We start from the raw sequence: 115,343 nt of genomic DNA on the forward strand, positions 1-115,343 counted from the left end.
CTACACCGTGCCTAATTACCTCCTGCAACGTGCGAAGATCAGCTACCTGCGTATCTATTTCATCATGGAGAATGCGTTTACACTGAAGGCGAAAGACTTCCCTTCCAGCTACGATCCGGAGATCGACAACTGGCAGTCCGGTGTCAACTTCCCGCAGCTGAAAACCTATTCTCTTGGCCTGAACCTGAAATTCTAAAACTATGAACATGAAGCCTCGCTATATATTATTATCCGCTTTGCTGAGCACAGGTTTATTTTCCTGCAGTAAATTCCTGGACCGGCCACCGTTAGATGAATACTCTGATGCTACTTACTGGACCACGGAACAGGACGCCGTGCGGTTTGCCTCACGCATATACGAATTTATGCCCAGCGCCGACTTTTTCATTTGCTATGAAGGCATGAGTGACAATGCATTGTCCAAAACGGCTTCCTGGGGTAATACCCTGCGTAATGCGCAGTTGATTGGCAACAGCACTTTTGTGGCCACCACCGGCAACCTGGGCGATGAATGGCGTTATGATCAGATCCGCCACTGCCTGGAGTTTCTGGCTAATGTGGACAAGGTGCCGGATATAAATCAGGACTTAAAGAAAAGGCTGATAGCAGAAGTAAAAGTTTGCCTGGCCTACCGTTACTATATGATGACCACGCTGTTTGGTGATGTACCGTTGGTGACAAAGGTATTCAGCACACCAGCTGCCTCCGATGTACCGCAGGATAAAAAAGCGGTGGTGCTGGCCCAGGTGCTCCAGTGGCTGGATGAAGCGGCGCCGGACCTACCTGCTACCTATTCCGGTGATGACAAGGGCCGGTTTACAACCGGTGCAGCTACTGCGCTGAAAGCGCGGGTACTGCTCTACAACGGTGACAATGCCGGTGCAGCTAAGGCCGCGCAGGTGGTGATGAGTAGCGGCACTTATTCCCTTTATCCTGATTACTACTATTTGTTTCAGCAGGAGGGCGATTATTCTTCCGAAAGCATCATGAGTTATATTCATGTTAAGGAGATAAAAGCCAACGGCCTGCGTGATATCACGGGGGTGAACAGTGTATCAGGGGGCACATTGTATCTGAATCCGTTGCCATCTCTGGTAGATGATTATGAAAGCGCGGCAGGATATTACCCGTACACCAATGATCCCGCTTATGATGTACATGCACCATGGAAAGGACGCGATCCGCGCCTGGCGGCTACCGTCTACTATCCTGGCAGCACGCTGGCTAATGGAAAAATGTATGATCCGCTGAACAACAACCTCGATAAAATCGGTGGTGATAAAGCAACTTACTCCGGTTACGCCTTTAAGAAAATGTTTGATAAAACAGAGCTGGAGGTGCGTGACAACGGTGGTAACGACTGGCATATCCTGCGTTATGCCGAAGTGCTGCTCACCTTTGCAGAAGCCGAAAACGAGGTAGCTGGTCCTACTGCCGCCGTAGTGGACGCCATTGATCAGATCCGCCGCAGGGCGGGTATGCCAACGGTAGCGGCTACGTTTGCCCTGAACGGATGGGCGCTGGATCAGGCGACCATGCGCACTTTCATTCGCCATGAGCGCAGGATTGAGCTTGCCGGCGAAGGGCATCGTTACTTCGATATACTCCGTTGGAAAGAAGGAAAAACATTGCTTAACGGTCCCGTATACACGCTGGATGCCAGCGCGGGGCTGAGCGACATTCCAGGCAATAATAAGTTTACCAAAACCAAGTTGGAAGACAGGTATTTCAACAACGACAAATTTTATGTATGGCCTGTACCGCAGAGCATACTGGACGGCAGTCGTCAACTGCAACAGCAATCCGCATGGAAATAATCAACAAAACCAATAAACCGACAATCGTGAAACTGACCCGTATTATCAGCGCACTGTGTCTGCTGCCATTGCTGGCGGCAGGCCCGGTGCTGGCACAACAGCAACCGACCCTGCACGAGCGGCAGCAACAATTTACTGACCTGCGCTTTGGCATGTTTATTCACTTTAACATCCCTACGTTCATGGAGGACGACTGGGCAGACCCGGATGCATCACCGGCGATTTTCAATCCGCGCAAGCTGGATTGCCGCCAGTGGGCGGATGCTGCCGCGGCTGCCAACATGAGCTATGGCTGCCTTACTACCAAACATCACAGTGGCTTTGCCATTTGGGACACTAAAACCACGGATTACAATGTGATGAATAGTCCGCTGAAACGTGATGTGGTGCGTGAGTATGTGAATGCTTTCCGCGCCAAAGGCCTGAAGGTAATGTTATACTTCTCTATCCTGGATACCCATCACAAAATACGTCCCGGTCATATTACGCCGCAGCATATTGCGATGATAAAGGCGCAGCTGACGGAGTTGCTTACTAACTATGGCGCTATTGATGCCCTGATCATTGATGGCTGGGATGCACCATGGAGCCGTATTTCCTATGAGGATGTTCCTTTTGGGGAGATTTATGGGCTTATCAAGCAACTGCAGCCGGGCTGCCTGGTGATGGACCTGAACGCGGCCAAATATCCTGCGGAGGCGCTATTTTATACCGATATCAAATCGTATGAGCAAGGTGCTGGCCAGCATATTTCCACGAGCACCAACCGTTTGCCGGCGCTGGCTTGTTTACCGTTGCAGCAGAACTGGTTTTACAAAACCGGCTTTGCGAGTACTCCGGTAAAAGACCCGGCAAAACTGGTAAACGATATTATCGTGCCTTACAACAAGGCCTGGTGTAATTTCATTTTGAATGTGGCGCCTAACCGCGACGGACTGTTTGATGCCAATGCCCTGGCGGCACTAAAAGCCATTGGTCAGCAATGGAAAAATGAAGGTCCGGTGGCTCCTCTGCCTGCCAATGAAGCACCCATCATTGCGGAAAACATTGCCAAGCATCAGCCGGCCAATGGCAGCTGGAGCAATGATATGAACATCATGGATTTTGGTAATGATGACCGGTTTGGCAGCACCTGGCAGTCGAACCCTGCGGTGAAGCAGCCATGGTATGAGGTTGCATTTACTAAGGAGCGTGCTTTTAACATGATTACAATTACAGAGGATAAGCAACGCATCACCTCTTACCACCTGGAATACAACGAAAACGGCGTTTGGAAGCCGATTCCGGGTAAAGGCACGGATGCCGGCCGGGTGAAGATTCACCGTTTTGCGAGGGTGTGGGGTAATAAAGTAAGGATAGTGATGGATAGTTTTAGTGAGGCGCCGGCGATTGCAGAGTTTGGGGTGTATGATGAGAAGCGGTAAGTTTTTCCTGCTAGTTTTTTACTAAACAAAAGAGGATGTATCAAAAGAAAACGAACGTCCTGAGAATTACCTAAACAACTGCCTGACTCCAGCAGGTACCCGAATAAAAAGTGGGTGTATCAGACTTTTGATACACCCACTTTTGTTTAGTAAGTTCAACCGCCACCGGCGGTTGAACTTACTAAACAAGTGATTAGTTTTTGGACAGCTCCACATCCTTGGAAGCACCGTCCTGGCCGATCACTGCAAACGTCATCAGCACGGTACCGGCAGGTGCGGTGAGTGGGTTACCTTGCCTTACACTCTTAATCTTTACCAGTTTGGCATTTTTGAATACATCCGGAGCCTTGTCGGCATCCAGGCCATTAGGTACAAACCCGAAACCAAAGCCCTCCGGCTGGATGAAGCCCTGGTTAAAAGATTTGTAGAAGTAGTGCAGGACTGAGTTGTAGCCTGCCGGAATCGCTATTACATTGCCGCCCGTTTTCATGGTCACCTTCGCTTTGCTGGGGTTGATAGTCATGAGAATGGTAGATGCGTAGGCAAAGAAAGTCGGATCGTCGTGTGTGCGTAATAGTTGGCTCACTTTGTTGGCACTATTCGAATAGTAACCGGTTAACTCGACCGTATCTTTACTGTAACGCATTAAACGGAAATCGAAATCAAGCCAGCCATATTCCTTTAGTAGCGACATCAACGGGCTGTTGTGGAAGGTGAGACTGAGCTGAATAGGCCCGTTTGTATTAAATGCCCCTCCGACTTCTTCTTCGTAAATGGTTTGTGAGCCAAAGTTCTGGTAGTTAGGCAACAATGACAGGACCGCATTTTTAAAAGAGAGGTTAGCCGGATCATCAAGAATCTGACGGATCTGGTAGTCTGAATACGGGCGAAGGATGTTGATGAGCTGTAATGCCAGCGATGATTCACTGGTAGTCAGTGTAGCGGATGCACGCAGTCGTGTCAGGTCGCTAATGATACCATTATTATCGATGGAATAGATGCTGGTAGTCGAGTCTTTCCCAAACTGCAATAACAGTCCCGGAAACTTATTATTGGTAAAGCTCGTTTCCATGGCCCATGCCCACATGGAGGTTTCGTCGTCCGTGAGGTTTTTGAAAGCATCGGACTTATCTTTCTCAAATGAATTGGTATTACCCGGGGGGCGACTAAAATCATCCCCTTTTTCGCAGGATACGGTAGCCAATCCCAGGATGACTACAGCGGCGAATACCAGCTTGTTTGTATGAATTATTTTATGGAGCGTATTCATAAAAATCAGAATTGAAGGTGAATGCTTATTGCTCATACTTCCTTTTCAGGGCGATCAGTTCATCTATTACCGACTGCTGTTGCAGGTAGTCTCTCAATTTGGTGATAGGAATGCCCAGTTTTGTGAAGTAGGCGGTCACCAGTTGATATTTAGCCTTGGTAGCATCATTGGTGAGATAATAGTCATTTATCTCCGCGTCGGAAAGCCAGATGATTGTCTGTACATAGGTGGCAAAATCCTCATGTTCATTTTGCATACCGTAAGGGATGAAAAAGCCTTTAGAAATAGCTTCTGCATAACTTACACGCAGATACTGGTTGGAACCTCTGAGGTAGTTTGTTTTAGCGGGCTTTTCGAAACCAACAGGAATTTGGTGCTTGCTATCCAGGAAGTGTGTGTATTCATGGTATACAAACCCGATCAGGCCTGCATCATCCGGAAAGCTGGTGGGTGCGGCATTATAAATGGCATCCAGGAAGTCATCGTCGGAAGTGGCGCTTTTGGTACGGAGTAGTTCCCCGAAAGGTGTTAGTCCACCCAGGGTAAGCCTGTTAGGCTGAATATTCCCCGCTTGTCCGGCGGTGGACTCACCAAAGCTTTCGGCGCCACCATAGTTCAGTCCATTACCGATCAGCAACAGGCGTACCGGCGTTTCTTTATCTGTTGTATGCGCAGCGCCACTCACAGCATCCATGGCTTTAAAGTAGATGATATCCAGCAGCTCCAGGTAGGGCAGCACGTCTTCTACCTTTGCGGGATTGGCTACCACATTGGCTGCGTAGGCATAGCGATTCCACTGGTATTCCACAATAATACCGTACTTATCAAAAATTTCTTTTTGTTTCTGCCCCAATGGCGTACGGGTATCGAAGGTAGGCGCAGGGTCTACTTCCGCCGTGAGCGCAGCCTCTTTTTTACAGGCTGCCAGCAACAGGATCATAGTTACCAGCAAGCAAAGACTACTAATTTTATATCTCATAAGAAATAATTTTTTAAGTCAATAATAGTTACAGGCCAGGATTACGGGTAACCTCTTCCAATGGCAGCTGAATTACATAATCTTCAGGTTTGGTACCATCAATTGCGTAAGTACCGGTGCGGCCCTTATGCGAAACCGGGATATTATGCCGGCGCATATCAAACCAACGGTTTCCCTCACTGGAAAAGCGTATGCGCTTGATCAGCAGCAGCATATTGATGGCTGCGTTACGGGTGGTGAGAGTTGGCAACTGACTTATTTTTGTATTGGCAGCTGCTGTACTAAACGTTTGGTTATTGATCAGCAGTGTCAGGTCCGCAGTAGCCTGGGGTGTAATTCCCTGGGCTTTTTCGATTTCCGCCTCTGCCCTGTTAAAGAGTACTTCATCGATGGTGAGTATTGGCATGTTACCATTTCTGGTGGCTGTAGGTTGAAACAGCATCAGCTTTTGAGGCACATAGTCGCTCATTAACGCACTCGTTTGAATAATGTAATTATTACTAGGATCTGCGCCCTGATCTCTTAACATCTGCACCGCAGGATAAGGGAACATGCCCATCCAGAAGTAAGCCAGCAATTGATAGGTATTATTCCCCATCAGGATGTAGGATGGGTTGGACGGGTTGAAATATGCGGTGGAATATTGCTGATAATCAGTAATAGTGGTTCTGAGCGTCTTAATATTTAATGGAGCGGTACGGCGACTCAGTACATTATTGGCATACTTGATACAATTATCCCAGTCTTTCTTATTGAGATAAACCCTGGAGAGCAAAGCTTCCACGGCATCTAACCCGAAATTAAACTGTGGATTCTTGGCTGGTACGTTTTCAACCAGTGTCACTGCTTCCAACAGATCCTTCAATATCTCATCATAGATTTTTTGTACACTTTCCTGCTTGTATCCCACAACAGGTTCACCACTATAAGCGGGTACAAAAGGAATACCTACGTCACTGGCGGCGGTTGCAGGATTATATTGTTTTGCAAAGAGATTCACTACCATAAAATTGCAATAGGCTTTTATAGCGAGTGCTTTCCCACGGATTACCCTGGCTCTCGTTTCCTCCTCCTTGTTAGCCGGCGTATAGGCTTTCACTTTATCGATGATCAGCAGGGAGTTTGTGATGGAGTTATAATAGCGCCTGCAAGCTGTCACTGGGTTGAATCCTGAAGACAGGAAGCGTGTGGCTGGCAATGATTGCTTGCAAATAGCAAACTCAAATAGTGGCATCATTTGATTCACGGCGTCTTCCACATTATGGCCGGCCAGGTCTCTGAAAATATAATCATCACTCATTATATCCGTAAAATGATAATCAGAGTAAGGATGTATTTGGTTGAGTGTTTCATCCATATCATCCAGCGACACGATCAGCGTGCGGTTATCTACCGGTTCCTCGAGGAATTTGGTACAGGACAATTGGGTGAGTGTGAGTACCAAAGTTACTGCCAGTATGGATCTGGAAACTCCTTTGTTTTTATATCTTTTAAACATATAGTTCAATTTAATTCAGGAAATCAGACCAGCCTAGAAGCCGGCAGACAGGCTGAGGGTGAATGATTTTACCGGCGGCATATTCATACCCGTTAGTACTGTTTCAGGATCCACGCCATTAAATTTGCCAGATGCAAATACAGCCAGGTTAGATGCTTCCAGGCCTGCGGTCAGGTTTTGCATTTTCAACGAGCGGGCAAACTTAGCAAAGTTGTATTGCAGCATGATATTGCGTAGGCGCAGGAAAGAAGCATTGATGGTGCGAATATCAGAACGATTGTATATGCCGAAAACTGACTCATCGAAGAAACCCAGATTGATATAGTCGTCCATATCTTCTCTCACCAAAAGCCTTGGAATTTTGGTAAATTGCTCATCACCTTTAGAACGCCATCTATAGGCGAAGTCACCCACCTGATTTTTGTCATCACGATACAGGGAATTGAGTGTTCCTCCTTTATAGTATTCCGCTTTACGCACCACATTTCCTGTATTAAACACAAACGATACCCCCAGCGTCCAGTTTTTATAATTGAAGTTAGACGTAAACCCGCCGGAGTACATAGGATCTCTGCTACCCAGGTATACAATGTTAGATAAATCTCTGCTGGCATTAGGGAATCCATACACTTTACCACCTTTGGCATCGTAATAGGTAGCTAGGCCCTGGTCATTTAAGCCGGCAAATTTGAAACCATACAACCCCGTAAGCGGCATTCCCTGGCGCGGGAAACCATCAGAGGCGGTGGCGTCAAATATAGAGGGGTTGTTACCCTGATAGTCGGACAGCACTTCATTCTTATTATACCCAACATTTACCATACCTGACCATTTAAACTCTCCTACAACCTTTATTGGCCGGATATTCAGAGAGGCTTCATAGCCGCGGTTTCTCATATCGGCCCAGTTAAACAATTTAGTCAGATAACCGGATGAAGATTGTACCTGTCTGTATCCTACGAGGTCAAAATTTTTGCGGTTGTAATAGTTTACCGTAAAATCCAGCCTGTCAAACAGCGTAAAATCAATACCCGTACTGAACATGTATTCTTTCTCGAATTCCAGAGAAGCATTTTCAGATTCCACAATATTTACACCTGATACGTTGTATTCGGGGAAGGAAGGACGAATAATTGGTTGATTGTAGGCTACCATTTCAGGACCTCTGTATCCCGCATTTCCTCTTAAGCCATAGGATATACGCAGTTTACCGCCGGAGATTACATTTTCTGCCGCCTTCATAAACTGCTCTTCCGTAAAGTTCCAGGCACCACCTACAGCCCATGTAGGCAAAAAGCGGTTACGGGAAGCTCTTCCTGATATGTTTGTGGCATCGTTTCTAAGAGATGCGTCCAGTACATATTTGCCCATGTAGTTATAGGACAGACTGGAATAATAGGAAACGGCATTTCTGGTAAAATCGTTGATGTAACTGGATGCGCCCTGCAGCAGGTTTCTACCATTATACATCACCTTTTCATCATCAAACAGACTGGTGCTTAGCAACAGGCGATCGTATGCCAGTGGTGCAGCTGCAAATTGGTCACTGCCTTCCATGTAGCCATAGTTGCGGCGGAAGTTGGCCGATTGTTTATTCTGCGTTACTTCCATCCCACCCATCAGGGCCAGCTTATGTTTTTTAGTTTCAAAGGCGATCCAATCCAGCTGACCACGGAGGGTGAAATACCGGGAGGATACATCTTCCCTGTCTAGGATACCACCTTCCGGTAACACTGACTGCGGCAGCTCATACGAAGGTGAGCCCGGGCGCTTGTATAAGCGCTCGTTGGCTTCGAGTATACGGAAAGCATCTGCCTTATACTGGCCTGCATAGTTGGAATTTGCCGTCTGAATTTCGTTGATGGTAGAGTTAGAGAAGCGAATATTACCCAGCGCGGTAGCTTTCAGTTTAGGCGTAATATTATAGGTGAGATTCAGCTGCGTCGCGAAATCGTTGTTCTCCAGTTTTATATAGTTGGTATTGATTTCATTGATAATATTGAAATTAGCATACCCTTTCTTGTACCATTCGAATTCCCCATTGTCGTCGTATGGCCGTGCTGCGCGGCTGGCGTCACGGGCATAGATGAAGGGGTTCACTTCTGTTCCAGGCTGGCGCTGATCTCTGTAGGCATACTTCAGCATTAGTTCCGCCTGAAACTTTTTCGTCACCTGCCATCCGTTTACGAGGTTGGCGGTGTAACGCTTTGCGTATTCACCAATTGTTTTTCCGGGATCATTATAATAGCTAAGAGAAAGGCGGGTGGATGTTTTTTTGGTTCCACCGCTTACACTTACTGCATGTTGCTGGGTCAAACTATTTTTATAAAGTACATCGAACCAGTCTGTATTTACCAGTTTGATATCCCGTATTTTCTGACGTAATTGCTCCTCCGTGATTTCATTGCGGTTATATTGATCCTGCAGCTTTGCGTACGGGCCGGTAGTGGCAGCAGCAAAGTTCTGGATATAGGAATCATAAACGGTGAACATTTCCTGGTTGAGCTCTACCTGGTCTTTGGAGTTGAGTACATCAAAATCCTGGATAGAGGGTTTCAGGGACAGTGTTCCGTTGAAAGTATAGTTTACGCGCAGCGGTGCACTTTTCTGGGCGCGTTTGGTATTAATAACGATTACGCCGTTTACCGCCCGGGTACCGTACATAGCGGTAGCGGTAGCGTCTTTCAGTACAGTTATATCCTCAATATCATCCGGGTTTACGTTAGCCAGGGCGCTGGCCAGGAGGTTACGGGCGTTACCTGCGTAAAGTTCCGAAGGAACGATGTTCAAAGGCGCATCCAGCGGCACCCCATCGAGTACCCATAGTGGCTCGTTGATACCGGAAATAGAGGCACTACCCCTTACACGGATTTTAGGTGCCGTACCAAATACAGAGGAGGTGTTAACGATGGCCACCCCTGCTACCTGACCCTGCAACATTTTATCCAGGGTACCAATGCTGGGCACCTGAATGTCTTTCACCTTAACGGTGGCAGCGGCACCGGCGTAGTCAATTTTACGGAGTACCTGGTAACCGGTAACCACCACCTCACCCATGTTGGTGCTAGGGCTCAGGGCAATCTGAATGCGGTTGGCGTTGGTAACAGTAAACTCTTTCGCTTTAAAACCAACCATGGAAATGATGAGGGTAGTTCCCGGGGCTACATTTTTCAGTACGAAGGCGCCGTTTCCGTCCGCGATGGCTCCCTGATTAGTACCCTTGATTTGAATACTTGCGCCGGGCAATGGGTTTCCTTTTTCATCCCTAACGACGCCCTGCAGGTCCAGCAGCGTCACATGGTACCCTGCTGTACCTGCCGCCGGCAAAGGGGCCGGCGTACTGGCCATCACGGTACTACTGCATAGTAGTTGGGTAATCACTACACAGCATAGGCTGGGAAAATGTGTAACTGATTGTTTCATAATTACCGGATATTTAAATAGAACTTGAATGCCGAGATGTAATGGTATAGGCATGGACACAGCTTCGTTACTCCCAGCAACAGGCGGGGTAATTTCCTCCGGTATCATCAAGCCAATAATTTCGATTCTGGTAGCAGCGCTATCGTTGTTATCTGCCAACCGGCGGCTGGCAACTTTCATCCATTGGGATCATACTTTGTTTCAAATAGCCAGTCATATAGGCAAATCCATTCTACAGTGCTTCATACAGTTTAAATACGTATATGCGTCTACGTTTAACATGCTCACGGGGTACAACAGCACAGCCGCACCGGAATTGCTTCCAGGCAGACAGGTCAGACAAATTTGTGCGGGTACATCTCTTAAAATGATGAACGAGCGACGTTAGATTTGGTTGTTAAGCTTTCATTATTGGGTATGTAACCATTGCTACATAAGCCATAGGTTGCTTCGTATTTAAATATACGAAAAAGGAACGCGATAAAGTCACTTTTTATTATATTGATTGTAAAGGGAATATGTTAAACGGAGCATAAGGAGGATTTCTGGTGTAGGCGTTTACGTTTGAAGCAAGGCATGGGCGGAATGCTTTTAAAGGACCAGGCGCAGCAAGCGGGTGGCTGCTGCGGGGACTTTGCAGTGGTGTAACCGGGGAATTAAGTCTCTTCCTGAATAATAAAAAGAAACATGATAAAAAAGAATCCTATTTATCATGATAGGGAGGTTTCCTAGTCATTTTTTTTTGACCTGTATTTTATTTGAATGACACCTTCGGTGTCATTGGGGGTGGTTCCGCGCTTCGCGCGGAGCACTCTGGACAACACTAGAATAAAAAACGGCCACCCGAAGGCAGCCGCTCTTTACACAACTAGTATTTAAAACCATATTACTTACGGCCGCCGTCTTTCTGACGCGGACCACCCTGAGGAGGATTGGCTTTTCTGTAAGCCTGCAGTTCTTCCTTGGTCAGGAAACCATCTTTATCTGCGTCGATGGCTGCAAAATTCTCACTCAGTCTGGAAGTTCTTTTATCTTCTTTCGCTGCAGCTTCCACTTCTGCTTTGCTCAGCTTACCGTCGTTATCGGTGTCAATTTTTTTGAAGAAACCTTCACGGTCGCCGCGAGGTTTTTCCTGCTGTGGCTGTTGAGGTTGCTGTGCGTAAGTTTCTACAGTAAAAAAGGTGGCGCCCATTAACAAACCTGCTACAAATAATTGCTTCATCATAATTTTTGATTTTGAGTGTTTGAGATGATGTTGTTTTTCCTGATAGTGACTAGTCAGCATATCTGGTTTGTTATTTAGATATAGCCAAATTAAGGAAGTTTAAAGTGCAAAGTACCGGGGGTAACAGCAGTCGGCCGCATGCCAAATGTTAAGAAAAACCTGCAATATAGATCTGTGGTATATTTCGGGAGATGTAAGCGCTGCTGGCGAACGCCTGCTCTTAACGCTATTTAACAGTAGTTGACAGTGTTTAACAGTCTGCCCGAAATTCTACTGCTGAAGGCAGTAGAATTTCGGGCAAGGTGGCGCATCTGCGCCCCTGCCCCCACCTGGAAAAGAAAGTGAAATATACCAACCGGATGCCCATAAATTTCAAATTCGTACTTGCGCATCTACATAATTACTAGTAATTTAATCCTCCATAAGGAATCCACGTTTTTATGCAACCAAACAGCAGCCAACTGGCCGAAAAAGAGACCGAGAACAAAAAAGGCTCGCACAAGAATATCTGGTATGGCATTGGTCGCCACCGGATAGAAATACCCAAAACCGTACTGAAAGCTAAAGTACAAAGCAACGACCTGATGAAGGCCTTGCACATCCGCTCCATAGGCTATTATCCTAAAGCGCAGGACCATTACACCTACCGGAAAAAAGGATTACCGGAAAACTTCCTTTTCTTTTGTGTAGATGGTCATGGCTGGTACCAGGTAAATGGAAAGCGTTATGAAGTAGGCCCTAATGAGTCATTCATCCTGCCGCAAAACATAGAGCACGCCTACGGGAGCAGCGAGGATAATCCCTGGAGTATTTACTGGATTCACTTTGGCGGGGATGCCCTGCTGGAATTCAACCGTATGCAGGCGGTACAAAAATATCTGGAGCCACATTACATCAAAAACAATGGCGACATCATTCCGCTGTTTAACAAAATATACAAATCGCTGGAACTGGGGTATAGTCTCGATAACCTCGTGTATGCCAACATGGGCCTGGTGCAATACCTCAACCTCTTCATCTACAACACCCGCCATTACGAGGCTACGCTTACTGATAAATCTGATTGTGTGGATAATGCCATCCTGTATATGCAACAACGCATCAATGATAAAATTTCATTGAACGAGCTGGGCAAGCAGTATAATTATTCGGTGTCCAGGTTTTCAAATTTATTTAAGCAGAAAACAGGGTATGCGCCGATCGATTATTTCGTACAGTTAAAGATGCAGAAGGCTTGTCAGCAGCTGGATTTCACGACCCGCTCTGTAAAGGACATTGCTTTCAGCATGGGATTTGACGACCCTTACTATTTTTCCAGGCGCTTCCGTGCAGTGATTGGGATGTCGCCCAAAAAGTACCGGCTGCTCAACAACGACCAGCGCAAATCTCCTTCCTGAACACATTCATTTGCCAATAATACAATACGAAAACATGCATTTTATTTCGCGATTCAAACCACTGATGTTACTGTTGGCGCTGCCACTGCTGTTACAGGTACAGCGTGCAGCCGCTACCGTTAAACTGCCGTATTTTTTTGGAAACAATATGGTATTGCAGCAACAAACCAATGCCGCTATCTGGGGCTGGGCCAAACCCAATAGTACCGTGACTGTTACTACTTCCTGGAACAAGAAAAAGTATTCACAACAGGCGGATGCCGCTGGTAAATGGAAACTACAGGTGGCTACCCCTGCGGCTGGCGGCCCTTACGACATCACCATTTCCGATGGTAGTCCACTCACCCTTAAAAATGTATTGATCGGGGAAGTATGGCTTTGCAGCGGGCAGTCCAACATGGAAATGCCGATGAAAGGCTTTAAGGATCAGCCCATCATCGGCTCCAACGATGCCATTTTCAGCTCTCCTAACGAGCAGCTGCGCCTGTTCACCCTGCCGAGAGCAGTTACCGGCGCACCGCTGGACACCTGCAAACAAAGTGAGTGGAAAGCTGCCGAACCGGAATCAGTGACTAACTTCAGCGCCACGGCTTATTATTTTGGCAGGTTATTACAACAGCGCCTGAAAGTTCCCATTGGCCTGGTATGCATCAGCTATGGCGGTTCTCCGGCAGAAGCCTTTATGAGCACCAGCGCATTGCAGCAATTCACCGATCTTAAAATGCCTGATGCTACTACCAAGCTGACCAACAAAGTGCCTACCACCCTGTATAATGGCATGTTACATCCTTTTATTGGTTACACCATCAAGGGATGCATCTGGTACCAGGGTGAAACCAATGCTGACCGTCCGGCACAGTACGAAACCCTGTTCCCTGCCATGGTAAAATCCTGGAGAAGCGAATTTGGCCAGGGCGATTTCCCTTTCTTCTACGCACAGATTGCCCCGTACACTTATGTACAGCATCCTGATCCAAAGCGTGATGAATTCAGAAACTCCGCTTACCTGCGAGATGCACAGCGCAAGGCAGCATCCGCCATTCCTAACAGCGGCATGGCCGTACTCCTGGACATAGGGGAATCCAATTGCATTCACCCGGCAGATAAAGAAACCGGCGGTAAGCGCCTGGCTTACCTGGCACTGGCAGACACGTACCACCAGAAAGGGTTTGCCAGCGCCAGCCCCGACTTCGACTCCCTGCTGATCAATGGCAACACCGCCACCATTAAGTTTAAGGATGCACCTAATGGACTTACTGCTTTCGGTAAGCCATTGACGCAGTTTGAAATTGCCGGCAGTGATAAGAAGTTTTATCCGGCTACCGCGGTAATTAAACAGGGAACCGTACAGGTGAGCGCAGCGGAAGTGAGCGCCCCGGTGGCAGTGCGTTATGCGTTTAAGGACTTTGTGGTGGGAGATTTGTTTAGTACGGAAGGTTTTCCGGTGTCCAGCTTCAGAACGGATAACTGGTAGTTTTTTTTTACTTTACCGGGGAACCTTCGGTCCCCCGGTAAAGGATTAGGGCCCCGCAAGAAGCGGGGCCCTAATCCTTTAAAGCCGGTTTAGCAGCAATTCAACATCACGTTCCCGCTCCTTAGGTACCACTATTAAACTCACTACCTTCCCATTTTTTAGTGTAGCCTCTACCGTAGTGTGGTAAGGTGCATGTAATTTAAAATGAACATCTTTATCCGCAGGCCAGCCGGGGAATAGGAGGATGCGCTTATCTATGGTTTGCATCAGCATTTCCTGTATGCCAATCATGGCGCTGCCGCCCCAGTTGTGATCAGGTAACCAGTCGAAGCCGGGCCCCCAGAAGGTGGGAAAGCGTTGCGGTCCCGAAGCCAGTTTTTTTACGGTAAGCTCCCAGGCTTCTTTTCTCAGGCCCAGCCTGGCCGCCCAGATATTATCCTGCTTCCAGCCTATGTGGCTGCGGAAGCGGATGACGTTGGTATCTTTATGCCAGGTGTTAAGTGCCGTGTCCAGTCCGGGTTTGCCTACGCCGAAGATACCCCACGGAAATACAGGATATAACTGTGGCGACTCTACGTTATAAATCCTTTCCCAGCTACGCGCCGGTGCGATGGTAACGGCGCCGTATTGGGTGGTATAGCTTAGCTCCGGGATACGACTGCGGAATGCTGTCCAGTGTTGCTTTTGTGCTGCACTGAGGTAGCCGGCCGGCAACTCCAGCAGGCGCTTGCTGATAGTTTGCAATGCCGCGATGGTGGACGTAGAGTTGTACGCCATTTTGTAGGTTTCCGCAGCAGACCCGGGGTACAGGACTAATTTCCCGGCTCCATCCAGCGGCATACGGCCCCTTTGTTTGGCAAGGTACTGGTAATGCTCATCGAAAAATTGCAGGCAGCTTTCTATAAATGGTATGGTTTCCCGGATGTCTTTTCCCGTGTAGCGCTCCTGCTCCAGCATCATCAAACAAAACTCCAGCACAGTGTCCCATTCATATTCCAGCCAGGCGTTGTACTCCACTCCTTTGTCGAAATATTCGGGGCGCTTTTGCCCATACTCCGCAAAATCTGGCAGGCCATAGTTTTCCATTTGTTCTGTAAAGCAGGCGCCGCCATGATTCCAATATACTTTCGACCGGAGCTCGGCTGTGTGTAATAAGCGCAGATAAAAATTCAGTTGCGGTTGCAGGAGGTCCCAATCGCCGGATCGTATCATTGGGAAATACACCAGGCGCTGGTTCTGGGCGGTATGCAGTCCTCCTCCCCAGTTGCGGTAATCCGGTGTCAGCTTCATAGCGGTATCAGTATATACCGGATCTACGGTAAACAGCCCTCCATTGAATTTCGTAGGCCAGTAACCGTTAGCGTTACACGCTAAGAGGTATCGAAACAATTGATAGTTACGTCCTAATTCCCAGGAGTTTTTTTGCGTGGTTTCTATATAGCTGCGGTTCCAGAACTCCTGCCACCATTGCCGATTTTGGTTAATAAGATTTTTATCACCCGCTTTGGCGATCAGGTGTTGTAGTTGCTGCTGCCATTTGCCAATATCCTGCGTTTGCAAACTCGTAAGTGCCAGCGTAAGTTCGTGTTGCCTGGCAGGCCGTGCGGCATGCAGTTGCCATCCTTTGAAATCCGTGTTTGCGTATATTCCGTTGTAAGTGCCAGCGGCCTCAAACCCTTTACCATAGAAACTTCCACCAAAAGCGAGGTAGCCCAGCGGATTATACAAACTATCCTTCACTGCGGACAGGCCTTGTTGTATCACCGTACTGTCGAATATAGTTTTAGCTAGATTGTGATGATAGAACAGCACGCCGTTTTGGGTAAATGCGATACTGTCTTTCCGGATGATATTATTTTTAGGGGCGGCCCATTTCCAGGAGTTACCAAAATTTTCCCTGGGTGCAACTACCCGATCCTGGTAGCGCCAGCTTTCATAGGCAGCATCCACTGTCACTGGTTTATTGGCGGTAAGGGCTATATGCGCTACAGGCTGCATCACATCGGCCCAAATTTTAATGGTAGCAGCAACGCCGTTGTCTGTACCTGATACCGTCACATATCCTTCGCGCAGATGCAACTGTTGCCGGAACTGCCCACCAGTGAAGGGATTGGGTGATAGCTTGATCCGGAGACGCCCTGCTTTCAACAGCCCGTTGTTTTCGTCCAGGTGGCCGCTGCGCGCCACGTATATGAGCAGGTCGCCTTTTTCCACCCAGATGTTCATGCCGATGTCGCCACCGCCACAGGGCATAGATGCCCCCGCATTTTCACCCGGACTATCCCAGATTACATCATAGTCCTGGCTGAACTGCGCCCTTGCAACAGTCGTTTGCAATATAATAATCAGTAGTAGTAATAGATTTCTCATTCCATCAACAATTGTACATTCCCTATAATCCCAGCTGGCAGCAGCGTTTCGTCTTTAAAGCGATATGGAGCGGTGGTGTAGGTGACCCGTTGGTTTGCGGGCAGGTAATGATCCCATATCAAACGGTTATGCCAGGTATTACTTACGGTTATTTCCAAGGTATTCGTCCCTGCTTTTATCGCCTTTGAAACATCCAGGCGGTAAGGCGGCGTCCATAGTGTGCCGCATTCCATTCCATTAATTGTCACAGTGGCAATATTAAAGATACTGTCTGCCAGGAGATGATATTGTTTTTTCTGATCAGTGGCAGGTATATTAAATGTCGTCCTGTACACGGCGGTTCCGGAGTAATATTTTACCGCTGAATCGGGCTGTTGGGTCCAGCTGCGCAGGGCGTCTACTTGCAGTGCTGCGGCAGGGCCACCATTGGCCACGTCGAAGGTCAGCTGCCATGGCAATCGAAGCGCGACCGGCGTCTGCAAGCTCGCCCGTACTGGCCACTTTTCCTGGCGGCGTTTAGCATCTCTATAAAATATAACAAAAACAGCCTGGGCGGGTGCGAGTAATAATTGTACTGCACTGTCTTTAGTAATCCCAGGTTTGGAAACTTCTTTGGTTACCGGGTCCCAGATCTCCGGTGTGCCATGCCGCCCTCGAAAACGGATCTGCGGCTGCTGCGTGTAGCCCTGCTGGTTAGCCACAAAGTAAATATCTGCTTCCGGCGTATTACGGTGCGACCATGCTACACTTCCTTGCCCGGTGAGCACTTCCACATCCCGCGGAATGCCCAGCACAGCCAGGGAAGTATCCTTGAACGGCACTGGAATCACTTTGGAACGGATAGCAGCAAACAGCTGTTGTAATTCCGCCTCCTCATCATTGAGCCCAATACCCTGTACACGGGTAGCAGGGTTTAGCATGACCTTAGCGCCAGCGTTCACCAGCTGCAACAGTTTTTTAGCCACTGGCACCGACCACAGGCCGGCATCCGGCATGAGCGGGTGTGTGTCGGGAAATACCAGCACCGCATAACTGGCGCCGCCAGGCAGTACTACTCTCCCATCTTTCACTGACATTTTCAGCAATGCATCGGGGTTGAAGCTGTCGTAGGAATAGCCTCGCAGCGCATCTATCCATTTATCAGGATCGGCCATGTTTGCAGCATGCGACACGCCTTCCGGCATGGTGCGCATTGGCTGCCCTTTATTTTCCAGTCGCAACTTTTCACTTTGCACGCGCGCGCTGCCAAATAAGCCGGGCAGTGCCTCCACGAACCTGTCTGGCGTAAGGGAGCGGCGTGGCAGCTGCGAACCGCTGAAAACAGCGATATCCGCTACGGGACGGCCCTGCTGCAACATCGCCTGACAACGGGTGATATAGTCAATCCAGGCGCGACTCTGGTTAAACCAGGTTTGATCGCGCTGGTAATAAAGCCCTACTCCGTCCAGTGTCATACCGGGGCGACGGTTCATCCAGGGGTTATGGGAAAACACATGCATCACCATGCGATTCACGCCTAGAGCCAGGTTGCGGTCGCCCGTGATTTTTAAGCTACCGGGGTGCTCACTCCAATCCATGCGCAAGGTGGTAAAGGCCTCTGCCTGTACAATGTTTTTTCCGTAGATATGCGCGCCACTGATCGCATCCAGCATATCATTGGGCTTATCGTGGGTGGGACTGTTAAACCAAAACTCACCCATGGGGATGTCCGCATACTGATAATGCAGCATCCCATCACCCATCATAACAGGCGCCACGCTTTCCGTACTGAATTTACAGCCAACGGCATGGGCGCGCCCAGCCAGCGTTTTGAAAAACACCTCGCTGATCAGGTCTGCAATGGTTTGCCGCACATCATGTAATACTTTTTCGGACACAGCAGCACTTTCCACGGGGATGCCTGCCATAACGGGCAGATAAGGCAGCAGGTTGTAACCTCTGCGTTTACGGAACTCCTGTGGAAATTGCAGTGACCAGTTCTGACTACCACATTCCCAGCTATCTATGTACAATGTTTTCAGTACTTCTTTAGCCAGCGCCGGATCAGTTTTATTAAAGGCCTGGGCAAACCAGTTATCGAACTGTTTATTAATAGCAGCGGTGCTGAACTTATCACATTCCAAGCCTTTGCCAGCGCCACCCGTATAGTTGACTTCCCCGGTGGAGGTATGGCCCATTCTAACAATGACCCAGTTACCCGCCGGCGGTTGCCAGTGGAGTGTTCCGTCAGGTTGCAGTTTATCCGTGAGCGTTATAATATTTTTGAGCGGCACGGCGTCCTGTACCTCTTCGGCGGTAGTGCCGGGAGTGGCACGCCAGATGCTGCCATTCTTGCCTTCGAAGCCATTGATGGTTGATTCATCGTTGAGGAGGATGCCGGTTACCTTCAGGGTAGGTTTCCATTTGGCAGCGTCCAGGTCTTCCGCCCCAGCCACTGCGCCTGCTTTTTCATACACCAGCCGGAAATATTTTGCGGTGGTAGCAGGCACGCTATACGTATAACCTTGTACGTTATCCTTCCAGCCATGGCGGGCAGGCACAAATTTTTTTATGGTCCGGAACTGCTTGCCGTCGTTGCTGCATTGTAGAGTGAGTCGCTGGGCGGGGTAGTTATTACCGCCGGTTTCAATATGGACCGACCTCACCGTGTAAGGCTGCGCGTACGTATACTGAATCCAGCAATCGCCCTCGGATCTGAAGGTTTTTTTATTCCCCGGCAGAATGAGGAAATCAGCCGGGGCTCCGGTACTGCTGGTAATCTGTGGTGTGGGCTGCGAATGTGGTGCTGCTAACGGATAAGCATATACGGCAATATCTTTATAGTAACCTTCACGGGTTAATGGTTGCGCTAATTTAACCGGGCCGCCGTTAGTATAGGTTTTAGTCCACACCACCTGCTGCATGGATTCCGCTGGTGTGATCCAGGGGCCGCCAGCAGCTGAAAAGCCATCGCTCACGTGCATGCCCAGCTCCAGGCCAAGCCTTTTGGCTTCCTGCATGGCGTATCGTACCATCTCCCACCATTCGGGGCTTAGTTGTCGCGCTACGGGTGAAAAATCCACCGCCGCCGTAGTATCCTTAATCGCCACCAGGTATGCCCCACCGATGCCTGCCTGCTGCATGGCTTCCAGATCCGCTTTAATACCCGCTTTAGACACCGCGGCATGCATCCAGTACCAAAGCACCCAGGGCTTTGCGCCGGGTGCGGGCGATTGAAAAGCCTGTTGTATGGTTTGTTGCTGGCTGAAAGCAGGAATAGCAGCCATCAGCGTCAATATAATACCTATGCATTTTAAATACCTCATTCCTTAAACGCGACTTTACTTTTCCCTAAATCTTTTGACACGGCTACGGCTATTCCTCTGTTATCCTTATTGTCCACGGCACAGTAGAAATGATAGACCACGCCATTATGTTTTACCACAAAACTTTTATGTGCATATTTCTGGTCAAATGATTCGGAAGGCTTAACCAGGTCGGGGCCGGTCCAATCCGTCCAGTGGCGGAGGTCGTAGCTACAGGCGAAGCGGTTAAACGCATCCTTGCGGCCTTCCCAGAAGGCCCCGAAGTAGAACATCACCCATACCTTACCGATTTTCTGGATCACGGGATCAGCGGTGAGTCCGATGGGGTGATGCATCACCGGGTCCATCTCATAGCGTTGCCAATGCAGCATATCATCGGATACGGCCATGCCTATACGCTCAAACCAACGGTATTTTGGTTTGTTGCCGCTGGTGTCGCCATTGGCGTTGTAGTACATTACAAACGGATGACCTGTTGATTTTTGTTGGTCCCGGATAATGGTTGACTTATACAACTTTTTATTTTCCCACCAGCGTACATCCGCGTCGGTGGCGGATAGTACGGGTTTGTCTGTTCTTTGCCAGTTATGCGGCATGGTAACATCCTTGTCCGTATAGGCGATACCGATAGCCAGTGCCCCGGTTTCATAGCCGGATTCATTGCCACCGATATAACTCATCCAGTGTTTGCCTGCGTATGGCTGCAATTCGTAGGAGCCGCCCCAATGGGGGTCCTGCAGGGCAATATAGCCAGCCTGCTGGTGCTTGTCCCAGTCGCTGCCGGTGGAATCTGCAAAGGACAGCACGCGGCCCAGGGTGGACCACTCCAGCAGATTGCTGCTTTTGGCCAGCCAGGTTTCGTATCCTCTACCGTTGAAGAGGATATAAGTCATAAACCAGGCGTTGCCTTTCCGGAATACGGAAGGACAATCAGCCTTGCGGCCACCGTCAGGCGCTATCACCAGCCCGTATTTGTATGGCGTTTTCACTTGATCGTAAATCTCCTGCATTATTTTTGGCGGCACGTCCTTTTGCTGTGCGAAAGTCCGGCAGGCCAGCAGGGATATTAATATAAGTAAGCTTCGACTCTTCATGCTATCTGATTAAAGGCATCCAAACGGTCATATCTGATTTACCCCGGTTAGCCCAGGTGTAGTATGGAATCAGGGTAATATTTACGGGTTGATAACTGGTATCCAGCTCCCGGTACAGGGTTTGGCTCCAGGGCTGCGACTGCCGCCGCTTTGCCTGCCCCGTCAGTGCCTGTACGCGGAACTGCGCAATTGCCTGCTCCTTCACTTCCCAGCGGATATTGGCCGGCAGCATGATGTCAAAGATATTCGTCTGCTGATCTGATGATTCCATACAATATACCAGGGGGCCTCGTTTCACCGCTACCTGGTTACGGGTTTCCTCCACCAGGGGATTTGATTCCAGCAGGGTTACCGGCATATCCATCTTCAGGGCAATGCGATCACCGGGGTGCCAGTACCGCTTAACCCCAACAAATCCTTGTTCCGGCTGCATGGCTGGGAGCGGCTCCCCATTCACTTCTGCCTGGTATTTTTTGCACCAGGCGGGAATCCTGAGAAAGATAGTAAATGGTTGGGAAGGAATTTTATCTATTCTCAAAGCCACCTGTCCATCCCAGGGGTAGTTGCTTTCCTGTGCCAGCCGCACCGTGGTGTTGTTCCATTTTTGTTCGAGGTGGTTGCTGCCGTACAAATTCACATACAACCCTTCCCTGCTCATACTGTAAGCATAATCGCTTACTTCGGCAATGGTGCGCACGGTGTTGGGCGGACAACAGTTTGACAGGCTGATGTAAGGCTGGCGGCCTCCTTCCCAGCGTAGGTGGTAAGGATAATCTGCCGAGGCGGCCAGCGGATTGGTGTAGAAAAAGCGGGTACCGTCCAGGCTAACACCGCTCAGCACACTGTTGTATAGCGCCAGTTCCAGCACATCCATGTATTTGGCATCGCCTGTGATCAGGAACATCCGCCAGTTCCAGAGCATATTCCCTATGTTGGCGCAGGTTTCATTATGGGCACTGAAATTGGGAAGCTGGTAGTCGCGGCCGTAGGACTGATGCACCTTCTGTACCGTGTCGGGGTTATAGGAAGTTCCATCCACAGACACGCCATCGTACAGTGCGCCGCAGCCTCCGGTGACGTACATTTTACTGTGCACTACATTCTCCCATACTTTATCTAAGGTCCGTAACAGGCTGCTGTCGCCCGTTTCGGCAAAAACATCCGCGGCTCCTGCAAACAAGTAATTTGCGCGTACCGCATGGCCGGCCACTTTGTACATATCCCGAAACGGGGCGCGGTCGCTATTATCATCCGTGCCGGGCACGGTACCACGGATATCAATTAATTTGACCACCAGGGTGAGGTATTTTTTATCCTGCGTGGTGCGGTATAGCTCTGTGAGGCCCATGTAGTGCGAGGGACAGATGGCGTTGCGCGCCTGCTCCGGTGAAGCGGTATTGTAAAAACCGATCAGGAAATCAGCTGCCCTGGTGGCCACTTGCAACAGGGAGTTTTTTCCCGTGGCACTGTAATGCACACAGGCGGCGGTCATGAGGTGACCAAAATTATACGCCTCGAAACTCAGCTTGTCATCGAACATACTGGTTTTACCGGTATTGCGCTGGTCAATGATATTTTTCGTGTAGATGTAACCGTTATTTTTCTGTGCCGCTGCGATGATGGCGATAGCGCTGTCCATCCAGGCATCCAGCTGTTTGCTTTTAGTAACGGCATATACGGCGGCAACGGATTCCAACGTTTTGTAAAAATCGCCGTCGTGGAACGAAGGGCCCCGAAAATGGCCGGTATCCAGCCCTGCGGCTATTCTGAAGTTCTGGAAGGCATAACACATCGTTTCGCTGGTATAGGTGTGCCATAGCTGCGGCATCATGGTGTTTTTGCAGATCGCGAAACGCTCTGCCCAAAAACCTTTGGTCCATTGCACCGATTGCATCCCAGCTGGATGCAACCTGGCATAAGGGCTGGCATTGGTATTCACCAGACTATGCTGACTATACCCTACGCCTATACGTAGCAATAATACTGCCGTCAACACTATCATCTTCATATAGCCAAATAATTTATAACATACTCCCTGCCGGGCTGTATGGTAATATCGTATGCATTTTCACCTTTGTTAGTTACAGAGATGTTATTGCCTTTTGGCGGGGTTTTACTTTTCACCCGCAGTGTACCCATGCCGGCAGGTGCCTGCACCTTGATCTGCCTGGTGGATACATACAGGTTGATATTGCCGGCAGGCGTAGGCACCTCGCCTTTCATCCATTGCAGGCCACCAAGGGCAGGCTGTACCAGGTAAGTATCATAGCCGGCAGTAAGCGGTTGTACTCCCAAATAATATTTACCCAATAAATAAATAGGACTGGCGCCCCAGGCATGGCAAAGACTTTTGCCAAACGGGCGGCCATACATGGCATAATGGCCGGCACCGCTGGCATCAGGATTATATTCTTCCCAGAAACTGGTAGCGCCCAGTTTCAGCATACCACCCCAATAATCCTTCATTTCTTTCAGTACGTATCCCTGCTCCCCCATGGCGCACAATGCCTCCAGCTCATAAAAGCGCATGTAGGGTGTGGTTATTTTCTGAATACCAGGATTGAGCAAAACTGACTGCTTTACCGCCTGTTTTTGTGTTTCATTAAAATAATTAAAGAAGATGGCGAACATGTTGGCATAACGTGTAACCGTTTCCGTTGGTTGCCCGTTTATGCGGCTATGGACCAGCGCATTTTTCTGATTGCTCCAATAGTATTGGAACAGCTTTTCACGGAGTTGCTTTGCCATTTCATGATAGGTGGCGCCTTCCGGGTCATGCACCAGTTCCGCACAAAGGGCCATCGTTTCCAGGCTTCGGGCAAAGAGCAATTGCTCAAAGCTTATTGCTCCTTTTTTACTCAGCCCAGCCGCCCAGTCAATGAATACCCAATCGCCCGGAAGTCCTTCCAGCAGCCCGTCTTTATTACGGCGTGCCAGCACCCAGTTCATCAGGGTTTTCATTCGGTCGTAGTTCTGACTGATGAAATGTTTATCGCCTGTATATTGGTAATAGTCGTAAATCCCCAGGAACCAGTAAAACGTATAGTCCATGATGGTATTGATATGACCGGTTACCGGATCTTTACCGCGCAGGGCATAGAGGGTGCGTGTAACCGTGGTATTATCATTCATCAGGTAATAGTTCATGAGGTGGCTCTGGTAGGCATCCCCACTCCAGATCCATCTGTCGCGCTTGATACCATCAATGAAAAACTCCCTGCTGCAAAGGTGAAGGGTATATTTGGCCACGTCATAAATCCGGTTCATTTCTTCGTCGGAGCAGCTAAAGCGGCCTTTATCCGGCATATCCGCATATTCATATAACATGGAAACGGAGTCAAGGCTTACATTCCCATCTCCCACTATATTTACAAACCTAAATGCTTTGGATAGTGGCATAACGGAATCGCGTTTTTCCGGTAATTGAACCTGTAGTTGGTCCTGTGTTTCGGCATTGGTGGCACTAAGGGCTTCCTCTTTGCTTTCGCCGTAATAGACAGAGAGCTGCCCCTTTCCTTTGAGCCCGTGCAGCCTGATGAATCCGAAAGTTTCCTTTCCAAAATCAATCAGTCTGGACTTTGAGCTTACTTCCGTTTTAACGGCAAACCGCGGAACCACCGGCAGCTTGAAGGCCGACGGTGGCTGGCTGGGATCGGTGAAATTACTATAGGCGGCATGAAGATATTTTGTAGCAGAGATATCGGAAGTTTTCCCTGTTTCATCGATCCACTCTTTATCTTCATAGGTCACCATCCAGCTGCTATCGCTGACAATTGTTTTTCCGGAAATATAGATAGACGGTACCGCTTCCTGGCAAAATACTTTTACGTTGATTTTATGTTTACCCGCCGGCACCAGCACTTTTTCCGGAGCGCCCATCACCAGCTTTGCATCTATCTTTACGTTATAGGTTCCTTCTGCATGGATAGTAATTTCTTCCGGTGCATGCAGGTCCACCACCTTATGAAAATCCATCAGCACATAATGGTTATCCATTTTCCAGAATACCGGAAAAAAGCTTCCCCGCTCCGTTCTCCTGTTTTGCATTTTATTACTCAGCCAGATGTCAAAGTCGCCGGGATACCAAATCCATTGCGCCTGCTGTGCCATAGCCGTTTCCGTTAGTAACAGCCATGAACAAACGAAAAACAGTGACGAAAGCGATTTTATTTTCATTATATAACGTGGTTTAAAATCCATTAAAGAAGATATAGAGGCCAATCATCACGATCACGAGGGCCACCCAGGAGATCCATACCAGCGAAGTAGGTCTGGCCAGCGCCTGTCCCTGCACGACTGCCGCCTTTGGTGAAGTGCGGTCCACCAGCGAGATTGACATCGCCATAAATAAAAGCAACAAAAAAATATAAAATGACAACAGCAGGTAATGTGGCCATACCGGATATTGATCTTTAGGAAAGATCCAGAGGTAGCAGATGCCAACCCCCAGGCTGATGGCCGATCCCCAGGAGAGCGTAAAATTCACTGCCCGGCGACTGGCAGGTTTCCAGAATACTGCCAGCAGAAAAACCACTGCCAGCGATGGGGCAATAAATCCCAGTACCGCCTGGAATACATCAAATAAATTAAGTCCTTTTATGCTGTCAATTGCGATAGCCATGCCTATGGCAAACAGGCAGCCCGCCAGTATGGTAATGCGACCCGTACGGATTATCTGTTGATTGGTTGCACCGGGATTTATTTTCTTGGCATAAATATCTGTTGTAAATACGGTGCTGAGTGCATTTAAGGATGAGCCGATCGCGCCTACCAGCACAGCTATCAGCACCACTATCACGAGTCCGTTGAGGCCTGCGGGAAAGAGGTTGGTGACCAGGGTCATGTAGGCTTCACTAGGGTCATGCAAACCGGGAAACAGTTCGAAGCAGATGATGCCAGGTATGATAAACAGCGGCAGGGATAATATTTTCAGCCAGGCGATGAAGCTGATGCCCAGTTGCCCCTGCTCCAGGTTACGGGCTCCCAGCACGGATTGCACCATGGCCTGGTCCGTACAAAAAAATGCGATGGCCGATACCGGATAACCCAGTAATATCGCCGGCCAGGGGTAAGCCGCGTCTGTAGCCGGATGTATGAGGTTCCAATATCCGGCGGGTGCTTTATGAAACAGTGCCGAAATGCCTCCTACTTTGTTGATTCCAATTATAGTTAGTAACAGCGATACCAGGATAAGCAATATCATCTGGAATACATTCACCCGTGCAATGGCTTTGAGGCCACCTGCAAAGGCAAACAGGCCTGCAAATAGCACCAGCGCTATCACCGACTGCCACATGGGAATGCCTAAAATTTGCCGTACGAGGAAGCCGCCGGCGAAAAGGCCGAGCGACAACCAGGAAATTAAAATTTTTATCAACGCATACCAGGCCAGTATATTACGGGTTCCATCGCCAAAGCGCTGGCCCATAAACTCGGGCATGGTGGTCACTTTGCTGGCCAGATAACGGGGTGCAAACACCATTGCCAGCAGAAAGAGAAATACAAAGGCATACCATTCAAAATTTCCTGCTACAATGCCCGTAGAATAACCAATGCTGGCAAAAGCCAGTAACATAGACGGACCTACGTTGGTGCCCCACATGTTGAATCCTACGCTGTACCAGTTGAGCGACTTCCCCGCCAGAAATAAATTCTCTCCCTCTTTTTGCCCTTTAAAGCTCGCTCTGTAGCCTAACACCAGCAATACCAGCAGGTAGGCAATCACGATCACATAATCGATGGTATGCAGTTGAATGAGCATATGGTTCATACCTGCGATGGTTCAGCGTGAGTAATGTGTGCGCTTAAAAGGTTTTCTGGCAGGCCGTAGCGACTCAGCAGGTCTTTAATACGCACTGGCCGGCCTGTTTGCAAGGTACGGTCCATGGCCTGCAGCAGGGCTACGGTACCAATGCCTTCCTGGAGATTGGGATAGGCCGTATAGTTTTGTTCAATAGCGTCTGCAAAATACTCCAGGTAATTCTGGTATTCCCCGGCGTGATGTTTCTGGCCTTCGAAGCGGAAATAGTAATTCAGCTGATCATCGCCCCAGGTAATCACTCTATGCTCTCCGTTGGTATCGGTAACGGCATAACGTAGTTCGTGGTAATCAGCCTGACTTGCGCCCAGCGTACCGCGCAGGATGCAGCTCATGCCGCTGTCGCGGCTGGTGGGCTGTGTAGGGCCGGTATACGAACCACTCACCCTGGCCACGCGGCCATCGGTAGCTTTGAAAATAAAGTGCATCGTGTCTTCATTCTGTAATCCGGCTTTTTTTCCGTTGGCGCTGATCATGCCGTAACCCATCACTTCTTCAATATCAGGCAGGTACCAGCGGATGAAGTCCACCGGGTGACTCAGGCCACCATACAGCCATTTGAAGGATTTCTCCAGGGCCCATTTCTTTTCCAGGAACCAACGGTGATCTGCGTTATAGTAGCTTTCAATGGTCATCAGCTCACCAATCACACCTGCCTCATAATCTGCCCGCTGCTTTTTATAGGGTTCAAAAAAGCGGCTGCTCTGGCCAATGAAAACCTTCTTACCACTGAGCTGCTGCAGGGCAATGAGCTCTGCGCCATGGGCCAGATCATCGATGAATGGCTTGGTGCAAATCACATGTTTATTATGCAGCAGTGCCTGTTTCACGTGTTCATAGTGCAGGTGATCCGGCGTATAGATGGCAATGATATCAATGTCTTTATCATTGAGCATGTCCTGGTAGTCGGTGGTATATTCGTAGGCCTTAAACTCGTCGGCCCGCTTTCTGCACAGGTTCAGGTCCTGGTCACAGATCATACGCAATTGAACTTTCTTGCTTTGGATGGCCGCAGATATGGTGCTGCTGCCTTCTCCCAATCCTAATATACCGATGGTAAGCATAAGCGTAAACGTTAGTGGTTGATAGGTCGGTAATCGCGTACCGGTTTAATTTCTTTAAGCAGGTTTGGATAAGCTGATTGTATGCCAGCGTTGATTTTGATGGAATCGGCCACTGTTGGGCCGTTGTTCTCCCACACATTTCCCGGCCCGTTGGCGTTACGCATTACCTTGTCGGCCGGGCTCCAGTTGTTTTTAACGGTAATGCAGGACGAGCCTTCGTCGAGGTAATAGTAAAACCAATGTTTGGGATCATGGGGGTATGGTGCTTTATAGATATTGTCTATATAGTTTTCGGTGATAGTGGTTCCGGGCATGGCTGACAACGTATAGATCCCTCCAACATCATATACGTGCATAGCGTAATGATGGACTTTATTGGCGTACACCAGGTTATTACGCATGGTGTTCACTGCTTTTGTCCACCCCCATCCTACGCAGATTCCGGAGTAAGGCACTTCACTTACTTCGTTGTGGGTGATTTGAAAATCGCGCACATAACCGGCGCTTATGCCTACACAGCCCCAGTCTTCATTCGCTACCTGGTTGACCAGGTTATTGGTGATAAGTATGTCGCGACACAGCTCCCGCTCATCTGCGGGGTCGTAGGCCAGGTGGGTTTCAAATGCTTCGTCGGAGAACACGCCTGCCTGAATACCTGTGCCGGCTATATCGCGGAAGAGGCAACCGGCGATGGTATCATAGCGGGTACCTTTTTTAAGATCGAGCCCGGTGGCGCCCAGGTGCTGGAAGCTGCAGCCGCTGATGCGGATGCGGTGGGCGTAGGCCAGCTCTACTGCGCCTGGTTGTCGCCCTATCCAGGCCTGGTTTTCCAGTCCGGCTTTAGCTGTGGTGCCGGGTTGCCTTAGCTTATAGGCATCCAGCAGGTACATGCCTGCCTGCAAAGGCACATGTCCTTTCTCGCTGGGGCGCAGCCAGCTGCTGTGCGCAAAGGCAATATTTCGTATATGCACATCCGTTACAGGAAGGTCTGCGGTGCCTTCTATTCGCAGTAAGGTTTCCAGTTCGGGAATAACGGCAACGGCCGTACGGAGATCTTCGTTGGTGCGTGGCCAGTAGTAAAGATGGCGGGTATTGATATCATAATACCATTCCCCCGGTTCATCCAGCAGCTGTATGGCATTGGTGAGGTAATAGGGCGAATTACCCGTTTCGTTGGACAGCCAGGGAGCCGGCCAGGGATGCTCGCTCTGGATTTTACTTTCTGGCTGAAAGAAATGAAGTATGGCGGAATCACCCTGCGGCTGGATAGATTGTATGCGCAGGTTGGCAATGGCCCACCATTGCTGGATACACATTTCCAATCCTTCTGTTTTACCATGGAGCAAGGCTTTGGGTGTTGGGATGATACAGGTTTCGTGCTGCTTATTCCAGTTGAGTATGCGGGTCATGCTGTCACCACTAACATCACGGGCGCGCACGGCCTTCTCCTCGTTGACCCATAATTGCCGGAAGCCTTGATTGTAGGGCAATACGGCCACCCATACTTTTCCTTTGGCAGTGGGTGGCAATCCCGGAACGGCTGCTTTGAGGGGTTGCCATCCGGTAACCGCTTGTCCACCGCTGAGTATGGGCAGTTCACCTTCGGCTGCTTCAATAATAGTAGGACTCTCCGGCGTGCCGCTATCTTCCGGCCGTATAAATACGGGCTCGTATAAACGATAAGTTCCACCATGGATAATTATGTGAATTCCTCCTTTGATGGCCGGGTCATGTAACCGGCGTAGCTCTCTGGCATGGCGCAGGGCCGCAGCAGGAGTTGCCATAGGAAGTTGCCGGGTGCCTGGATTGGTATCAGCGCCGGCCGGACTAACGTGGATGTCGGCAGCAAGAGCCTGTAACTGTATCAGTACAGAAACTGCCAACAAAAATACACTCACTCGTTTCATCTTTGTTGTCTGGGAGCAGTTATAGAATACAGATAAATTTACCTTTACATCGGCTGCTGAAAAATGTTAGTCCTGATTAAAATGATGGAGGATTTTACTATTTATCCTGGAATACCCGTTTGAGATAGGCGGTATTTACACCGTAATTGTATTTAGTATCAGTGGGTTTGCGTGCATCCCTGCTACGTTCTATCACCAGCCATCCGCTCCATCCCATATCGTCCAGTGTTTTTTTCACTTTATACAAATCGAGTTGCGGATCATTTTGCAACCATACGCTATCTTTATTGGTAGCATGAATCATACATATGCGGTCCTTCCCCAGGATTTTAAGTTCGCTGATCAGGTCGCGACCTTCTTTGAGTGGGTTAGAAAAGTTGAAATAGATTTTTATTCCGGGAGATGCTATTTCTTTCAGCAACTTTACCTCCTCTTTTGCATCCAGGGCGGTTTCTATGCCAATGACCACTCCAGCCGCCGCTGCCATTTTACCGGCCACTTTCAATCGTTCCACTACCGCCTTGCGTACTTCAGGATTTTTACGCAGGTCACATTGTACACCCAGCGGCAGGAAGGCCGTTTTCACGTGCATGAGCTGCATGGTTTTGATGCAGTCTTCGATGGAGCGGATATATTCTTCCCTGCCACAAAAAGATTGCGCATAGTAGCCCGTCATGGCCAGAGAGAATATCTCCACGCCATTATCATTGGCTGTTTTGAGGAAGCTATTCCGGATAGAGTCCGTCAGTAGTTTATTATCGAAAGTAGGTCGGTTGCCGAGGCCGCCCATATCGACCTCAACGCCGTCAGCGCCCAACTGTGCGGTAAGCGTAATGGCGCCTGCTTTCTGCCGTTTGAGCAACATGAGGTCGATCAGACCGACCTTATAACGTTGCTGTTGGTTTGCGCTCACCATAGCTGTTTTAAAAACCGTTTCCAGTTGTTCAAAACTTTTCACGGCACGTGCCGGCAATTTTTCCCCGTGGTCACCAAATACATACATGGCTTGTTCGGGCTCAATGGTGATGCCGGTTTCATGGGCTGCACCATTGGCATCCAGTATGGGGGTAGCATTTAAGCGAAGCTCTTTTGCCATGAATTTATAAACAGCGGTGCGTTTGTTAATGCCATAGTCATGTTTTTCTTCCGGCAGGTGTACGTTTTGGACGTTATCTGCGCGACCATACCAGCTATATATTTTTTGCAGGTAGCCGAAATCATGCTCAGGCATTTTGTCCGTCCAGTCGCCACCGTCACTCACCACCAGCTGCGGCCGCGGTGCAGCCATGGCGGCTATTTCCACGTTGTTCGTTCTGCCGTCACAGTTATGAACGGGCATACCGCTTTCGCAGGGGCAGCCGCCATAAAAGTAACTGGACAGTGATACTACCGGTGCGGCCACCCTAATTCGTTTATCCACTGCCGTTAGCAGGGTGGTATGCGTGCCGCCGCCGGAACCACCGGTGATGCCTACACGCGAAGTATCTGCGGATTTAAGGGAGAGCAGGTAATCGAGGATGCGAATTCCACCCAGCACCTGGATGGTCATGGCCAGACTACGGCGGTGGTCTTCTGGCTTGAATTGCAGCAGGCTTTCGCCCCAGGCAAAGAGATCGTAACTGAATGCCATAGCGCCCATTTTAGCAAAGGCAGCACAACGCAACTGGCAATCGGCGCGGTAGCGTTGCTTTTCCCAATGGCCCTCCGGGTTTAGGATCACCGGTATTTTACCATTATATTTTAAAGGTTTATAGAGAGATCCGTTTACCCATACACCTGGTAGTATCTCCAATGCCACATTCTCCACGGTATAGCCATCATACTTTCTTAGGGGTGTCACGATCGGCGCCACTGCAGGCGCTGCCGGCAAAGGCGACAACCGCAGGGCCTCCAGCATGCAGGGTTTTAAGTCCTGTTTACGTTGCTCCCATTCCTGGAGGGTGTTATATTGTGCAGCAATACGATCCAGCTCCGCCCAGCCTTCCTCCACGGGCCAGCGATAGTACTCGTAGCTCCCCAGTTTGAATTGAGTGGCGCTTTCCTTTTTCGCTTTCATTTCCAGCGGCTGCAAAATATTGCTCAATGTAGTTGCTACGTCCGGGCGGTATTTCCAGTCGGCATAGGTCACCCACTTACCGGCAACGGCGGTATCGGCGTATTTAATTTTCACCTGGTATTTTTTTTCTATGGCTGCCAGCACCTCTTTCAGCGGCTTCCGGAATTGGTCATCGGAATTCTGTGCAGTGGCGGGTTTCAGACAAGCAAAAAGTACGAAAACGGTGAAAATAGCTCTCAACATAACGGATATTTTAAATTATTCTTCGGAGGCATTGTTGGCATCATCCGGGTGGAAGCCGGGCCATTGTTCATTTACAATTGGTTTCAGTTCCAGCTTTGCCGGGTCTACCACGATGTGCTTAATGCGTTCGCGGCGCCAGGTGTAAACGATATGTACCAGCCCATCAGTAGTTTGTATAACTGACGGGTAGGAATACTGGCTCACGGGGGAATCTTCCAGCACAAGGGCTGCGCTCCAGTTTTTACCATCTTTTGAAATGGCCACATTGAGCGGTGTACGGGCACCTTTGCCGTTTTTCAGGTCAGCAGCGGGTTTCACGTGATTGTACACCAGTAATTGGCGGCCGTCTTTTAAGGTAACAGCGTCCGTGCCGGAGTTGTTATTGGGTAAGGAGGAAGCAGTCATAGTGCTCCATGTTTTACCATGGTCGGTACTCCAGCTTTCGTTAATGGTCCTGTTTTTACTGCGACACATGATCTGCCACCGGCCATCAGCGTAGGTTAGCAGGGATGGCTGAATGGCGCTCACAGTTTTACCATCATTGAGGGGGAGGGTTTTAGTCCAGGTTTTACCGTAGTCGGTAGTAATTTCCAGGTGAGCTCTCCAACCGTCTTTCTCAGTGCTGGATGGGCAGATGAGCTTACCATCCAGTAGTACCGGTTTGTTTTTGATGGGTCCGAGGAATCCTTCCGGCAGGGCTTCCCGTTTACTCCAGGTTTTACCGTTATCGCGGGAGCGCATCATCCAGCCGGTCCAGCCGGCAACGTTAGGACCTATTTTATAGAACAGGAGTAGTTCTTTTGATGGTGTATAATACAACACGGGATTATAGCAGGCATGGCGGGTGGAGTCGTTTAAAACGCCGTCAGCCACCATTACCGGGGCTGTCCAGGTGCCATCTTTGAAGTGACTGGTCCAGATGCATACATCCTTGAAGCCTTCCTTGGTACCGCCAAACCAGGCAGCCACTAAACCATCAGTGGTTTGCGCGATGGTAGCGGCGTGACTTTCCGGGAAACTAGCCCTGCGGAAAATAAATTCATCTCTCACTATACCTTTTCTGAAATTAAAATCAGCGACCAGGTTATAGGTACCTGAACGCAACTCCAGCACCGCATAGCGGCCTTCCATACGAAGGAAACGCACACCAGTGGCTATGGCCAGCGGTTTACCACTTTCTGTGATACCTTCAGGATCGTTGGCAGGAATGTATACCGTAGCGGAAGTATTTGCCGGAATACTGATTTGCCAGGAGAACTGTTGTATCCTTTTTTTCCAGCTGCTGGCAATGGTGCCATAAGCACTTTGATAGGTAGCCTTCACGAAGTCAAGCCCGTCAATGTTTTCAGGTTTCATCACGAGGTGCTTAAAGGCGATGGCGTTATTATCTGATTTAATACCTGCCAGATTTTCGTATAGCCATATCAGGTAGTCGCCCAGCAGCATCACATGATTTTGCGAGTTCATTTCCGGGTTGGCGGTATTACCGTTCCAGAGCTCCCAGATAGTAGTAGCGCCGTTTTTAACCATATAGCCCCAGCTGGGATAAGTATCATTGCCGGCAAGTGTAAATGCAATATCACTGCGCTGAAAATGGCTGAGGCCACGCAACAGCCACTGGGTACCGATCACACCGGTACTGATATGCATTTTATCGGTGATCTTAATTTTGGTATAGAGACTGTTAAACACGGCTTCCTCCTGCCCTTCCGGCACCATGCCAAAGTACAATGGCAGCAGGTTAGCGGTAACGGTGTTATTGTCGTAGTACTTTTTGTCGGCGCGGTAAAACTTGTTATTGAACGCGCTGCGTACTGAGTCGCGTTGTTGCTGATAGCCTGCAATATCCCCTTCCTGGTGGGCGATGGTGGCAAAGCTTTCCATCATACCGAGGAGATAGTAATAGGTGGCGGTGGAAAGCAGCTGACCGTTGGTGGTGCGGGTACTGTCCTTCGAATGAATACTGGTCAGGTTTTCCGGAGGCACGCACCAGTCGCCATATTTATCCTTGGTCATGATACCATTTTTCAGGTATTTATTTTTCATATAGTCCATCCACTTTTTCATGGACGGGTAATGCCGTACAATCGCCTGTTGATCGCCGTACTGGCGGTAGAGCATATCGGCTACCATGAGGTAGGTGCCGGGCCAGGTGATGTTATCTGAGTAGTATCTCCAGTAGGCCGGGGCTACATCCGGGATGGACCCTTCCGGTGTTTGGGCGTCCTCAATATCCTGGAGCCATTTGGCGTAAAGTGCGGCGTTATTGAACAGGAAAGCCTCGCCTCCTGCCCCGGTGGCACGGTCGCCCAGCCAGGGCTGGCGTTCATTACGCTGCGGGCAATCCATGGGCATACCTTTGTAGTTGGAGGCGATGCCCCACCAGGCGTTTTTGTGAACTGCGTTGATAATGGGATCGGAACATTCGAAGGTACCGGTGGTGGTCATGTCGTCATAAAGCACCTGTCCTTCAAAATCCTTGATGGTGGGCGTTCCGGGAAACCCGGTTATTTCTACGTAGCGAAAGCCGTGATATACGAAGGTGGGCTGCCAGCTTTCGGGTCCACCGCCTTTTAGTGTATACTTGTCCGTTACCCTGGCGTCCCGTAGGTTGGCGACGTACAGTTGTCCGTCCGGTTGGAGGCTCTCTGCGAATTTAAGGGTCACTACCTCTCCCCGCTTACCGTTGACTTTTATACGCAGCCAGCCCGCGAAGTTCTGCCCCATATCCAGTATATATCTCCCTGTACTCAATTGCTTAATTGATACAGGTTTGATCGTTTGCATTACCTTCACCGGCGGGATCATTTGCGCAGTGAGCTTACCTTCCGGTGCTGCTACCAGTTCCGGCTGCAGCCAGGCATGATCATTAAAGCCAGGGAGTTGCCATTTGGTCCATTCTTTTGTAGCATCATATTCTTCTCCGTCATAATCGTTATTGGTCCTGATAGGCCCGTCTACATTCAGTTTCCAGGATTGATCAGTGGCTACTATCTGCTTTTCTCCGTTGGCATATTCAATTTCCAGCTGAAGGATCAGCTTAGGAAATCCGTAAGTAGCGTGCTTGGCGGGTTTGTAATTCTGGCGCATCGTGAAATAGCGACCATTGCCCACCGCGGTGGATATCACATTGGCGGCTTTAATATCTCCCGTAACATCAAAAGTATTATACAACACTGTTTTACTGAAGTCAGTAGGTGCAGGTGTTAAACCGTAGCTGTTAATGCGTTTGCCGTTGATGTTAAGCTCGTAAACGCCAAGCCCGGAAACATAGACAGTGGCTCGTTTTACCGGTCCTTTGGTGGTAAATGCCTTTCTGAAATAGCGGGCGGATAACCTGGACCATTGGGAGATACTGTCAAACGGGGATGCATGATCATAGCCGATCCAAACTGCTTTCCAGTCTGCATCACGCAGCAGGCCCATACTCCAGGTAGCCGGGGCACTCCAGGCGGTTTGTCCCTTGTTGGTCCACGACTTCACTTTCCAAAAGCATTGCTGTGTGCTTACCGGCTGTTTGCCTGCATAGGGAATATGCAGGGTGGCATCGGATTGCACCACGCCGCTGTTCCAGAGGTCGCCCTGATTTTTATCGAGCAGCGCTTTGGAGGAAGCAACCAATACCTGGTAGGCTGTTTGTTCCACATCCCGCTGGGCAGATTGCAGCTGCCAGCTAAGCCGGGGCGTGGTAACAGCTATGCCTGCAGGATTTTGGAGCGATTCGCAGCGTAGCTGCTGAATTCTCACCTGTGCAAATACCTGTGCCGCGCAGCAGAGACCTATCAGCAGCATTGTCAGTTGGAAAGTTATTCTTTTCATTTACCGGAAAAATCAAAATATAAAGTCATAGATAAAGCCCGGGAAGGCTCTTTTTCATAATCGTAAAAAATATTTTTAGCGCCCATTGGCCCGGTGGTTTCATTGCGTTGTGTTTTAGTACCGATACTGCTGATTCCTTGCATAAACGAAATATCTCCGGGAGGAAACAGCGGCTCGTAGTTGTGCCACTGATCTGTTTTCCAGGCTGGTGTAAACAACCGGAGGAACACATTTTCTGTAGCGCTCACCACGCGGAAACTATTACCCTTCATATGGAACTGCGCCCAGTAAAGGTTTGCGTGATAGCCTTTGAATTCAGGATACACCCATGGATATTCGCCTGTTTCCGTATTGTTATACGCCTTATTCCAAATGCCCAGCTGTACGCCTTTGCGACGGTTTTTCCAAACGCGGTAAGGTCCGTCGCCCATATAGGTCACGCCGGTGATGGCGGATTCCGGAAAGCTAAAACTGGCACCTGCATAGTTTGTAAAGTAAGCCGCAGGAAAATAGTGCAGGTCGAGCCTGATCCATCCGGAAGGGTAAATCGTCCAGCGGATGGTATTAAAGGCATCCTTTTTAAGGAAGGCTGATTCCAGTATCAGCTGCCCGTTTTCTTCGCGCCGCGATAAATTAGCAAAATTATTTGTCCCTTCAACAATTAAAGGACCAGTGGTAAAAGGTATATCACCTTTTGCATTGCTCACTTTGGTAAGTAACCCATTATTCGTATTAAATGTCAGCTTAACATCTGATACTGTTATAGTGAGCAATGAATCATTTTGCGAGGTATTGATGTTGTTATTTCCTGAAAGGGATACAATATCCGCAGCTACCTGTGCAGGGCGGCGTACCGGATAGGAATGAGCCATGATCTCACGGTCATGGCTATCCGAAACATGTAGTTGCAAAACATCATAATTGACCCAGTCGTCCGGCAACTTTATTTGCAGTATCCCTTGCTGGAGCGGTGCAATATCCGGTGCGGTGGCGGTGCCTTTTAATTCCTGTCCGGAGGCAAGGCGTCTCAGCGTCCAGCTAAAGCTGCATTGCTGCAGATTGGTGTAGTGATAGCGATTCTCCAGTGTAAACCGGCCATCAAAACCTGGGGCAATTTCTCTTCTTCCTATAAATACCGGGCTCCAGATTTCCTTGATGCTATAATAGCTGGCTTCTTTTTCATGATGTGGGCCTACGATGCCATCGGCGCCTCGGTGCTTGTCGGTATCCAGGGAATCGTGCAGGTCTGTACGTACCACTCCCTGGTCGGCAAAATCCCAGAGGAAACCTCCGGCGCTGAGTGGCTCATGCCACATTTGCTCCCAGTAATCGGCCAGTCCTGCACCGTGGCCACCATCAAACTGGCCGTGCAGGAATTCGGTGGGCATCACGATTTCCCGGCCATCGTTATAGTTACCGATGCCATAGTTATACTCCCTGTAGTGCTGCGTTTCGATACCGTTAAACAACTCCCATGGATGTACCAGCGGCCGCTGCTGCGGGTCCCAGGCGTAAAACAGGGAGTCCAGGTCGCGGTTATGGCCACCTTCGTTGCCGTTGGCCCACATCACTACCGAGGGGTGATTACGGTCATGGTCCATCATTTCCTGCAACAGTTTTGTACCGGTAGGCGTATCATATTGGCCATGCCAGCCTGCCAGTTCGTCCATTACAAACAGGCCGAGTGAGTCACAGGCATCCAGGAAGTGATCGTCTGGCGGGTAGTGACTCATGCGCACGGCGTTCATGTTCATGTCTTTGATCAGCTGCACATCTTCCAGGCTGTTAAGGCGACTCAACGTACGCCCGGTTTCCGGCCGGAAGGAGTGCCTGTTGACACCCTTCATTTTCACTTTCACACCATTTACGTATATGCCATCCCGTTGTTTCAGTTCCACCGTTCTGAATCCAACATGCTCACTTATGGTATGTTGCAGCTGGCTATTTTTATATAGGGAGAAGTTGACCTTATATCGGTACGGCGCCTCGGGATTCCACAGCACCGGCGAGGCAAAGCGGGCATTTACCACAAAGCCATCGGGGGTTTTACGGCCGGTGGTACTGCCAAATACTTTGTTGTCCTGATCAAAAATAGTGACCACAAGGCTATCGCCCTGCTGCGCTGTGGTTACTGATGCAGCAAAAGCACCATCCGCTGCAGCATTGATGCTTACCTTACGTATATGCGTGGCCGGTAGTACCTCCAGCCACACTGGCCGGAATATACCGCCAAAGATCCAGTAGTCGCCCCGGCGCTCCGCTGCGTTTACCGATTCATTAGCGGAATGCTTATCTACCTTTACTTCCAGCGTATTCTTTTTGCCGTATTGCAGTAATGAAGTAATGTCGTACTTAAATGCATAGAAGGCTCCCTGGTGTATAACACCGGCAGACTTGCCATTGATTTTAACGGTGGCATCGGTCATTACCCCTTCGAATACCAGGTTGATGACCTTATTTTTCCATTGAGCCGGCACCTCAAAACTGTATTTGTACAAGCCTGATTCTTTACCACGCACAGTGTCTTTCGCGAAGCCGTAGTTATATTTTCCAAAGCCCTGTAACTCCCAACAGGAGGGCACGGGGATGGTGGTCCATGTACCGGCGTTCATCCCTGCGGTGCAGTAAAATTGCCAGTTGACCGCATCGTTACTACCGGTACCACTGAGATATACCTTTTCCGTTTGCTGCGCCATGGCAGGCAGCAGCAACAATTGTAACCATAAAATCAAATACCAGTGTTTCCTCATAGCTTGCCTGTGATGGGCTGCAGCGCAGGCGCCGCAGCTACTTTTTTACCATTGACCCAACAGCTGAACCCTTTTCCCTTCTTATATTTAGTACCGTCCTTATCCCAGATGATGGTGATATATTTGCCGTGATACAGCACATTATCCAGGCAGAACCAGTCCCAGGTACCGGCAGGCAGAAGGGGATGTATAGTTACCTCGTTGCCTGGGGAAGGACGCAGGCCAACCAGCCCGGTAATGATCAGGTCATTGAAGGTGGAGTGGTTATAGTAGCGACTCCGCTCCTCATCTCCTTTGAGCCAGTAGCCTGTTTTTTCGTCCAGGTATTCACCGATGTAGGGACGGCCACGGTAGTACTGCGACTCCACATAGGTTTGTAATAACTTAAAGTAATTGCTGTCTGCGATATCGGTTTGCCGGCCGCTGTTCAGCACAATGGCCAGGGCTGTTAAAGTTTGTGCAGTGGCAAAAGGCCATACAGCACCATCCCACTCACATTTACAACAGCCGTGGCTCCGGAATGCCGGGTGACTCCGGTCCGCCGTAGTGATACCAAAGGGGGCGCAAAAGGTTTTTGCATCCGTTAAACTGCGCCAGGCCACGTTGTACGAGGCATCCGGCAGGTGGAAGTACCAGGGAATAAACCCGATTTCTTCTTTTACCCCTGATAAGGTGTCCGCTTCTTTCAACACTTCAAAAAACTGATGGTCAGTATGCCATAGTTTGGATTGTACCAGTTGCTTTATCGTATCTGCCTTGCTGTTATACAAGGCGGCTTTATCCGTGGCTCCACCGAGACCGGCAATGGCGGCCAGTGCGCGGGCATTGCCGTACATATAACTATTAATGGAAGGCCTGGCATTCTTTTCTTTCCGGCCACCACTGATAGTTTCCTCCATAGCGTCGCGCACATCATATTGCCAGAACAGCCCGGAAGGCAGGCGGCGCTCCTGTTCCCAGGCACTGTAATCTTTTTCCAGGTCAGGCAACAGGTTCTGCACAAATGCCGCATCATTATTCACCAGGTAGCGATTATAAATGGCATCGATATTCCAGCTACTGTAGAAACGCAGCTTTTTCAAAGGCCCGCCGTTATTGGCCCTGTACCATACGTGCAGGTTATCATTCATGTACTGCGGGTTATGCAGCCATCTGGATTCGTAGATATGATGTCCTAACGCACTGGAAATGAGGTTATACTTATCCGCGTACGAGCGCTGGATCAGGAACTCTGTAAACACGAAACCTTTTTCGGTTTTCCTGATATGCTTGCGCAAGGTCCACCAGCGGTAATAATATAACTCTTCAAAGTTCTGCTGCGGGCAGTCGAACAGGGGAATATTTTGCTGCATCCAGGCCCAGGCGCTGTCATTTGGTATTGCCTGTTTTATATTTTCATCCTCCATGGTATTGAAGTAGGAAACATAATGTTTATAGTCTGCAAAGCGCAGCACCATTGGCTTCCCGGCGTATTTCGACTGCGCATCCGCCACGCCGGACATCAGTAATAAAGCAACCAGTATTCTCCGCATCATGGCTGGGTGGTGGTTTTCAGGTAATGAATCTGATAGCGTGCTTCCGGCGCCTTACTGTCTGCCCCTGGCAGATCGTAATCCTGGTCTGTTGGCGTATCCGCATCCGGGAACCTAACAGTATGCCCTGTACGAAATACGATGCGGTTAACTGTGGCTACCGGCGCGAAATAAACGTTCAGCACCGGTTTTGCATCATTAATTTTCACCGTATAAAACCGGGTGCTGGTGTTAAGCTCCAGGGTGATATGCAGTTGCTCTCCCGCCTTATACTTTCCGATACTGCGATTACGGTATCCTTGTTTCGTACATACGGTACCGGTAGAATCCAGCAGCAAACGCAGGCAGGGCGTACCTTTAGGATCGGTAACTTCTATTTCAAGGGTGCCGGTATTTGTTTGCAATGGTGTCAGGCCAAATGCCAATGTAACTTTCGTTGCTTCGGGGAATACCCGTTCTGCTTTTGCATAGTCAAATGGGTCGCTGTCGGCCAGCACCAATGCCTGGCCTTGCATAGCCACCCTGCACCACAGCGGACTGTATAGGTTCCAATAGCGTAAGGCTTGATGTGGCTGCATGTCCGCAAATACCTCCTGCACATCTGCTGTTTGTTTCCCGGTCACCGGCACTGGTATCTTACTAATCCAGATATCCTCCTTATTCATACTATAAGTCACCCACATATTGCTATCGGGCGGATGCCCGTCCATTTCCTGGATACCCCTCACATACTGCGGGCCGTAACTTTTATAGGCGCCGCCGTAGCGCAGGGCTGATATCTCCCCGTTAACCAATAACAAATTATTATAGGTTAATCCATCCGTGCTGGTACTAACGGCCAGGGGCCAACGAAATTCTGAAGGGTTGTAAACGGTGGCATACTTACCATCTGAGGTACGCTGCCCCCAGATCTTGGCATTGGCATTCACAAAGCCGGGAGCGCGGGTGGGATTATATTGCCAGGTCTGGCCTTCGTTCGTGGAAATGCTGGTGAGTGCATATTTCCAGAGGCCTACAGCGCGACCATCCGGCAGGTGGTAATAACTGAGTGCTTTAAAATCTTTCTTTAATGGGATCAGCTCATCGTTTCTGTCCGACTCCTCCACCATCTGCTGCATGAGCAGGCCGTTATGCAAAATTTCTTCACAGGCTGCCACCAGGCCTTTATCTTTCGATGATTTATAAAACGGGTAGCTGGTATTTTTTTCGTTGAAATTATGGTTGTAACGGAGGAAGTAGATCGGCCCGAAGCTGCCATCCTGCTTTATTTCCCGGATCACGCGACCGACCCCGTTACCATCATTGGGATCATCTTTCTGCCCCAGGGCAATGCCGTAATAAGCGAGGGCAAACAATCTATTGGATGTAGCAGTATAAAAGCCAATACGCTGGTGCATTACCGCCAGGTTATTTTTGGCAGTGTCCGTACGACCAGGTTTTACAAAGCCATCCGGAATTTTATACTCCGGGAACAGGACTACCGGCGTGTTCCATTGGTAGCCATCCCGGGACCATTGCAGCAAAGTTCTGCCAGGTGGCACATGTTCTCCAACGGGATTGCTGAGGTATTCCAGGTAGAAGTGATTATTCCAGTATGCGAGCATGGGCGCGTGATTATACGTCCACCTGGTAACGCCGGTATCGGCCCGGTTAGCCCGCATAGTCTGGATATTATGTACACCTATGGCGGGTTGCAGCTGACCATGGTGATAGTCTACATTTGATAACGTGGTTCCGGTATAACGTACCGTATCCTGTGCTGCTGCCAGCAAAGGCAACATACACATGGATAGCAGCAGGTTTCTGTTGCTGATCAGCTTCATGGTTTTCCGAGTTGTTTCAACAGGTCTTTTACTAGTTTCTTTTTCACCGGCACAATGGTGCCGTGCTTGTGCCCTTCCGGCAATTCTATTTGATGCGCTGGTGGCTGAAATGTAAGGAAGTCGCGGGTTTCTACGGCTTCATATGTTTTTTTGCCGTAGGCATCGTAGTAGATGAGCCACCTATTTTTGAGCTTCACTACTGACGGGCCTTCGGTGAGCTTGTCCGTGAAAGGAGCTGAAATATTACTCCATGGTCCCAGCGGACTGCTGCCATGCGCCACTTTCAGATCCCGCTCCGGGCGGGTATTGTCCTTAAACACTAATACATATTTGTTTTTGGACTGTTGCACAATAACGGCATCGATTACACTATACCCCGGATCAAAAAACAATTCACATCTCCCAAAAGCCCTCAAATCCTTTGTGTGCGTGTAGTACAGCCGGTGATTATTACTATCTTCCTCCTGCCCTTTCGGGAATTTGCCGGGAATGCAGGCGGCCCACACTACTTTCATATCGTCGCTCTCTTTATCGTAAAAGAGTTCAGGCGCCCATACGTTCACTGCCTCTGTTTCATTCATGATGGGCAGCAGCCCCTGCTCCGACCAGTGCAGCAGGTCTTTGGAGGTGGCATGGCCAAAGCCCTTATCACCACGCCAGCTGCTGGTCCATACGAGGTAAAAAGTTCCGTCGGGTCCTTGTACCATGGAGGGATCACGCATTACCTTTTGCGTACCTACCCCAGGTTTCAGGAATACGGTATCCATATCCTTCCAGGTATACCCATTGTAGGAATACAGGAGCCTAAGTCCGTCTGTGGCCGGTTCCTGGAAAGACGTAAAAAGGTAGGCCTTTTGCGAACAGGATGCCAGGATTATCAGTAATCCCACCAGTAGGTATGTCAATTGTTTAGGCATAGGCAGACGTTATTTTTCCAGCACTAACACCCAGTCGTTACCATGCTGCCTGCGCGCTGGCGGCGTGTAAGGAGTGATAGTGGCTCTTTTATTCAATGTGGCATTTGTATATTTTCCGCTGGAAGGATCATACCAGGCAGCTTTTTCCACCACAAAACCCAGTTTTGACTGATCCACCTTAAATGGCTTACCTGTAAACGTGTATACGTAAGCGTAGTCCTTTCCCTTGGTAGCTACCAGATGCTCGTATTGGGAACCGCTATTCTCCGGCAGCAGCTCCGGTGCTGGTTTACGGTCGAGGTAGGAACGGGACAACACCAATTTTTTCAGGTACTGCATTTGTGCGGCACCCGCACTAAGCATCGCTGGTTCCCAATCCATATTCACGCCGTAATTGGCGTCTGCATCTCCTTTGCGGTGAAACTGCATCACGGCATTTTCACCATAGGTAAATCCGGCTCCACCGGCAAACACGCTCCAGTAGCCGTACCGGCGAAGGTCGGCAGCATTCCAGCGGATCTCCAGGCTATCGTGCAGGCCATGCGGAATATTTTCATAGGAGGGTTCCCCATCCAGCACGGGCTTGAGGGGTTGCAGCTTATAATCGTTGTCCACATACCTCCAGTTATCCTCGCCAAAGTGGTGCTTATCGCTGATACTGGTGTCCTGCGCATAGGTGCGGTGGCCACTTTGGAACATATTGAAATCCAGCCACGGTGCGCTATGAAACCATTCAGAAGAAGAATAGCGTCCTCTCGGATGGTAGGTCACCAGGTGCTGCGGATCATTTTGTTTTATCGTTTTGCCGAGTGTTTCCCATACTTCCATGCCTTCTGTGGCGCGAATATCGCCACCATTCATCCAGATGATGTTGGGCTTGGCGCCGTATTTCTCCGTGAGGAAGCGGGCGTAGGTGGCTGCCTGTGCCGGCGTTACGTAGCCCGACTTCACATTGCTGCCCCAAACAGGCACCAGTGCGATGTACATCCCGCGTTTGGCTGCTTCATCGATGACGAAGCTGATATGGTTCCAGTAATTATTTTTATCTGTGGAGATATTTGGTTTGGACACGTCGCCGTTGATGAGGGCGGAATCGCCGTAGGCATTCTTCGCCTTCCTCACATCATGCAGCACCATCACCTGTATCACGTTAAACCCTTGTTGTTGGCGGGTATCCAGGTACTTCACGGCTTCTTCGCGTTTGCATTTTACAAACAACAGCCAGCCTGTATCACCGAGCCAGAAGAACGGTTTACCATCTGCTGTTACCAGAAAATGTTTATTATCTGAAACCTTTAAGGGTAATGGAGCTTGTGCCTTTAACGTGTACGTACAAACGAAAATTCCTATTGCCAGTAACCATTTTTTCATAGCAGATTATTATTTTTTTTCCAACCACAATGCCCAGTTGCCGTTGGCGGGTTTATTCAGCTGTATAATTTTGCCCGCCTGCACTGTTTCTTTGGGAGACTGTAATTCACCGGTATTGGTATTGATCCAGTAAATATTATATCGCCCGCTTTGGGTGCTAAGGTCTGCGCTGACACTGCTGTTAGCAGTATAAATGATACTTCCGGCCTCGCCTGCAAGCACCCATTGCCCGTCGGTAGTGGCAACGGGCTGCATAACAGCTGCTGCCTGCAAAAATCGTTTATCCGTTGCGGGTAGCGCTGGCAGTGAGCCTCCGGCCATTAACACCGCCCATCCGAATTTATCCGCAGCGTCGGCAGAATAGATCACTGCTTTGTCCGGGAATTTCAGTTTGTATTCCAGCACGGCGCGGTATACCTGTTCTGCAGAAGTACTTTTGGGCTTAAGGAGTCGCGCATGCTGCCGTGGTGCCAGGTTCTGGCCTCCCTGCGGCGTGTAGGCGGTACCGTTTGCCTGGTAGTACCAGTAGCGGATGTCTATCACGTCTATCAGCCTATTATACGCCGGATCATTCAGAATCGCATCCTGCACATCCCCGGTAGTACTGAGACCTATCAGCGGTCGTTTATTCTTTTCTGCTTCCCAGCTGCGGATGGTATTGAGCCAGAACTGCACAAAATGCAGCGGCCCGGTAAACTCCTCGCCTATCAGTTGTATCACGCCAGTGTTGGCGGCAAAATTATTAAGGCATTGCCGGATGTACTGCTGATGCAGGTTCCGGCGTACCGGATGGGTAGTATCATAAAATTGCTCCGCCATAAATATGCGTTTATCGCCAGCATAGGGTACTGGTTCCGGGAAGCCTGCATCGTTGATATTATTGGCGGTGCGCCACGGAAAATCCGCATAGTGGGCGCCTGCTTCGATGATGTTATGTTGAAAATACATTTGGTGTACCAGCAGCAGCCCACGCTGATCGGCCAGATCTGCATATTGTTTCAGGCGGCTCCAATACCAGTGGTTGTAGGTGCTCAGGTCATATTTACTAAGTCCGTCCCAGGCGGTATCCCGGCCTGTTCTGGCGAAGGGCAGCTCATAAAAGGGCGCCCATACATCGCCATCCATGCGGCGGATGCGTTCATGGTCATCGCGGCGGCGATCGTACCAGAGGCCGTAGTTTTGTTCCACTGCTATGGTGTTGCGCAGTTGCATTGTATCCACGAGTGAGGTCAGGTCGTCTGTCCAGCCGCGCCCGGTACGCCCTGGCACAAAGCGGGTGATGGCTGGCCCTGCAGCTTGCCGGGCATATACCCTGGCGTTACCATTCCACCAGGGCACGCTGATGCGGCGGCCGCCGGCAACAGCATTATTACTTACCAGCCAACCATATTGCAGGTGAATAGCGTTAGTAGCAGCAGGAGTTACTTTGGCCGGAATAGTTACCAGCTGGTCTATTGCTTTGATACCAGTAGCTTTTACGCTAATTGGATTACGCCGTGCCGCTTCGTATATAAATGATTTCAGTGTTTTGGCGGGTGTGGTGGCGGCCGCCGTGAGCTGGGCCGCAGTGGCAGCAGAAGGACTGCTGCTGGCATCGGTTTCGATGAGCATTAACTGCCGGGAAATATCGTCTACGCCTATACGTTCTTTTAATTGCTGGTAGTAAAGACTCCTGGGCTCAATGCTGTTGTTGGACTCCCCCCAGTAACCATTGCCTGCAAACTGGCTCCAGGAGCCCAGCGCCCAGTTTTGTGCGGATGGTGGTGCATAGCAGTCGATCCGTGCGGCGCTGCAATTCCAGAGTACGGAATTAGCCATATTCCAGCCGGCGCCTTGTCCATCCTGACCTCGGTTCAGCATACTGATGGCATTACCATCTACATACACCACATCAAATAACACACCGGAAGCCCAGCTATCAAGGCCTCCGCTGAAGCTGAAAGGGCGGCTCGACTCACATTGTACAAACGCATTAGGCCCTGGAGCACAAAAACCGGTCACAAAATCATGGATACCATTTTCCGCATAGCAGCGCTGGAAAAGGGTTTGCTGCCCTGCTGTAAAAAAGGTATTTCTTCTCTCCCCTCCTATTTCTGAAATGGGATTTAGGGAGATGCAATCTTCCACTGTGATGCGCGCAGCGTTTTCATACAAGGCTACTGCGCTGCCTGCGAAGTGGGAAAAGGTCACCTGGCGCACCCAGGCATCCCGGACATTATCCATGGTAATGCCCATCCAGCGGTGGTCTTCATCCTTTGGATTAGCTGCAGCAAAGGTGGACACCAATTGCAGGTTTTCAATACCACAGTTATGAATACGCCCCGGCCAGCTAAAAGTAGCCAGGGTGGCGTATCCATATTTTTTCTCTATAGCAGTCGTAATAGGTGCATCAATAGAAATGGTGCTATTACTGGTGTTTGTAATCGTTCTGATCCAGCTGATGTTACGCTGGCCCGGCTTCCATCCCAGCGAGGTAATGCCTCCGCCAAAATGATCCGTGCCCAGGTCCGTGATCCAGGCCTGGGTGCCCGAGCGGGTGATTACGACAAGATCCCCGGTATGCAAGCCTTTATCAGCGGCTACCTTCAGGGTACGTGCATTAACGGGTGCGTAGTCGTCCGTAATGGTGGTGCTATCCAATAGTACCTTATCATCTTTCCCCTCGATGCGGATCAGCGTTTCCCGCCCTTTGCCGGTACCGGTGATGATAGTCCCGCCAGCGGCAAAACCGCTGCCACGGAGTACTACACCAGGTGTATGCAACAGCAGACTACCATCCACCTCATAATTCCCGGGCTGCAATAGCACGGCGCCACGCCTGCCTTCTTTAGACAGTGGTAGCTTGCTGACATAATCAATAGCTGCCTGTATTCGACGGGTGGCATCTCCGCTTTGCAATGGCACCACCACCTTCACCGCAACGTCTGGAATAGCCGCCTCCCCGGCTTTATAACCGCTGTAGGAAAAATCCGGGATACGGTTGCCCAACGAATCCGGGACATATTGCAGCCGGCCTTGCGCAAAAGCAATTGGCGGCACCGGCTTCGGTTTCTTCTGGGCATAAGACGAAGCAGCTGATAGCAGGCATATACCCGCTATCAGCGCCAGTTTCTCTCTAATTAACATGCGCACCTTTATCATTACACGTTTAAAAATATTCCTTATTTGCCCGGCGTCACATTGGCCAGTGGCACTACGCTGTCGAGATACAATTCAATATTCGTATAGCCGTTACCGGATTTTGCATATTGCGTGGCATCAGCAGCGTTATCAGGATTCAGGCCCTTCTTTTTTTCGTAATCGTCCGGCATGCCATCGTTATCGCTGTCCTTATACGGTGTGCCTTTGTACTCCGGATAACCGCCTACCTGACTGGGGTCAGTAATGATACCAATTTTATAGGAATCCAGCGGCAAGCGGCGATGTTTAAACTGCGTTGCAGGCGGTGTTACTTTAGGGTCCCAGGTAATTTTGCCGGTAGCTACATCGTTGACGATGCGGCTATCCACTGCATCGCGCCGGGGCAACGTGGCGCCGGCATTTGCCAGCACGTACTTCTTCGCTTCTTCTGCTGAGAGAATGGTGATTTTAGCCATCGGCAATGAAGTGGGCCATTGTATTTTCGACATATATTCACCGGCGTTATTTTCTTCCTCTACCTGCACCCCGCCGTTCCAGTTATTTTTGGTGATCTCGGGGTAGCCTTCCATGATATTGCCGTTTACATAGGCGCGGCCATAAACCTTATACTTCAGCTTACTGCGGCCGCTTTCAGGCTTCAGTATACGATGGCCTACGGTATTTTTAGGAGTGGCTGGTCCTGGTTTGAAGTAGTTGTTGATAATGTTAAACTGTGCGCGGTAATCGCCGCCATCAATGCTGCGGTGTACCCAGTTAAACACGACGTTGTTGACAAAGTTGAACACGCCGTTCCAGCCTACAGAAGGGTTACGGCCAGCATTATTGGCCCAGAGGTTACGCATGAAGGTACAGTTTTCGCCGCCCAGCGTACTCCCAAAAGCGTGGTTCCAGGTGTCCAGTGCTTCGCCGAAGATGGAGTTTTGAATGGTGATATTTACCGTTGGGAATTTATCTTCAATTTTTCCGGTGCTGTCGTTATACATGTGACGGTACATGCTCATGTTCTCGTCCAGTCCCCAGGTGGCGGAAACATGGTCGATCATGATGTTGCCGATGGGATTACCGCCTATGGCGTCATCCCTTCTGCCTACCCAGGTTTCACCGCGGCGGAAGCGCATGTAGCGGATGATCACGTCGTGGGTGTTGATCCACACGCTTTCTCCGGCAATGCACACGCCATCACCCGGTGCTGTTTGTCCGGCAATGGTGATGTAAGGTGCCCGGATCATCAGTGGTGTTTTGAGCCGTATAATACCGGCTACATTAAACACGATGGTACGGGCACCCCCTTGTTCGCAGGCCCAGCGCAGACTGCCAGGTCCGTCGTCGTTCAGGTTGGTGACTACATACACTTTACCACCACGGCCACCGAAGGAGAATTTACCGCCGCCTTCGGCGCCCGGGAACGCGGCCACTGTAGCTTGCGGGAGTTCATCTACCCGACTAGCCCAGGGGATAAATGGCTTACCATGTTTTGCCTCCTCTTCTATGATGGGCCAGGCAATGGCCCATGCCGAATCGGAATGCGCTACCGCTGCCCGCATCAGTGAATCAGCGGAGTGCTGCACATCAGCAGGGATTTGCGGATACTGTGCTTTTGCATGCGATGCCACACATAGTCCAACAGTTGTTATCAATGCCAGACGGAGAACTTCTTTTTTCATTACGACTGTTTTCATTTCACCGGAAAATTGTGTATTCGGAAGATATTAATTATCGTTCTATTTTTACATCTACGTTCACATAACTTGTCATCGCAGGAGATGTCCCGTTGGCGTAGTTAATCAGCAGGCATCCGTTTTTGCCGGAGGCCGTTCTAAAAAACACCAGGTTGCCGGAGGCCAGCTGGGTGATCCTGGTACTGGTACCGGATGCGAGATTTGTTTTTCCCGCGGCCTTGAGATCACCGGCAGACAACAGCCTATTAAAAGCAGGGCTGGTGGCCTTTTTCATGATGGTATTATTTTTAGTCCAGCTCGTCAGATCATAAAAAGGAATCTGGCCTTGGGGTGCATTCAGTGAATACAGGCAGAATCTCAGATCGTCGGTAGTGGATGGAGTGGACGAAGCGGTAGTATCATACATGATACCAAAATCAATTTTTGCTGAATTGGCGGCACCGGTGGTATAGCTAAACACTTCTCCTGTAGTAGCAGCCATATAGCAGGTATTGGTTTTGGCAGTGGTATCAGGGACCCTCAGCATACGCACGGTATAGTAGTAAAAGTCGGGATTTACAGTGATGGTGATATCCCTGGAACCAATATACGTACCTACAGAATCGTGTGCAACTATGCGATAGAGGAAGGTGCCATTCGTGGTATCTGCTTTTATTTTTATTATAGCACTGTACCTGTTTTCCTGTGTTTTGAGTGTATCCCTTACTACAAAAGCTGTCTGGTTCACGGGATTTTTCTGAATCCCAACGTACTTCATCACCCGCTGTGTCTGGATGCTAAAATCGAAAGTAATGCTGTCGCCGGGATTCACTGATATATCGCCGGTAACAGCTTTTTCACCACCTTTCAAAGTTACGGTAGCATAATTGCCATCAACGGGATCTACTTCTTTTTCACAGGCGGATAGTATTCCCAGAATGCAGGCGGCACCGATTAAATATTTTTTCATAATCATGCTGTTTTACAGTGATCGATTATTGGAATGGGTCAAAAGTACCACCAGACCAACCGTTGGTTTGCTGAATGATAGGAGTTCTGGTAAAGGTTGTCGGTAACGGATATACGTAGTATTTATCCGGCATGCTGATCGCATCCGCACCTTCCAGCGATGCCGGTGCCAGTTGCAGCACCCTGCGGTAGGTATCCGGATTTTGCAGGTTGAGGGTATCGCGAGGTTTAACACCGGAAGGATATACCCTATCCAGGTAGATTTTTGTCGCATCAGTACCGGTACCACCCACATACGGGCTGATGGGTGTTGGAATAAGTGACTCGCGGTTTGTCATGATTCCCAGGTTGCGGGTTCTCCTGAGGTCGTGGTAGCGCATACCTTCAAAAGCGAATTCAATTTGTCTTTCATTCAGCAGCAGCTTCCGCATAGAAATCACGTCAGTGGCGATGCTCAGGCCATAGTCATAATCCGCTTCATTGACGATACCGGCGCGTTTACGGATCAGTCGCACCATATCTTTAGCTTCCGCCAGTTTACCGGTTTCGTTGGCACATTCTGCCAGGTTAAGAATCACTTCGGCGAAGCGCATTTCTATCCAGTCCATTCCGCTGCCACCGCCACTGTTAGAGTTATAGGCAGCCTGTGCTGCGCTGATGCTTGGATTACAGAGTCGTTTACAATAAAAACCGGTTACGATCGTAGAAGGTGATTCTTCCGCTACGCCTTTGTAGGAATATTGAATTCTGCCAGCCTTTCCGCTGAGGGGCCAAACGTCTCCATTATAGGAAATTGTCGCTTTAAACCTTGGATCACGATTTTGCCAGAATATTACGGTGTCATATTTAGACCTGCTGTCGGTGATCGGCAAACCGTTACTCATAGTGTAGGCTTTCACCAGATTCCAGGTAGGTTGATTAGAACCGCCGCCACTCACCGTTTCAGAAAAAGGACGGGTAATCTGTTCGGTATTGACACCCAGGTCCTTGGTATTGGTATATTTCCTCACCAGCAAAATTTCCGAGTTGTCTTCCTGAATAAAAAGATTGCCATAACTCGGGATCAGGCTATATCCGTCATTCACACAGGCTGTATAGGCGGCCTTGCTGGCGGTGTAGGCAGCTTCCCAGCGGGAGCTTACATTACCGATATTAAATTGCGGGCTGGCCCAGTACAATAATATTTTTGCTTTTACGGCGAGTGCTGCGGCACGGGTGGCACGGCCAACGTCGTTGCCGGTCCATTTAGCCGGCAGATAAGCAGCTGCCGAATCACAGTCTGCCGCTATCTGTGCTACACATTCACTGGTTTTACTACGCGCTACCTGCAGGTCATCGTCTGCCTGTCCTTGTGCTTTCAACACTAATGGCACACCTCCGTATAAACGCACGAGGTTAAAATAAGCGTAGGCACGCAGGAAATAGAACTGCGACTTCAGGAGATTGCGGGAGGCCTGTGGTAGTGTTTTACTGGAATTTATACCTTCTATCCCCGTGTTACAGCGACGAATATCTGCATAACGGTTAGCCGTAAGGCCGGAAGAAGTACCGATATCCGTTACAGAATTCTCCGTCAATCTGCCGTACATGAAGTCGGCATTAATGTTATTGGTTTCATCAGAGGAGTTGTGGATACCTCCTACTGTTGGCCATTTCGGGATAATCATCGCGTAGGCCCGGTTCAGATACAGGCCTACAGCGCCCTCACTTTCCCACATCACCTCATCTTCAATCCCGTTAGGATCTTCAATTTCAAAGAAATTTTTATTGCAGGAAGTCAGCAGCATTGCAGAGAAAACGCCCGCAGTGGCTAAAGGCTTTATGATATGTTTGAGTAACTTCATATTCGTGGTTGTTAACGTGCGTAAATGTCGGTTTACAGACTGGCACCAATACCTACAGAAATAGTCCGGAGTGTAGGATATGAGGCAAAGTTGCTGGTGTATGGATCCTTATACTTTAATGGATTAACGATACTCCAGAGATTGGTACCGGTTACCATTACACGCAGATCCGGAATTTTCCACCTGGTAACGAGGTCCTTAGGCAGTGCGTACGACAATACAGCGTTGTTGATACGGCACTGGGTACCATTTACTGCCCAGAAAGTGGAGCTCTCCTTAATCAGCGGTGCGTCTGCACGCGGATACTTCGCATTCGGGTTTTCCGGTGTCCAGTGGTCATTCCAGAAAGATGGTGCGTTTTGCGTGGTGGTAGGTGCTTTCTTAGCTTCTGAATCATAGAAGGCCTTACCGCCGATGGAAAGATTCAGGTTAGTCTGTAATTTAAACTGACGATAGGTTACGCCCAGTGTGATACCAAATCCAACAATTGGTGCCGTACGATCGTACATCAGCGTGATATCATTATCATCAATTTTGCCGTCGTGGTTTACATCCTCATAGTTCATAAAGCCCACCTGTGGCTTCTGCCCACCGATGGTATAGTTCGGATTCTTTGCCAGAATCGCTTCTACTTCATCCTGTGAACGGAGTATGCCGGTAGCAATGTAACCGAAGTTGTTACCGTTATAGATTTTTGGATTTTTGCCGATCGGGTTTTCGATACCATCTTCACCAAACAGTCCCAGCGTAGCAGGACTATAATACTGTTGCAAAATCATGCTATTGGTCACGGCAAAGTTCACATCAGCAGAAAAGCCCCAGTCACGGTTGATATTATCCCGGTAACCGATGCCAAACTCTGCACCGTAAGAAATTGCCCTTCCGTAGTTTTGCACAGCCGTTATCAGACCAGAGCTCATTGGCACAATGCTCACATCCAGCTGGTTAAAGGCATCATAGGTATAACGGTGATAGAAATCGGCAGTGATATTGAGTTTAGATCTTAACATAGAGAGATCAAAACCTACGTTAACGGTACGGGCCTTTTCCCAGGTAGCTGCCGGGTTAGGATAAATGCTCGGGTCTAACCCATTCGTGAAGGCAGAACCAAAGAGCATACCGGTGGTTTGGGTAAACCTGTTCACATAGGTTTTGTTGGATACGCGGTCCTCACCTACTACCCCAACCATGGCACGTAGTTTCAGGTTATCGATGAATCTCACATTATCTCTGAAGAAGTCTTCCTCACTCACCCTCCAGCCCAAACCTACTGTTGGAAAGAATCCCCAGCGTTTATCAGGTGCAAAGTTGGAAGAGGCGTCCAAACGACCTATAAATTCTACCAGGTATTTATTGGCGAACGTGTAGTTTACACGGCTGATGTAGGAACGTTTTGCAAACTGTGTGGCCTGTGGATTACGAATCACAGATTGCAGGGTTGCCACCGTTGTAGGATCATCACTGAATGCCCAGAACTCATCAACCCCCATCACCAGCTGTTTGGTTTTGGTAAGAAAGATATTACGCGCTTCTGCCTCACTCTGATCAAAAGCTACTAACACACCAAAATCGTGCTGACCAATAGTCCTGGCATAGTTCAGCGTACCAATCAGCTGATAGCTGCTGGAGATGGTAGAACCTTCTGACAGTTGATCATTGTTAGTAATAGTAACCCATGGCGAGGTTGCAATAATGGAATCCGAGTATAGGAGACCGTTATTGCTATAACCTGTTTTCCAGACGTTGCCCACCTGGTAGGTTGGGTAGTATTGCTTGTCCATATTATTTCTGTTCAGCAATCCAAACTGCACCCTGGCGGACAAGCCTTTGATGAAATTAGGTCTATAGTCGAGGGAAGCATTGGTGCTGAGCCCCTGGGATTTGTTGCGGGTATAGTTGCCTGAGTTCAGCAATCCGAGCAGGCTCCAGTTACCCGGCGGGTTTGGACCGTTAAACGGCACAGGAATGCCCTGCACGGAGGTGGGCACCCATTTAGGCGTCAGGTATAACGCGCGGATGGTTTGATCATCCGTTTCGGCATTGGCTCCTTTCGCGGTTCCCCTGTACTCCTGGTTAAAGTCGGAAGAGAAGCTGATGTTGGCTGTTAGTCCATCAATGATTTTAGCATCAATCGAACCACGCACACTATATTTTTTCACTTTGATATCACCGTAGTTACCACCTTCGTCGTAGTAGCTACCGCCAGCAAAGAAGGTAACGCGGTCGGAGCCTCCGGATACATTGAGTGTATGGCGCATTACATTTCCGGGCTTCCAGAACTCATCGTACCAGGAGCGGTCGGGCATGGCCTTCAGCTTTTCCAGATCTGCCTCAGAGAAGCGGTTGGAATAGGCAGAGTTATTGGCTTCCCAACCGTCGTTCAGCATTTTACCGTGCTGGTATGGGGTCAGACTTTTAGTTTTCACGGCCTCTGTAGAGGTACCGAGGTAGCCGTTGTAGGTAATTCTTGGTTTACCTATTTTCCCTTTTTTGGTTGTAATGAGTACCACACCTTTTGCACCGGCAGCACCGTAAATGGCTGCGGAAGCGTCTTTTAAGAAAGTAATATCTTCAATCTGGCTCGCATCCAGGTTTTCAAAGAAATCCGGGTTGGGAGACTGATTATAGGTTGTAGGGTTTACAATGATACCATCGATCACATACAATGGTTGTGTGGTGGATGCCGTAGAACCAGGGAAGGTCATGGAGTTACGGATATTGATGTTGGTGGTAGATCCTGGTTTACCGGAGGAGTAGCTTACGCTTACCCCTGGCACCCTGTTGATCAGCGCACTACCGAGGTTGGCCACCGGCAGGTCTTCCACCTCTGAGCCTTTGATGTTGGCAATGGCACCCAACAGGTCTGCTTTCTTTTTACTGCCATACCCTACTACTACCACTTCGCCTACTCCTCTTTCTGAAGGAGCCAGCATAATGGTGGCGGGGAGATTGGCGGCTTTTGTTTCATAAAACGTATAACCGAGGTGGGATATCATCACCACAGCTTCTGCGGAAGGTACTTTAAGGGTAAACTTACCATCCGGACTGGTGGTGGTGGCAATGGTATTGTTTTTTACCCTTACGGTGGCACCCACGATCAGTTCGCCGGTTTTCTGGTCTTTGATGGTACCAGTAATCGTACGTTCCTGTGCGGCCACAGGTAGCGTGCTTACCAATAACAATAGTAACAGCAACGGTTTAATGTAACGTATGCAATTCATTGGCGTTCGTTTAAAAAATAGCTTGAGAGTTGAGTTTGGTTGAGTCTGTCAGACAATCACATCAGTCTGCTGCAGCCGCTGGAGGCGACTTACAGTATCATAGCAATTGGAATTTCATTAATCGTGGAAACCTTATTGGGTCAGGACAAACGTGGATGTTGGAATTACTTGGAATCTCTTCTTTCTTTCAGGCGCTGTTGCCAGGCTGCTGTTTCTTTTTTCAGGTCGTACCCTGCGGCGGATAAATAATTATTGATCCTGCCTTTATACTTACCGAATACTTTATGCTTATCGTCAGAGCTACCTTCATCCATGGCCAGTTCTCGTGCTTCCAGCAACCAGGTATAGATCTGTTCTTTCTGTGCAGTGGTGAGCTGCGGCAGCATATCCTGGTAGGCACTATAGGTGACGGGAAGTACGCGGTAGGTCATACCATCTTTTACCTGGTCTACCTGTTGCGGGTTCAGTTGCTTACCGAGGCTGGCAATAAAACGCTGATGCAGCGTGCGCAAGGCGTCATTCCGTTTTTCCTCCTGTTGTTTGATTGCAGTGGCATTGGATGAATCTGCCTTAATACCGGTTACTGCTGTTTTATACTGCTCATGCACTACATTCAGATCCATATATTGATGGACGATTGTGTTCATGACGGTATGGTAACGGGAGCTGTCTGTAATGTCTAAATTTTTTACAATCTTACTGGTCCTTTCTGTCAGTACTTTTTCATAATCCGGATTCACCTGCGCTTCACCGTGTAAAGAAAAACATACCAATGAAAAGCAAACAGACGAGGGAATGATAGTTTTGGAAAAAGAGGGCAAATATCTGCCTGCAGCGGATAGCCGACGCAAAGCAGCTGCCATGGGAGCACCATTCATAACACGGAATATCTTTTTCATGTCGCATCAGTTTTTCAGTCAGTCGAAAAAAACAGTGTGGATGCTGTTTTTTTCACCGGTTTAAAGATACCGGCAACAACCACCTTAACCAATGTAAGGTTTCACTATAAAGATGGAACATTTTACTATTTGCAGTATAAAATATCTCCGGGAACGATTGCGTAAATTTTTTACTTCTCCGAACGGATCGTAATGATGGCAGGACGGATACCGGCACTGGATGCCTTTAAGCGGATAATGCCTGTTTTGGGAGTTGATTGGATAATTGCCAGGGCCATCCCCTTCCAGCATTGCCGGGATGGATTTTTTAAGGAAAGGGTGTCTGCCTGGTAGCCGTTGTCGGTACCGGCGATTACCCCAGGGCCTTCAATGGAAAAATCTACCTGGTTATCTGCATATGGTACGGGGTTGCCGTTGGCGTCTGTTATTTGCAGGGTTACGTAGGATATATCCTTACCATCTGCCTTAATGATGTTATGATCTGCCTGCAAGGTAATCGCAGCGGGGGCTCCGGCGGTTTTGATTTCCTGTTGCAAAACCTGCTCACCATTTTTGCGGGATACGGCTTTGAGAGTACCGGCGGCAAAAGGCACCCGCCATAACAGGTGCAGCTCCTCCGGCCCTTTACGTTTCACACCCAGGGAGGTACCGTTCAGGTATAATTCCACTTCATCCGCATTATTGTAATATACCCATACATCCACCAGCTGGCCTGGCTGCCAGTTCCAGTGCGGAAACAGATGCAATACCGGTTTGTTGGTCCATTCCGATTGGTACATATAGTATACATCCTTCGGAAAGCCTGCCAGATCAATGATACCGTAGTAAGAACTCCGCGCCGGCCATGGGTATGGAATAGGTTCTCCCAGAAAATCAAAACCACTCCATACAAACAAGCCAGAGAGATAGTCATGCTTTCGGATGATTTTCCAGGTGGTTTCATGCGTACTGCCCCAATAGGCCGCTACCTGGTCGTAGGCAGACACCGTGAAATCCGGATTTCCATTTTCCACTATTTTCTGCGGGGATTTTGCCGGCCAAAAATAGGTACTATCGGAAGGCAGGCCATAGTGCCCTCTGGTAGCAAAGGCCGACATATTTTCGGTTCCGAGAAAAATTTCTCCGGGATAATATTTTTTGAAATCTTCGTAGACTTCATGGTGATAGTTAAGCCCAATCACATCCAGTGCATGGGACTTGTAAATAAAATTCTTTTCAGGATTCCATTCACTCAGGGCGCAGGTCACCGGGCGGGTGGAGTCTACTGCCTTTATAATCGCAACCAGTTCCTTGCCCAGCGTGATGCCGGTACTGTCGAACTGTTCCCGGATTTCATTGCCAATGCTCCACATAAATACGGAAGGGTGATTGCGGTCGCGCAGCACCATATCTTCCAGGTCCTGCTTGTGCCAGGCTTCAAAATCCGAGTAGTAGTCGTACTTGTTCTTTTTCTTCCCCCACATGTCGAATGCTTCTACCATTACGAGGATACCCATTTTATCACACAGATCCAGAAACTCGGGTGCCGGCGGATTGTGGGCGGTGCGGATGGCGTTACATCCCATGGCCTTGAGGATTTCCAGCTGCCGTTCCATGGCGCGGACATTGACTGCGGCGCCGAGTGCGCCCAGGTCGTGGTGCATACAAACACCTTTAATTTTCAGCGGCTGTTCATTTAGGAAAAATCCTTTTTCGCTATCGAATCTACAGGAGCGTATACCCGTTACCGTTACCATACTATCCAGTATTTGCCGGCCATTCATTAAAAGGGATACTACTTTATAACAATGCGGATTATCTACTGACCAGGCAATTACATTGGGGATAAGCGTCATCGTGGTTGGTGCGGTCTGTCCTTTATCCTCGAGTATTATATTACGGGAGATGGTATCGGCCACGAGTATCCCGGCGGCATCGTAAATTTTTGTTTGCAGCTGACAGGTTAGTGCGGTACCGGTATGGTTATGCAGACCGGCCTTAATCTGTATCACTCCTGTTGCAGTAGCGGCGGCTCCATTACTTTGATAACGGGTAGTTACAAATATCCCATTCCTGTCAAAAGCAGCTTTATTGCTCAATACTAATCGCACGTTGCGATAGATCCCGGAACCGGTGTACCAGCGGGAGTTAGGCTGGCGACTATTATCTACCCTTACCGCCAGCACATTCTTCTCCCCAAACCTGATGTAGGGTGTAAGTTCATACGCAAAGGAGATGTACCCATTTGGTCGCTTACCCAGGTAATGCCCGTTGATCCATACTTCACTGCCGCGGTAAATGCCGTCAAACTCAATACGCAATTCTTTTCCTGACTCCTTTGCCGGAAGCGTAAAAGTTTTCCGGTACCAGCCGATACCGGCAGGCAGCGCTCCTCCCTGTGTGGTGGCCGGTGCCGCAGCTGAAAAATTTCCTTCAATGCTCCAGTCGTGTGGCAGGTTGAGCTGACGCCATTTTGTATCGTTGAATTTTGGCTGACTGGCCAGGGTATCATCTCCCAACATAAACTTCCAATGGTTATTAAAATCTGATTGAGCATAGGAATGCTGCATCAGCAAACACAACAGCAGCAATATATTTATGTTGGAGATTATTTTCATGATTATTCAGTTACAGTGAACAGATATTTTCCGGAGCTAACCTTAATGGCTGTACGATTATTTTCAATCATTACTTTTGAAAGCTTCTGCGCATTCTGCGTGATAACAGCATTTGTCTTAGCAGGCAGGCAAATGGTAGCAGTTGAATTAGGGGGAATTTCCACGGTGAGTTCAAATATTTTGTCCGACTTTTTCCAATCCACGGCAATCGTACCTGCAACGCTACCATAGCGGGAATGCACCCACCGGATATCACCTACTGGTGCAGGTTTGATGATTATATGTCTGAAGCCGGCTGAAGTATCTGCCTGCGAGATACCTGCCAATCCTGCATAAAACCATTCCATCAGGTGGCCAAGCATAAAGTGATTATTTGACACAAATTCATATGCCTGCCAGCTTTCCGTCAGTGCGGTAGCGCCATGCCTGATCTGGTAGCCGTATCCCGGCACATCGTCACGGGAATTCATATCAAACACTACGTCGTTTCTATCACCTTCCTGCAGGGCCTGCAATACATAGCGATAACCGATATCTCCAGCCGTAAGGGCATTATTTCGTTTACGTATATCCGTTACCAAAGCGTCCAATACCGCTTTACGTTTGGCAGCAGGTACCAGGTGCATATATAATGCCATGGCATTAGCGGTTTGGCTGGCGGAGTCATACTGCTGGTGCTTGCGATCAAAAAAAGTTTTATTGAAAGCCGTTTTCACCTTTGCTGCCTGCTTATTGTAGGCAGAGGCATCTTTCTTTTTCCCGAGCAACTTGGCCACCCTGGCCATAATGGCAAGATCATAATAATAAGTAGCCGTTGCCGTTATACCCATTTTTGTCATCTGAGAAAAGCCGGACCTTTGTGGACCGATGTCAAACCAATCACCCAGTCCATGGGTAATGATATTTTTGTTGCTACGCCCTTTCAGGTAGGCCACATATTGCTGCATCATGTCATAGGCCTCTGCGATGGACTGCTTGTCGCCATACCAGCGGTAGTTATTCCATGGCACGATAACGGCCGCGCTTCCCCACTCCGGCGATTCGTCGAAAGGTGCCGTAAAGCGGGTAAACTCCGGTACTATCTCCGGGATTTTACCATCCGGGTATTGCGCGTTCTTCATATCGAAAATTGCCTTACGATAATGTGTGGAGATGTCGTAATTGTAAGATACCGATGGCCCCATCAGGTAGGTTTGTTCCAGCCAGCCCAGCTTTTCGCGGTGCGGGCAATCGGTAAAAACACTCATTGTGTTGCTGGTAATAGCATGATCTATGAGTATAAATATTTTGTTGAGGAGGTCATTGGAACAGCTAAAAATACCCATACGATCACCGGCAGAACTAATTGCATCGTTGTTAATGCTTAACAGCTCAGGTTTGCCTGCCTGCTTATTTCCTGCCAGCCGTACCACCTGTATATAACGGTGACCATAATACGTAAATCGTGGTTGCCAGACTTCCGGTTCCGCTACCGTACTGCCTCTGAGCACATAGGTGAGTACATAAGGCGATCCGGTTGCTTTTTGATTAACAGTTCCGTCCTTATTCACCAGTTCACCTGGAAACAAACGGATGGTATCCCCCTTACGCCCCCATACCTGTATTTGCGGTACTGCGGCTGTATTCTGGCCAAAATCGTAAATAGTTGTATCACTCACTTGCCAATACTTCCTTACTTCATATCGCCGCGTTTTTCGCACGGGAGCATTTATTTGCGCCACCAATGGCACCGGTTGGGTTAGCAAAGCAGATTTCCAGCCATCAGCCTTAAACCTTGGATGATTCCACCCGGCTTGTTCCCGCTGTGCATCATAATCCTCCCCTCCATAGATGCTGGAGAAATAGATGGGCGACGGGGCTGTTTGCCAGGTTTCATCGGATACAATATCGGCGGTTGAACCATCAGTATACTGCAATTGTAAATGCAGGATCATCTTCGGATAACCATACGCACCGGTCATTTTACGGTAGCGCTCTCCTGGAATGTAGTAAAACCCATTACCCAGCATCATACCAATAGCGTTGGCACCTTGTTTAAGCTGATGCTTAACATCATAAGTAACATATTGCGCAGCGCGACTATAATCTGTCCATCCAGGCTCAAGAAAGCAGTCGCCTGTTTTGGCGCCATTTATACTCAGCTCATATTGCCCCAGTCCAGATACATATAATACTGCAGCCTGTAGCGGCTTGCTTACCACAAACTCTTTTCGGAACATTGGCAGCACATCTTTTCGTGGTCCCCAGGCCTTTTTACCGTTGCCGTGTATATGCGGTACTATGATAGCAGAATCAGGGATGTTCTCATATGCGATCCACCTGGCATTTTTCCAGATGGCTGAGTCCTGCGCTAAGGCATTACCGGAAAGTATCAATATTATAAAACAACACCAACAGCGCTTCATCATATAGGGTTTACAATTTTTCCAAATTACCATTGTATGTATACAGCCCGTCTTTCACAGTGGATATCTTCACCACTTTCCCTTTGTATCGCAGTACCAACGGCTGTCCGGCTTTTGATTTTATGGTGAGATAATTAAGTGCGCTATTCTTCCATCCCATGTTGATTTCAAAACCTCCTCTCGCGCAGAGTCCTTTGATTTCGCCATCAGGGATTTCAGATGGCAGTGCCGGCAAAATATCGATATAGTGTGTATGGCTCTGGACGAGCATTTCAGCCATACCAGCCGCACCTCCAAAATTACCATCGATCTGGAAAGGCGGGTGTGCATCAAAGAGGTTAGGGTAACTTCCGGCGCCCTTGCTGGCAGGCGAAAGCAGCATACCAATCATTTTGAAAGTATGATCAGCGTCTTTAAACCGTGCCCAGAAATTTATTTTCCATGCCAGGCTCCAGCCTGTAGCGGCATCACCGCGGTACAGCAAGGATTGCTTTGCAGCGTTTACCAGCTCCGGTGTTTCATCCAGGTTGATTTCCTTCCCCGGATACAGGCCCCAGAGGTGGGATACATGGCGGTGCTTATCGCCGGGATCATCTACATCCTGCATCCACTCCTGCAACTGCCCATGCTTACCAACTTTATTTGGCGCTATTTGCGGATACTTTGCCTTCAGTGTTTCGCGGAAATCAGCGTCTACCTGTAATACTTCACTGGCCTCGATTACATTTTTAAACAATGATCTGATGATCTGATGATCCATGGTAGGGCCCATCACCAGGCCGCCATGCTCCGGCGAGTTGGACGGACCGCTGATCAAAAACCCGCTGGCAGGATCTTTCACGAGGTAAGCATTAAAAAATTCGGCTGCTTCCTTCATGGCCGGATAGCCATAAATGCGTAGAAAATCTTTGTCCTGGGTAAACAGATAATGCTCCCACAGGTGCTCACACAGCCAGGCGCCACCAGTGACCCATATGCCATGGTTGGCAGCATTAATAGGTGCGGTACCACGCCACAGGTCTGTATTGTGATGCAGCACCCATCCAGGCGCCTTGTAATAAGCCTGCGCAGTTTGGTGCCCTGTCACTCTTAGTTCATCAATCATTTTAAACAATGGCTGATGCATAGGTGATAAGTTCAGCAACTCCGCCGGCCAGTAGTTCATTTCCAGGTTGATATTGGTGGTATACTTACTGCCCCATGGCGGCGACATCAAATCATTCCAGATACCCTGCAGGTTAGCGGGCCGCGTACCCGGGCGGGAAGCTGCTATCAGCAGATAACGGGCGTACTGCATGTACAGTGCTGCAAAAGGCGCATCTGCCGATTGGGTAAAACGAATAATGCGCTCATCCGTAGGCAGCGCCTCGTTGGCCGACTTACCAAAGTTAACGGAGAAGGTATTGAAGTACTGCTGATATTCCCTGAGATGTGCTGCTTTTATCTCTTCAAAAGATTTCCCGCCTGCTGCTTTTATAACCTGCTGACAAGCTACGTCTGGCTTGCCATGTACATCTTTGAAGTTCACATAGCTGGTGGCTGCTGCCAGTAGAATATCCGCGGCATCTGCCTGCTGGATATCAATTCTATCTGCCAACACACTTACCTTACCGCCATGAGCATTTACTTTCAGGTAGCTGGTACCTGACAACTCCCCTTCACGCACCTTGAATTCTATCGTGAGCATGGATTGTTCCGCCTCAGTATGCAGTGTAGCTTTATGTGGACTCGTCAGGCGGATCACCGTGCTGATGCTGGCTTTCTTACTGGCGCCGAGGTGAATAGCCAATACCTGATCCGGCTGGCTAACGAGGTACTGTCGGGTATAGTCTGTCCCCTCTACCTGGTAAGACACTGCAGCCACAGCGGTTTGGAGGTCCAGCTCTCTTTTATAATTTTTTACTTTTCCTGTGTGATTGAATTCCAGGGAGATGTCACCGAATGGCAGGTAGTTGGCCTGGTATTTCCCTACTGCCGGCGGCTCATCATTTTGCACAAAGTATTTCCATGGTCCGTGCAGGGAAATAGCGGGAGTATTTTTTTCAGGAAGATATAGGCCGATGTGGCGCGTCGTGTCTTTGTAACCGGTGATACCACCTTTGTCGGTAAAGTTGAGTACCAGCACGGCTACGGTATTTTTACCCACATGCAGCAAGCCCGCCGGCACCTTGTATTTGCGTCCTTCCGTATTTTGCTGGGAGCCCACCAGTTTGCCGTTGATATACGTATAGTCGTAGTCACGGACCCGGTTCAGGTCCAGGATCATTTCCTGACCTGCATATGCCGACGGTACCTCAAAAGTTTTGCGTAGCCACACTGCGCCATCCAATCCATCGAACCCTATGGCTTCCCAACCATCATACGATGGCAGTGGCATAGACTTCCAGGCACTGTCGTTATAACGTTCCATAGCGGCCGCCTGGTTGGTGCGCACTTCTCTTATCCAGTTGAATTTTTCAACTTCATTACTTTTAAGTCCCATGAATTCTTTTTCAGCAAGGGCTTCGGCGGCTTTTTGGTCGCCATTGAAAAGCAGCTGCCGCAGTGTATCCAGGTATTTAAAGGCGCCTGTGCGGTTGTAATTCCTGGGACCACCCGTCCACAGCGTTTCTTCGTTGAACTGGATATGATCTTTTTCCACGCCGCCAAATACCATGGCGCCAATACGCCCATTGCCGATGGGCAGTGCTTCTGTCCATTTCACCGCCGGCTGTTTATACCAGAGCCTTAACTCCTGCGCATATACGAAACTGTTGCTGATCAACAGTGCCGCAACTATTATAAATTTGATCCTCATAGCTACTTTATGATTAGCGTTCAAATAACCAGTCTATATTCTTCGATTTTTCATCCCCGCTGAGCATGGCATCGTATACCGGAATAGGCTGTGCTGCCATAACAAAACCCAGCACCAGGGAAGCGCCCTTGGGCAGTTTCAAGGTATGGGCACCTGCCTTAAACTGGTATGCATGCACGTTTACCGGTGGCATATTTTCCATTACCAGCGCGTTAGTAATCCTCGCCTCTGCCTGACCATAATCATCCGCAGCAGCGTTGGTTTCCAGCTCCGGGGCTTTGGCAAAAGTGGTATCCGTTACAAACGCGCCTCTTTGGGTTTTGTAAAAGCCCACCAGCACTTTTACCGGTTCCTTGCTGGAAAAACTAATTTCGGTAGGTACCTGTTGTTGTTGGCGAAAAGCCAGCTGCACCGCACTGATGCCTTGCAATTCCGGTGCTATTTTTTTTATGACGAGGTTGGTATCGCTAAACAGCAATGCGCCTTCCTTCAGCGTAACGATGGTGTTGCCAGTATTCACTTTTTCCTGTATCAGTGGATTACGCAGTGCTTCACTGCTATCTCCAATATTTTTAAGCGAATCAATTTTATATTTAAACGTCGAGAGTTCCTTTTCAAACACCGGCACCATTTCCTTCCAGTGCTTAAACGTAGCATCCACGCCACGCATAGGAATTTTGCGTTGGGCGGTTTGCATGCTGTTGGCATACAAATAAGTGCTGCCGGTGAGAGATGCCAATTCTTTATAGGCAGCTACACTCTGCTGCAGATCAGGGATAGCGGCTTCCAGGTCATTTATATTTCCGGAGTATTTATAGTGCAGCAGTTTTATTGCTGCATTCACTTTAAAGCTGAAATGATAAGCCATAGCGCGATAGCATTTCATATCATTGAGTAGTCGCTCAAATTCTTCCCTGTTCTGTGTAATGTGTGGTGCTGCCTTTTCCAGGGCTGCCACGGCGGCTTCGCCGTGTGCTATTACTTCACGACTCACCATCGCAGGCGTTTCACCGGTATGTGGCAGGCCTTTCTCTTCCTTGTCTACATAATCGATGATCATCTCTCCTTCCGGACTTTCACAGTCATACAATAAGGTAAACAATCCGTATCGGAATGGATTGATCAGTTGCGTCATGAGCATGCCCAGGGTAAGCGTTTGGCGGTTACCATCTGTAATACCGAAGCGGCGTAGCAGCTTGGGGGCAATTTCACCGGACTGGTCGTACGCGGCTACGATACTGGCACCATCGGCGGCAGTGCAACCGTATTTAGCTGCCAGCAGGTTGTTCCAATACTGCGCCTCTTCTGCCTTGGGTCTGTCGGCCTTCCAGGTGTATCGTGCCCAGGCATGGTACCAGATCCAGTCTCTTTCAATTTGCAGCAGGCGTTTACCTTTTACACTGTCAGCACTGTAAGGCCAGTCCCAGTAAGAGGCCTGCGGGTACAGGTGTAAGCCATTACCCCCCATCACTTCATGCATTCCTTTCACCGACTCATAAATAAATTCCGGGGAGCCATAGCGGAATGGTTCCAGGTTGGCGAGGATATGCACGTTTTCAATTTGTACGCTGCCCAATTTACTCAGCGTTTGATGTAGTGCAGCCCAGGAGCCACGCGGGCGGGGCGTTGTAAGAGCTTCCCCATTAAATTTAGCTTCTGTATAGAGATTTTTGTATAGTGGCAGGGCGGCCTCCATAACCTCCGGTGCGTTGGTATCGTGTGCCCGCAGCACAATGGGCGGTTCTGCTGTTTTACCCAATGCTGCAAGTCCATCCTTTACACCGGGGATAATTGTTTTGGTAAACCATTCGATATCATCGTTGCCTACCCCTTCCATGGCTTCGCCGAGGCAAACCATGAGCCCTACGTTCGGATATTTTTCTACAAAGGCGGCGATCGACTTACGCGTATAGTCTGCTATCAGCGGGGTAATCGGTCGCTCTCGTTCCTGGGTTTTGATGTGATGCTTCTCTGCAAATGGCTTGGATACAATAATGTTATAGAACATCTGGATCACCCAGATGCCGCGTTTATCCGCTTCCGTGGTGAGGAAGCTGTACAGTTCTTCATTCTTGCGGAAGGTAGCATCGTCCACTTCCACTGCATAAGGGTAATCTTTCAATTTCACCAGAGATGCGAACGGGTGGCCATTCCATAGGAAGAGGGCATTCATGCGGTTGGCCGCGAGGGAGTCGAGATACTGTATCCACAGTTGCTTGTCATACAGCCAGGGAAAGGTTTCCGGTGTGTAGGGGTATTCGTATACAGTTCTTCCGGGGAGATAATAAGGTTTCTGCACACCAATGCAGGCGCCCCGCAGTACCATTTGCGGCTGATCGGTTTTTCCGATCGATGCAGGCAGATGACCTGATTGGGCAATACTGTCGGCCAGTTCAAGGCAACCATATAGCAGCCCCGAATCATCATTACCGGTGATCAACAGCTCTTCGTCTTTGGCAGCCAGTACAAACCCTTCTTTTCCCGGTATTTCAAACCGGGGGGTATGGCGTTGCAATTGTTGCTGCACGTCCGCTGCATTCCAGTAGCCGATGACGATTACATCTCCCTTATCACTATCTGCGACAATATAACCGGCCTTTTTCAAGGCTGCTGACAACTTCCCCATGCCCCACTTCACCCGTGGTGATGGTGCACCAGATACGAAATGAATGCTCACCCTCTTTTTCGCAACCGGCTCCGCCTTGCTGCCTGCGTGAAATAAGGATGCTCCGCTGGCCTGAGCCAGCAGGCAACACCATACAACAACAGTTAATATACCTCTTACCATGCTAGTCATTCCTATTAAATTGAAAATTACTAAGCGGCACTCCCCCCTGTTTACTGGCGGCGTATGCGGCTTCCACACAGGCCATGGTGTGAATACAGTCTTCCACGGAATTATCCGGCAGGCCGCCTGTTTCTGCCGCGCGCATCACCTCGGCCATGCTACCGATGAAAGCATGCGGGAACCAGCTGCCATCCATTGGCAAAGACTTCCATTCCGTGTATCCGTCATCGTTAGTAACCGTATATTTAAAGCTATCAGGCACCCCATGCGGGTAGTTAACCAACGCGCCAAAATCGATTTTGATGGCGCCTTTATCTCCTTCCAGTTTAATGTAGGAATGTTGTAATTCCGTACCAAAATTGTGGCAGTGGTTGGTGCTAATATTGGCACGTATCATATCCCCATAGTCGAGTATAATATTACTCCGAACTGACGCCAATTGCGCCATCGCCGGATGTTTCATGGTTTTAGCAAATATCGCATCCGGGTTACCCAGGAGGTGACGGACCAGGTCTATATAATGAATGCTATGGTACAGAATTTCCACCCGTTCTGCGGTATAAAGAAAATCCCACAGGTGCCATGGCGTGTATACATTTACGTTAATATCTACATCATTGAGTGTACCAATCTCTCCCTTATTAATTATTTCTTTAGCTGCCAGTATAAATGGGGCATAGCGCAGTTGAAAATTCACGGCGGCCAGCATTTTTTTCTGTCGCGCGAGCGCCAGTATTTGTGCTGCCTGTTCCAGATTTTCGCCCATCGGCTTTTGCAGTAGTACCCGTGCTCCGTGCGGCAGTTGCTCCAAAACGGCTATCATAGCCGATCCCGGCACTGCTACGTCATATACCACACCGTCAGGTGCCGCCTGTATTATTTCATCCAGCGAAGAGAATACGCGTGGAATTTGAAAGCCAGCCGCAGTAGCAGCTGCTTTTTCTGTGGAGAGATCAAAGATACCTTCCACTGAAAAGCCCGCCAGCTTGTACGCTGGCAGGTGGGCTGAATTAACTATTCCGCCTGCACCGATGAGGAAGATTGGGTGCGTATGTAATGGTAAAGCCGGTTTCATAACGTGTATATTTCTACAACTGCCAGTGTTGCGATTCCCTGTGCTGATCAGCATGCGGAGTCGCCACCATGGGCTTGCTACAGATTTCCATAAGTCAAAAACAGAATAGCTGCCACCAGTACGGTCAGCGCCAGCCATAATATGCGCAACGTTTTGGCCGAACAGTTCTTCCATTCTTTCATCACCAGTCCGAGTAAAGCACTCAGCAACACCAGCATGATCATATGAATGGCCCAGCTGGAGAACTTAAATTGCCCCATGCGCACATGTCCCAGTCCGTAAAAGAAAAACTGTCCGTACCAGAGCAGACCTGTCAAAGCAGCCATGGCATAGTTCAGCGATAGTTTACTACCGCCCGCCACTGCATACTCGCCAAATGTTTTCTCTTTCGCATGCAGGTATAAACAGTACAGCAGCGTAGTCACAAAAGCGCCGGTGTTGGAAAACAGGTAAATCACATTTCCCTGGAAATGGCCGGCACCATGCCTGGCGGCTATATCTGCCACCGGCTGGCCCTGATCAAGTGAAAAGCCGTACAGGGCTGATAATACGCCTGCCAATAAGCATAGCGGCAATCCTTTGGCTAGTGAAAATGTGGAAGCCCCGGCTGCTCCTGCCATATCTTTTTCCTTATTTCGACCTGCAAGGCCACAAAGCGCAATACCTGCTGCCCCCATAGCCACCCCGCTTATCAGGAAGGGCGCACCGCTGGCAGCAAATATTTCCGGCAGCGTGCCCCGCACCAGTGGCGGCAGCAAGGTACCCAGCACGCAGGAAATCCCCACGGATATTGCATACGTGAGTGAAAAGCCTACATAACGAATAGCAATACCAAAAGCGGTACCGCCCACGCCGTAAGCCATTCCCAACAGGAAGGAACGTTGCATCGCATATCCCGGCGCTTCCTGCAAAACCTGCGAAAGCTGCGGGATGGTAATCCAGGCTACGAGCACCGGCAGCAGCAGCCAGCATACAGCGGCCTGCAACAGCCAGTAGGTATGCCACGACCAGCCGCTCACTTTCTTTTGAGGTGTATAGCACAATGCCGCACCAGAGGCGCCCATTGCATGGTAGAAAATACCATTGATTACTTCCATGGTACTAAATTAAACAGTGGTTAAATTGTAGAAACGACAGGCATTGTCGTGCAATATTTTCTCCTGATCGGCCGTGCTACAGAGCTTTGCCAGTATGCTCCGTGTCGTTTGCCAGGTGCCGGCATAATCATCCGATAGCATGGACACCGGCCAGTCGCCGCCACAGAAGCAGCGTTCCGCACCAAAATGCGTGAGCGTATACGCCACATATGGCAGGATATGCTCCGCGGTACGACCCTCAAAATTCCCGGAGGCAGTGCCTAGCCCGCTGATCTTGGCGTAAAAATTCGGATGTGCTGCGGCTTCCCGCATCAGGTCGTGCCAGCGGCCCGACTCCAACCCACCACTGATCGGCGGTTGATTGAGGTGATCAAACACCATTCTCAGTCCGGGTACACGCGCAGCCACAGCCAGCGCCGTTTCCAGGTGCTCCGGCAATACCCCTACGAGGTCGTAAGGAATATTGTGTTGGGCAAGCATTTGCAGACTATCGATCACAGCAGGCTGCAGCAACCATTGCGTATCGTGTTCGTCGTGAATCTGGTGACGTATACCTTTAAAGTAAGGCTCCTGCAGGAACTGTGTTTCCAGCAATTCCGCCGTACGGCGTGTATCCGTTAGCGGTAGCCAGGCTACTACCCCTTGTACCCAGGAGGTATGGCGGGCAGTTTCCAACATCAGCTCCGTATCTTCGGCGCAGCCGCTGGCCTGCACCAGTATCCCATAGGTTACACCAGCGGCTGCCCGTGCGGGCTCAAGCTCTTCAATGCTCCAGGTGCGGTTGAGGATAGAACGATCTCCCTCCAGCCAGGGGTAGTGTGCCCGGCGAAGGTTCCATACGTGCAAATGGGTATCGACAATTTTCATCGATTCAGGTTTTCTGTTGGCGTCCACGTGGATGGACGAGGTTAATCCGAGAGCCCAAACAGTCTGTCTATTCCCTCATTATCTTCTCCCAGCAGCGGGGCTCCCTTGGCGGAAGATAATAATTTCCCGTCTATTCTAATAGGACATCTTGTAGTTTTTACTGAGAGGCCATTGCTGGTCTTTACGGTAATCTCCATATTAAGGATGCGGTAAGCCTCTTCATTTACCAGCTGATCATAGTCCATTACCGGTGCACACCAGATATCCGCTTTTTCCAGGATAGACAACCAATGGGTGGCCGTTTTACCGGCCAGGTGATCGGCCAGTATCTGCTTGATTTCATCTCTTTTATTAAACCAACTGGCCTGCTCTGTAAATTGCCTGAGTGGTACACAGTCCAGCAACTCTGCCAGCACCAGAATGTTGCCCATGGCCAGTGCCATATACCCACTGCTGGTTTTGTAAATACCATAGGGAGCGGAAATATAGGCGTGCCCGTTATTGACCGCACTACGCACGGGCAGCTGCCGCCCGTCGTTATAATAGCAGGTAAGTACTTCAAACTGGAAGTCCAGTACGCTTTCAAACATGCTCACCTGCACCAGCGCTCCCATGCCGCTGATACTCTTTTTCAGCAGGGATGCCAGCACCCCTTGTGTGAGGTGGGTACCTGCCAGTATATCCGCCACGGCCACGCCCATGGGCGTAGGATTTTCGTCCAGGTTATTGCTCAGCCAGGTAAGTCCGGAGGCTGCCTGTAACAGCAAATCCTGTCCGGGTAAGTCTTTCCAGGGCCCCTCCTGTCCAAAGCCGTTCAGCTCTGCATACACAATTCCCGGATTGATTGCCTTCACGCTTTCATAGTCCAGGCCGATGCGTTCCATTACGCCTGGTCTGAAATTATGCATCATCACATCGGCACGGGCCAGTAGCTTCTTAATTTTATCCAGGTCGGCCGGATCTTTCAGGTCCGCCACATAGCTTTTTTTATTGCGGTTGATGGCATGAAAGATGGTGGATTCCTCTTCTATCCGTACATCGGAGACATACAGCTGCCTGCAGATATCCCCTGTACCGGGTTTTTCTATTTTGATCACCTGTGCTCCCATGTCCGCCAGTCGCAGTGCGGCGCTGGGTCCGGATAAAAATTGGCTGAAATCAATTACCAGAATATCGTCTAATAGCATGCGGTTCTTTATTTACTATCACTTCATTCATTTCCCGAATCAGTTTTTCTGTATGCTCTCCTACCTTGGGGGCGCGCCGGTCGGAAAAGAGGCGTTTACCGTTAATGCGAATGGGGCAGCGGGTGGTGATGATCTGCTTGCCGTCGGCATTCAGCGGCTGTTCCATTTGCAGGGTGCGGTAGGATTCGTGTGCCATCATTTTCTCCCAATCAAATACCTCCATTGCCCAGAGGCCTCGCTGCTGCAGGCGTTGCAGCCAATACTGAGCTGACTGGGTGAGCAAATGTGCTGCCAGCAGCGACTTGATATGATCCCGTTGCGCAAAGGCCTGATCATTGGTGAATTCATACAATGCAGTACAGTCAATGGTATCAGCAAGAATGCCCATGTCCATCATTGCCAGGGCAATAAAGCCATCAGCAGTTTTATACACGCCGTAAGGTGCGCCCAGCAGCGTATGCCCGCTGTTAGTGTGACTACGCTGCGGCTGCTGATGACTATTATAATAGGTAGTAAGTAGTTCAAATTGAAAATCCAGGAGTGATTCCATCAGGCTGATTTCTACCAGGGCGCCCACGCCTTTTTTGCTGCGGCGTATCAAGCCGGCGATGATCCCTTGCACCAGCTGTGAGCCGCAAAGGATATCGGCGATGGCGATGCCGAAAGGCACGGGACCGTTGGTGAAGTTACCGGTGGTGAATGCCAAGCCGGTGATAGATTGCAGCAGCAGGTCCTGACCGGGCTTTTCCTTCCAGGGTCCATCCTTGCCATAGCCGGTAATTTCGGCGTAAATCAGGCGGGGATTAATTTCTGCCGCGGCAGTATAGTTCAGTCCTATCTTTTTCATCACACCCGGGCGGAAATTATGGATCAGTACATCTGCCTTTGCGATCAGCTGCTTAACGAGGGCGAGGTCGTCCGGATTTTTGAGGTCCGCCGCAAAGCTCTCTTTATTTCTATTGATGGTATGAAACAGCAGGGAGCTTTCGTCTACCCACAAATTTTTAATGGATAATTTTCTTCCGGCCTCTCCATGAATGGGTCGTTCAATTTTGATGACCCTTGCGCCGAGGTCGGCCAGGCGTAGGCCTGCGGAGGGCCCTGACAGATACTGGCTAAATTCCAGCACGGTAATTCCTTCTAATGGCAAATCCATCATACAGTAGCATGCGTTTGGTGAGTGACAATGCTGGCGCGGTAAATCCGGTTCATTTCTTCCAGGGTGGCAACCGGGTTTGAGTTTTCCAGCAAACAAATTTGCAGCGGCAGGCCTGCATGATCCTGGAAGTGCAGGTAGCCGTTATAACGTGGACGTATATATCCGTTTTCCATCAACGGAAGTACTTGTTGAAAGTAGTTATGGGTAAGCTGGTTAGCGGCGGCATCCGTCCAGGCGGCTCGGTGGCCGGGCTGGCCGCCATGTTGCACATACAGTGTGCGCTGGATTCGCTCTGACGTTACCCAGGCAGCAAAGTCAGTGGCTGCGTCCGGGTATTGGGTAAAAGCTGAGACTGCGATACCGGTACCGCCCACGGTTGTACGAAAAGGCTTTCCGTTGAAGGTAACCACGGGTGCGTAGTGCAGCAGGTTATCCGCAAAACCGGTACGGGAGTAGTTGGAGTAGCCGTAGGCGAAAGGGCAATACCAGTAGTCGTCCGTACGGCTCATCAGTTCCGCCACGGCGATAGGATTGCATTGGAACATCCTTTTGTCCACCAGGCTATACAGTTGTTTCATGCTTTCAATGGCCCGCACGCCAGTTTCTTTGTCTACCACCTCTTCCTGGCTACGAAACGGCGTAGTGCCGTTGGCGATGCAGAAGGTGTAGAAGTTCATCAGCAGGTCGATGGGGATGGCCGGTACGGCTACCTTACCTTTTACTGCGAGCAGCAGCAAGTCGTTCCAGGTGGCGGGCAGCGGCTGGCGGTGTTTTTCCAGCAGGTCTTTCCGGTAGCTGGCGGCAGGTGTGGCCGCATCGATGGCAAGGGCCCACTGTTGCCCGTCGTATTCATAGCTGGCATGCGAGCCGCCGGTAGAATTGGCGGCCTGATTGCCGAGATAGGAAGCCGGCAGGTATTGGTTGAGCGGCAGTACGCAGCGGGTGGCTGCTGCGCAGCCCACCCATGGATGGTCGATAATCAGGAGATCATAGTGATGTGTTAGTTTTTCAATCGGGGCATCGGCAAATTCCTGCAGCGTTCTTTTTTTCCAGTGTATTTCCACCTCGGGGTGAAGCTCCTGGTAACGCTGTGCAGCTGCCAGCAATGGAGTCAGGCCGCGGCTATGATCCCATGTGATTCCTTGCAATACTATTCGGGCCATAATTAACTATCTTTTTTATGTACCAGTAACAGGTGCTCACAGAGCATTACCAGCTGGCCGTGCTGGTTCAGTACTTCTACCAGCTCGGTTACCAGCCCCATTCCGGGTTTTTTGTGATCTTTTTTTTCTTTGATGGTCACGTTGACGTAGATGGTATCTCCAATAAAAACAGGTGCTATAAATCTCAGCCGGTCATACCCATAGGTCATCGATACTTCATTTACCAGTTCCGCTGTTAACCCGATGGCCACGGTAAATATGAGTGTACCGTGTGCTATGCGTTGCTTAAAGGGTTGCGTTTTACACCATTCTGCGTCCATATGGTGCGGAAAAAAGTCGCCCGATTGCCCTGCATGCAGCACAATATCTGTTTCGGTAATGGTGCGGCCTTTCGTTCTCCGTTTTTCGTCCGGCTCAAATTCTTCGTAGTATTTTTTTACAAACATGACATCCAATCGCTGGTTAATTATTAAGCACTTCAAATTAGTTTAAGGGGTGTTGGGGGCCAATGACAGGTTTTACTGTAATGATGGAGGATTTTACTGAGAGATGTCAGGGCCTTTTTGTAAAAGGCATTGTAAAATGACCGGCAAATACTTATTGGTTAAGCATTTGCCGGCATTTTCAGCTATTTTTCTATGGTCCTCCCGGAAGGCGCAAATTTTCCATATTGCTTGAATTTTGTAATTTTATGCTATGAACAAGACAGAGTCCCTCGAGGATTTTTACGAGCATAAATTCCATGCGGTACCTGCTGCCCTGCAAAAGGACATCGGCCATTTTAATGTATTCCGGATGGAGGATTGTATTTCGGAAGATGGGAGTATAAAAGTGGCATATAGTCGCCGTGACTACTACAAGGTTAGCCTGGTACGCGGGCATAATCTGTACCACTACGCGGATAAAACGCTGGAGATTAAGGGGCCTGTCCTGATTTTCTTCAACCCCCTGGTACCTTACTCCTGGGAATCGCTTGACAACAACGCCAGTGGCTACTTCTGCATCTTTAAGGAAGCGTTTTTCTCCGGTGTGGGCAGGGCCAAAGCCCATGAGCTGCCGATGATGATCCCGGGAAATGTGCCTTCTTACCCATTAAATAAAAAGCAGGAAAAGGAAGTAGAGAAGCTGTTCGTGCAAATGCTGGACGAAATCAGCGGGGAATACATTTATAAGTATGACCTGTTACGGAATTATTTGTCGGAGCTGGTGCATTACGCCCTGAAAATGCAGCCCGCCGAAACACTCTACAAGCATACGGATGCGAACGCCCGTATTACCTCGGTATTTATAGAGCTGCTGGAGAGGCAGTTTCCTATTGAGTCGCCCGGGCAGCGGTTTGTGCTCCGCTCCGCCAGCGACTTTGCCGACCAGCTCTCCGTACACGTAAACCATTTGAACCGCGCTATCCGCGAAACTACGGGCAAAACCACTACGGCACATATTTCCGAGCGACTCACCACTGAAGCCAAGGCCTTGCTGAAGCATACCCGCTGGAATGTGGCAGAGATCAGCTATGCCCTTGGATTTGAGGAGCCGGCACATTTCAATAACTTTTTCCGCAAACAAACCAGCACCACCCCAAGTGCATACCGCCTTGTTTGATTTTTGTAATAATCGGTTTGAAGTCCGCAATATTTGAGGCAGACCACGCCCCTACCTTTGCTATACCAAAAAAGGAAATTATATGGAAAGCAAAGTATGGTTTGTTACCGGAGCATCAAAAGGATTTGGACGCTCCATCGTATTACAATTACTGGCCCAGGGCCAAAAAGTGGCTGCCACCTCCCGTCAGCTGGCAGGCTTAAACCCACTCCACCACGACAACCTGTTACCGTTACAGGTAGACCTTGGTGATGAAAAAAGTGTAGCTGCTGCCGTGCAGGCCACTAAAGAAAAATTCGGCCGTATTGATGTGCTGATCAACAATGCCGGCTATGGCCACGTAGGTGCACTGGAAGAATTATCAGATGCTGAGGTTAAGGCTAATTTTGACGTCAATGTGTTCGGCGTACTGCATACCATCCGACAGGTACTCCCGATTATGCGCAGTCAAAAATCAGGGCATATATTTAACATCTCTTCGATAGGTGGCCTCACCGGCGATTTTCCAGGCTTCGGCATCTACTGCGCCACCAAGTTTGCGGTGGTGGGTCTCACCGAAGCACTGGCAGTGGAAGTGGCAGAATTTGGCATTAAAGCCACTGTAGTGATGCCGGGGTATTTCCGGACCGACTTCCTCAGCGCCGGCTCTATGGGCACCCCTGCCAATCCAATTGCTGCATACACATCTGTGCGCGCTGCACAGGAGGTGCACGAGCGAGACATCAATCACAACCAGCCTGGTGATCCTGACAAAGCAGCAACTGCAATTATAGAGATGGCTGCAGCAGAAAAGCCGGCCCTGCATTTCTACCTTGGTGCGGATGCTTACCAGTTAGCCACAAATAAGCTGGAATCTTCACGGGCAGAAGTGGAGCAATGGAAAGAGGTAACGGTGAGTACAGGGTTTGAGGAGGTAGTGCAGTAAAATACTACCTATTACTAATGTTGAATTCAAAGAAGCCAGGCCTCAGGCCCGGCTTCTTCATTATCCATCTTCCCGAAATGAGGCAAATAGCATCATATATCCATGGATCATATCCCTGTTTCATGAAACTTCGCCGGCACCGCATACTTCCCGTCCCTGGAACTGATAACAATCCTTTCCAGTGGTACATTTTGCCCCATGCAGCTGCCCGGCACAATGACCAGGTCCGATAATCCATTTTGCATACTGCCTTCCTCCAGATACCATTTGAGGCTATTACAGCTGGTGCGGCCGGTGGGCCCATCGTATGCGTCATAGGTAACTATATGAAATGCTTTGCTGAGTTTATCATCTGAAAAAGTGAGCACATCGTCCCACGAGGCGCTGGTGCCCATATGGGTGATGCCGCCGTTGACAATGATACCAATTGCTTCGGGGCCCATTACGATCAGTTTTTCGAAGTAGCCGGAATTGCCATACATCCCTCCTCCACCGGCTTCCAGCATTTTATCTGTCAGCTGCCATTGGTCGCTTACCTTCTTAAAAACCCATACATCAACCCAACCAGACACTGGCGCGCTGCCTTTGCTCCCCTGATTTTTATATACTGCCAGGCAATAGGTATTGTTCTGTTGGCTGAAGTAGATAATGGTGTCAAGGGTGCGATCAATTTTTTCGTTGTTGCCTTCAGAAATTTGCACTTCACCGGGGAGCTTGTCGTAAGTGGCTTTGGTCAGTTTATCAATGGCCGCTTCGTGAAACTCAGGCTGCTTAGGCAATATGGTAACGCGCAGCTCATTGATGTTGCCAATGGCATCCCAGATAATATCCTGGAACTGATCCATGGAACTCACTTTACCTAATGTATCGAGGAAGAGCTTCACCACTGCGCCGCTGCGGGTACTGCTATGCAAACCAGCATATGCGATATATTCCGCTTTATTTTCCGGCAGCAAGGTAGAGAGGTCGGAATGGGTATCAAATGCTGGGGTATTATCTTGCCCAAACAGGTAATCAGTAAGGTAATATTTATACTGCTCACGCGCATTGGCGGTGAAAATACTTTTAGGATGATCCTGTAAAAACTTTTCCCAGTTAACCACACGCAGACCGATGTCATGGAAAGAGATCATGAGGCCTGCATCTGCACTATAGAGCACGGTGTCTTCATCGGCTCTGAGCTGCAGGTATTGCTGGTAATCGGCCGGCAGCGAGTGCTGGAATAATTTTGTATAAAATTCAGGCACGATTCTTAACTCCGTATATCCTTCCCCGATACCCCAGGGTTCAATACCGGCAGTAGCCAGTAGTTTAATCTTTGCTTCCACTTCCGGTGGCGGCAGGTATTTGCTGGCAGCTTCCGAATAGTAGTTGATATAGGTATCGAGCCATTTAGATTCATTTTGGGAGATGCCAGCCACGGCTGTGTCAAGGAATTGCGAAAGGGAGCGGTATTGCTCCGCAGCGGATTCCGGCGACAGCGAGGGCAGCTGTTTGGTGATAGCTTCGCGGCGCCGAAGTATTTCAGCAATGTACTGCTCCGTGGGCAACGCCGGCACTTCTATAGACTGAGCAACAGAATCCGCTCTGGCAGCTGTTTGCGTGGATTGATTAGTCTTTGTTTTCTTTCCTGTTTCGCCACATGCGTATAACAGCATTACTGGCAGGGTTAAAACTGGTATCCATTTGGTAAGGTTAAGGAACATACGTTTCATGAGTACAAATCACAATGTGAACTAAGGTATAAATGAAAGTGTAAGATAAGGAAAGACCTTAACATCGGACAAGAACAGCATTTACTTCTCCCTAAAAAAATTAACATGCGAAGCTACAGAAAAGAGGAAATACCGGTGGCTGACAGCCGCAAATACCTGGAGCCCACACCGATTGTGCTGGTGAGCTCCCGCTATAAAAACGAAACGAATATCATGAGCATGGGCTGGTATACGATCATGGAATTTGTACCCTCCCTGGTAGGTTGCATGATTACCAGCGCTAATCATAGCTATGAGCTGATCCGGAAGAGTAAGGAATGTGTGATCAATATCCCCACGGCAGATATGTTGGAAACCATTGCTGGCATTGGAAATACAACCGGCGGCAAGCTAGATAAGTTTCGCAAATTCGGACTCACGCCGGAAGCCGGCAAAACCGTTTCTGCTCCGATTATCCGTGAGTGTTATGCCCATTTTGAATGCCAGCTGTATGATACGCATCTATTAAACAATTACAATTATTTCATTTTTGAAATCAAGCGAGCATTGGTGTCGGTATACCCTAAATATCCCAAAACAGTGCACTACAGGGGAGATGGGGAGTTTATGATTGCCGGAAAAAACACGACGATTCCGGAAAAGTGGAGGCAGCAGGGGAAGTGATGATGTACAGAAATAGATCAGACAGCGGAATTATTGCCGGAAGAGCAATTGTATCCGCTGCCTGAAAATCTGGCGGCTATTATTCACGCGTCTTAACTACTTAATATTTGCCGGCACCACTGCTTTTTCGCCATTGATCGTGACATTATCCAGCACAACACCAGTGGCATGATCCACTTTCATGGGCACTTTAACCCCGCGAATACTGGAGTTCACGATATGTAGATTTTTAACAGGGGAAACTTCGTATGCATTCACGAATACGCCGTACTGGCCACCATCTTCCACATCCAGGTTTTCGACCCAGATGTTGCGGATCGTAGGCATAAAGTTGCCCGGCTTTTCATAGAACATGGTTGCATGAATAGCAGCTTCTTTATACTGGCCTACCTTGATATCTTTCATGAAAATATTCTCGATGATACCACCGCGGGATGAACTAGTTTTGATACGCAATACTCTGTCCAGTTCCGGGCTGTTCATCTTACAGTTGATGGCAAAAATATTCCTGGCGCCGCCGGCTATTTCACTGCCGATCACTACACCACCATGACCATCTTTCATATCGCATCCTTCAATGATGTGATTCTCAGCCGGGCGGCCAATGCGGCGGCCGTCCTCATCACGACCTGATTTGATGGCGATACAGTCATCGCCGGTATCGAAGTAGCAATCTTTAATCAGCACATTTTTGCAGGACTCCGGATCACAGCCATCGGTATTAGGGCCATGGGCTTTGATTTTCACCCCATCCACGATCACATTTTCACAGAGAACCGGGTTGATAAACCACATGGGCGAGTTGATCAGCTGCACGCCGGATATTACCACGTTCTTACAGTTGTAAGGCTGGAACATATTTGGGCGCAGGAAGTATCCTTCTCCAAACACCCGCTTGCGCGGGTCCGTGTTGGCATGCATGAGGGCATGCAGGGAGTCGCGGGCGGGCTGCTGACGGGGCTTATCCTTATTCCAGCCATACACTGGCTTACCGCACCAGCTCCACCAGTTGTCGTTGTCGGCGTTCCCGTCCAGCGTGCCACTACCGGTAACGGCTATATTTTTTTCGCCATAGGCATAGATTTGCGCCGAATAGTTCATGCATTCCATGCCTTCCCACCTGGTAAACACGATGGGGTATTCTTTGGAATCGCGGCTGAAGGCGATGACGGCGTTATCTTCCAGGTGCAGGTCCACATTACTTTTGAGGTAGATTGGGCCGGTCAGGAACCTGCCTGCGGGCACTATTACCCGGCCGCCGCCTTTTGCGGAGCAGTCGGCAATCGCTTTGCGAAAAGCATCTGAGTTGAGGGTGGTACCATCTCCTTTTGCCCCATAGGCGGTAATGTGATAGTCTTTTTGCTTAAAAACAGGTGCTTTAATTTGTTTGCGTACCTGTTCCATTTCCTTAATTGGCTCCGACGCGGAGGTCCATACCTTTGCTTTCTGTGAATATGCAGGTTCCATGAGCATGAAAAATGCAAAAAGAGCGCCAATAGTTCGTAACGTGTTGCTTGCTGTCGTCATACAAAATACATTTAGTTCATAACGTGCCATTCTCCTCCCGAAGGAAGGTCTTTTATCCGGAATCAAGATAAACATTAAAAGTCAGGTCGACAAATAATCCCCACTCCCCTGCTTTCCGTTCATCAAAAATCTGTATTAATTTTTCCATTCAATCTTGCTAAATCGATTTTTTAATAGTTCTTTTGCTCCCGAGATACCAAAATCCCAATCCTGCAATATGAAGAAAATACTTTTGGCAGCCTGCTGCTGCCTGGCCATACAACGTGCCGTTGCCGCTGATGAAATCAGCAGAGACACCATTAAACGTAACGGTTACACGCTGATATTTATAAACAAGGATGACGCTTTTGCCTCCGCAGGAACTGCGATAAAGGAGCGTATGATCAGCGCGTTTTTCCAGGTGTATCCTAAGCTGGCAAAAACATATAACAAAGCAACACTGAAGAAAGTGGTGTTCACCATTGATCCGGCGTATGATGGCGTGGCTGCCACCGACAACGGGGTGGTTACCTACAGCCCTAAATGGATGCTGAAAACTCCTACGGACCTGGATGTGGTAACACATGAAGTGATGCATATTGTACAGGACTACAAACAAAGCGTAGGGCCAGGATGGCTCACAGAAGGCATTGCTGACTATGCCCGCTTCCGATTCGGTATCGATAACGCCGGCGCCAGATGGGCACTGCCGGACTTTAAAGCTGGTCAGCATTACACCAACAGCTACCGGATTACCGCCAGGTTCCTCGCATGGCTGGAGGCACATAAAAAGGCCGGTATCGTAGTAACGCTGAATAAAAGTCTGTACGACCATAGCTACCAGGATAGCATCTGGAAGCGGGAAACAGGAAGTACACTGAATGAATTGTGGACGGCCTATACACAGTCGCCTCAGATATAAAGGTGCCGTAAGCGGATCTTTTTTTCCCGCAAAGCAGCATAAGCAGTTAAGCAGCTAAGACCTGCAGGTTGTTCTAATTAGATTGTTTGATTTGAGAGAGGCCTTCGGTCTCTCTCAAATTTTTTAGTGTCCACCTTCGGTGAACACTAAAAAAAAATCCCTGGCTACTTTCCTGCCGTGAGCGAAAAAAACAAATCTAATTCGCCACCAAAAATATCACAGTCGTCAGCGCAATCCCAATCGCAAACCCTCCTATCGCCAGTTTCACTTTCTGTTTATTTTGTGTTTTCAGTTTCTCCAAGGAGGCATCCAGCGAGGTCTGTACATTTTGCAGGTGCTTGTTTGCCGCAGCAAGGGACTGATTCAGCCCTATCAGGTTTGCATCTGTTCTTTTGATGAAGACGTCAGTAGCTCCCTGCAAACCATCGAAGCTGCCTTTCAGCTGTGTGTAATAAAAATCCTTACGCTTCAGCATAGAATCCTGCAACACCACCAGGCTGTCGTACGCTTCGATAATGCGTTGTGAGGCCAGGTTGCCTTTCAGCACCTTCTGATAATTGTCGGAATACAATTTAAAAATCCGCTTATTGAGCAGGTAAGCAGTATCGTAGCCCAGCGTGAGTGTATCCCCGCGGGAAAGCAGGTAAGCCCGCAAGCTCAGGGAATCGGTAGCAGTTTGTACCTGCTGGGCACGTGTGAGCAATGGCATAGTGAGCAGCACAAAAAGTACTACCCGGTAAAGTCTGGCAGTTTTCATTTTACTTAGGGGTTTTAAACACTGATACTTCAATTACGGGGAGACTATCCTTTTTAATCTCATTCCGCAGGGAATCGATATGATCCTTGAGCCTTTTCTTTTCTGCTGCGGACCTGGTTTCTTCCAGCACCTTCTGCTGATCACTCAGCTCCACAAACTTCCGGATATTGGAGGCGTATTGTTTAAGAACATCCATATCCGCATTGATGGAATCCACGCGGTCCTGGGATTTTTTCAGTTCCGTAATAGCGGAATCGGCGCTTCTTTTGGCAGCTTTGATATCTTCCCGGGCGCCACGTAGGGCGGAATTACCAAAAACTGTCATTACAAAAGATATCACACATACGCCAAGTATGATGTACAGGATAATTTTCAGGGGTTTCTCTGTCATAATTCGGGGGTTTATAATATTGGTTATCAAGGTTAATAAGGGTCAAAAAATCAGTCGGCTATACTCCGGGGCTATGCTAAAGTGGCAAGTATTTTCGCGCTATAAAGTTAACTATTACGGCGATATTTTTTCATTGAACCCGGAAATAAATCCGGATTCAATGCCCTCTTGCTATTTAGCTTTATTCTCTATGATCTTTTTTATTCGCTTACTTACAGACTCATCTGGATCAAAATCCGGAATCAGCTCCCTTTCCCGGATCTCTATATGAACCTTGGGGACATCTGGGTCACTCAGCAATGACTTTAAACGCGGAATAGCATCTGCCTCCAGCTCAGCATACTTTCCTTGTTTCATCATATCATAAATCACCTGCTGTTTATCAGACAGTTCACTGTTCATGGATTTAAATTCCAACACTTTCAACAGATCGTTTTCGAGTAACACTGCATCCGCTTTGGCAGTTACGTTTCCAAATGTAAAGGACACCTCTACAAATATTTCTCCTTTCGGATGCACACGCCGCACCTGCGCAATCATTGTTCTGCCCCATGTAGCACCAATTATGTTATTGCGAATAGACACGGCTACATCTTTTGCTCCCCACACGGCATCCCTGAATAAGGTCCAGCGAGACAGATTAATATTTCCCTTCTCATCAAGGAAAAATTTTTCCGCAAGTTCATCTGCCTTACTAAAATCTTCTCCCACCACCTGGGTATAAGCTAAGGTACCTGGTCCATCAGGATCATTCACTGTTCGCTTTTTACCACTTGCGACAGGTGTACCAGGTGGTTTTGGTTTCCTGGCATATGCAGGATCTACCAATATTTTCTCCCCTTTGGTATCTATGCTGGTCGATTCTCCCCATATCCTGGAGGTGATCGCTTCAAAGCCATTTACAGGATCTTCCGCTGCTTTATTAAGATCCGCTATATATTTATTGGCGTTTTCTATTGCGGCTCTGGCTTCTTCATAAGTAAGATCTCCAGACTTCCTTACGCCATGCAGCACCCGATGTATGCGCTTCAGCGTTGTATCCCCACCTTCAGCAGAGAGTTTCATCAGCTCCATAAATTCCTTACCGTCTATATTAGCACGTTTTAGAATTTCATACATGGTCCGCAGGAAATTTTCGCTCACATAAGTCCTGGAGAAAGTAGCCAGTTCCTTAAAACTAAAAATATCCATCAGGAATTCGGCGATCTCCAGGCCTATATATTTTTTTATACCATCGTCTGTTTTTCTACGATTTACAAATCTGCTGATCTGATCTATAAACGCAGCTGCAACACGGAATTCATCCTCGTCCTGGCTAGCCAAAGCATCCAGCAGCGTAGCAAAATGCCTGGTCGGCTGTTTCCTCTCCAGCATCACCACATTCCACAACTGACCCAATAATTGCGTATCGCTATAATTAGGAGTTGCCGCTGCCCGTTCAATAATTTTTCGAAGTTGAGTCCCCGATACTCCGGCCTCCTGAATTTCTACTATATTGGCCATGTAACTCTGGTATTTTTCCGGAAAATCGTCTAATGGCGCATTGATGTCTTTGACCGCTTCTTTGAAATTCTCCTGCATTTTCTTTATTGCCTTTTCCAGATCATCGCCTGAGCCTCTATGCCTGTATATATATTCACCTGCTTTTGCTATCTCTTCCCTGGACTTACCATCCAGAATTTTTGCAATATCATTCACCTGCGAAACAGTAGCTTCCGGCGGGAAGCATGGCGAGGCACATTTTTTCATAGCCCTCGCTGCCGTGGGGTGTGCTATCAGTGCCTTTCGAAATTCCGTCTCATTGATAATTCGGATAATAGTCCCCTCGTCTGTCATGGTACCTATTCTGAGTAAATCATCCCATACTGCAGCAGGTATTGGCAGCTGCTCCATATGTATCTTATACAATAATTGCATGTATGGCTGGGTAGACATAAAACTATCCAGTGAGCGGCCAAAAGCCGAGATAGCCGCCTTGTTTTGTAATAATTTCATCACACTGATAAATTCTTCCGGCGAATTTACATATGCTGCCATCACACCAAGTTGATTACTAATCCTACCTTGTGCTTTTTCCAGATCATTAAGCATACCAATCATATCGCGCTGCAACAATTCAATTAACACTGCACTTAGTTCTGGCCGTAATGTACCTTCATCAAGCGCAGCCACCAGCCTCGGCTCTGCCATACTCAATAACTGACGATTAACTTTTTCAGGCGCTTCTTTTAGTATCTCCTTACCCAGTACCTCCGTTATAGTTTTACCTTTTTTCACCTGCACGCCAAATCCTGCTTCCGCCAAATGGGCGGTGAAAGTCGGGGCCTTATCTGCGCCGGTGAGCTTTTTCCAATTGCTGAATTCATGTAACAATCCGGCACCATCCTGCGTTTCCAGCAGCACCTGCTGCACTCCCCTTTCCATAAACACAGCCTGTACCAACTCCGTATGTGCGTACAAGTTAGTCTGCTCCATCAGGCGAACTACTTCAGGCATTTCATTTAGCAGGTGCTTGCCCTGTGCCATGTAAAAGTGCACGGCCTGTAACGACAACTCTTTACCGCCCACCTCCGCAAGCCGCATAAAGGCATTAGTGAGCTTTTCATCTTTCATGGCTGTCAACATGAATGTCATAGCAACCGGATCTTCGCCAAATGGCAGCAACAAAGCCAGGTTTTTATCGTAAGTACCATCTGTTACCCTAGCTATTACCTGTTCCAGTTGTTTGGCATCCTGGCCTGCTGTATGCGTACTCAGCTCCGCTGCTACCTTTTCCGCTACCATCGCTCCTTCTTTCAGTTTCTTCACTGTGGTTACAGCGGAATGGATATCCAGTCCCAGGCCGGCCAGCGACACTACAAACCAGAAGTAGGAAGGATTTTCCGTACCCAGCGCAGTAGCGGGGTCCATAGAGGTGTTATGGGCATCCCGCTTAAATCGTGTATCCGTATACGTTTTATAGGCATCGTAACCACCCAGTGTGATACTGCCCGCCAGCGCCGCCCATCCTACAGGACCGCTGGCCAGCGCCAGTAATCCCACACCTACCGACAACGCGGCCATGCCCATGGACTCCCAGAATTCAGTACTCTTATGCTTTTCCAGGTGTTCCTCTAATGCCAGCGCGGCACCGGAGTCCTTAGCAATGCCCAGGTTATTTTTAGTAGCCTCAATTACCGGCGGCAGTTCCCAAACTTTTTCCGGATTCATCCGAAGCTCCTTCCAGGTATTCCGGATACTTTCCAGCACGCCGCCTTCACCTGCTTTACCTATAAAACCCTGTAGTTTTTCCTTGAGCGCGTCATTTGGCATAATAGCCAACGACCCTGCATTATCCCGGATATTCAATTCAGGATAGGTGATAATAGGGAACTTCCGCGCTACCGCCATCAATTGCAGGTCCAGTGACTTTTCCCTGTCGTGATAAGCGGCCAGGTAGGCGTTATTTTCAGGGCGCTGTAGCCTGCTGGCGATTCTTTCTGCCGCCACTTCTTTATCTGCGCGACTGGTATCCGTGCGTTCACCGTTGTTCGGCATATCGTACACGTCGGCTTGTGAGGCAATATACTGTTGCAGCGTATTTACACTTTCCGGTTTCCCGCCATGGCGCAGTGCCAGGCCTTTGGCCAGCAGCAGGTCAGACTCCGCGAATCCTTTTTGCAACGCTGCCACATTCATTTTAAAAGCTTCCAGGTTTGCCGGCTGATCGTACTGCTGCGTTTCTACATTGGCGTTAATTTCATTCTGCGCCAGCCAGCTAAAAGCCAGTTGCACGGCACTATGGCGGAACCCTTTGATGAACTCGTCCTGCTGACGGTCAACCATATCTTTTGTTAATCCAAATGCCAGGTAGGCCGCATCCAGTTGTTCCTGAAGTTTTATAACTTCTAAACTCACCTCTGTATATATAGGCGTTGGTGCATACGGGTTAGCAGCAGCCCCAAAACTTAAAGCATCTCTGTCTTTCTTCTTTTCTCTTAAAGCCTTCCTGAGCCGGAATATTTCGGCTTCCCTGTTCATTGTTTCCAGGCTTCCTGTCAGCTGCTCCTGCCGTTCTTCTTCCTGCTGTTGCCGGGTAGTAGTCATAGGCTTTACCAGTCCCATAATTTTCTGATATTCTCCCCTGGGGATAGCCACCACCTTGAACCCCTGTGTTACTTCCTGTTTCGTTACTACACGCCACCAGGTCCAGTCCCAGCCGGAAGCAATCATGGTATTCACCTGGTCTTCCGAAATGGGAAATATCTCCAGCAGTGCCTGTTTAAGCAGGTGTTCCTTTAGCAAGTCGCTGTTATTGCCGATCATGCTATCATCTACCGGAACATGCACAGCTATGGCATTCGAGAGGTCTGGTGTTACCGGTTCGTCCACAAACTCTACGGTGGGTGCTGCTATTTTTCCGGGAGATGTTAAAGCTGCAGTTTCCTTGTCCTGCGGCATTTCCTCGTCCTCCTTCCGCTGCACTTGCAGTGGAGCGCCAGCCCCCTGTTGCACTACGTGGGTGAGCTCATGGGCCAGCAGATGCTGTCCTGCGGCATCATTTGGTGCATATTTACCCTGGTTAAAATAAATATCGCTACCGGCGGTAAACGCCTGGGCCTTTACCGCAGTAGTCATATCCGCGGCATAGCCGCCATCATGGATACGGACGTTACTGAAGTCGGTATTAAACTGCTCCTGCATATAGCTATTCACTTCCGCTGGCATAGGACTGCCGGCACCATTATAGCGCTTAATGTCCGCGGCTACCTCGTTGTGAGATTTACACGTATCTGTACCATCCTCTTTCCGTTGTAATTCCTCATCCTCAGCCATGCATGCACTGCATTTGCGTTGCAGGTCCACCATTTCTTCTTCATTTTCCTTGCGCTGCACCTGCTGCACTTCCGCTTCACATGCACTACACTTGCGTTGCAGGTCGATTGTTTCTTCCTCACTTTCCCTGCGCTGTATCTTTTTTTCCTCTTCTTCGCAGTGACTGCACTTGCACTGCACAGGGGTAGCGGTACCGGGTACACGCTGCGTTACAGTGCCGGTGGTAGCTTTGCGCATCACTTTATCTGCCATGGCATCGGCTTCCCTTTCGGCGGCATCCGCAGGCTGACTTACTTTTAATTTTGTCTGAACAGTTGGGAAAAAACCGTTTCCACCTCCTGTAAAAAAATTGCTGTTGGGTTTATTTTTTTGGGGAGATGTGGTGGTATCCCTGCCAATATGTTGCGTACTCATAACATCTTTTTGGGGTCAACGGGGACTAACGTAATAATTTATCTTCCTTGCGGAGCTCGCGTTGTACACCGGCTATCAGCAATTCCTGCGAAATAGCGGGTAAATGCCGGTGATAATATTGCAGCGCTGCATAATACACTACCTGGTTAATCGTAGCACCGGACACGGGGTATTTTGCGGCCAGCTGTAGCAGGTTCACGGTATCGTCTGTACGAATAGTGGCAGGCATCGCCTTTTGCCAGAGCAACACCCTTTCTTCTGCTTCAGGTAGCGGGAATTCAATAATGGAATTGAATCGCCTGAGGAAGGCCGCGTCGATATTGGATTTATAGTTGGTAGCCAATACCACCAGCCCTGGAAAATCTTCAACCCGTTGCAGCAGGTAGCTCACTTCCTGGTTGGCATATTTATCGTTGGAGCTCTGCACACTGCTGCGTTTGCCGAAGAGGGAATCAGCTTCGTCAAAAAACAGTATCCAGTTGCGATGCATGGCTTTTGTAAATATCTTTTCAAGATTTTTCTCCGTTTCACCAATATACTTACTCACTACCTGACTGAGGTCGATCCGGTATACTTCCCGTTGCAGCTCTTTACCCAGCAGGGTGGCCGCAAGTGTTTTTCCTGTGCCGCTGCTGCCATAAAAGAGGGCGCGATAACCTGGCTTGGCTTTCCTTGCCAACACCGGATCTTTGAGGGCACGCTCCTGGTAATGCAGCCAGGCGCGCACGTCGCTGATCTGCTCCAGGGTGGTATCGTTCAGCACGAGGTCGTCCCAGTGCTGGGATGTTTCCAGTCGCTTAGCCGGAAACTCAGGTCCAAAGGCCGGCGCATGTTGTTTACCTTCCAGCAGCTGTTCCACTATTTCTGGGGAGAAGATGAGACGCCCGCTGCTTCGGGGCTCTCCTTCCTTCACTGTTTCCAGCCATAGTACGCCTTCTTTCCAGAACCAGTGGCTGGTGCTAAATAGAGAAGAATACGCCGCTCTTTCGGCAGCATCCTCTCCCGCCAGCAGGAACAGTGCTGTGTCACCTGTAGGCAGCATATACCTGGTGTTGGTACCTTTCACCCCGCCGAATGAAGCAAACTCCCCACCTTCGGGCAGGTATTGCTGAATGATCCGGTCAAAGCAGCCTGCCTGCAGGTGTGGTGTTAATGCACAAAGGAGCACGATCGTTTCTTCCGGCGTCAGCTGGCGGTCGCCGAATGCAGCATGCCTCCACTCCGGAATAGTTACTTCATAGTCCTCTCCATGAAAATAACGGGCAAAGGCGGCGGCCACATATTTTTCGAAATAGTTGAAATAGTCAACCAATGTAAGCGTACTATTTTTAACTGTCATTACCTGTTCCATATAATAATATTGACGAACGGCCTTAGGCCCATTCCACAAATAACAATGCGTTCATTTTTGAATTGCGTACAATTGAAAATCCCCAGGGGATGTGCTGCAATAGCATATCGAAAGGACTGGAGGCTACCTGCAACAGCCATTTGCCATCTTTGATCTGCAGCTTGCCGTCCCGGTACAAAAAGGTTTCCCTTAAACTTTCCACAGAAGAGTTTTTCATAACGGGCCACTGGTCTATTACCTGTTGCAGCACCTGCACACATTCTTCTGTTTCCTGCGGTGTGGGGCTAATACACCCCGTTGCCGGCTCGTTGAGCGGGAACCCGGTGAGCAGTTTACAAAGCGCCAGTTCATAGTCGGCCGCTTCGCATTTGCCAGTACATAAGTAGTAGAGCAACATTACTGCCCGGTCATGCGCTGCCGCGTCGCGCCACGCTTCGTCAATCAGCAGTCCCAGTTCGGTAAGCCATGGCACAATTACCGCGTGTACGATTACGAGGCCTGCTGTGGGAATGTATGAAGCAGCATCGGCCACTGGTTCATCCGGAAGCAGGCCGAGTGTGAGCGAGGTATTAGTGCTTGTGGTACGAGCTTGCAAGATGGTGCCATTTGCAGCCATGCTTCCTTCGGGCCTTTCAGCACCGGTGTTAGTTGCCTTACCTGCCGGGCTGATCGGTAAACGGCCTGCCGGATCTTCACCTCCAGCAACAGCAGCCTTTGATGATGAATTCACCTCGTTGCTCGGTGCATTACCTGCCGGATGTTCAATACCATCAACCCCGGCTTTGGATGATGGATTTATGTCGTTCATAGGTGAATTGCCTGATGGATGTTCACCACCTGAAAGGACAGCATTTAACGATGGATACATTTCGTCGATAGCTGAATTGCCTGCCGGATGCTCAGTGGAGGAATTTGCATCATTCGTTGATTTTGCAGTAGTGGTGTTGGCAGTGATCTCACCGATAATATCTTTTGCTGGTTTCATTGTTGAATTATCATTCAGAGTTCCCGTACCAACCACACCGTTAGGTGAAACGACAGCCAAACCATCAGCTGGTATGTCAGCAGGGCCGGCGTGATTCATTGAGGAGGCCTTATTTTCGTTTGTTGCAAACGGAGCTAACGTGATTAAGCCAAACGCTGCTGCATCGTTAATTACCGGCAATTCTGCAAATGAATCCTGTATAGAGGCAGCATTAACCTCCCCAGGAACACCACCCTCAGCCTGGCTTAGCCATTGGTAGCCTGCGGCGGAAGTAGCCACAACAGACATACTACGTGTAGCCGTGGCAGATACCTCTCCGGAAACCAGGTGTTGTATCTGAACAGTCCATTGCTCCAGCTGCTCATCATTAACGCTACCGGCTGTACGTAATACCGTAATGATATCGAGAATGGGCTGGTGCAGGATGCCACCCTGATGGTGGGATAACCATCGTTGCCACAGTGATTTTGCAGCATCACCCGGGAGCAGTAATTCGTAAACGATCGCCAATGCCAGTCTGCTACCCTGCTCGGCTTCCAACACGGCCTGCAATACCTGGTTGAGGCAATAGTAATAATCAACAGCCGGCGTATAAAATTTAATATAGGAAGATAGCACCACATCAGGGGCACATTGCAGCAGTAACCGTTGCAGGGCCACCGGATAATATGTAAACAAAGCCCTCCCTGCGTCAGTAAACATACCACCGGCGTTTACATATTCGTGCAGCCATGACCGTAGCAGGGACCCAGGCAAGCCGGTAGCGTGCCAGGGTAAACTACCATGACGCAGGTAATGTATGATGAGTTCCTGGCTGGCAGCAGCCACCAATCCCTCTCCGGCAGACGCCGGGGAATAAGTAGCGAATCGCTGCTGATAGCTGGTTTCAGTTGAAAGAAAAATTTCATCTGCACTGGTCGTCTGATCATCCGTTGAATAACTTGTACTATTACGATGCCTGGCATCAGCGAATTCATTGCCGTTAGTAACATTAGCCGTTACAGGATCATTCAACGTATATTCGTTTATGTTATACGGAAAAGTCTTCCCCATTGGCATTGCTGATGGAACGCGTCCGGGTGTAGCCTGGCGGGAAGCATTAGCCATAGCTGCATCTGCGGCACTACCTGGCAATTGCTCACCGGCTGCACTGGTATCTCCCAAGATATTAATTGATATATCTCCTCCTGTGGTGCCCCGCTGATCGGTAGCTGTTGTAGCAAACAAGTTATCCTTCCCGGTTGAACGTAGCGGCGTTGCAGTTACATCAGCCGAAAATCCAAAACCAGCACTAGCCTGCTTTTGCCGCGCTATTTGCAGTGCCCAATCCCGGATGCTGCTACCCTGCTGTATTACTGGTCGTTCCACTAACATATCAGGCGTTACACAGGCCATTAATACAGCCTTCAGTTGCTGGCAAATCCGCTGTGTGAGCTGCTGCTGCCAGTCCTCCCCGTAAATACTGCCGGCATCCAGTTCAAACTTTGGAATGCGCAAACGGCCTTTAACCGGAAAACTATCCAATAGGGATTCCAACGCCGGCATCAACACCGTAGCAGTCCAGCTGCTTAGCTCGTTGGAAAACTGCTGAACAGCCGCTACATCCCCGAAGAAACGGAGATGTAACGACTGCCGACAAATCATATGATTGGGGTTATACAACATGGACTTTCATTTTTACATGGTCAGCTCACCACTCGGGATATTCATCAGAAATATTGACTTCGTAGTTTTACATTGGTTTTCCGCAGTAATTCTATGCGTTATGTCCACCGGAATACTGTATGGAACAGGGTTAGCCACTATACCAAATCCTGATTCATCAGGAATAGCAGCGTTCACCGGGAACTTTCCGCCAAAACGCAAGGCGGCCGAACTTCCTACCGCTGCTTCCCCGGTGCTTAAAAACCATTCGTGTGCACCTGTTACAGTGGAAGAACATTTGACTTCATAGGTCCTGTATTCATATTCCACAGGCCCACCCGGACCGTTTACAATAGAGCTGTTTGGCACTAATGAAGTAGCTCCGCCGCCACTGTAGCTGGAACCTGCCGGTGTAGAAGATATCAACTCTAAAGTATATGTAAATGCCGCTGACAAAGCCTGTTTTACCGTTACCTCACAAGTAATACTACGACCATTAAAGGTATAAGTTATGATATGCTTACCGTTGCCCGCTGCGGAAGGATTGAAGTAGAATACACCGCCTACATTGGAAATAGCGCCGGTGGCCGGGCAACTCACTGTACCTCCGGTTGGGCTGTTATAAATCCGCACCTGGTTAAGATTGGTACAAGGGTTGAATTCTTCTACAGAAAGCGTGAGCGGCAGGTCGTCTCTTTTTACAATAACTGTTTTGGTTACTGCAGGGTCCACACAAATGCTGCCATCATTCACGATATGCTGCACAGTATACTCCCTGGTAGCACCGGCAGCCATGGTATACAAGTGACTAACAGCCGGTCCGGTGGCAGATGTTCCATCCCCAAAGATCCAGGTATGGGTCCCTCTTACATCTGCAGCCTGGAACACTACATCCACCCCGTTTCTGGCTACATTCGTCGTTTTGCCAGGTACTGTAAAGTCAGCATTCACCGGCATTTTCACGTTGATCGCGAAATAGGCGATCCGGTTACCTACTTTATGCGTAAGGTTATAATCACCCGGTGTCACTGCGGCCGGATTGAAATACCATTTCTTAACGGTACCAACCGTTTCAGATGTAATGCCCGGTCCACCTACTTCCCCACCTGTTTCAGGCCAGATGGTAATCTGATTCTGGGAGGATTGCCCATTGCAGAATAAATGTGAATCCAGGCTAATACGTGGTTCTACCTCCGTTTCAGGAGTCGTTTCATAGATTTTCGCCAGCGGTGCATACGAGGTAACAAGCTTGTTAGGCAAGTAAAAATCCGCACAAACAGTTCCCTGCACAATCCGCTGGTTCACGGAATCCATCGGGTAATTGGGTGCACCTTCCACATCGGTTCGATCAAAGTACACCAGTACCAGTGTACCACCAGCTACCACACCACTCTGGTGGCGCATGCCCGGAAACTCTCGCGTAAAATTTGTAAAAATGAGCTGGTTCAATACAAAGGCACAACGTTTTTCGTACTCCCGCTTCAGTGTGCCCATGCGCTCATCCAGGGCCAGCTGTTCGAGCGATTTACAGGCAGCTACCATCGGGATAGTTAAGCTGGCAACGCGATTCCAGTATTCCTGTTCTTCCACCAAAATGGTATTGTTCGTTTCTCCCCCATCTCTGATTACATCCAATGCATGCTGCCAGGCATTATAGAAGGCCGCATAGCTACCCAGGGCATCGGTAAATTTCTTTACATGCTGATTAAAACGTGCCAGGTCCAGTTTATCCAGGTTATAGGGCACTATCATGCGCAGCAACTCTTCCAGTCTGTCCATCAGGTAGCAGGCATGCGCAGCATGGTTATACCGCCATGTTGCTTCCGTATCGGTGAAGTTGTAAACCGGCGGCAGGGAAACCAGGGCCGTACTGTTTGCGGGAAGATCCGCCCAGCGCAGGTAATAACCACCAATGGTGGTATCCGAAAATTTGGTTCCGAAAAAGTACTGCAGGTAAGCGCCTCGCTGGTAATAAGGCCTCATATCTATTTGGGTCATAAACTCCGCACCTATATTAGTACCGGGTACTTCCACATAAGGCGTTAGTATGTAACCGTTAGGAGAGGCCTCATTATAGGAACCCAATATTCTTTTGATAGATTCGATATCTATTGATACTTGCTGCAATCCTTTCACCAGGGGTGTTACACGATTCAATAATTCGGTCACCACCAGCTGGTACTGATTCTCCAGGTCAGCAAAAGACGCCAGCAGGCCCGCCCTGGTGGGTGTAGTACTGGTCGCATACAGGTTAATTGCCACCGCATCAAACGACAGCTGGTTGCGGATTTTGAGGGAATTAATTCTTTTCATGGCCTCCAGTACGTTCTGGCCCAAATGGCCTTCTATGCGGAAGAAATCCACCTGCGGATCTTCAAACTCCCACGCCAGTGCGTTCGGCAGCGTAACGGCTGTATTATACCCACGTATGGACTTGGTCCTCCCTGCTATTAACTTCGTATAGTCCCAGCAGTTAGTCAGCAGCTGGCTGTTATAGTAGTAAGGAATGGCCTGTGTACCCAGTGGCGCAACGCTGGTGCGACTAGGCGTCACCATAATGGTTTTGGCTGTTTCCGGCAGCTGGAAGGTATTTATCATCAACACAATGCGCTTGTATAACAGGCACGCCTCTCCGAAGCGATGATCACCTGTACGTACCAGTGGTGGCTCATCAAACTGATGGCGGTAGCTATTGGTATTGTCGCTCTCCCGCACGGTGGTACCCAGGCAGAGGTGCAGTGGAAACGCCGGTTTATTGGCAGCAGGCGCAGGAAATAGGTCCACCGCCACTGCACAGAACTCCTCATATGCTTTAATCAGGTCTTTCGCAAACGCATATACGCATTGCATATAGTAGGGCTTCTCATTGCGGATGATTGCCATTTGCGTGGCCAGCTTCGTTCCTACGGTAGCGATATCCTTATCATTAGCCACCGTAAACAGGTGGTGGAAATTATTATACACGAATGAAAACGCCTGGTTCATATCCGCCGTCAGCTGTGCATTCAGCACTCTTTCATAAGAGGCCACCAGCGCGGAAGGGTGCTGGATACTGTCTGCCGGCACATTCCATCTGCGAAGTGGAATTTCAGGAAACAAGGCTGGATATTGGGAAGGCACGAACGTGTGGAGCGCGGTAAGTTTCGTTGCATCCACCAGTAAAGGGCGATAGGTGATATTCACTTCCTGGCCTTTGTCCGCGCAGTCGTCGGTGGTACAATTTTTCAACCTGTCCATCCGCGGTTCTGCCAGCAGCATGACCACCTTATCTTTCAGTGTATTTTCTGTGGTTGTAGTGAATGGAATATCGTCTTCCACCATGTTTTCCAACGGCACTAGTTCATCCGGATTCAGCGCCGTATAAAAAGTTTTAACCGATTCTTCAATGGTTTCCGGGAGTGCAGGTAAAGTATATGTTCTGCTGGCACTATATACACCACCTTTGAAGTTAATGAGGTAGCCGCTGCCGGTAATACCTACACCCGGTGTGATGATGATTCTTTTGGCGGCACTGTCGTACTTTGCCTGCAATCCTGTAATGATTCCGGTGCCCAGAATGAGCGTACGGGTAAGACTTTCCTGCTGTTGCAGGTGCGCAATAGCGGCATTGAGATGTTTGTTTGTCAGTACCTGATCAGGTTCAAATACGGGGTAAACTGTTTCGGGGTCAGATGAGAAATTTATGAATGACATGGGATGAAAATTTTGAAAATTGATTTAGAATGTACCGAGACTGGTTTGGCCTAACAGCACCGGGTTAGTAGTACCTTCTGCGCAATCGTGCAGGGTGGCCTCCGGATATACGCTGCTCAGGTCTTTCATCACGGCCACCAGCTGGTTGCTGGCAAACATTAACCTGGATTGCACTTTTGTATCCGGGGTAATGAAAGCGTGATAGTCTTTCAACGCCGCCAGCCATTGCCTGTGTGCTGATTCCAGCCGATGCCTGGTGGCATAATTTACCCAGCAAATTTTAGCATGTATATGCGCGGGGCATTCCATGCGCACCATCCGCTCAAAGTACATGCGGTAGCCAGTCTCCCGGAATCGCTCCGGCCAGTATGGCAGCACCACGGAAATGCGGAAGGAATAAGGATCTTCGTCACCGCAGCAGGTACAATCGTCCGGCAGGCATACGTCCATCAGATTGTATAAAGCGTGGGTGGGAATACCTTCCACAACGGCCGGCGTAAAGCGTGGCCGCAGCATGAAATGTTCTATCACATGCAGTGTTTCGTTGTCAGGTGGCAGCTGAAACTTCTTTAACATCAGCTCCAGCAAAGCCTTTGCTTCGGCCTCCGTACTGTACACATCGGGGGATATTGCGACTACTTCGGATTCCGGAATCGTTAATTTTATAACGAATTCCCCATCCCTTGGTACCACTGTATAAAGTTCGCGGATGGTCATATGCTTATAAATTTCATTTACTACCTGCCAGGCTTCTTTTTCAGTGCCCAGGGACACTTCCGGTTTCAGGTATTGGCCACCGCTACCATCCACATTATCACCAATCACAAACGAAAAGAAGCCATTACTGTCTTCCTTTACCACAGGTGCAGAAAACTGGAACAGGCTGCGATAGCCAGGCTGGTTGATGCCAGAGAGTCGCCCTATACGGCGCTGCAGGCCCGACATATTATCCGTATTCCAAACCCCTGCTGTGATATCGACCCCTTGTCCTCTGCCGAAGCTGGTTTTAGGATAGTCCTTGATAAACCGGATCTTGTCCGCAATCAGTTCCTCCTCTCCTGCGGCGCTGCGGGAGGCAAAGCGGGTGAGCACATAATCATTAAACGTTTCCGCAAACCGCGCGATGAGGTGATCCAGGAAACGATTACGGCGGTCGTACCGCTGCTGCTGCGTTTCCACGAGTTGATTACGTAGCATCGTTACCGTTAGTGGTTCCTCCTTCACCGGCAGTTCCAATGCCTGGCGCAATAATGCGGGATTAGCATAAATCGTGTGAATGTTATGGATACCTGTTTCCGGATCATCTTTCCAGTCTTGCAGGAACTGCTGAAAATAAGAGGCAGTAATATTGGCATCCAGGCTCATCAGGTCTTTTGCGTGATGCAGCTGTGCAAAAAATCCGGCCAATAGCTGATCGTAAAACATCAGGTAAGCTTTCAGCTGTTTGGCTCTGGCTTTATGTTCCGTAGAAGCTGCATCAGGCAGGCCGGCGGGGCCTGTACCGTAAATTTCAGGCAGGTCGTGTTGCAGGGAACTATACTGTTGGAGCTCGAGGTATCTTCCGCCTGGGGAGGCAAAATTCAGTTCGCTGCTGCTGATCTTTGCGTTGCGCGACTGGCCTCTTAAATACAGTACCGTATCGGCCGCTTCCAACGGATTGATATGAAAGGGCACCTGGTTTTTATAAAAAATAATTTTGCTGCGCTCCATATCTGCCACCGGCTTATGATCCGTTTGTAGGTGCAGGAGCCATTGCTGACCGGGAAGTACTGCCCTGCCTGCGTCGTCGTAGGCCGTCATCACCAGGTTACGCACCGCTATCACGCCTTCAATTTTCATGATGGCCTCCATCACTTCACTGCCCAGGAGCTTATTTCTGATCTCTGCGCGTGCAATATCTTTATCGAGGAGAAATCCGTTTTTAAGTACGGGCCCTTCGAAAATCTTTTCTGTACTGAGTTGCATGGCCTGCATCTCCCTTAAATTATAAAAATTTATAGGGGGATTGCAGTACTGTTCAAGTGCTGTTACCAGCTTTGCATATACCAGGTCGATGTCCGTTTCCGGCAATACATCAATATCGGCGCAAAAAGCTACCGGTGTGGCGGAAATAGTATCTACCGTCCACCAGTCTTCACTCAGGTTCCTGTTACTGTGGAGTGTAGCCCATACCTGTTTCAGTATGTTATGTGTGAGCTGCATCTTCTGACAATACAACGTCATTATGCGCTGTTGTATGCTCTGCACTTCCAGTTCTTCCTTGATGATTTCCTCAAATTCTTTGGTTTCCCCTACTTCAACAGGTACACGGATGGCCACCACTGTTTCGTATTGAAAAGTGAAAGTGAGGTTATCGGTATTTTTGTATTCCAGGTATACCTTCCACCGCAGCGGAACCCCGGCCCCATTGTGTTCCGTCACGTATACCTCTACCTTGTCGGGCATACGCGTGCCGTACGTTAGCAGTTGCATAAAATCTACCTGATCCACCGTAGGAAACAGACAAGTGATTTTTGCGCCACTGATGGCTTTACGCTGCAAGGTAAAATCAATGTCGCCCATATTCAGATCGCCGTACTCGTCGGTACTGTCGAGGTCTAGCCGTACATGATACAAGCCGCGCATGCTGACAGGATCATGATCCGTAGGCTCAAACGACAGCGTCTCCGCTTTACAATCTGGATACAAAGCCACTTCGGTGGCGCCTTTCGCCCTGATCCATGCCGGAGCAGTTTCCAGGTTGTTCACCGGGAACACCCAGGCATTGGCTACGCCATCAATATCTATTAAGAGCTTGCGGTAATCGGTGATGGTGAGCGGCGCCGCAGTAAGAATTTCCCTGGGAGTAAAAAACGGTTGCGTAATACTGCCGTCCACGTTGGTGAGCAGGTCCTTCAGATCAAAACCAGTGCGATAGGTAAGCTCAGTAATTGCATAACACAGGGCTTCCAACATGGTAACACCCGGATCATGAACGTTGTAATCTGTCCACAACCCGCTGCCCATGCTTTCGATGTAGCGCAACCCTTCCGTGCGGAGGTAATGAAAGTCCGCCGCCGGAGGCAGTTGCCGGGATTTGATAATAATATTTTCTTCTGTTGCCATAATTTAAATGTTTACCGGGGTTATCGTGTGCACATCGTCGGGGGCGCATACCAGCATACTCCGCGCGGAGGAAGTGGTGATTTCTTCCACATCTTTCAGGATGATGTGATCGTCCTTACGCAAAAAGAGTTTCAGGTGAAGAATGAATTCCACGTATGGAAGACCTTCCAGCATATTCACCAGCGTACTTTTACTGATTTTGCCTCCAAACTCAGGCTGCACACTAGTGTCGTATATCCATGGACTTAAGAAAGCGCGGAAATCTTTCAGGAGCCGGAGGGTATTGGCGGCAGTATTGCCATCTTTATACTGCACCTCGCAGCTGATCACTACTTCTTCAAATACCGGGTTACAGACTTTGATATTCACGAAGCTGCCGGCCAATTCCTTGAGATAAGATTCAATTGATGCGAGTGTATCTACACTGGTGAGAGGGCGTTGGGGGTTGCTGGCTGGAATTCTTGACATATCCGGTATGGGTATTATGAGCACGTTTCCCGGCGCCATTTCGCTGGTATTGGTAGCGGAGGCAGTGGTATGATTCAGGCATTTGACACGAAAGATTTCATGGAATTTTTCCAGTACCAGGTGTTCATAATCCCAGATGGTAACCGCCCTTGATTTGTGGCGCAACCTTTCGCTCACGCGCATACGAAATTGTGCAGCGCTCTCTTCCCTTTTCCCACCGGTGCTGGTGGCAGGTTGTGTAATTTTTTTTATGGCAGATGCCGGTGTTATCATCCGCTGTATGGTTCCGGCCGGGGCTGCGATGGTATAAGGCACGCTGGTACCATTGTTGGCCCAGTGGACGCGAACTGCTTGTGTACTCAGGCTGATCAGTTTACTGATCGCATCCGGGTTAGTATTTACCATAGCTCTGATCCAGCAATATTTCCCACCCATCATTGCCGGGTTGGTAGCAATATTAGCCGGCAAGTTGAAGGTGATGATACCACCACGGAGTAGTCCGTTAGTATCGTCCTGCACAGCCACGTTACTAAACTCCTCCCAGTAACCTGTGTTTGAAAGCCATTGCCAGCGTACTGGCTGACTGGCAACCAGTGGATTGGCGCTGCCTTCACTTATACGAAAGAGCACGGGAATGGCAGTTCCGGGAATTACCTTATCCAGGCCTATGTATAGCTGACCAGCTGCTTCTACCGGAGGAAGCATCCGCCAGGAATTTGCTTCTTCTCTTTCACCAAACGAATGCAACGAATAAAATGCGCCGGGAAGTTCACCTTGTAGCCCCACCTTCAATGTTTGGGTGGCCGTATAATCTGCCGTAATGGTCTGTGCCGTCGGGGTATATGGCTCCAGTGGTAAAAGTCGCTGTTTGCCGGCCTGATAGGCAAAGCGGCGCTGATAATCCTTATGACCCAGGTCTTTTTGCAATATGATCCGTGCAAATCCGTTTTTGGCTCCGGCATCATATTGGGAGGGTTTATCAAATGTGGGCGACAGCAGGGTTTCGGATATAAAACCCAAACTGGAGGGGTATATTAAATCATTTGTTGCTGCAGGATAGGTATCCAGAAAATCCGGATCAGTTATTTTACCTCTCAGTTTATCCATCAACGTATTTCCGAAGTACTCCCTCGGACAGAAAAGTGCACCGTTGTTTACAAACTGCCATTTGCCATTTTTCAGGACTTCAATATAGGCAAATGGGGTGTTGGTAGCAGGATCACCTGCCTCATTCATAAAATCAGTTTCATCATATTCTGCTGTATTGGGTTCTGTAATTGTTATAGTTCTGTTATCCACTTTAGACTCCACGGTTTTCCATCTACCAGTGTGGTTCACAATTCCTTCCGGCTGCGGCACATTATCCCAGGTGATGTTCAGTTTTACCTCCGCATTAGGCTTGATGAAAATTTCATCATTGCCGATCGTGCAGGCACTGCCAACATGGGGTGCAAAGCCGAATGGCTGAAAGGGTTTCGAAATATCGAGGCGCCCCGCTTCACTATAGATATTTAATTGTCGTATGCCCTTTACTGTTATATCGATATCTACCTCGCTCAGGATAGTGTTCTCCCATTGCTCCAACAGTAAAGCTGCCTGGGCCGACAACGCCTTGAACCTGAAGCGCAGTATTGGAAACGCAGTAGTATAATTGCCACCATGAATGGCAGGGTTGTATGGCACTACGGCATCCTGTGCGGCCGACAATCCGGCGCCATAGCCAAAATGGTATACTGGCGTCTGCCATGATTCATCGGCCCAAAATTCCCCACTGGCATTAATCCATCCGGTGGGTCCGGTAAACTGCATCTGTGCATCCAGGTCATATACGCCCTCATGCTGTGGAAAGTTACCCCTGGATTTGAAGGTAATTACCGCTTTTCTTTCTCCTTCCTTCATCAGCAACAAGGGAGATGCTATGGCGCAACCGGTAAAAGAACGCGTATCCTTACTTACTACGCCAAACGGTTGCCAGCTGTCGCCAGCTGCCAGTGGCGTACCTAGCCCATCCATACTATTTGCCACCGTGCTGGCGTAAATCCCAGCTTCAGGGTGCTCTTTGGGCAAGGCAGTAATACCCCGTATATCCGCCACCGTAGCCTGGGTGATCAGTACATCTTTATCGGTGGCGTATAACTGTACGTTGCCGGCGGCATCCTTTCCTCCTTTAAAGAGGGTACCGGCCTCCAGCAGGTAATCTTTCGTATTCTTTTGCAGCTCTATTACCAGGTTTGTGGCATCAGGAGTGGCTGGAGCGGGTGTGAGTTGCAAAACGTCCTTATAATAAAAATCAAGGTGCCTGCCCGTAAAGGTGTTCAGTTCCTCCTGCGCAAAGCGGAAGAGCTTCAGGAAAGTGAGGAAGAGCGTGTAATGTGGCGTGTGCGCAGGAAAGTCGGTCACAGCTGCTTCCAGATTTTTGGCGGCATGCTGTGTAATCAGGCTGGCTTGCTTAAAGATCGCATCGAAGATGCCGGTAAACAGGTTATTGGTGGCGGCAAAGCGAATCCTGTCTGCCACGGCTGTTCCCTGCAAATGAAAACCGGTACCGCTGGTACCGAGCGACCATGCAGTTTCCCATTTCTGGACGCGCAGGCTACCGGCGGCGTCTATACGAAAAGGCACCGGGCGGGTAACGGGCAGGTAGGCCGTTTGGTCGTACTGGTCGGTGACACAGCCCATCAGCGAGGCCTGTTGATACCAGGCGTTCAGTTTATGACGCTGTGTGCTGAGCGTGTTGCCGATTACGTTAGTAAGCCAGGATTTAAAGGGCCATTGGTCGGGCAGCAGTCGCAGCTGGGTATCCAGCTCATACAACCAGCTCCAGGTGAAATCAAACAGGAAGGAAAACCGTTGCACCAGGTCGGTGGCTTTTTCATTTCTTTTATCGGCAAGATACTGGAGCTGCTGCCGGAGCAACTGCCTGTAACCGGAAATATCCTGGTTAGCCAGCGTGGCGAGGATAACGCTTACATCCATTTGCATAAGCGGGAGCCAGTTACCATCCTGCTCGTTGGCAGCATTAAAAAAATTTAGCTGCTGGCTATATGCTTTGGCGAAGAGGATTAAGTCGCTCATGCTTCTTTCATCCACCCTGGCAAAAGAGGGCTCCAGCGCGGCCAGTACCCGATTGTACCGGGAAGTACCGCTGTGCAGCAATGGATTCTTATATGAATTATTGGACGACAATTTAGTAGTATTAATAGTTGAACAAATAAGTATCACCCGGATTTTTCATTCTTATAATACGGATACACGAAATTGAACCGGCTGTTGTTGGCACGTACGGTGTAGTCGATTCGGATCAGCACCAGTCCTTCCACATCACTGCTTTCGGTGAGTGCAACGCTGTCGACTTTAATACGTGATTCGTGGTACAGTATCGCCGATTCAATAACGTGTTGCATATAGGTTTTGAAGGTGGTCGTAAGGGGCTCAAACAATAGCTGGTCCAGGTTGCAGCCATAGGCAGGCTGCATGATTCGTTCACCCGGCCGGGTGCCCAGCAGTATCTGCAAGCTTTCCTGTATATCTACAAGATCGCTGACAGTAGCCACTTCGCCGGGCACGTTATCAAATGCGGGAGGGAAACTCCAGCCGGTTCCATAAAAGGATGCCATGGGGTTAATAATTTTTTGGGGTTAATTTTTATTTTTCTATTCCAGTTATCCACCTATCATTACGGTAGGGCAACCAAGTATAATGCTGCCTCCATGTGCAGTAGTATCTCCCATCCTGGCGGCTGGCTTACCTCCGATCATTACGGTGGCGCTGCCTTTCACAATTGCATCCGGCGGGCCTACACATACACAGCTATCACCCATTACTGCCGCCGGCATACCACCGATCATGACGGTGGGCGCTCCCGGACCAACGATGGGGCCGCCTACATGTGGTACCGGTGGTACTCCCGGGGTCACCATCGGACAAGTATGCATATCCGTTATTCTTGCTGCCATACCCATATCATTACTGTTTTATTGTTAATTAATCATGACCATACCACCTTTCACAACGGTCTGGGCGCTGCCTTTCACTTCCACCTGCGCACCTTCCACCGCCGTTTTGCTGCTGCCTTTCAGGTTCAGGTTCATTGCCTCTGCGATCGCGTCGCCGCCGCATTTGAGGTTAAACTTCCCGCCTACATCCAGCAGCATATCCTTACCGGTTTTGATGGTAACACCTTTTTCATCCAACAGGATAATGTTACCGTGCTCGTCTTCCAGTTGTAAGATTTTATCTTCATCGCTGACAGTAATTTTCTTGCCCTTCGGCGACTCGATGGTCAAACTTTTTTTCTCATCATCGAAGATGAGTTTGAAGTTGGTTTTGGACACATACCCTTTCTGGTAGTTATCCTTTGCCGGCGTTAGTGGTGCTGCGAGTGAGCTGCTATGCAACATCCCCAGCACTACTGCATCCCGCATATCGGTGCCCATGAAACCTACCACTACTTCGTCATTCAGTTCCGGCCTGAAAAAAGTGCCGCGGTTGTTGCCGGCATCCAGTGTGGCAATTCGGGCCCACACGCCCTCTCCTTTCGCATCTATCACTGGTATCTTTACTCTCACCCGAAACTCATTTTCGGGATCTTCAATATCGGTGACTACCCCGTTGTACATGCCCTGCGTCACTGGCATCATTCCTTGCGAAGCCATGGGGTGCCATGGATTTATCTTCTCTGCAAACCAAACCGGGTCCAGACCAAAATTGACGGTGGTGATCCAGTCGCCCCCTTCAAAGGCATGCTTTACCGCACTCACGAAAACAGGACCACTGAAGCGCTCTCCTATTCCACCGATGGTAATAAATTCATTTGGCAGGATTTTATTGGTTCCCTGAAAGCGCACATTTCCTTTAATGGCTGCCAGTCTGCGTTTGGTAAGTCGTGCATCTGCCAGTGCTTTCAGCTCAGCCTCCGTCCATTTTCCTGGGAAAGCGAATATCTCTGATTCAAAAGCCATGGCATCGGCCAGGTCAGTAGCGCCCAGGTTGCCGGCGGTATTCAGGGAAGGATCGGCACCGGCGCCGTTGTTGAGTGCCTGCGCGCTGTAATCCCAGCTGCTGGCTTCTGCAGCGGTAGCCTGCGTACGTGCGTCGATGTTAGCCTGGTAGTCGATCAGGGTAGCACCATACACCACATCGAACTTGCGCTCCTGCTTCAGATCCGGCTTTTTGATGGACACCTTGCCATCTTCGACGGTGCAAAACATCCCGAGTACATCAAATCTCCCTAAAATAAAATCCCAGTCGGTCAGGTTACATTGCAACAGCTGCAGGTGCTTCAGGTCAGTGCTGTCTACATCCGCTTTTAAGCCGCTATATTGCCCTATCAGCTGCGTGGCTATATCACTATCCGTCATTTCATAGAAAGCGGCGTTTTTGCGGGCCAACGTCATTTGTATGGCGGTATCCCTGCAGGTCACCACCAACTGCGAACTTTGGCGGGTAATACGAGTCCCGTGCGCGGTTACGATTCCCTTGAAAACTGTTTCGGTTTTGGTTTCGTATCCCAGCTGAATTTCCACCTTATTACCGGGCTTAAACAGGTTCTTGTTACTCACCGGAAAATCCTGCAGACTCACATCTCCATCCGCGATAGTGAGGATGGCAGTAGGTATCCGGTTTACTTCCTTCTCTATCGAGATTTTAAAGATCGGGATGGCCGGGTCCAGCTCCTGGCCGTCTATCAATACCTTACACGATACCAGCGACACCTTTTCGGCGCCGGGGATGGAGGTTTGTAGTTCTCTGGTTGCTACTGCTGCCATAATATATTATTTCAGGGGTGGGAATTTAAGGGTGGTACCGGGTTTCACCTGCCTGAATCCCAGCAGATTGTTGGCCCTGGCTACATCAATGTAATAGCTATCGTCCTGATACACGGCCGTAGCCATGTTGGACAAGCTGTTACCTGCTTTAAAGGATTTCTCGTGCGTCATATCGGGAGAATTGGGTGACATTCTTCGGATCATGGCCGCAAGCGACTCAGCGCTTTCCAGGTGCAGGCGCGCTACCGCGCGTATGGGCCTGCCATCCGGCAGAAACAGTTTATAATCTATTTCCAGTGATTTCACCACACCGAAGAAAAAACCGGCGGTTGCTCCCCAGCAAATCAGGATGTAGTTAGGCCGGTGACTATCCCCCTGATATTCGTAGCAGAATGCCAGCAGATCCGCCACCTGTGAAGACACATCTGGCCGCACCGTTGGTACCGGGCCTATCAGCTCCGTTTGGGAAGTTTGACCAGGGTCCGGAAAAATGCCACTTTCATCCAGCAAAATATCCACCGAAAAGCTTTCCGGTTTTGTGTGGCTGAATTGTTTAGGCTGACTGGTAGTACCCTGCGGAACATTGGCTTCGTCCTTATATGCAATACCATAAGTACGCCGGAACGACTCAGGATTCACTTTGAAGGTAAATGTATCATTGCCTTTTACAGTCACCGCCTTGCTATTCACATCCGGCTCTTTATAAGCCTTCAGCTTCATTTTTTCCAGGTGACCTGCGGATGTACTAACCATAATTATCTTTCTATAGTGTTGGTAAATTCCCGGATCAATGCCAGGGTAACTTCTTCTTTAATCTCCTGCTTGATGCGTTCCAGTTCAGCTGCGGTAACGGAATTACTTCCCTCCTGGCGACCCGGATACACATCTGCTTTGATACTGATCTCTTTTATTTCTATCGGCATAAAAACGTGTATTAATTTCTTATACAGTTGCTGTACCGGGCCTGTCAAACGGTGTTATGCCCGCATCTGTAATCAGGCTTACTTGTCTGAAAAACTGGTATCCCAGGGTCAGACTTTCCACCACGATGCTACTTTCCTCCGCATTGAAACTGCTCACGGTCCATTTCTTCGGAAAGGCGTTGGCTACATACCAGGTGTACACAGGTTCATGGTTGCGATCCAGCAGGCTCACCGTAATATTTACCGGACGGAATATGAAGTGTTCAATAGCATCCTGGCACCAGTGAATGAGTTTAGAATCATTTAGCAGTCCACGTTTGAGCACCAGATCCTCATAGCGTGCCCTTGCAGGCAATTGATAAATAAACCGGTTTTCACCACCTTCCTTATAAGGCTCTGTTTCCATTTCCACGTTAAGTCCACTTACTTCCTGGAAGGCGGATTCCTCCTGAGAGGACCCGAAGGTTACCCCAAAATGAAAGCCCACAGGGGGGATACGATTTAGCATGATCACAAGTTTTATTTTGGGAAGAGATGGTGAACCAGCATTTGCCGGTTCACCATTCATAGTTATGCAGCTTCCATCACGAGGCCTTCATGGGCCAGTTCGATGCTTTCTACTGCTACCTCATTACCGTCTGCCTTCAGATCAGTGCTGTTTACTTTCACCGGCCAGGCATTTTTAATTTTCCACACCATTACCGGTTCGTGTTTTTCGTTCATTAACGAAACGATGATATCGCGGCGGGTGATGGTGTTGAGTGCCACGGTATTCCACCATTGGAAGAATTCGTTGTCGGCCTTGAACAGACCACGTTTCAGGGTAACGTTATCGAATTTCTGCATGCCGGGCATTTTGATTTTGTGGTATTCAGGGCTGATACCTTCGCGGTATTCGATCACCTGCGTTTCCACGTTGAGTCCTGTTACTTCAGTGAAGCCGAGTCTTGCTCCGCCCCATTCTACCTGAAAGTGAAATTTTGATAATGGATATTGTGCCATTGTAATACGTTTAAATTTTTGGATCAGAAAAGAATCAGGTCAGCGCAAATCAGCTTTCCTGCATTTTGTGAGAGAAGCGTAAGATGATAAATTCTGCCGGGCGAACCGCTGCCATACCTATTTCTACGAGGAGGCGACCTTCGAGGATATCCTGTTCGGTCATGGTTTGTCCCAGGCCTACTCTTACAAAAAATGCCTGGTCGGTTTTAGCGCCTGCGAGTGCACCCTGGCGCCATAAAGTGGTAAGGTAGTTTTCTACCATCCCTTTTACTTTCACCCAGGTGTTGGCATCATTAGGTTCGAACACAAACGGGGCGGTACTTTTCTTCACGCTTTCTTCCACCATATTGAATAGGCGGCGAACGCTGATGTAGCGCCATTCGTTGCTGTTGCCGTCCAGTGTGCGGGCGCCCCATACGAGGGTACCTTTACCGCTGAAGGCGCGGATGGCGTTGATGCTCTTGCCGGCATCCGCATCCACATTCAGGCCGTCCTGCGTGTTGTTATCGATCTTTGCCAGCGGAGCACTTACACTGTTCAGGCTGGTGTTGGCCGGTGCTTTCCAAACGCCGCGTTCGCGGTCGGTTTTAGCATATACCCCTGCAACAGCACCTGCCGGAGGTACGATCGCCAGTTTAGTTTGCAGCGCTGTTACGGCGGCAGCAATTACCGGATGAGTAGCGTACAGGGCTGACTGATTGCTGCTTACGTATTTAGCAGCGCTGGTTTGAATTCTGTTTAAGAACACCAGCAGACTGCGGAAGATCACTTCCAGGTCGGCAGCAGCTTTAATGGCAGCGGCTTTATCAGCGGCGGCACCGTAATCGGTAGTAGTAGCCTTGAAGCTATCAACGGTATCGATTACCTCACCATCGAAATCTTCCTTAGGGAATACCTTCCACCAGCTATTCACAGTAGCCGCATCATAGGCTGCATAAGCAGTAGCCACGGCAGGTGCTGGTTCAAAAGCAACCACATCTGCGTTTTTCTCGAAGGAAATCAGTGCTTTGATGGTGGCCGCCAGTCCGGCGTTTGCATCTTTAGCGCTGGACTCCAGGTCGCTCAGCAACTGCGTATTTACCAATGGTGTAGCACCTTTCCAGGTAGGAATGGCGTTTACGAGGCCACGTACGTAGGTCAGCAGGTTGAGGAAAGCTGTTTTAGCAGCAGTGTCAGTAGCGGCAGCCGACAACAGTGATTTCAGGTCATTGAAACGGTCAGCTGCAGTAGCTGCAGGCTCTTTACCGGTAGCAACAACGCTCTTTACATTGGCAAGGTCGCTCACAGCAGTTTCTGTTTTTTGTACCAGTGCATTTAATGCTGCATTGGTAGTTACCTGCGTAAGATTGAGTGGTCCGCCTGCTTTATTTTTTACGTTTGCTTTTAAAACGGTGTAAGGAATTTCAGGTGCGTAGGTAGAGATCAGCCACGGCGTATAGGCGGCAGCGTATTTAAGATCGTTGATACCGATGTTGTCGCGAAATTCGGTATGTACGTCAGCCACCGCGCTTTCCTTCACAAACGTATCTTTGAATTCATCGTACTCACGCAAATCCAGCAGCACTACTCTGTCCTGCAACAGGCCAGCCTGTGCTACGGCCATTTGCTGCAAGGCGTAGTACTCATTTTTACCAAGGTTAGCCGCATCCGGAATAGCGATGATGGTAGGCTCATCATATTTTTCGAGCGCCTTTAATCCAACACGCAATCCTGGTGTACCTGCTGCTTCATCACCGGTAGCCACGGTATCCTTGTAGCTGCCTACTGATACGATGTAGCATGGGCCTCCGCCATTATCGAAATACTGACGCACGCTGTTATACATATTAAACAGCTTCGTTACCTTAAAACTTTCGCTCAGCACTTTGAAGCCGTTCGTTTCATCGAGAGAGATGCTGAAATCAGCCGCACCAAAGGAATAGGCGCCACCGAAGTACTGCACATAATCCAACATGGACGTGATGCGGGTAGGTACATTTTTCAGGTCCTGACCGTCTTTTTCAGACAGCGCGGTGTAACCAATGAATGCAGGGATCGCTGTTTCAACCTGCGCAACGCTGGGTGGGAGCAGAGATATCTCCTCTACATACACCCCTGGGGTTTTGTAAATTGCCATTTTTTTTGAGGTTTTAAAAATTGAAAAGTTTGACTGTAACAGCCACGGATTAGCCAGGGCAGACAGTTGCGCGCCAACTGCCGCCAGTATTTCCGGGGCTTGTGATATGTGGGGTTATATTACGCTACGATTGTTTTAATACTGTGTTTACATTTACATCCAGTACAGGAACTGCTTCTCCGTTAATCACACTACTATCTATCTGAACCATTCTCATTTTGTAAATCACCGATGGCATGTAATGCCCACCCAGACCACCCCACAGTTGATGCACCTGATCGAGTGAGAGGTTCACAATTTCAAAACTGATTGTTTCTACTTTGATGTTGTGCAGCTCATTATAAGCCGCTAACTCAGGCGATGTTTCCGGTGAAAAAAAACGATTTTGCTGAAAAAAACGTACCACCTGCTCCAGCGCCAGCAGCGCCGATTCATAGTCGGTATGCGTAACCGCAAACATCAGTGTAAGGTTGAAAAACATCGGTGGTGTGACCAACTCAATCAATTGTGGATTAGCCGTTTTACGGAAATAATCATGCGTTCTGGCTACTGTATCTTCCTCTACATTAATAACGGACAACAGTATTTTATTCTGCAAATCTGCATTAAAATCATCTCCGTCGCTGATCCTGGAAATGTTGCCCAGCTCAACTTTCGAGCTGGAGGGACTGGATACAGCATTCATCCTGCCTTTTACAAAAAGGAGTGTATCAGTAATCATGAGTACAAAGGATTTTTGGGGGTTCCTACAAACAGCTACGTACAGACACTTGACTGTTCTGGGGTTATTAATTTTTTAGTTAACACATTTTTTTTGGGACTTAACTTAACTCCTCTTCGGAATCATGAATGTGAAATTAGGGGGATTTTTTTTCACAGCAAATAGTTGGTGCTGCATTTTTTGAAAAATGAGTATTTCTACTGATGATAACGAAAAGGTAATATGCCCTTCGTTACCATTTGTAAATAAAAATTGCCGCACAAACTACAGCAACACTTCTATCTAACTAAAAAACAATCACTTATGCACCACATCCATCTATCCGGGATACTACGCATGAAGATTTTGTCATTGTAGTTCTTTAAATGCAGAGGGACTCATGCCGGTATGTGCCTTGAAAAACTTGGAGAAATTAGCATGGTCGTAAAAACCAAGATCAAATACGATTTCCTTTACCGACATCTCTGAGGCCTTAAGCAGGCGCTTTGCTTCAATCAGCACACGGTTTTGAATCAGGGAAGATGCGGATGCATGCAGTGCTTTGTTGCAAATTATATTTAGGTAATTGGGAGAGATATTTAATTCACCTGCATAAAATGCTACCGATCTTTCCTCTTTAAAGTGAACATCGATCAATCGTAGAAATCGCGCCAGAATAGGATTTGCGCTGTAATTATTCACATCTTTAAAAATACTCTCCGCTGCTTTACTGATTAGCAAACCTGCAACGGCAGTACGTGCTGTAATCAGCTCCCGGAAAATTTCCTTCCTGCCAAGTTCCTGTTGCAGACTTTTAAATTCATGCAACAATGTAGTATAAGAAGTAGCATCCAGGTTCAGCACCGGATGGCGCTCATAAAAAGCGGAGGAAAAACGTAACGATGGCAGGAAGGCTTCATACTGCTCCCTGCCAATCATCAGCTGATAGCCTACTGTTTCTTTCTTAAATTTCCAGGCGTGTACCTGCTGCGGAAAAACCAGGTGCAGCTGATGCTTACTCACCTTGTATTCCACGAAATCTATCATATGCGTGCCGGTGCCTTTTTCAAACAATACGGCAATGAAAAAATCATGCTTATGCGGCTCCTCGATATGCCGTTCCCCACGAATCTCATGGTACAGCAAAGGATGTCCGGAGGTTTTGCTTTCGCTGAACTCCTGTATACTTAACACCGGAAAATGATCTTTCTGATAAGCCATTTGCAGTAACACGCTTTATGAATGGCTAAAATAACGAAAATTATCCAGCACGCAGGTATAGCTTAGAACACGGCTGTGCCCTGATATATCAGGGATCTTACTGGCGAAATCCTTGACACGGCTTCCGCAGAACAGCTGGCATCTATCAATACCACACTACCTTCATCACCAGCTTTTGGCCATTGCTGGTTGCCTTTATCATCCAGGGGCAATATATCGCGGGTGGCGAGTTTCAGACTACGGGAGAGATGAAATTCGGTACCATATCCATACAGCTGCGCCATCAGATTTGCTTTCTGCAGCACGCTGCCACTACCCCAGGTGTTCCAGTGATCAATAATGCTATCGTTGCCGGTAGCTACTTTTACGCCGTATTTATACAATGTAGGGATAGGCATAATCAGGCCGCCAAATGGAATGGTCGACATAATACCTATCTGCGCCTGGGCAAGCTTATCGGCAATTTCTTCCTGTTTGGCTTTTTCGAGTCGCGCCAATATAAAGCAATGACTCAGGTAAGTTTTCCCTTTCAGCACGGGATTTTCGTTGACCCTGTCTATCAGGTATTCCACTGTTTTTAGTCCGGAATCACCGGATTCATGCAAGTGAATATCGATCCCTTTGTTATGGTCGAGTGCCAGCTTCACTATGGCATCCATAGGCTTTGCTATCTCCCCGTCAACAGAATATGGATCAACACCACCAATGAAATCAATATCCATTTTTGCGGCTTCCTCCATATAGGGCATGGAATTGGTATAAAACAAACCGTGCTGCGGAAAGGCTACCAGCTCTGCTCCAAATGTGGCTTTTCTATTTTCCAGCGCTACCTGCAAATGTTTTAACGAATCCAGTTTGGAGGTAGGCTCAATATTTACATGGCTCCTTGCAAATGCGGAACCGCAGGACTGCAACAGCTCAATCAGTTTTTCCGCATGCGCAGTGGATGTTTTCAGCATCTCCGGAAGTATCTGCTGCTCCAGGGCAATCATCCCTTTCACACCGCCCTGACGCTTCTGTACCGCTTTCCACGGGCCACCGTAATTGGTTTTATCCAGATGGATATGCATGTCTTTAAAAGCAGGCAGCATCAGCAATCCTTTGGCATCAATGGCGTTTGCCTTTGGATTATTGGGTTGTATGGAAGAGAATTTACCGTCGATGATTTCGACGGTGAAAAGTCCGGTTTTAGTAGCTATCACCTCATTACCTTCGTATTCAAAACCAGTTTCCAAACGCACGTTTTTCAACTTTATAGTTTTACGCTGACCACCCGGCTGATAGGCAACAGCATCATTCGGCTGCTGGTTACCTTCCGCCATCAGCGCCGGCGCCAGGCCAAGCCCCATGGTGGTAAGTACGGAGTTTCTGAGAAAATCTTTTCTGGAAATATTTGAAGCGCCCATGGCAATAGTTCTTTTGGCCAAAGTTAAGCTTGTTGGGGAGGAAGCGCAGGTAGGATTTATAACAGGGCCGGTAAGATTTATAAATGCCTGTAGAGCCGCAATGCTTGCGGCTAATGCTTGCGGCTAAATACCGGCGGCTCATTGCTTTAAACACGCTACACGGCAGGATCAGCGCGATGAGCCGCAAGCATTTCGGCTCTACAGGGATGACTGATAACGCTGTAACGCTTCCATGAAGTAATAATCGGCATACACCAATGGCACATCTATTTCAGTATGATGCGGAATACTGCCTACGCTGTGCATCAGCATAAAATTACCGTTCTGTCCTTCCGGCGCCCTGTAGGCAGGTCCCGCCAGGGTATGTAACATGCTGATAGCAGTTTTTCGGTACTGCGCTCCTTTGGCCGGCGCCACGTAATCGCTCAGCTCAAACAGGGCAGACGCCACGATCGCCGCTGCTGATACATCCCTGTATTTGGTGGTTACCTTATTTGCATAAGAGCGCACGCCTGGTGTATATCCTTTCTGCATCGCGTTAAAATCCCAGTAAGGCACTTTATCCGCCGGCAGATTTTTGTTGTTCAGGAACCAGTCGGCCATACCAGTGGCTGTTTTCAGGAACCGCGGATCTTTTGTTTCCCGGTAAATCATAGTAAAGCCATAGATGCCCCATGCCTGCCCGCGCGACCAGGTAGAATTATCAGCATAGCCCTGTGCCGTTTCCCGTGCCAGCACTTTGCCGGTGAGGGTATCATAACATACCACATGGTAGGAACTATAGTCCGGGCGGATTTGATTTTTCATAGCCTGGAGTGCGTGACTCACCGCCACATGCCGGAAGCTGGTGTCGCCTGTTTCTTTTGCAGCAAAAAATAACAACTCCAGGTTCATCAGGTTATCGATGATCACAGGATAAAAATATTTTTGCTCACCGTGCCACGATTTAAAAGCATTCCAGCTTTTGATACTGCCTGTAACCGGGTTATAGCGGGTGCTCAGGGAGCGGGCCCCTTGAATGAGGATGTCGCGATACGCTTTGTTACCCGTAATCCTATAGGCGTTACCGTAGCTGCAATACATCATAAATCCGAGGTCATGATGCTGGGTAAAATCTTTGAGCGGCTCCAGCTTCTCCGTCCAGCGGATGGCTTGCTGATAAATGGCCGGATCTTTTGTTTGCTCATAGCTGTACCACAGGGAGCCTGGGAAAAATCCTGGGGTCCAGTCGTACATGGAGGTGGTGGTCATGCGGCCGGCCGAATCCATTGTTCGGGGAAAGGCCAGGCTATCACGTGTAGCTGTTTCCGTAAGCATATGATTTAACTGCTGGTGGGCATAGCTGGTATTGCTGCTGAGAAAATCCTTTTCTGTGCTGAGCGTGAAAGCGGTCAGACCTGCGGCTGCAATAATGATTTGAAGCAATGGTTTCATGTTACTATGGTATCACTTTAATTACAAATTCCTGGATGGTTCGTTTTTCTTCATCAAGCGTATGATTGAAGGCTACAAAGGTGGCCTTGTAAACTCCTGGCGCCGGGTACAGGTAAGCGTAGCCTGCCAGGTCCGGCTCATTGATGCTTTTAACGCCCACACTAACGTCACCGGGTACACGCCCCACATACAGCGGTTTGGTAATTATCCAGCTGGTGTTGGTAGCGGCGGTGGCGGCGCCACCTGTTATCTTCAAATCGGTGGCAGAAGGCGTCCAGCGGGCGTTTGTTGGGTTCCAGACATTGCCGTACCGGGTCCAGTAGGCCACATCTGAACCGATGGTGGAGAGGGAGATCGTTTTTTCAGGCAGTTCATTGTTCACTGCTAAATCAGTGATGGTCCAGGTACGTTGAGTCGATCCCGTTACCCCGCTATATTTAAATGCGATAAACAAGGAATCATTGGCATTGCCCACCAGGTCGGTAATATCAGCAGTACCGTACGGCACCACAGTGGCGCTGGTGGCCAGCGCACCGCGTGTGCTGATGTTAGTCCAACTGGCGTTAACAACGGAGCTGGAATCAAGGCCGGACAGTTTATTTGTGGCCAGTACCTGCAATGTATTGGTTTGTGTACCAAATTCTGCCTTACTCGAAAATTTCAGGGTGAGCTTTCCCAGCCTGTAGCCCGCTGTACGGCCCGCATAACTTTTGTTCGCTTCTCCGGAATAAAATGCAATGTTACCAATACTACCGCTGAATTGGAAGCGGGTAGTATCTCCCAACCTATAGGTAAAAGTATCTGCCACCAGGTGTGCAGGGTCCATGGCCACCCGGAAATCAGGTGTATCCACCTCCATCTTTTTCGAACAGGCCGCGGCACATACTGCCAATATTAAGATCAATGATTTTTTCATAACTGAATACTTTTTGGATTACCAGCCTTCGTTTTGCGTGAGTAAACGGTTAAGGTTAAGTTCGTAGGTAGGCTTAGGCAGCAGCACATGGCGCTGCATCACATTTCGTACGCCCTGCAACCCGTTAGGATTTCCGGTGGCCGTCACACCGGCACCATTGGCAGTAGCCCATACCGCAAAGTTCTGCATGTCGGCCAGGAAGTTACCCCAGCGGATCAGATCCGCTTTGCGCACCGCTTCAAAACATAGCTCCCGCATGCGCTCATCTTTGATCGCCTGTAAAAATCCTGCCTTGTCCAGGCCTGGCGTAAGGTCTGATTCCGTGCCCACTGTAATGCTCGCGGTAGCTGTTGCTGCTTTACCTGCATAGGTAAACACAGCGCCGGTTACCGTTGCAGCAGATGCCCCACTGGTATGTGTAGGAGGCGTATTGGTAGAAGTACCTGCGGTAGTCACGGTATATAAATTACCTCCATTGGTAATTTGCATGCCGGTAGTATAAGCTACCCCCGGCGTCCAGAAAGTACCTATCACCACCACCGGTGCAGCACTGTAGTAGCTGCCTGGCGTTAACGCACCTGGTGAACTTACATAAATACCACTTACCGCATTGCTGGTAATCACCGCAGTAGCCGTTGCTCCACTGCCGCCTCCACCGGTAATAGTAACGGCCGGCGGCGTGGTGTAGCCACTGCCCGCACTCGTGATAGTAACTGATTTCACTACATTTCCGTTCATGATACCATAGCCACGTTTGCGCACCTGGTTAATATACGTATAGGCGTTACCGGGGCCATTCACAAAATTCTCCGCCTCTGCACGCATCAGCAATACATCTGAATAACGCATCATTGGCCAGTTAATATTATAAGTACCTCCTACGCCATTGGTATTGCGGATGGATTGCGGCACATACTCTCTTCTGAACTTGCCGGCACACATCTGCCAGGGATTGGGACGGGCGGCCTTCACACGCGGACTGGTACCGCTATACAGGTAGTTGGCACAGTTCCAGTCGCGGCGTATATCCAATGATGATTTGTTAGGTGTAGCGGTGCTAGCAGGGTCTGTTTCATAGGCATCAAACAATTTTTTTGTTGCCCATACCCAGGCGGCGGAGTTGTAGGAACTTGTATCATTGGCGGTGAGCGAGGATTGTATACCTACAAAATTGCCAATGTCATTCCCGGATTTATTCACCACACCGGCAGCTGCACCCAGGGAACCCAGCTCCCAGATATTCTCTTTCACATCATATTTATCCTGCGCAAGATTGATGAACACCTGGCGGTAATCCGGATTGAGTGCATGCAACCCGGAAGTGATCACCTTATCTGTATAGGTAATTACATCCTGGTATTTGGCGGTATTGTTTTGCGGATAGCCTGCCCAGTACAGGTATACACGGGCCATCATGGCTTGTACTGCTGTAAGGGTCACCACATCATTAAACTTAGC

Annotated in this window: 70 protein-coding genes (2 of these 70 running past the window's edge); 9 read left to right on the forward strand and 61 right to left on the reverse strand. The window is 49.1% G+C overall.

The window, feature by feature from the left end:
- The 3 genes in view from KW844_RS08705 to KW844_RS08715 are tightly spaced (at most 10 nt apart) and all read left to right on the forward strand, a layout consistent with a single transcriptional unit that may run on beyond the window.
- Nucleotides 1-196: the final stretch of a TonB-dependent receptor gene (locus KW844_RS08705; protein ID WP_218376328.1), read on the forward strand. The gene continues 3,098 nt to the left of window position 1, outside the view; only the last 196 of its 3,294 coding nucleotides appear in the window; the start codon falls outside the window, past its left edge; it ends in the stop codon at nt 194-196.
- A 10-nt stretch (nt 197-206) separates the two neighbouring features.
- The gene (locus KW844_RS08710; RefSeq protein ID WP_218376329.1) at nt 207-1,817 is read left to right on the forward strand and encodes a RagB/SusD family nutrient uptake outer membrane protein; all 1,611 of its coding nucleotides are present in this window, start codon (nt 207-209) and stop codon (nt 1,815-1,817) included.
- A complete protein-coding gene (locus KW844_RS08715; protein ID WP_218376330.1) occupies nt 1,808-3,241 on the forward strand; it encodes an alpha-L-fucosidase in 1,434 nt (477 codons plus the stop codon). Before KW844_RS08710 ends, KW844_RS08715 begins: the two co-directional genes overlap by 10 nt.
- Before the next feature lie 193 nt (nt 3,242-3,434).
- On the opposite strand, the gene KW844_RS08720 is transcribed toward KW844_RS08715, so the two are convergent.
- From KW844_RS08720 to KW844_RS08740, 5 genes are all read right to left on the reverse strand, one after another.
- Nucleotides 3,435-4,511, reverse strand: a complete 1,077-nt coding sequence (locus KW844_RS08720) for a hypothetical protein (RefSeq protein WP_218376331.1) — start codon at nt 4,509-4,511, stop codon at nt 3,435-3,437.
- A gap of 25 nt (nt 4,512-4,536) precedes the next feature.
- The gene (locus KW844_RS08725; protein WP_218376332.1) at nt 4,537-5,490 is read right to left on the reverse strand and encodes a putative zinc-binding metallopeptidase; all 954 of its coding nucleotides are present in this window, start codon (nt 5,488-5,490) and stop codon (nt 4,537-4,539) included.
- Between the two features lie 28 nt (nt 5,491-5,518).
- On the reverse strand, nt 5,519-6,988 hold the full coding sequence (locus KW844_RS08730; RefSeq protein WP_218376333.1) for a RagB/SusD family nutrient uptake outer membrane protein: 1,470 nt from the start codon (nt 6,986-6,988) through the stop codon (nt 5,519-5,521).
- A 33-nt stretch (nt 6,989-7,021) separates the two neighbouring features.
- The gene (locus KW844_RS08735) at nt 7,022-10,411 is read right to left on the reverse strand and encodes a SusC/RagA family TonB-linked outer membrane protein (RefSeq protein ID WP_218376334.1); all 3,390 of its coding nucleotides are present in this window, start codon (nt 10,409-10,411) and stop codon (nt 7,022-7,024) included.
- Between the two features lie 886 nt (nt 10,412-11,297).
- Entirely contained in the window at nt 11,298-11,636 is a 339-nt protein-coding gene (locus KW844_RS08740) for a hypothetical protein (protein WP_218376335.1), read from the reverse strand.
- Nucleotides 11,637-12,076: 440 nt separating this feature from the next.
- Here KW844_RS08740 and KW844_RS08745 point away from each other — a divergent pair, with 440 nt between their 5' ends.
- Both KW844_RS08745 and KW844_RS08750 read left to right on the forward strand, forming a co-directional pair.
- Complete coding sequence (locus KW844_RS08745) at nt 12,077-13,033, forward strand: AraC family transcriptional regulator (RefSeq protein ID WP_218376336.1); 957 nt, start codon at nt 12,077-12,079, stop codon at nt 13,031-13,033.
- A 34-nt stretch (nt 13,034-13,067) separates the two neighbouring features.
- A complete protein-coding gene (locus KW844_RS08750) occupies nt 13,068-14,507 on the forward strand; it encodes a sialate O-acetylesterase (RefSeq protein WP_218376337.1) in 1,440 nt (479 codons plus the stop codon).
- Nucleotides 14,508-14,585: 78 nt separating this feature from the next.
- Here the strand turns inward: KW844_RS08750 and KW844_RS08755 are convergent, their stop codons facing one another.
- The 32 genes from KW844_RS08755 to KW844_RS08910 form a co-directional block, all read right to left on the reverse strand.
- Entirely contained in the window at nt 14,586-16,877 is a 2,292-nt protein-coding gene (locus tag KW844_RS08755; RefSeq protein WP_218376338.1) for a DUF5703 domain-containing protein, read from the reverse strand.
- Nucleotides 16,874-20,182 (reverse strand): glycosyl hydrolase, encoded by a 3,309-nt coding sequence (locus KW844_RS08760; protein ID WP_218376339.1) that lies wholly within the window; start codon nt 20,180-20,182, stop codon nt 16,874-16,876. The genes KW844_RS08755 and KW844_RS08760 overlap by 4 nt, the downstream gene beginning before the upstream one ends.
- The gene (locus tag KW844_RS08765; protein ID WP_218376340.1) at nt 20,179-21,276 is read right to left on the reverse strand and encodes a glycosylase; all 1,098 of its coding nucleotides are present in this window, start codon (nt 21,274-21,276) and stop codon (nt 20,179-20,181) included. Before KW844_RS08765 ends, KW844_RS08760 begins: the two co-directional genes overlap by 4 nt.
- A 1-nt stretch (nt 21,277) precedes the next feature.
- Nucleotides 21,278-23,284, reverse strand: a complete 2,007-nt coding sequence (locus KW844_RS08770) for a glycoside hydrolase family 127 protein (RefSeq protein ID WP_218376341.1) — start codon at nt 23,282-23,284, stop codon at nt 21,278-21,280.
- On the reverse strand, nt 23,281-25,452 hold the full coding sequence (locus KW844_RS08775) for an alpha-rhamnosidase (RefSeq protein WP_255578302.1): 2,172 nt from the start codon (nt 25,450-25,452) through the stop codon (nt 23,281-23,283). The genes KW844_RS08770 and KW844_RS08775 overlap by 4 nt, the downstream gene beginning before the upstream one ends.
- A 13-nt stretch (nt 25,453-25,465) precedes the next feature.
- Nucleotides 25,466-27,046 carry a sodium/solute symporter gene (locus tag KW844_RS08780; protein WP_218376342.1) on the reverse strand — a complete coding sequence of 527 codons (1,581 nt, stop codon included), beginning with the start codon at nt 27,044-27,046 and terminating at the stop codon, nt 25,466-25,468.
- Entirely contained in the window at nt 27,043-28,158 is a 1,116-nt protein-coding gene (locus tag KW844_RS08785; protein ID WP_218376343.1) for a Gfo/Idh/MocA family protein, read from the reverse strand. Before KW844_RS08785 ends, KW844_RS08780 begins: the two co-directional genes overlap by 4 nt.
- Before the next feature lie 11 nt (nt 28,159-28,169).
- Nucleotides 28,170-30,065 (reverse strand): right-handed parallel beta-helix repeat-containing protein, encoded by a 1,896-nt coding sequence (locus KW844_RS08790; RefSeq protein ID WP_218376344.1) that lies wholly within the window; start codon nt 30,063-30,065, stop codon nt 28,170-28,172.
- Nucleotides 30,066-30,162: 97 nt separating this feature from the next.
- Nucleotides 30,163-32,364, reverse strand: coding sequence for a sugar phosphate isomerase/epimerase (locus tag KW844_RS29070; protein ID WP_255578304.1), 2,202 nt, complete (start codon nt 32,362-32,364; stop codon nt 30,163-30,165).
- 15 nt (nt 32,365-32,379) lie between these two features.
- Entirely contained in the window at nt 32,380-36,183 is a 3,804-nt protein-coding gene (locus KW844_RS08800; RefSeq protein WP_218376345.1) for a family 78 glycoside hydrolase catalytic domain, read from the reverse strand.
- Nucleotides 36,180-38,915, reverse strand: a complete 2,736-nt coding sequence (locus tag KW844_RS08805) for a glycoside hydrolase family 2 TIM barrel-domain containing protein (RefSeq protein WP_255578305.1) — start codon at nt 38,913-38,915, stop codon at nt 36,180-36,182. The genes KW844_RS08800 and KW844_RS08805 overlap by 4 nt, the downstream gene beginning before the upstream one ends.
- Before the next feature lie 14 nt (nt 38,916-38,929).
- The gene (locus tag KW844_RS08810) at nt 38,930-40,468 is read right to left on the reverse strand and encodes a glycosyl hydrolase family 65 protein (protein WP_255578306.1); all 1,539 of its coding nucleotides are present in this window, start codon (nt 40,466-40,468) and stop codon (nt 38,930-38,932) included.
- Nucleotides 40,465-42,288, reverse strand: a complete 1,824-nt coding sequence (locus KW844_RS08815; RefSeq protein WP_255578307.1) for an exo-alpha-sialidase — start codon at nt 42,286-42,288, stop codon at nt 40,465-40,467. The genes KW844_RS08810 and KW844_RS08815 overlap by 4 nt, the downstream gene beginning before the upstream one ends.
- A complete protein-coding gene (locus KW844_RS08820) occupies nt 42,285-43,205 on the reverse strand; it encodes a glycoside hydrolase family 43 protein (RefSeq protein WP_218376347.1) in 921 nt (306 codons plus the stop codon). Before KW844_RS08820 ends, KW844_RS08815 begins: the two co-directional genes overlap by 4 nt.
- A 9-nt stretch (nt 43,206-43,214) precedes the next feature.
- Nucleotides 43,215-44,576: a glycoside hydrolase family 140 protein gene (locus tag KW844_RS08825; RefSeq protein WP_218376348.1), complete on the reverse strand. Its 1,362-nt coding sequence runs from the start codon at nt 44,574-44,576 to the stop codon at nt 43,215-43,217.
- Nucleotides 44,577-44,585: 9 nt separating this feature from the next.
- Nucleotides 44,586-47,702 (reverse strand): DUF6298 domain-containing protein, encoded by a 3,117-nt coding sequence (locus KW844_RS08830; RefSeq protein WP_255578308.1) that lies wholly within the window; start codon nt 47,700-47,702, stop codon nt 44,586-44,588.
- A 35-nt stretch (nt 47,703-47,737) separates the two neighbouring features.
- On the reverse strand, nt 47,738-49,381 hold the full coding sequence (locus tag KW844_RS08835; protein WP_218376349.1) for a polysaccharide lyase family 1 protein: 1,644 nt from the start codon (nt 49,379-49,381) through the stop codon (nt 47,738-47,740).
- 49 nt (nt 49,382-49,430) lie between these two features.
- On the reverse strand, nt 49,431-50,345 hold the full coding sequence (locus KW844_RS08840; protein ID WP_218376350.1) for a hypothetical protein: 915 nt from the start codon (nt 50,343-50,345) through the stop codon (nt 49,431-49,433).
- A gap of 25 nt (nt 50,346-50,370) precedes the next feature.
- A complete protein-coding gene (locus tag KW844_RS08845; protein ID WP_218376351.1) occupies nt 50,371-52,188 on the reverse strand; it encodes a RagB/SusD family nutrient uptake outer membrane protein in 1,818 nt (605 codons plus the stop codon).
- A gap of 32 nt (nt 52,189-52,220) precedes the next feature.
- Nucleotides 52,221-55,409, reverse strand: a complete 3,189-nt coding sequence (locus tag KW844_RS08850; RefSeq protein ID WP_218376352.1) for a SusC/RagA family TonB-linked outer membrane protein — start codon at nt 55,407-55,409, stop codon at nt 52,221-52,223.
- A gap of 164 nt (nt 55,410-55,573) precedes the next feature.
- On the reverse strand, nt 55,574-56,308 hold the full coding sequence (locus tag KW844_RS08855) for a DUF3826 domain-containing protein (RefSeq protein ID WP_218376353.1): 735 nt from the start codon (nt 56,306-56,308) through the stop codon (nt 55,574-55,576).
- Between the two features lie 170 nt (nt 56,309-56,478).
- The gene (locus KW844_RS08860) at nt 56,479-58,905 is read right to left on the reverse strand and encodes a glycoside hydrolase family 2 TIM barrel-domain containing protein (protein ID WP_218376354.1); all 2,427 of its coding nucleotides are present in this window, start codon (nt 58,903-58,905) and stop codon (nt 56,479-56,481) included.
- 2 nt (nt 58,906-58,907) lie between these two features.
- Complete coding sequence (locus tag KW844_RS08865) at nt 58,908-61,313, reverse strand: family 78 glycoside hydrolase catalytic domain (protein ID WP_218376355.1); 2,406 nt, start codon at nt 61,311-61,313, stop codon at nt 58,908-58,910.
- 7 nt (nt 61,314-61,320) lie between these two features.
- Nucleotides 61,321-64,107, reverse strand: coding sequence for a glycoside hydrolase N-terminal domain-containing protein (locus KW844_RS08870; protein WP_218376356.1), 2,787 nt, complete (start codon nt 64,105-64,107; stop codon nt 61,321-61,323).
- Between the two features lie 13 nt (nt 64,108-64,120).
- On the reverse strand, nt 64,121-66,904 hold the full coding sequence (locus tag KW844_RS08875) for a hypothetical protein (protein ID WP_218376357.1): 2,784 nt from the start codon (nt 66,902-66,904) through the stop codon (nt 64,121-64,123).
- Nucleotides 66,897-68,108 (reverse strand): Gfo/Idh/MocA family protein, encoded by a 1,212-nt coding sequence (locus tag KW844_RS08880; protein WP_255578309.1) that lies wholly within the window; start codon nt 68,106-68,108, stop codon nt 66,897-66,899. The genes KW844_RS08875 and KW844_RS08880 overlap by 8 nt, the downstream gene beginning before the upstream one ends.
- On the reverse strand, nt 68,048-69,067 hold the full coding sequence (locus KW844_RS08885) for an L-rhamnose/proton symporter RhaT (protein ID WP_218376358.1): 1,020 nt from the start codon (nt 69,065-69,067) through the stop codon (nt 68,048-68,050). Before KW844_RS08885 ends, KW844_RS08880 begins: the two co-directional genes overlap by 61 nt.
- A gap of 9 nt (nt 69,068-69,076) precedes the next feature.
- Complete coding sequence (locus tag KW844_RS08890) at nt 69,077-69,934, reverse strand: amidohydrolase (protein ID WP_218376359.1); 858 nt, start codon at nt 69,932-69,934, stop codon at nt 69,077-69,079.
- A gap of 41 nt (nt 69,935-69,975) precedes the next feature.
- Nucleotides 69,976-71,121, reverse strand: coding sequence for a CaiB/BaiF CoA-transferase family protein (locus KW844_RS08895; RefSeq protein WP_218376360.1), 1,146 nt, complete (start codon nt 71,119-71,121; stop codon nt 69,976-69,978).
- Nucleotides 71,093-72,280, reverse strand: a complete 1,188-nt coding sequence (locus KW844_RS08900; RefSeq protein WP_218376361.1) for a CaiB/BaiF CoA-transferase family protein — start codon at nt 72,278-72,280, stop codon at nt 71,093-71,095. The genes KW844_RS08895 and KW844_RS08900 overlap by 29 nt, the downstream gene beginning before the upstream one ends.
- Nucleotides 72,277-73,443 carry an extracellular solute-binding protein gene (locus KW844_RS08905; RefSeq protein WP_218376362.1) on the reverse strand — a complete coding sequence of 389 codons (1,167 nt, stop codon included), beginning with the start codon at nt 73,441-73,443 and terminating at the stop codon, nt 72,277-72,279. Before KW844_RS08905 ends, KW844_RS08900 begins: the two co-directional genes overlap by 4 nt.
- A gap of 2 nt (nt 73,444-73,445) precedes the next feature.
- Nucleotides 73,446-73,889, reverse strand: coding sequence for a MaoC/PaaZ C-terminal domain-containing protein (locus KW844_RS08910; protein ID WP_218376363.1), 444 nt, complete (start codon nt 73,887-73,889; stop codon nt 73,446-73,448).
- Nucleotides 73,890-74,139: 250 nt separating this feature from the next.
- On the opposite strand from KW844_RS08910, the gene KW844_RS08915 reads away from it, so the two are divergent.
- Both KW844_RS08915 and KW844_RS08920 read left to right on the forward strand, forming a co-directional pair.
- The gene (locus tag KW844_RS08915) at nt 74,140-75,045 is read left to right on the forward strand and encodes an AraC family transcriptional regulator (RefSeq protein WP_218376364.1); all 906 of its coding nucleotides are present in this window, start codon (nt 74,140-74,142) and stop codon (nt 75,043-75,045) included.
- A gap of 82 nt (nt 75,046-75,127) precedes the next feature.
- Nucleotides 75,128-75,970: an oxidoreductase gene (locus tag KW844_RS08920; RefSeq protein WP_218376365.1), complete on the forward strand. Its 843-nt coding sequence runs from the start codon at nt 75,128-75,130 to the stop codon at nt 75,968-75,970.
- 107 nt (nt 75,971-76,077) lie between these two features.
- Here KW844_RS08920 and KW844_RS08925 read toward each other — a convergent pair whose 3' ends face one another.
- On the reverse strand, nt 76,078-77,685 hold the full coding sequence (locus tag KW844_RS08925) for a hypothetical protein (protein ID WP_218376366.1): 1,608 nt from the start codon (nt 77,683-77,685) through the stop codon (nt 76,078-76,080).
- A 105-nt stretch (nt 77,686-77,790) separates the two neighbouring features.
- On the opposite strand from KW844_RS08925, the gene KW844_RS08930 reads away from it, so the two are divergent.
- Nucleotides 77,791-78,348 (forward strand): flavin reductase family protein, encoded by a 558-nt coding sequence (locus KW844_RS08930; RefSeq protein ID WP_218376367.1) that lies wholly within the window; start codon nt 77,791-77,793, stop codon nt 78,346-78,348.
- 96 nt (nt 78,349-78,444) lie between these two features.
- On the opposite strand, the gene KW844_RS08935 is transcribed toward KW844_RS08930, so the two are convergent.
- Nucleotides 78,445-79,875, reverse strand: coding sequence for a glycoside hydrolase family 28 protein (locus KW844_RS08935; protein WP_218376368.1), 1,431 nt, complete (start codon nt 79,873-79,875; stop codon nt 78,445-78,447).
- A 217-nt stretch (nt 79,876-80,092) separates the two neighbouring features.
- On the opposite strand from KW844_RS08935, the gene KW844_RS08940 reads away from it, so the two are divergent.
- Complete coding sequence (locus KW844_RS08940) at nt 80,093-80,776, forward strand: basic secretory family protein (protein WP_218376369.1); 684 nt, start codon at nt 80,093-80,095, stop codon at nt 80,774-80,776.
- 196 nt (nt 80,777-80,972) lie between these two features.
- On the opposite strand, the gene KW844_RS08945 is transcribed toward KW844_RS08940, so the two are convergent.
- The 22 genes from KW844_RS08945 to KW844_RS09050 all read right to left on the reverse strand — a co-directional run.
- Nucleotides 80,973-81,533, reverse strand: coding sequence for a hypothetical protein (locus KW844_RS08945; RefSeq protein ID WP_218376370.1), 561 nt, complete (start codon nt 81,531-81,533; stop codon nt 80,973-80,975).
- Between the two features lies 1 nt (nt 81,534).
- Complete coding sequence (locus KW844_RS08950) at nt 81,535-81,924, reverse strand: hypothetical protein (protein WP_218376371.1); 390 nt, start codon at nt 81,922-81,924, stop codon at nt 81,535-81,537.
- A 171-nt stretch (nt 81,925-82,095) separates the two neighbouring features.
- Complete coding sequence (locus KW844_RS08955; RefSeq protein ID WP_218376372.1) at nt 82,096-87,153, reverse strand: DUF4157 domain-containing protein; 5,058 nt, start codon at nt 87,151-87,153, stop codon at nt 82,096-82,098.
- A 25-nt stretch (nt 87,154-87,178) separates the two neighbouring features.
- Nucleotides 87,179-88,504 (reverse strand): ATP-binding protein, encoded by a 1,326-nt coding sequence (locus tag KW844_RS08960; RefSeq protein ID WP_218376373.1) that lies wholly within the window; start codon nt 88,502-88,504, stop codon nt 87,179-87,181.
- A gap of 22 nt (nt 88,505-88,526) precedes the next feature.
- Complete coding sequence (locus KW844_RS08965) at nt 88,527-91,154, reverse strand: contractile injection system tape measure protein (protein ID WP_218376374.1); 2,628 nt, start codon at nt 91,152-91,154, stop codon at nt 88,527-88,529.
- Between the two features lie 12 nt (nt 91,155-91,166).
- A complete protein-coding gene (locus KW844_RS08970) occupies nt 91,167-94,826 on the reverse strand; it encodes a PKD domain-containing protein (protein WP_218376375.1) in 3,660 nt (1,219 codons plus the stop codon).
- Between the two features lie 24 nt (nt 94,827-94,850).
- Entirely contained in the window at nt 94,851-97,931 is a 3,081-nt protein-coding gene (locus KW844_RS08975) for a hypothetical protein (protein ID WP_218376376.1), read from the reverse strand.
- Nucleotides 97,932-97,934: 3 nt separating this feature from the next.
- Entirely contained in the window at nt 97,935-101,585 is a 3,651-nt protein-coding gene (locus tag KW844_RS08980) for a baseplate J/gp47 family protein (protein WP_218376377.1), read from the reverse strand.
- 32 nt (nt 101,586-101,617) lie between these two features.
- Nucleotides 101,618-102,016, reverse strand: coding sequence for a GPW/gp25 family protein (locus tag KW844_RS08985; RefSeq protein WP_218376378.1), 399 nt, complete (start codon nt 102,014-102,016; stop codon nt 101,618-101,620).
- Nucleotides 102,017-102,061: 45 nt separating this feature from the next.
- Nucleotides 102,062-102,355 (reverse strand): PAAR domain-containing protein, encoded by a 294-nt coding sequence (locus KW844_RS08990; RefSeq protein WP_255578310.1) that lies wholly within the window; start codon nt 102,353-102,355, stop codon nt 102,062-102,064.
- Nucleotides 102,356-102,379: 24 nt separating this feature from the next.
- On the reverse strand, nt 102,380-104,167 hold the full coding sequence (vgrG, locus tag KW844_RS08995; RefSeq protein WP_218376380.1) for a type VI secretion system tip protein VgrG: 1,788 nt from the start codon (nt 104,165-104,167) through the stop codon (nt 102,380-102,382).
- A 6-nt stretch (nt 104,168-104,173) separates the two neighbouring features.
- The gene (locus tag KW844_RS09000; RefSeq protein WP_218376381.1) at nt 104,174-104,920 is read right to left on the reverse strand and encodes a hypothetical protein; all 747 of its coding nucleotides are present in this window, start codon (nt 104,918-104,920) and stop codon (nt 104,174-104,176) included.
- A gap of 2 nt (nt 104,921-104,922) precedes the next feature.
- Nucleotides 104,923-105,090: a DUF5908 family protein gene (locus KW844_RS09005; RefSeq protein WP_218376382.1), complete on the reverse strand. Its 168-nt coding sequence runs from the start codon at nt 105,088-105,090 to the stop codon at nt 104,923-104,925.
- 19 nt (nt 105,091-105,109) lie between these two features.
- Nucleotides 105,110-105,598 (reverse strand): phage tail protein, encoded by a 489-nt coding sequence (locus KW844_RS09010; RefSeq protein WP_218376383.1) that lies wholly within the window; start codon nt 105,596-105,598, stop codon nt 105,110-105,112.
- Nucleotides 105,599-105,660: 62 nt separating this feature from the next.
- Nucleotides 105,661-106,092 carry a phage tail protein gene (locus KW844_RS09015; protein WP_218376384.1) on the reverse strand — a complete coding sequence of 144 codons (432 nt, stop codon included), beginning with the start codon at nt 106,090-106,092 and terminating at the stop codon, nt 105,661-105,663.
- A 49-nt stretch (nt 106,093-106,141) separates the two neighbouring features.
- Nucleotides 106,142-108,208, reverse strand: a complete 2,067-nt coding sequence (locus KW844_RS09020; RefSeq protein WP_255578311.1) for a phage tail sheath C-terminal domain-containing protein — start codon at nt 108,206-108,208, stop codon at nt 106,142-106,144.
- A gap of 124 nt (nt 108,209-108,332) precedes the next feature.
- A complete protein-coding gene (locus KW844_RS09025; protein WP_218376385.1) occupies nt 108,333-108,929 on the reverse strand; it encodes a DUF4255 domain-containing protein in 597 nt (198 codons plus the stop codon).
- Nucleotides 108,930-109,277: 348 nt separating this feature from the next.
- Nucleotides 109,278-110,129 (reverse strand): AraC family transcriptional regulator, encoded by an 852-nt coding sequence (locus KW844_RS09030; RefSeq protein WP_218376386.1) that lies wholly within the window; start codon nt 110,127-110,129, stop codon nt 109,278-109,280.
- 62 nt (nt 110,130-110,191) lie between these two features.
- Entirely contained in the window at nt 110,192-111,556 is a 1,365-nt protein-coding gene (locus KW844_RS09035) for an amidohydrolase family protein (protein ID WP_255578312.1), read from the reverse strand.
- Between the two features lie 177 nt (nt 111,557-111,733).
- The gene (locus KW844_RS09040; protein ID WP_218376387.1) at nt 111,734-112,969 is read right to left on the reverse strand and encodes a glycoside hydrolase family 88 protein; all 1,236 of its coding nucleotides are present in this window, start codon (nt 112,967-112,969) and stop codon (nt 111,734-111,736) included.
- A gap of 4 nt (nt 112,970-112,973) precedes the next feature.
- Nucleotides 112,974-113,885: a DUF5017 domain-containing protein gene (locus tag KW844_RS09045; protein WP_218376388.1), complete on the reverse strand. Its 912-nt coding sequence runs from the start codon at nt 113,883-113,885 to the stop codon at nt 112,974-112,976.
- 18 nt (nt 113,886-113,903) lie between these two features.
- Nucleotides 113,904-115,343, reverse strand: partial view of a RagB/SusD family nutrient uptake outer membrane protein gene (locus KW844_RS09050; protein ID WP_218376389.1) — the 3' portion only. 594 nt of this gene lie beyond the right edge of the window; the window shows 1,440 of its 2,034 coding nt (coding positions 595-2,034); its start codon lies off the right edge, out of view; it ends in the stop codon at nt 113,904-113,906.

This window comes from Chitinophaga sp. sic0106 (genome assembly GCF_019219075.1).
Lineage (GTDB): Bacteria > Bacteroidota > Bacteroidia > Chitinophagales > Chitinophagaceae > Chitinophaga.

Bases quoted from the DNA above. Each gene is read 5' to 3' on its own strand.
- KW844_RS09005 (WP_218376382.1), bottom strand. From the start codon at position 105,090: ATGCCGATAGAAATAAAAGAGATCAGTATCAAAGCAGATGTGTATCCG.
- KW844_RS09020 (WP_255578311.1), bottom strand. From the start codon at position 108,208: ATGGCAATTTACAAAACCCCAGGGGTGTATGTAGAGGAGATATCTCTG.
- KW844_RS08945 (WP_218376370.1), bottom strand. From the start codon at position 81,533: ATGAAAACTGCCAGACTTTACCGGGTAGTACTTTTTGTGCTGCTCACT.
- KW844_RS08970 (WP_218376375.1), bottom strand. From the start codon at position 94,826: ATGTCATTCATAAATTTCTCATCTGACCCCGAAACAGTTTACCCCGTA.
- KW844_RS08730 (WP_218376333.1), bottom strand. From the start codon at position 6,988: ATGTTTAAAAGATATAAAAACAAAGGAGTTTCCAGATCCATACTGGCA.
- KW844_RS08860 (WP_218376354.1), bottom strand. From the start codon at position 58,905: ATGAAAATAATCTCCAACATAAATATATTGCTGCTGTTGTGTTTGCTG.
- KW844_RS08755 (WP_218376338.1), bottom strand. From the start codon at position 16,877: ATGAGAAATCTATTACTACTACTGATTATTATATTGCAAACGACTGTT.
- KW844_RS08710 (WP_218376329.1), top strand. From the start codon at position 207: ATGAAGCCTCGCTATATATTATTATCCGCTTTGCTGAGCACAGGTTTA.
- KW844_RS08880 (WP_255578309.1), bottom strand. From the start codon at position 68,108: ATGGCTGGCGCTGACCGTACTGGTGGCAGCTATTCTGTTTTTGACTTA.
- KW844_RS08865 (WP_218376355.1), bottom strand. From the start codon at position 61,313: ATGATGAAGCGCTGTTGGTGTTGTTTTATAATATTGATACTTTCCGGT.
- KW844_RS29070 (WP_255578304.1), bottom strand. From the start codon at position 32,364: ATGTTGAGAGCTATTTTCACCGTTTTCGTACTTTTTGCTTGTCTGAAA.
- KW844_RS08725 (WP_218376332.1), bottom strand. From the start codon at position 5,490: ATGAGATATAAAATTAGTAGTCTTTGCTTGCTGGTAACTATGATCCTG.
- KW844_RS08745 (WP_218376336.1), top strand. From the start codon at position 12,077: ATGCAACCAAACAGCAGCCAACTGGCCGAAAAAGAGACCGAGAACAAA.
- KW844_RS08920 (WP_218376365.1), top strand. From the start codon at position 75,128: ATGGAAAGCAAAGTATGGTTTGTTACCGGAGCATCAAAAGGATTTGGA.
- KW844_RS09030 (WP_218376386.1), bottom strand. From the start codon at position 110,129: ATGGCTTATCAGAAAGATCATTTTCCGGTGTTAAGTATACAGGAGTTC.
- KW844_RS08910 (WP_218376363.1), bottom strand. From the start codon at position 73,889: ATGTTTGTAAAAAAATACTACGAAGAATTTGAGCCGGACGAAAAACGG.
- KW844_RS08870 (WP_218376356.1), bottom strand. From the start codon at position 64,107: ATGAGGATCAAATTTATAATAGTTGCGGCACTGTTGATCAGCAACAGT.
- KW844_RS08850 (WP_218376352.1), bottom strand. From the start codon at position 55,409: ATGAATTGCATACGTTACATTAAACCGTTGCTGTTACTATTGTTATTG.
- KW844_RS08845 (WP_218376351.1), bottom strand. From the start codon at position 52,188: ATGAAGTTACTCAAACATATCATAAAGCCTTTAGCCACTGCGGGCGTT.
- KW844_RS08840 (WP_218376350.1), bottom strand. From the start codon at position 50,345: ATGAAAAAATATTTAATCGGTGCCGCCTGCATTCTGGGAATACTATCC.
- KW844_RS08855 (WP_218376353.1), bottom strand. From the start codon at position 56,308: ATGAAAAAGATATTCCGTGTTATGAATGGTGCTCCCATGGCAGCTGCT.
- KW844_RS08960 (WP_218376373.1), bottom strand. From the start codon at position 88,504: ATGGAACAGGTAATGACAGTTAAAAATAGTACGCTTACATTGGTTGAC.
- KW844_RS08785 (WP_218376343.1), bottom strand. From the start codon at position 28,158: ATGCTTACCATCGGTATATTAGGATTGGGAGAAGGCAGCAGCACCATA.
- KW844_RS08895 (WP_218376360.1), bottom strand. From the start codon at position 71,121: ATGCTATTAGACGATATTCTGGTAATTGATTTCAGCCAATTTTTATCC.
- KW844_RS08830 (WP_255578308.1), bottom strand. From the start codon at position 47,702: ATGTTAATTAGAGAGAAACTGGCGCTGATAGCGGGTATATGCCTGCTA.
- KW844_RS08715 (WP_218376330.1), top strand. From the start codon at position 1,808: ATGGAAATAATCAACAAAACCAATAAACCGACAATCGTGAAACTGACC.
- KW844_RS08925 (WP_218376366.1), bottom strand. From the start codon at position 77,685: ATGAAACGTATGTTCCTTAACCTTACCAAATGGATACCAGTTTTAACC.
- KW844_RS08950 (WP_218376371.1), bottom strand. From the start codon at position 81,924: ATGACAGAGAAACCCCTGAAAATTATCCTGTACATCATACTTGGCGTA.
- KW844_RS08825 (WP_218376348.1), bottom strand. From the start codon at position 44,576: ATGAAAAAATGGTTACTGGCAATAGGAATTTTCGTTTGTACGTACACG.
- KW844_RS08875 (WP_218376357.1), bottom strand. From the start codon at position 66,904: ATGACTAGCATGGTAAGAGGTATATTAACTGTTGTTGTATGGTGTTGC.
- KW844_RS09010 (WP_218376383.1), bottom strand. From the start codon at position 105,598: ATGCTAAATCGTATCCCCCCTGTGGGCTTTCATTTTGGGGTAACCTTC.
- KW844_RS08900 (WP_218376361.1), bottom strand. From the start codon at position 72,280: ATGATGGATTTGCCATTAGAAGGAATTACCGTGCTGGAATTTAGCCAG.
- KW844_RS08740 (WP_218376335.1), bottom strand. From the start codon at position 11,636: ATGATGAAGCAATTATTTGTAGCAGGTTTGTTAATGGGCGCCACCTTT.
- KW844_RS08965 (WP_218376374.1), bottom strand. From the start codon at position 91,154: ATGTTGTATAACCCCAATCATATGATTTGTCGGCAGTCGTTACATCTC.
- vgrG (WP_218376380.1), bottom strand. From the start codon at position 104,167: ATGGCAGCAGTAGCAACCAGAGAACTACAAACCTCCATCCCCGGCGCC.
- KW844_RS08750 (WP_218376337.1), top strand. From the start codon at position 13,068: ATGCATTTTATTTCGCGATTCAAACCACTGATGTTACTGTTGGCGCTG.
- KW844_RS08905 (WP_218376362.1), bottom strand. From the start codon at position 73,443: ATGGCCCGAATAGTATTGCAAGGAATCACATGGGATCATAGCCGCGGC.
- KW844_RS08885 (WP_218376358.1), bottom strand. From the start codon at position 69,067: ATGGAAGTAATCAATGGTATTTTCTACCATGCAATGGGCGCCTCTGGT.
- KW844_RS08915 (WP_218376364.1), top strand. From the start codon at position 74,140: ATGAACAAGACAGAGTCCCTCGAGGATTTTTACGAGCATAAATTCCAT.
- KW844_RS08735 (WP_218376334.1), bottom strand. From the start codon at position 10,411: ATGAAACAATCAGTTACACATTTTCCCAGCCTATGCTGTGTAGTGATT.
- KW844_RS08975 (WP_218376376.1), bottom strand. From the start codon at position 97,931: ATGGCAACAGAAGAAAATATTATTATCAAATCCCGGCAACTGCCTCCG.
- KW844_RS08985 (WP_218376378.1), bottom strand. From the start codon at position 102,016: ATGGCATCCTTTTATGGAACCGGCTGGAGTTTCCCTCCCGCATTTGAT.
- KW844_RS08775 (WP_255578302.1), bottom strand. From the start codon at position 25,452: ATGAAAATAAAATCGCTTTCGTCACTGTTTTTCGTTTGTTCATGGCTG.
- KW844_RS08780 (WP_218376342.1), bottom strand. From the start codon at position 27,046: ATGAACCATATGCTCATTCAACTGCATACCATCGATTATGTGATCGTG.
- KW844_RS08835 (WP_218376349.1), bottom strand. From the start codon at position 49,381: ATGAAAAAAGAAGTTCTCCGTCTGGCATTGATAACAACTGTTGGACTA.
- KW844_RS09000 (WP_218376381.1), bottom strand. From the start codon at position 104,920: ATGGTTAGTACATCCGCAGGTCACCTGGAAAAAATGAAGCTGAAGGCT.
- KW844_RS08790 (WP_218376344.1), bottom strand. From the start codon at position 30,065: ATGAAACGAGTGAGTGTATTTTTGTTGGCAGTTTCTGTACTGATACAG.
- KW844_RS08955 (WP_218376372.1), bottom strand. From the start codon at position 87,153: ATGAGTACGCAACATATTGGCAGGGATACCACCACATCTCCCCAAAAA.
- KW844_RS09015 (WP_218376384.1), bottom strand. From the start codon at position 106,092: ATGGCACAATATCCATTATCAAAATTTCACTTTCAGGTAGAATGGGGC.
- KW844_RS08990 (WP_255578310.1), bottom strand. From the start codon at position 102,355: ATGGCAGCAAGAATAACGGATATGCATACTTGTCCGATGGTGACCCCG.
- KW844_RS09045 (WP_218376388.1), bottom strand. From the start codon at position 113,885: ATGAAAAAATCATTGATCTTAATATTGGCAGTATGTGCCGCGGCCTGT.
- KW844_RS08760 (WP_218376339.1), bottom strand. From the start codon at position 20,182: ATGAGGTATTTAAAATGCATAGGTATTATATTGACGCTGATGGCTGCT.
- KW844_RS08890 (WP_218376359.1), bottom strand. From the start codon at position 69,934: ATGAAAATTGTCGATACCCATTTGCACGTATGGAACCTTCGCCGGGCA.
- KW844_RS08800 (WP_218376345.1), bottom strand. From the start codon at position 36,183: ATGAAAAGAATAACTTTCCAACTGACAATGCTGCTGATAGGTCTCTGC.
- KW844_RS09040 (WP_218376387.1), bottom strand. From the start codon at position 112,969: ATGAAACCATTGCTTCAAATCATTATTGCAGCCGCAGGTCTGACCGCT.
- KW844_RS08765 (WP_218376340.1), bottom strand. From the start codon at position 21,276: ATGAAGAGTCGAAGCTTACTTATATTAATATCCCTGCTGGCCTGCCGG.
- KW844_RS08935 (WP_218376368.1), bottom strand. From the start codon at position 79,875: ATGACGACAGCAAGCAACACGTTACGAACTATTGGCGCTCTTTTTGCA.
- KW844_RS08815 (WP_255578307.1), bottom strand. From the start codon at position 42,288: ATGAAGCTGATCAGCAACAGAAACCTGCTGCTATCCATGTGTATGTTG.
- KW844_RS08940 (WP_218376369.1), top strand. From the start codon at position 80,093: ATGAAGAAAATACTTTTGGCAGCCTGCTGCTGCCTGGCCATACAACGT.
- KW844_RS08720 (WP_218376331.1), bottom strand. From the start codon at position 4,511: ATGAATACGCTCCATAAAATAATTCATACAAACAAGCTGGTATTCGCC.
- KW844_RS08770 (WP_218376341.1), bottom strand. From the start codon at position 23,284: ATGAAGATGATAGTGTTGACGGCAGTATTATTGCTACGTATAGGCGTA.
- KW844_RS08810 (WP_255578306.1), bottom strand. From the start codon at position 40,468: ATGATGCGGAGAATACTGGTTGCTTTATTACTGATGTCCGGCGTGGCG.
- KW844_RS08930 (WP_218376367.1), top strand. From the start codon at position 77,791: ATGCGAAGCTACAGAAAAGAGGAAATACCGGTGGCTGACAGCCGCAAA.
- KW844_RS08820 (WP_218376347.1), bottom strand. From the start codon at position 43,205: ATGCCTAAACAATTGACATACCTACTGGTGGGATTACTGATAATCCTG.
- KW844_RS09025 (WP_218376385.1), bottom strand. From the start codon at position 108,929: ATGATTACTGATACACTCCTTTTTGTAAAAGGCAGGATGAATGCTGTA.